Genomic DNA, 112,114 nt, shown 5'->3' with positions numbered 1-112,114 from the left:
CGCTCGGGCACCTGCTCGGCCAGGACCCAGGCGAAGGGATAGGCCAGCAGGACCGAGGCCAGGGTGACGATGGCGGTCACCTGCAGCGAGTTGACCATCGCCCGCCAATAGGCCGGGTTGAGGAAGAAGCTTGAATAATTGTCGAGCGTAAAGCCGCCATCGTCATGGGCGGTCAGGCTGACCGCGACCATGGCGACGAAGGGAAGCACGAAGAACAGCAGCGTCCAGGCGAGCGCCGGCGTGACCAGCGCCCATTGCGCGACGTGTCGCCGGGCGCTCATTCCCTATCCGATCTCACTGCGCCTGGAGCATTTCGGTCCACAGATCCTGCAGCTTCTTGTCGAGATCGGCATCCGGGGCCGGATAGGGCTGCGCTCGCGCCAGGAATGCTGGCTGCTCGTCAAAGCGCAGCGTCTGCTTCTGTTCGTCAGTGAGCGCAGCCTTGGTGTTGGAGGGCATGCCCCAATAGCAGGACGAGGTAGCGAGCCGCGCCTGGCCTTCCGGGCTCAGCATATACTGGATGAACTTCAGCGCCAGGTCCTTGTTCTTGCTGTCCTTGAACATGGCGAGCGACTGCGACCACAGCACCGCGCCCTCGTTGGGGATGGAGAAATCGAGATCAGGATTCTCCTTGGCGAGGCCGGCCGTCACCCATTCGCCTCCGCCGACCAGTATGTCGGCCTCGCCGGTCGCGAGCGCGGTCTGGCTGGCGGTGACCTCGCCGACCAGCCTGGCATTGGCCTTCATCTTGAGCAGTGTGTCCCTGATGGCGGGCAGGTCCGCTTCGGTCAGTTCCGCGGTCTTCTTGCCGGCGGCCAGCATGGCCATCCCGATGACGGGCAGATAATAGTCGTAGATCGCGATGCGGCCCTTGTATTTGTCGCCGGTCAGTGCCGTCATGGACTGCATGTCGGCCGGATCGACCTTCGCCTTGTTGAAGCCGATCGTGTTGTAGCCGAACTTCTCCGTGATAGCGTAGCGCTTGCCGTCGACAATGGTCGATCCGTCCATCCGCACCTCGGGAAACAGATCGGCAAAGGGCAGCTTGTCCTCGGGCAGCGGTTCAAACAGGCCCTTCTCCACGCCGCGCGGCACGTCGATGGAATCGATCACCATCACGTCCCAATCGCCCGGCTGGGACTGTTCGACCAAAGCCAGCCCCGCGCCGGTGCCTTCGAACTCCTTGACATTGACCTTGACGCCGTTCGCCTCCTCGAAAGGCCGCAGCAGCGCGGGATCGGCGTGATCGCACCAGATCAGGGCGTTGAGCTCCTGGGCCGAAGCGACGCCCGCCGGCAGGAGCGAAAGGCCGGCGGCCGCGACGAGTGCGCGCGCATGCTTGCTTAGGACGAAAACCGGATTGTCCGACATCGAATGTTCTCCCCTGCCTTGGAGCGCCACACGTCCAACCGGACGCATAGGAGACGCTCAGCTTCTTTGGATCCCCGCATCGTCTTTGCGAAGCCCATCACTTCGGCACGATGCGGCAGGCGTGTTGGTAAAAAGCTGAACCAATTCCAAAATTGAGTCAATTTGAATTTCGTGCCACATACGACGCATGAGCGGATTGCGAGCCAAGCACAAGGCGGACCGTCACCGGCGCATCGTGGAGGCGGCCGCGGCGCTGTTTCGCGAGGCAGGATATGAAGGCGCCAAGATCGAGACGATCGCGGCACAGGCCGAGGTGTCGGTCGGCACGATCTACAACTACTACCGCAACAAGGGCGACATCCTTGTCGCCATAGTCTCGATGGAAGTGAACGAGGTGCTGAATGCGGGCCGGGATGTGGTGTCGGATCCGCCGGCCCATGTCGGCGACGCGATCGATACGCTCATAGGCATCTACATCGAACACTCGCTCATCTATCTCAGCAAGGAGATGTGGCGGCAGGCCATGGCGATATCGACCCGGCAGCCGGAGAGTCCCTTCGGTCGCACCTATGGCGAGCTCGATCGCGGGCTGACCGACCAGATCTGCGCGCTGATCGCGCGTCTGCAGTCTCTCGGCCTCGTTCGTGGCGACGTGGATGGACGCACTGTCGGCGAGCTGGTTTTCAACAACATGAACATGATGTTCATCGAATTCGTGAAGCGCGATGCCGCCAAAATGCCCGAACTGCGCGCTGCCATACGCCGTCAGAATCGTATCCTCGTCGAGGCGATCACGCCTTAGCCAACGGTTCGTTTGTCCCGCGTGGGAAGGAGGTCGGCATTGGAGGGAAAGGCTGAGCGGATCGATTGGACCGTCGAGGGAGAACGCGTCACCCTCGGCGTGACGCGCATCGGATCCGGTCCGGAGCTCTTGCTGCTGCCGGCGCTGAGTTCGATCTCGACCCGCACAGAGATGCTGCCGCTTCAGCAACGCCTCTCTCGATCCTTCTCCACTGTTTCAGTCGATTGGCCCGGCTTCGGAGACTTGCCGCGTCCGGCCGTCGCCTGGCGCCCGGATTTCTATCGCGCATTCCTGCGCTTCCTTCTGACCGGGGTCGTCCATCCCGTGGCGACCGTGGCGGCGGGACATGCGGCGGGCTATCTGCTGGGGCAGGCGGGCGACGATCCCCGAAGCACCGGAAGGCTCTGCCTGCTCTCCCCGACGTGGCGGGGACCCTTGCCGACCATGGCCGGGCGGCGTCTCGCCATGTTCCGATGGCTGTCCCGTATGATCGACCTGCCCGTGATCGGCCCGCCGCTCTACCGGCTCAACGTCAACGGTCCCGTCATCCGCATGATGACGCGTGGTCACGTCTATGCCGACCCGGGCTGGCCGACGCCGGAGCGGATGGCGCTGAAGCGGGCCGTCACCGAGGCCCCGGGCGCGCGCCACGCTTCGTTCCGCTTCGTCGCGGGCGAACTTGACCCCTATGTCGATCGCGCGGCGTTCCTGCGAGCGGCGCGCGGCGTGCGAGGCAAGCTGCTGTCGGTTCATGCGCGGGACTGTCCCCGCAGGTCGAAAGCGGAGATGCAGGAACTGGGCCGCCTCGACAATGTCGAAAGCCTCGAGCTGCAATCCGGCAGGCTCTCCTTCTACGAGGAGTTTCCCGACGACGCGGCCGCAGTCGTAGAGGAGTTCTTGATGTCGTCCCCACGCTGAAGGCGATTGGCCCCGTCGGGAGAGCAAAGAGTGCCGCGGACTTGACCCGACCGCGCCGCTCGTCCATGCGGGTTGCTCGACACGGAAAGGCGAGCGCTAATGACCATCACGATGTACGGTATCAGGAACTGCGACACCGTGAAGAAGGCACGAGCCTGGCTGGAGGGCAAGGGATTGGCCTATGGCTTCCACGACTACCGGGTCGACGGGCTGGATCGCGCGACGCTCGTCCGCTGGCGAGACGCGCTGGGCTGGGAGAAGCTGCTCAACAAGTCGAGCACGACCTTCCGCGAACTGCCCGAAGCCGACAAGGCCGGCCTCGACGCCGAGAAGGCTACGGCCTTGATGCTGGCCCAGCCGACGATGATCAAGCGGCCGGTCCTCGATGTGGAGGGCCGCTTCATGGTCGGCTTCAAGGCCGATGCCTATGAACAGGCCGTGGCCGACGCACGCTGAGGTCAGACCAACGGTCAATGAAATCGACCGTTGGAGCGCGCGCCCGCGTGGCCCACGCCCGTCAGAGCGCCGCGCGTCCACTTGGACGCGCAAGGGACGCTCTGCCACTATTAGGTGCCGCATCGTGCTTTCCGAAAATCGCGTACTATTTTCGGGCCGATGCGGCAGCGCGAAAGCCAAGCGGCCCGGAGGGGCCGCGCCGGCGTTTGAGGCGGCGTGGATCGTCAGCATCCACGCCCACTGGTATTAAACCCACTCGCCTTTGCGCATGACGGGTTCGCGGCGGCCATCCTTGTGGAGGCCGTCGACATCGACCTGACCGGAGCCGATCATCCAGTCGATATGAATGAAGCTCTTGTTGCCGCCGCGCGCCGCGATCTCGTCGGGCGAAAGCGATGCGCCATCGATAAAGCATTTCGAGTAGCACTGACCCAGCGCGATATGGCTGGAGGCGTTTTCGTCGAACAGCGTGTTGAAGAACAGCAGGCCGCTCTTCGAGATCGGCGAGGAATGCGGCACGAGCGCCACTTCGCCCAGTCGCCTCGCGCCTTCGTCGGTGTCGAGCACCTTGTTCAACACCTCCTCGCCGCGCGTCGCCCGGGACGCGACGATGCGACCTCCCTCGAAACGCACGGCGATGCCCTCGATCAGCGTGCCCTGATGCGACAGCGGCTTGGTGCTGGTCACATGGCCTTCGACCCGGAGCGCGTGCGGCGTCGTGAACACCTCCTCGGTCGGGATGTTCGGGTTGCAGGTGATGCCGTTCTTGGCCGTCGAGGCGCCGCCGTGCCATTCATGGCCATCGGCGAGACCCACCGTCAGGTCGGTGCCCGGGCCTGAGAAATGCAGCGCGTGGAACGCCTTGCCGTTGAGCCAGGCGGTACGCCGGGCAAGCGCGGCATTGTGCTCCTTCCACGCCGCGACGGGATCGTCGACGTCGACGCGCGAGGCGGCGAAGATCGCGTCGGCCAGTTTTGCCACCGCCACGTCCTCCTCGTCATCTGGGAAGACCTGCTTGGCCCAGGACGGGTTCGGATAAGCCACGATGTTCCAGTTGATGTCGAAACCGGCGATCTTCTCGAGCGCAGGCTGATAGGCCATCGAATTGGCCTTGTTGGCGCGCGCCACCTTGGCCGGATCCTCGCCCGACAGCAGCATGGGGTTGTCGCCTGCTATGGCGAGCCGTGCCGCGCCGCCGTCGAAGGCCTTGGCCATGCCTTCATAGAGCCAGCCGGAGGCACGGTCGAAGCTTGCATCCGCACCGAAACGGTAACGCGCCAGCGTCAGTTCCTCGTCGGCGAAGAAAGGAACCACCAGCCCGGCGCCGGCCTTGTAGGCGTGCTCGGCGATGCGGCGAACCAGCGGCAGCGCCGCGACCGGGCCGGTCAGGACAAGATCCTGACCCTGCTGCAACTGAAGACCCACCTTGACGGCGACTTCCGCAAGCCTGTCGAGTTTCACCGGGTCGATGGAAGCGGAGATGCCGCGCGAATGTGAGGTCATGATGCTATCTGCCTTGAGATGATGCGTTATGCTACGGGGTGGGGCTTGCCCATACATAGACCCGGCTGCTTGGGCTTTCCACCGCGATCCGTTCAGGGGCGGCGTTTGGTGGCCGCCTACCGCATCGGCCCGAAAATCGTACACGATTTTCGGAAAGCACGATGCGTAGATTCAAAGTGCTGGAGCGTCCTTTGCGCGTCCGAATGGACGCGCGGCGCTCTAGGGCGGTGATAGCCGGGCGGGCGACCCGCCGGAGCCGAATTGCTCCATGGTTTCGGCGATCTCCGCTCTGATCCACTTCTTGAAGTTCCTGACCTTGATATTCTCGGGGCGGTTCGGCGAGGTCACCAGCCAATAACCGAGGCCGCTCGCCGCGCGAACGCCGAAAGGCGCCACGAGACGGCCGTCGGCAAGGGCATCGGCGGCGAGCAACTGCCAGGCGAGCATGACGCCATGACCGGCGATGACCGATTCCAGGCAGAGCAGCGGATCGGTGAAGGTTGCGCCTTGCTGCATCGCCACCGGCGCGACGCCGGCGGCCTCGAACCAGCTGTCCCAGGTGATCATCGAACTCTCGTCGTCGATCGACCAGGCGGTCGCGAGATCTTCGACGGTCTTCAGCGTCGCTGCGACAGAAGGGGCACAGACCGGGAAGATCTCCTGTTCTAGCAGCAGTTCGGCACGGACGCCGGGCCAACTGCCCTTGCCCAGCCGTACCGCGATGTCCACATCGGAGCGGTCGAGATCGGCGAGCTGCACCGAGGCGTCGATGCGCAGCAGCACCCCGGGATGCAGGGCGAAGTGCCGGGAAAGTCGCGCCAGCAGCCATTTGGAGGCGAAGGCCGGAGCGACCGAGACGACGAGCGTGTTTGCGGTGTCCCGGTCTGCCAGCGTGACGGCCTGGGCCAGTTCGCGAAAGCCAGACGAGAGCCGCATCGTGAAGAGGGAGCCGAACTCGGTCGGCACGAGGCCGTTCCGCGTTCGTTCGAAGAGCGTGCGCCCGAGTTGGCGTTCTGTGCGCTGGATCTGCTGACTGACGGCGCTGGGCGACACGCCGAGCTCCTCGGCTGCGGCGAGCAACGAGCCTCGTCGCGCGACGGTTTCCACGGCGCGCAGCCCGTTGAGATGAAAGGCGTTGAGGCTCCTCATTTCAGATATTCTAAAATGCCGTTTTCAATTTCTGGATTGAGAAAATCGGTCACCGGGCCGAAGATAGCGATGCTTTCGGATGTTGAGGAGAGCTGACATGAAGATTTTCTCAATCCTGATCAAGCCGCTGACGTCTCAGGCGAAGCCCTTTTCCGAGGACGAAAGGGCTGCCTGGATCCGTGATCCGCTGTCGCATCCCGAACTGGAGCACATGTCCGTACGTGAGTTGGCCGACCTGCCCTTCAACCGGGGCTACCGGCAGCAGTTGCAGGCCTGCTGCGGCTGAGCGGCGTGGTCCGAGCCGCGGCAACCCATGTGCCGGGTTCAACCGTGGCCCAGCCGAAGTGATCACCGAAGCTGATTGAAACGGCCGGACACTCGCCTATGGTCGGCGCATGACGCAGCCGGCCTCTCCCCTCCGCTTCGCTCTTGCCGGAATGATCGCCATGGCCGTGGCCATGGGGATAGGCCGCTTCGTCTATACGCCGATCCTGCCCGGCATGATGGACGAGATCGGCCTGTCGGCCTCCGACGCCGGCTTGATCGCATCCGCGAACTATCTCGGCTACCTGCTCGGCGCCTTCGCCGCCGCCGGGGCCTGGGCCCACGGGCGCGAACGCATGTTGATGCTGGTCGCGCTCGCGGCCAACGCGGCGCTGGCCACGGCGATGGCCGTCACCACCAGTCTCCTGCTCTTCCTTACGATCCGCCTTGCGGCAGGCCTCGCGAGCGCCTTCATGATGGTGTTCCTCGCGTCCATCGTCTTCAGCCACCTCGCAGCGGCCGGGCGCAACGACCTGCAGGCCATGCATTTTTCCGGCGTCGGCGTTGGCATCGCAGTTTCGGCGCTGATGACCGGCGCGCTCGTCCTTGTCGGTGCCCCGTGGACAGCCGACTGGCTGTGGGCGGGAATCCTCTCTGCCGCCGGGTTCGTCGCTGTACTGCTTCTGATCGACCGCGGGCCGATTTCGCAGGGTACAGCGAGCCGGGAGCCGCCGCTGCCGGCCAGCCGAGCATTGCGGAAGATCATTGTCGCTTACGGCCTGTTCGGCCTGGGCTACGTCGTGACGGCTACCTTCCTCGTCGCCATCATTCGCGCGGGCGAGGGAGGCCGGCTCTTCGAATCGACAGTCTGGCTGGCGACCGGCCTGGCCGGCATTCCCTCGGTCTATCTCTGGCAAAGCCTCGCGAAGCGATGGGGGCTGACATCCACCTTTGCCGTCGCCTGCGTGGTCGAGGCCCTCGGCGTCTGGGCGAGCGTCGGAACCGGCGGGGTTGTCGGGCCTCTCGCCGGCGGCGTCCTGCTCGGCGGTACCTTCATCGCCATCACCGCGCTCGGGCTGCAGGCCGGGCGACTGCTGGCGCCGGAGGCGCCGCGCCGTGTCTTCGCGCTGATGACCGGAGCTTTCGGCATCGGCCAGATCATTGGGCCGATCCTGGCGGGCATCGCCGCTGACTGGACTGGCAGTTTTTTCGCCCCCTCGCTCGGGGCGGCAGCGGCGCTGCTGCTGTCGGGAGTGATCGGCTGGTCGTCTGGGCCGGCGGCAAGATCGCCATGAAGTGATCCGGCCGGTGACAACCTTTCCCCGGCCGCGTCGTTTCCTTTCGCGGAAAATTGTGACTTCATGCCGCGAACAGATCCGTCACGGATCACGCTGAAAGGAAATCTCCAAAGTGTTCGTATCCTTCTTTCCAAGGCCCAGGCTGTTTTTCCTTTCCGCGACCGTCTGGACCCTTGCGCTCGTCATTTTCTGGTTCTTCGGCGGCCGGCACATCGGCGCACTCATAGGGCTCCCGCCTGCCGCCGCGGGCGAGCCCCCGATCATCGGCGTTTCGGTTTTCTGGTCGCCGCCCTTCCTGTGGTTCTACATCTACTACGCGATCGGCGTTCTGCTTTTCTATGCCGTCTGGTCCCTGTATGCGCCGCATCGCTGGCAACTCTGGTCGATACTGGGTTCGGCACTCATCATTTTCGCCACCTACTTCTCGGTCCAGGTGAGTGTCGCCGTGAATGCTTGGTATGGTCCGTTCTACGACCTTATCCAGCAGGCGCTGGCCAGGACTGCTCCTGTCACGGTCGATCAGCTTTATCTGGGAATGCTCGACTTCGCGGGCATTGCCTTCCTTGCGGTCACCGTCGGGGTGCTCAATCTGTTTTTCATCAGCCACTGGATCTTCCGCTGGCGAACCGCGATGAACGAATACTACATGTCGTATTGGGGCAGGCTGCGGCATATCGAGGGTGCCTCCCAGCGCGTCCAGGAAGACACGATGCGCTTCTCCACGACGATGGAGGGGCTAGGCGTCAGCCTCGTCCGCGCGGTCATGACGCTGATCGCCTTCCTGCCGGTCCTGTTCGCGCTCTCCGCCGATGTCGAGGAACTGCCGTTCATCGGGCGTATCCCCTACGCCCTGGTGGTGGCTGCCGTCGTCTGGTCGGTATTCGGCACTGCCTTTCTGGCATTGGTCGGCATGAAGCTTCCCGGTCTCGAATTCCGCAACCAGCGCGTGGAAGCGGCCTACCGCAAGGAGCTTGTCTATGGCGAGGACCATGACGATCGGGCCGATCCGATCACTGTCGCCGAGCTCTTCGCCAATGTCCGTCGGAACTATTTCCGGCTCTATTTCCACTATATGTATTTCAACGTCGCCCGCATCTTCTACCTGCAGGCCGACAATATCTTCGGCACCTTCGTACTCGCTCCTTCCATCGTTGCCGGCAAGCTGACCTTGGGCGTCATGACCCAGATACTCAATGTGTTCGAACAGGTGCGCTCGTCGTTCCAGTATCTCGTCAATTCATGGACGACGATCGTCGAGCTCTTGTCGATCTACAAGCGTCTGCGCGCCTTCGAGGCGACGATCGAGGGCGAGCCGTTGCCCGATATCGATAAGCGGTTCCTGGAACGTGAACTGGCGAAACGGCAGCCGGTGGACCAGTCGGCCGGTCTGACTGATGCCGCCCAGAACTAAGCAGATTCCGGAAAAGTGTCCCACGGTTTTCCGACAAGAATCTGCGACAAAACAAAAGGCCTAAGCAGACCATTCGTTGGCTTGCCAAGAAATGTCTGCTTAGCCGCCGATCCCGACCGCGGGGGCGGCGCCGGATGAGGGTGCTGCCTGCTCAAGATAGCGTTCATAGCTGACGCAGGCGACTTGCGCCCGCAGGCAGACATCGTCGGCGAAGCGCTCGAGCGCGCGCCAATAGGCGCCGTCATTCATCAGGGTGAAGTGGAACCCGAACTGCAGCGGGATGCGCTCGCCCTGATACTGGGTGTCGAAAGCCGCCTTGAAGGCGGCATAGGCGCGGTTCTCGAAGGCGGCGTCCGCATCGGCCTTTTCGAAGCCGCCGGAGTGGCGGACAAAGAGGTTGTAGTCCATGGCGATGACCCGGCGTTCCGACGGGCCTTCGGGAATCTGCGGCAAGGCGAAGTTCGCCATGCCGTCGGTCCTTCCGGGCAAGGTTGGGCCGCGCGAGACGCCACTTGCGTGATAGGCGAAACGTCGTTCTGCCAGGGCCTGGTGCAGCGCCTTGTTCGTCGACAGATAGGGTGCGCGGAAACCGTGGATCTGGGTGGTCGCGAAGTCCTTCCAGCCGGCGGGCTCGCCGGGAAGGCCGTTGATCGGATAGGCGTCGCGCAGGATCGTGGCGAAGGCGTCGAACTCCTTCTTCCAGTCGGCCCGGGTCCAGTCCTTGCCGTCGAAATGGCCGCAGCCATGGCTGGCGATCTCATGCCCCTCTGCCCGGGCCGCCCAAATCTGGCCGAGTCGCGCGGCGACCTCGTCTTTCGTGGCCGCGAAGCCGACATTGGACTTGCCGGGGCTCTTGCCGGGAGCCTGATAGACGTGTCGGGTCTCCGATGACAGCAAAAACACGCAGGACAGGAAATAGGTGAAGGTCGCGCCGGTCCTCTTCGCCAGAGCGCGGCTGCGGTCCCATTGCGCGAGATCATGGGCGCCGTCGAAGGAGATGATCACATATTGCAGGGGCTTTGCGGCCGGGTCTGCGAGGCTGGATGTGGAAGAGGATATCAGGGCGCAAACGGCAGCACCGGCACGGAAGGCAAAGGACATGATTGTCAGGTTCTGAAATTGCTATGGGGCTGACGGGTAAAGCCGGATTGTGGCCGAGATTGGATTTCCTCCCGCTGGGGAAAATGCGGTTGCCCGGCGGGGGCGACGATAGGCAATCGCTTGGCGTGGCGATAGGATGCCGCTGCATCCTCGGGAGAACCACAGTGCTGCTGCTCATTCTGGGATTAATCGTCTTCCTCGGTATCCATTCGGTCAGGATCGTCGCGCCGGAATGGCGCGACAGTCAGGTCGCGGCGCGCGGCGAGGGGCGCTGGAAAGGCATCTATTCGCTGATCTCGCTGGTCGGGCTGGTGCTTCTTGTCTGGGGCTACGGTCGTGCCTGGCAGGTGGCGCCTGTGCTCTACGAGCCGCCGCTCTGGCTGAAGCACATCGCGGCGCTGTTGATGTTCTTCTCCTTCATCTCGCTGATGGTGTTCAACCTGCCGGCCGGGCGACTGAAGCCGATGTTGAAGCATCCGTTCCTGGTGGCGGTGAAGACCTGGGCCCTGGCGCATCTGCTCGCCAATGGCGACCTGGCCGCACTGATCCTGTTCGGTGCGTTCCTTGCCTGGGCCGTCGCCGACCGCATCGCGGTGGGACGGCGCGGCGAAGCCGTGCCGAAACCGGGGCCGGTCAAGTGGGACATCATTGCCGTGGTGTCTGGGGCGGTGCTCTACCTGTTGTTCGTCTGGAGGCTGCATCTGTGGCTGATCGGCGTGCCGCCGTTCTGAGAGATCGAGACATGGGAGCGGAGCGCCGATTTTCCCGGCGGCCCCCTTCCATGCCGACGAAATTCCGCTAAAACGGCGGCTCACGACGGGGCCCGCGACGGGAAACGGCACGCTTTTGGTCTGATTGGATGTCGAACGACAGTTTTTTCCGCGAGGTGAACGAAGAGATCCGTCAGGATCAGGCGAAGGCCCTGTGGGATCGCTACGGTGCTTTCGTGATCGGGCTCGCCGTCGCCATCGTGCTCGGTACCGCCGCCTTCGTCGGATATGAATACTGGACCGGAACCCAGGCGAGCCGCTCGGGCGACGAGTTCGCCAAGGCGCTGGCACTCGCCAACGAGGGCAAGGACGACGACGCGCTCGCGGCCTTCGCGGCACTCGAAAAGGAAGGCTACGGCGCCTATCCCGTGCTGGCGCGGATGCGCGCCGCGACGGTGCTGGTCGACAAGGGCGACACCGCCGGCGCGGTCTCGGCGTTCGACGCGATCGCCAACGACAATTCGGTCATGGCTTCGCTCCGTGACATCGCCCGCCTGCGCGCCGGGATGGTGCTGGTCGACAACGGCTCTTATGCGGATGTCGCCAAGCGGGTCGAGCAACTCGCCACCGACGCCAATCCCTTCCGCCATTCTGCCCGCGAATTGCTCGGCCTTTCCGCATGGAAGGAAGGCCGCGCGGCGGACGCGCTCAAACTGTTCGAGCAGATCGTAGCGGACGGCGAGGCGCCGCGCGGCACGCGTGAGCGTGCGGCACTTCTCGTCGAGCTGATCCGCGGCTCCGGCAACGCGTCGTGAGCGATGGGCTTCACAGTCGCCATCATCGGCCGGCCCAACGTCGGTAAATCCACGCTCTTCAACCGCCTTGCCGGTCGCAAGCTGGCGCTTGTCGACGACACGCCGGGGGTCACCCGCGACCGCCGGATCCATCCGGCAAAACTCTACGACCTGCAGTTCGACGTGATCGACACGGCAGGCTTCGAGGATGCCGCCGCCGCGACGCTGCAGGGCCGCATGCGCGCCCAGACCGAGATCGCCATCCGCGAGGCCGACCTGATCTTCTTCATGGTCGATGCCAAGGCGGGGCTGTTGCCCGACGACCGGACCTTCGCCGAAATCGTCCGGCGCTCCGGCAAGCCGGTGGTGCTCGTCGCCAACAAGGCGGAGTCCCGCGGCGCCGGGTCGGGTATGCTCGAAGCCTGGGAACTCGGCCTCGGCGAGCCCGTACCGGTCTCGGCCGAGCACGGCCAGGGCATGCCCGATCTGCGCGACGCCGTGATCGGCGCCCTTGGCGACGCGCGCGCCTTCGGCGAAGAGGAAGAAGGAGAGGCGATCGCCGAAAGCGAGGTGCTGATCGGCGAGGATGTCGCCGATCCCGACGCAGAGGCAGCCTATGACGAGACCAAGCCGATGCGCATCGCCGTCGTCGGCCGGCCGAATGCGGGCAAGTCGACCTTGATCAATGCGCTGATCGGAGAGGAACGGCTGCTGACAGGGCCGGAGGCGGGCATCACCCGCGATTCAATCTCCGTCGACTGGGAATGGCGGGGGCGTCGGATCAAACTTTTCGACACCGCCGGCATGCGGCGCAAGGCAAAGGTGCAGGAGAAGCTGGAGAAACTGTCGGTGGCCGACGGGCTGCGGGCGATCCGTTTCGCCGAAGTGGTCATCATCGTGCTCGATGCGACCATTCCCTTCGAGAAGCAGGACCTGCAGATCGCCGATCTCATCGTGCGCGAGGGCAGGGCCCCGGTCATCGCCTTCAACAAATGGGACCTGATCGAGAACAGCCAGGAAGTGCTGGCCGATTTGCGCGAGAAGACCGAGCGCCTTTTGCCGCAGGTCCGCGGGCTCCAGGCCGTCACCGTTTCGGCCGAGACCGGTCGCGGCCTCGACAGGCTGATGGAGGCGGTGCTCAAGACCCACAGGATATGGAACAGCCGCGTATCCACCGGGCGGCTGAACCGCTGGCTGGAAGGCGTGCTGACCCATCATCCGCCACCGGCGGTCGCGGGCCGGCGGCTGAAGATAAAATACGTGACCCAGGCCAAGACCAGGCCGCCGGGCTTCGTCGTGTCCTGCTCACGGCCCGAGGCCATGCCGCAATCATACGTGCGATATCTGGTCAACAACCTGCGCGATGCCTTCGACATGCCGGGAGTGCCAATCCGGGTTGCGCTCAGGGCTTCGGAGAACCCGTTTGCCGGCCGGGCGAAGAAGCGGTAGTTGCGCGCCGGGAGGGCGAGGCGTCGCCACCCTTCCAGGACAAGAATGCGCCTGTCGTCGGTGCGACGAGCCCGCCGGCAGCAAGGGAGGCGGGCAGCGCTCCGAACACCCACTGTTCGGGCCAATCAAACTCGCGCGCCGTGGCCGGAGCGAGAATGCCGAAGCCGTAACAACGCGTGCCGCAGCGGCTGGGCTTTCCGGTCGCGGAGCGAAAACCATCACCTTGGTCGAAAGAAAATCGACCCCGCCGCAGCCGAGGGCCGCGGCGGGTTTGCGCCACCTGATTAGATGGCCCGGTATTGCTGGGACTTGAACGTCACGTGCTTCACGGCCTCCGGAGTGTCCGCGATCTTGCGGATGTTGCCCCAGGTCTGTTTGTAATTCGGGATCACCAGTTCGTTCGTCCCGGCATTGACCACGTTGCCCTGCACGCCGGTCGGATAGGCAAACAGCATGAAAGTCTCGCCAGGGCGGGCCGTCGGCGTCGGATAGACCACCGCCTGCGTTGAGCCGGCGTCGTTGTAGACCTCGACCAGATCGCCTTCCTTGACCTCGATCTTCGCCATGTCGTCGGGATGCATCTCGATGAAGGGGAACGGCCAGCGGTCCATCACCAGGTCGTTGTCCACGTCGAGGTAAGCCGATTGCCAGACATGGTTAGTGCGGCCGTTGTTGATTAGGAAGTCGTATTTGTCCTGCTGCTCCTGCTTGCCAGGAGCTTGCAGGCCGCGCCATTCGGCCTTGAGGAACCGCGCCTTGCCGTCTTCCGTTCCGAACTTGCCATCAGCGTAAAGCCGCTGGGTACCGACGATCTTGCCGTTCTCGAAGCCGGTCGCCGGCTCCTGGAAGCCGTTCGTACCAACGGCACGCAGTCGTTCATAGGTTACAAATTCGCCGCCCTCGGCGTTGGCGTGGTAACCGTCCATGAAGGCGTCTTCCTCGGTCTTCCAGTCAAAGCCATCGAACTTCGCGGCGAGATCCGCCTTGCCGGTCAGGTTCAGGACGCGTTGCATATGATTGGCGATGCGGGCGGCAATGAGGCAGTCCGGCATCGCCTGGCCGGGCGGGTCCATGTAGCGTTCGGTGAGGCGCATGCGGCGCTCGCCGTTCATCGAGGTGAGGTTCATCTCGCCGCTTGTCGCCGCGGGCAGGATGACATGGCACGCCTCGCCGATGCTCGTCGGCACGATGTCGGCATCAACGGCGAAGAGGCCGCCGTCGTCAATGGCGGCGACAATCGCATCCACCATCGCCTGCCGGTCCCCATAGGGTACCTTGTTCATCGCGTCCTTCACCTTGTCGGTGCGTATCTTGTAGGCGCGCTTGAACTCGGCAGCGTTGAGCGTCGTCTTGTAATGGTCACACCCCCAAATGTGATGAACGCCGCCCTGGCCCTCGATCAGCAGCTTGTCGACATAGGCCGCCGGCCGCCCGACATGCGCGTCGCTCGGTCGGACATAGCCCTCCTGGTGGCCGCCGAGACGCACGACACCACCGCCCGGACGGCCGATATTGCCGGTGGCGAGCGCGATGTTCACCAGCGCGCCGTTGGTCCGGTAGTTGTCATTGCCCCAGATCAAGCCCTTTTCGTAGGCGAACATGGTGCGCCGGCGTGCGCCGCCTTCCTTGGGCTCGGCGATCCAGCCTGCCGCCTTGCGGATATCGTCCGGGCTGAGCCCGGTGATCTCCGCCGCCTGCTCGATCGACATGCGGTTGGCTCCGATCGCCGATTTGAAGTCCGTAGTTTCAGCCGGGTGGCCTGCATCAGCCGGTGATCCCTCCGAGGGGGAAGCGATCGTGCTGGCGGCGATGAAGTCCTCGTCGATCCAGCCTTTTTCGACGATTTCCGTGAACATCGCGTTGAACAGGGCGAGATCGGTTCCGGACTTGATCTGCAGGTGGAGCACGTTCTCCTTGCCCGCCTCGGCCTCGCAGGCCGCCACCGTCACTGTGCGCCGTGGATCGACGATGACGATGCGCGCGGGCGAATGCGGTTCGTCGGGTAGCTGCTGCTCCTTCTTGTCCATGGATGTGCCGCGCAGATTAGGCACCCAATGGTTCAGGAAGTAGTTGGTCTGCGTTTCCAGCGAGTTGGCTCCCACCACCATGATCGTGTCGGCGAGTTCCGCGTCCTCGTAGCAGTTGTTGAGTTCGCCCACACCCATATCGCGAGTGGCATGCACCTCCGAATTGTAGGCCGGACGGTTGTGGATGCGGATGTTCTTGACCTTCATCGCGCCGAAATAGAGCTTGCCCGTGCCCCACGTGTTCTCGTATCCGCCGCCGGCGCCGCCGTGGTCGAAGGCCGAGACGAAGAGTCCGTCCTCGCCCTTCTCCGCGATCACGCGCGCCGTGACGCGCGCGACGAGGTCGAGCGCGTCCTCCCAGCTCGTCGGCTGCATCTGGCCATAGCGCCACACCAGCGGGTCGGTGAGCCGTTGCTGCTGCGTCTGGCGGGCACGCGAATAGCTCATCTCGGCCTGGCGAGCGCCCCGAATCGAGCCAAGGCCAGAATTCACCACGCAGTCCTTATCCGGCTTGATGACGATGTGGACGTCTTTCCCGTCCTGCTTGACGATGTTGTACATCGATGGCGAATACCAGGCCGCGGTCTCGGCCGGCTGCTGCTCGGCAAGGTTCACCCCGAAGACGTTGGCCGAGGGGTCGGTCCCACCCTGCTTGTTCACCGGCCACGAGTAGGCGTGATAGCCGCAGCCGACGATGCAGTAATGGCAGACGACGTTGTGCACCTTGGCGTCGGCCGGGATGATCGGAAGGCGATCGATTTGTCGCTTGTAAGCCATGGGTTCCCTCCCTCAGAGCACGTTGGACAGGCGGCCGTAGAGGAGTTCGTCCAGGCCTTCAGCAAAAATCTCGCCCTTCTCGTCCACGCGCAGCACGTATTGTGGCAGGTTCTGGGTTGCCTGGCCCCAGATCTGCTGCCCGCCTGCCTCGCAGTCGAAGCGGGAGTAATGGCCGGGGCAACTCAAGGTGCGGTCGTCTGGGTCATAGGCGAGCGGAAAGCCCTTGTGCGGGCAGACGGTGGTGAAGCCGACGATATCGCCGTCAGGGCCGGCGCCGCCCTCCACCGGTATTCCGAGCTTCAGGAGCACACCGGGCGCATCGTTGTCCGGATAGGCGACGTCGAGCGGCTCGTTGACTTTCAGATCGGCGATATTGGCCAGACGGTTGGACGGGTATTCCACCCGCGCCATTGCCGCTTGCGCTCTCGCCTCCTTGGGAAGACCTACCGTGGCGGCCGCTCCTGCGGCCACGAACGCGCTCCCCCTCAAGAACTGGCGACGGCCGATATCGACCAGTGTGTCGCAGCGTGACATGCTTTTTCCTCTCATGATGGTTCAAGGCATCGATGAGAGTTCAGCAAAGCCCGTGCCAGGCCGCTAAGGCATTGGTTTCGTGTGTCAGAGGGCTTGCGGATCGGCTCGTATGTTCGATTTCTCGAACATATGGCACCACCGAAGGTTCAGGAATCCGAACGGGGCCGCTCCGTTATCCCGAAGCGCGTCATCTTCTCCCACAGCGTTGTGCGCGAGATGGCGAGCAGGCTCGCTGCTTTGCCGATCTGACCGCCGGTCTGTTCGAGCGCGCGTTCGATCTGCCGCCGTTCGGCGGCGTCGCGGACTTCCGCCAAAGGCGCAACCAGGTCGGCAGCCCGCTTCATCGCCCGCTCGGGGAAAAGATCCCCCGGCATGATCCATTCATTGGTTGTCAGTGCTACCGCACGCTCGATCCGGTTTCGGAGTTCTCTGACATTGCCCGGCCAGGCGCTGGCCAGTGCTGCTTCTTCGGTAAGCGAACTGTAGCCTCGGATGCGTACGTCAGAGCGGCTGGCGGCATTGGCAAGGAAGCGGTCCATCAGCCAGGGAATGTCTTCGCGGCGTTCGCGAAGCGGCGGGATGTCGACCGTCAGGACCGCAAGTCGAAAATAGAGATCCTCCCGAAATGCGGCAGGGATGCCGCCTTTCGTCAGGTCGCGATGCGTGGCCGCGACGATCCGGGCGTGGAATGGGATCGGGCTCTCGCCGCCGACCCGATGGAAACTGCGGTCTTCGATCAGCCGCAGAAACTTGGCCTGAAGCGGCAACGGCATGTCTCCGATCTCATCGAGAAACAGCGTGCCTTTGCCGGCACGTTCGGCATAACCCAAATGCCGTTGCTGGGCCCCGGTGAAGGCACCTTTTTCGTGGCCGAAAAGTTCGCTTTCGAGCAGGTCGACCGGAATGGCGGCGCAGTTCACGGCGACGAATGGCTGCGAGCCGCGCGGCGAGACCTGGTGCAGGCGGCGGGCGGCTACTTCTTTGCCGGTTCCTGTTTCTCCCGTGATGAGGACCGGCAGATCCCGTTCGGCGTAGCGATGCAGAAGATTCTCGACATACTGAATGGCTGGCGACTCACCGAGATAGTGACCTTTGAGGCGCGGGTAGGCGGAAGAGGTCCGCCGCCCGGTCTCGATACGGCGGAGGAATTCGTCCATTGAAAATGGCTTGGTCAAGAAATCGACGGCACCGGAGCGCATCAGCCGCACGGCCTGTTCGATTTCGCCATAACCGGTGATGAACATGAACGGCGGCGATTCGGGGACCTTGGCAAGTTCGTTGAAGACCTCTTCCCCGGAGACATCCGGTAGCCGCATATCACAAATGACGAGATCTAGACCAATTGCGATACTTGGAATCGCGGCGATGGCGTCGCGTCCCGACTGCCACCAGGTCACGCGCCAGCCTTCCAGTTGCAGGCGCTGCAAGATTGATCCGCCCATGACCGGATCGTCTTCTACAAGACCCACCTTCGCTCGCTCAGGCAGCATCGGCCTTGGCTCCCTTGCTCTCGACTGGCAGGCTGAGCGTCACGATCGTGCCGCCATGAGGGTTCACCGCGATCGCGGCGATGCCGCCGAGATCGTCAACCATACGCCGAACCATCCAAAGACCTAGTCCGCGCCCGGCACGAATGGCTGGGCCCGGATCCTGATCGACGAGAATCCCGGCAATTTCCGGCGGCATGCCCGGTCCTTGATCCCCGATCTCGATTTTCAGCCCTTGGTCGGTACCGATGGCTGAGAGAGATACGGCACCGCCCTCTGGCGAAACGGCGCTCGCATTCAGGAGCAGGTTCAGCACGGCCTGGCGCACCGGTCCGCCCTTCATGGGAAGGGCCGCCTTGGACCCGGTCCAACTGACTTGCCAGTCAAGCCGCTGCCGCCTTCGGCGCAATTCCGGCTTGAGCAGTAGCCGGACGTCGTCAAGGTCCTCGGCGGTGAGCGGCCGCGCCGAGCGCTCTGGCCGATAGGTTGCGAGCGCCGCCTCGACGACTTCCCGAATGCCCGTCAAACCCCGCTCGATGAGGCTGATCGATGTCTCGCGAACCCCAGGCGTATGGCCATGCTTCTTGAGTGTATCCATGGCGTTGAACAGGCCACCAAGCGGATTGTTGATTTCGTGCGCCATGCCGGAAGCCAAACGACCGAGGCTTGACAGCTTTTCCTCTTCGGCAAGCTGCATGGCAAAATTGGCACGCTCCCGTTCGGCGTGAACCAGTGCGTTGTATCCGCGAAAGAGGCGGGCGACCTCTCGGTCGCCCGGTGGAATGTCTCCAAGCGGAATAGTCTGCGCGCCACCCTTGGCCGCCGAGCGCATGTGGTCTTCGAGAACGCGCATCGGGCCGATCATCCGCCTGACGAGGAGAAAGCCGCCCAACGAGAAAAATACAGCGAGAATGCCGTTGGTGACGAGAAGCGTAACAAGGATTTCCCGGCGCTCAGCGAAAAGGTGAGAGACGTCAAACGTCGCATAGATGGTTCCGATTGGTTGTCCCTGATAAGCGAGATCGCGTCGAACAAAACCCGCCTTAAGGGGCTCGTCGATCGTTACCACGTCCGGTCTGAAGCTCTCCAGAAACCCGGCCGACAACTCAGAATAGGACGGAAGGCGGCTGGGATCGCTCGCCGCCAGAACGCGGCTGTCGACACCCGTCACGACCGTTTCCTTTGGGGCGAGCGCCTCGTAGGACGACGACGCCCTATCGAGGGCATCGAACACCTCCCACACGTCGCCTCGCATGACCGCCGGAACAACGGCAGCCGAGAGACCGTCGAGGTAGGTCTCCGCCAGCCCGTCCAGGAAGCGCTCCTGCGTGTGGGACAGGCGCGACAGCACCCGTTCCGAAATCGCCACGCTGATCACGATCATCAACAGTGCAACCACGAGCGGTACGCGATAGGAGACCGGGATACTCTTCAGTCGGCGGAAAAGGCTCATCCCAGCCGCCTCACGGTTTCGACCTTGGCCGCGATGGCATCGAAGAGCGACGGCTCAGTGGCCTCGAAGCCATCCAGCCGCAGCAGGCCAAGAACCTTCAGGCCTCGGGGGTCATCAGCCATGGAAATCAGCGCTTCCTTGAACCGGGCGACCCTGGGATCGCCGGCGAGCGAATTCGGGGCCGCAATCGGCGGGAATCCGAGCCATTCGGATTTGCGCACAATTTTGGTTCGTGAGACCAGATCGGGCTCCGTTTCGCGCATCACCTCCCATACATAGCCGTCGACGCTCCCGGACTGGGCCAGACGGGCCGCAACGGCCCGGACCACGTTCCGGTGTCCATAGGTGAAGAAGTGGCGCGCGAAGAATTTGTCCAGCGTCAATCTGTTCTCGGCGAGCAAGGCCCGTGTGACCAGATACCCGGAATTGGAATCCGGATCCGAGAAGGCGTGGGTGTCGCCGCGGAGTGAGGTCCAGTCCTCGACGACGCGATTGGCAGACGCGATCAGATAGGACTGATAGAGCGGCTTTCCTTGCCAGGACGGCGTCGCCACAAGATCAAGCCGTTCCTTGTATTGGACGTACGGATAGCCGCAGATCCACGCGGCATGAATCTGGCCGGAGACGAGCAGCGCGGTGATTTCCTGATAAGTGCGGCGTGTTACGAGTTCGACCGGGCTACCGAGCTTCGACTCAAGATAGCCTCGCAAGTGGCCCAGCAGTTCAAGGTCATTGGACAGAACGACGGGTGTGAGCCCGAACCTGAACGCCGCCTCGTCGGCCCTAGGTCCTGGGCTCGCGAGTGCCACGATCGCGCCTGACAAAGCGCCTGTCAGAAGATCACGCCGTCGCAAAGCCACACGCCCACGTGCGTCGGGCGAACCGACCGGGTGCAAGAAATTCCTCCCGTCCGACGCTATGACCACGTCTGCGCCGTAGATTAGCTGAGAGTTGGGGACAAAGGTAACCCTTTTTGCCAGTGCGGACCGGGATGGCCGGATGGCCTTCACGGAGAAGGTCCCCAGCCGCGACACGTCGGACGGAAAGTCTCAAGTTGGAGGCAAAGCTGCCTATTTTGGCATATGCGTCTGGATCACCTGCTTGCACTGAGGCGACAGCTTGTCCAACTGCTTGGCCAGGCATTCCATGATGCGTCCGCCGCCCGGCTCGACACCCTGGCAATACTTTTCGAAATCGGCCTGGCAGGCCGTGCGCTCGGCTGCCGTCTGGGCGAGAGCCATGCCAGAGAACAGGCAGATTGCAATGCCTAGGAAAATGGGCGCCGGTCTCATGCCGAGTCTCTCTCCCGTGGACGGATGACTATACCCCATCATCAAAATAACGTAACGTCACGCTCGGATTCGTGCAAGAAAAGCCAGGTTGTGGACGGGATGGGCGGCGGAGTAACACTGTATTGGCCGAGGTTCGAAAAGCTCTTCGCCCGCCGCCTCGGCATAGGGTCCGTTGATTGTCGGTCACAGGAGACAAGGCAGGGTGCTCGCCCGGCCTTGCCGGTGCTCGCAACCTTGAGCATGGGCGTCGCGCTTGCCGGCTGCAACGAGCAGAACAGCTACGTTCCGCCTCCGCCGCCGAAGGTCGAGGTCGCCCTTCCCGTCAAGCAGACCGTCACGCCTTATCTGGAGGCGACCGGCAGCACGGTCGCCGTGAACGACACGACACTGATCGCCCGCGTGGCCGGCTTCATCCAGGAGATCGACTATAAGGACGGCGACAGCGTCAAGACCGGAGACGTTCTCTTCGTCATCGAGCCGGAACCCTACCAACTCGCGCTGCAGCAGGCGCAGGCCGAGCAGGCCTCGGCGATCGCCGCGGCAAAAGACACCCAGGCGGACTATGAACGCCAGGCGACCCTGCTCAAGAAGGGCTTCGCAACCCAACAGGACATGGACCAGTCGTCGGCGCAGCGGGAGGCCGACGTCGCCAAGCAGCAGCAAGCCGCCGCCGACGTCAAGCAGGCCGAGCTCAACCTGAGTTACACGCAGGTCAAGGCGCCTTTCGACGGCATCGTCACCGCGCGCCAGGTTTCTGTCGGTCAGCTCGCAGCCGCGGGCTCCACGGCGCTCGCTACAATCGTCCAGCTCGATCCGATCTACGTCACCTTCGACGTCAGCGAGAAGGAAGTGCAGCGCATCAAGGCCGCCATGGAGAAGCGCGGGCTGAGCGCCGGCGATCTGAAGAAAGTGGTCGCCGAGGTCGGGCTGCAGACCGAGACCGGCTATCCGCATTCGGGAACGCTCGACTACGCCGCGCCGAGCATCACCGCCTCGACCGGCACGCTGCAGGTGCGCGCGGTGCTGCCCAATGCCAAACGCGAGTTGCTGCCGGGCTATTTCGTGCGTGTCCGGGTACCCTTGCTCGATCAGCCCGATATGCTGCTCGTGCCCGATCGCGCCATAGGCAGCGACCAGGGCGGACGCTATGTGCTCCTTGCCGGCAAGAACGACGTGGTCGAACAGCGCACGGTCCAGATCGGCCAATTGGTCGGAGAGATGCGGGTCATCACCGATGGTATCAAGCCGGACGATCGCGTCATCGTGTCCGGCCTGCTCACCGCGATACCAGGCCAGAAGATCGAGCCGCAAATGCGGGACGTCGGCGCGGTGGCATCCGGCGCCGCATCGCAATGATCTCGAAGTTCTTCATCGAACGGCCGGTACTGGCCAATGTCATCGCCATATTGATGGTGGTCATCGGCGCTGTCTCGCTGCTCCGGCTCCCGGTCGCGCAATATCCCAACGTGGTGCCGCCGACCGTGCAGGTCACGACCCGTTATCCGGGCGCGAGCGCACGCACGGTCATCGACACTGTCGCATTGCCCATCGAGCAGCAGGTGAACGGCGTCGAGGACATGCTCTATATGCAGTCCTTCGCCGCCGCCGACGGTTCCTACACGCTCACCGTCACCTTTGCTGTCGGCACCGATCTGGACGCCGCGCAGGTGCTTGTGCAGAACCGCGTGTCGAGCGCCATGGCCGCCCTGCCGCAGGCCGTGCAGGTCCAGGGCGTCACCGTCCAGAAGAAGTCGACGTCGATCTTGATGATCGCCACGCTGACCTCGCCGGGCGGCAGCCACGACAGCCTTTTCCTCAGCAACTACGCGACGATACGGCTGAAGGACGAGGTCGCCCGCCTGCCGGGCGTGGGCAATGTGAGCGTCTTCGGCGCCGGCCAGTATTCGATGCGCGTGTGGCTCGATCCGGACAAGATGCGGGCACGCGGCCTCGACGCGCAGGATGTCATTCAGGCTCTTCAGCAGCAGAGCGAGCAGGTGACGGCGGGGCAGGTCGGCATGCCGCCGGCGCCCGACGGCCAGTCGTTCCAGTACACGATCGATGTCTCGAGCCGTCTCGACGATCCCGACCAATTCGCTGCGGTGATCGTCAAATCAGGCACTGCCGGCGACATGACGCGGGTGCGCGATATCGGCCGGGTCGAGCTCGGGGCGCAGACATACGGTCAGTTCTTCAGCCTCGACGGACAGCAGGCGGCGGGCCTCGCCATCTTCCAGTCGCCCGGGGCCAACGCGCTCGATGTGGCCACGGCGGTCGACAGGAAGATGAAGGCGCTCGCGGCCGAGTTTCCCGCTGATGTCGCCTATTCGATCCCCTTCGATACGACCACCTTCGTCAGCCAGGCGATCGAAGAGGTCTACAAGACGCTGTTCGAGGCGGCCTTGCTGGTGCTGATCGTCATCCTGCTCTTCCTCCAGGATTGGCGCGCGATGCTGGTGCCGGCGACGACCGTGCCGGTGACGATCATCGGCGCCTTCGCGGCGATGGCCGCGCTGGGCTTCTCGGTGAACCTGTCGACATTGTTCGCCATCGTGCTGGCGATCGGCATCGTCGTCGACGACGCCATCGTCGTGGTCGAGGGGGCGGCTCACAACATCGAGCAGGGAATGTCGGGCCACGACGCCGCGATCGCGGCGATGAACGCCCTGTTCGGACCCATTGTCGGCATCACGCTGGTGCTCATGGCCGTGTTTTTGCCGGCGTCCTTCCTGCCCGGGATCACCGGGCAGATCTACGCCCAGTTCGCTCTGGTGATCGCGGCGACCGCGCTGATCAGCGCGATCAACGCCGCTACGCTGAAGCCGACGCAATGCGCGCTGTGGTTGCGCCGGCCGGTGCCGCCGGAGCAGCGCAATTTCTTCTACCGTGGCTTCAACGCGGCCTACCAGCGCTTCGAGAATGGCTATGCCGGGCTGATCGGCTCGATGGTGCGACACAGCGGGATCATGGCCGTTCTCGCGCTTCTGATCATCGGCACGGCCGTCTACGGGCTGTCGCGGGTCGCGACCAGCTTCCTGCCGATCGAGGACCAGGGTTATCTGCTGGCATCGGTGCAACTGCCCGACGGCGCCGCCCTCGGACGGACCGAGAAGGTGCTGCAGGAAGTTTCCAGGATCGCCCGCGACACGCCCGGCGTCGACAAGGTCGTGACCATCGCCGGCATCTCGCCGATCGACAACAACGCCACATTGGCGAGCGCCGGGCTCGCATACATCATCCTGAAGGATTGGAGCCGGCGCGGCGCTGGCGAGGACCTCGCCTCGCTCTATAAGACGCTCGACAGCAAGCTCGCCGTCACCGGCGAGGGCCTGGTGCTGCTCCTGCCTCCGCCGCCGATCCAGGGCATCGGCAATGCCGGCGGCTTCACCATGCAGATCGAGCTGCGCGACGGCAGCTTCGACCTCGCCAAGCTGCAAGGCGCGGCCAACGCCGTGGTGAAAGCGGCCCAAACCCAGTCGGGGATCCAGCGGGTCACCACGTCGTTCCGGGCAAGCGTGCCGCAATACAAGGTCGAGGTGGACCGCGAAAAGGTGCAGATGCTGCAACTGACGACCGACCAGGTCTTCTCCACCCTCGCAGCCTATCTCGGGTCCAGCTATGTGGATCAGTTCAATAAATTCGGCCGGGTTTTCCAGATCTATGTCCAGGGTGATACGCAGTTCCGGCTGGCGCCGGAAGACATCGCCAACCTGACAGTCCGCAACAAGAACGGCGACATGATTCCGCTCGGAACCGTGCTCACCGTCACGCCGAGTGTCGGCCCGTCGCTGATCAGCCTCTACAATCTCTACCCTTCCGCTTCCATCGTGGGGGTTCCCGCCGCGGGCTTCTCGTCGGGGCAGGCAATCCGGTTGCTGGAGGAGGTCGCCGACGCGACGCTGCCCGCGGGCGTCGGCTATAGTTGGACGGCGTTGTCCTATCAGGAGAAGCTGGTCGGCAACCAGATCTACCTGATCTTCGGGCTTGCGCTGCTGCTGGTCTATCTGGTGCTGGCGGGCCAGTACGAAAGCTGGCTGGCGCCGATGGCCGTGCTGCTGGCCACGCCGCTCTCGCTGGTCGGGCCGGTGTCCGTGCTGCTGGGCTTGAAGGTCGAGAGCAATCTTTATGTTCAGATCGGTCTCATTCTGCTCATCGCCCTGTCGGCAAAGAACGCGATCCTCATCGTCGAGGTCGCGCGGGAATTGCGCGCCGCAGGACGGCCGATCCTCGAGGCCGCCTCCGAAGCGGCTCGTGCCCGCTTCCGGCCTATCCTGATGACCTCCTTCGCCTTCATCCTGGGCGTCGCGCCTCTCGTGATTGCGACAGGCGCGGGGGCCAGCGCGCGCCGGTCGATCGGCATCACTGTGTTCAGCGGTATGATCGCCTCGACCTGCCTGGCAGTCCTCTTCGTGCCGTCCTTCTTCGTCGTCATGCAGCGTCTGGAGGAATGGCGCGCCAGGCGCAGGAAACCGACCGAGAAGGTCAATCCCCAGGAAGGCTAGGGACCCGCTCCAGTTCGGTTCTGCCCGGCGTCGCAAGCATGCCGTCGCGTCATTAACGCTCCATCAAGGTTAATTCACCATTCTGCCTCTCTGGGATGGGTGTTGCGTTCTGGAGAGTGTCAGTGCATCGACGAATTTTGGCGTGGCCGCTCTCGGCCGCAGGGGAGAGGCTTCCTTCCTTCCTTCCCTCGTTTCCTTCGCTGCCCTCGCTTCCTGCTCTGGTCGTCGGGCTCGGTTTCTGGATCGGGTTTCCGACCGTCACGGCCTTTCAGGACATGGCGAGCATGGTGTCCGGCACCGAGGCGGCTGGTGCGCGCTGGAATGCCTATGTCGAGAAAGCGGTCGCCGGGTCGGTCCACACCGCCGAGATGCCTTTCGTGGATTCCACCGTGTCGACAGCCTCCCTTTCGGGATCGGGTGTGAAGGCGCCCGGCATCGGAACGGTGGCGTTCAGGGGCAAGGGCGTCGCGGTGAACGAGGCGCCGGACGAGGAGCGCGTAACCCGGGGCGACAAGAAGGGCCGCATCGTCAAGGTAGCGCCGGTCGCGCCGCCGAAGGCCTTCAGCGCGGGCTCCGTGCTCGACCGCACCAGTTCGCTGCTGCAGCCGACCCTCGACGGCGATCTCAGGATGGCCTTCGCCAAGACGGACATCGAAGGCAAGGAGATCGCGATCGCGACCGCCTTCTATACCAGGCGGGACAAGAGGGCGGACCCAGGGGTGCCGGCCGCGCTCGCCGACCTCGTGAACAACGACAAGCCCGACATATTGGCGACCGCCTATGCGCCGCCGAGGCCGGACTACTCCAAATCGTCGCCTTTCGCGACATTGCTGAAGGATGATCCCGACCAGGGTCGTTTCGTCCCCCCGGTCGCGGAGGGTGACCATGACTGGATGAGCAAACCCCTGCCGGCGTCCGTGTTCGGCGCCGCCGAGCAGAAGTGCCTTGCGACCGCGGTCTATTTCGAGGCGAGGGGAGAGAACGCGCGGGGCCAGGCCGCCGTAGCCCAGGTCGTCCTCAACCGCGTTCGCAATCCGGCCTACCCGAAGTCGATCTGCGGCGTCGTCTACCAGAACGACAACTGGCGTAACGCCTGCCAGTTCTCCTTCGCCTGCGACGGCGTCAAGGACCGTATCACCAGCCCCTATCACTACAAGCTGGCTCAGGACGTCGCGATGGCGGTGACGGCCGGCAAGATATTCATCCCGGAAGTGGGATCGTCGACCCACTATCACGCGACCTATGTCCATCCTCGCTGGTCGCGCACGATGGAAAAGATGAAGAAGATCGGCCTGCACATATTCTACAGGACCTATGGCGGCGGCTGGAGTTGACGCTGGTTTTCGACGCCTGTGCCGGCAACGATGGGGCGCCCGCCGGTCTTCCGCTCCCCTCGCCATGGGCGGATTCTCGGGGGCCGGGACAGGGGGATTCGCCCGGTCAGCCCCGCCGCTCATGTCCGGGCACTATGTCGCATCTAGCCAACACGTTGAATTTATTGAATAAAATACATGTGGCGACCGATCGTTCCTCGGCTTGACTGGGGATTGCGGCCTAACTATGTTGCGGCCGACTTTAGAGCGGACAGTAGGCAAGCTGCTGGCCGGGCATGGAGGTTGCGATGGCCAGTTCGAAGCGGCCAGGCGAAACCGGAAAAAACCGGCCCGGCACGGCGAATCCCGATCTCCGTGACGACGACCTGGAACGCCGCCGGCGCGAACTTGAAGCCTCTCTCGCGACAAGGATGCCGGAGCGACGGAACGGGAGCGAAGGCGCAAAACCGGGCAGCGTGTCCGGCTATGGCCAGGCACTGAAGCTTTCCAGCGAGTTCATCGCCGGAATTGTGGTCGGAGCAGGGCTCGGCTGGTTCATCGATCGCCTGGCGGGGACATCGCCTTGGGGGCTGATCGCCTTCCTGCTTCTCGGCTTCGGCGCAGGCGTGCTCAACGTCCTGCGTTCGGCAGGGCTGGTCGCACAGGCAGGCCTGCGGCAGTCCGGCAAGGACGGCAATGGGCCGGATGGCAAATGACAACGGGGCCGGTTCCGGCGCCAGAGACTTCGAGGGGTTCGTAAGTGGCCAACGATCCGATCCACCAGTTTCAGATTTCGAAATGGATTCCGATCGAGATCGGCGGGCTTGACTTCTCTTTCACCAATTCCTCCGCCTTCATGGTGGCGACCGTGGCCGCCGCGGGCGCATTCCTGTTCGTGACCACGTCGAGCCGCGGCCTGATCCCCGGCCGCCTGCAGTCGGTTTCGGAAATGTCCTACGAGTTCGTGGCGTCCATGCTGCGTGACGCGGCCGGCTCGCACGGGATGAAGTTCTTTCCCTTCGTCTTTTCGTTGTTCATGTTCGTGCTGACGGCCAATCTGCTCGGCCTGTTCCCCTATTTCTTCACCGTCACCAGCCACATCATCGTCACCTTCGCGCTGGCCCTGCTGGTGATCGGCACTGTGGTGGTCTACGGCTTCGCCAAGCACGGCTTCGGCTTCCTCAAGCTGTTCGTGCCGGAAGGCGTGCCCGGTATTCTCGTGCCGCTGGTGGTGCTGATCGAAGTCATCTCGTTCCTGTCGCGGCCGATCAGCCTCTCCGTCCGTCTCTTCGCCAACATGCTCGCCGGCCACATCACCCTGAAGGTCTTTGCGGGCTTCGTCACCTCGCTCAGCGCGCTGGGTGCCGTGGGCGTTGCCGGTGCCGTGCTGCCCATGATCATGACGGTGGCGATCACTGCTCTCGAATTTCTGGTGGCCTTCCTGCAGGCCTACGTCTTTGCGGTGCTGACCTGCATGTACCTCAACGACGCCCTGCATCCGAGCCACTAGGAAGCCTTCACCGGCGGGTTCCCGCCAGACCGACTTGCAACCTATTTTCGATCCACAAGGAGTTGGACAATGGAAGTTGAAGCAGCAAAGGCAATTGGTGCGGGCATCGCCTGCCTCGGCATGGGCGGTGCGGGCATCGGCCTGGGCCACATCTTCGGCAACTATCTGGCGGGCGCGCTGCGCAATCCGTCCGCAGCCGATGGCCAGTTCGGCCGCCTGATCTTCGGCTTCGCCGTTACCGAAGCGCTGGGTATCTTCTCCCTGCTCGTCGCTCTGCTCCTGCTCTTCACGTAAGAGCCGGCAGACCGGGCGACATGACCGGCCGCATGGAATGCGGCCGGACGGAGTGAACAGGGGAAGACGATGTTTGTAACACCGGGTTATGCCGAAGAGACCGCTCCGGCAGCGGACGGCACCCATTCCGAAGGCCAGGCCCATACCGAGGCTGGCCCCGATCACAGCCCGAGCGGCTTCCCGCCCTTCGACAGCTCGACCTTTCCGTCGCAGCTGCTGTGGCTGGCCATCACCTTCGGCCTGTTCTACCTTTTTCTGAAGAATGTCGTTCTTCCGCGCGTGGGCAGCATTCTGGAAGTCCGTCGCGACCGTATCGCCCAGGACCTCGACCAGGCAGCTCGCATGAAGGAAGAGGCCGACGCCGCGGTCGCTGCCTATGAGCAGGAACTCGCCGAGGCGCGGAACAAGGCCAATGCGATTGGCCAGCAGGCGCGCGACAGCGCCAAGGCCGAAGCCGAAGCCGCCCGCAAGGAGGTCGAGGCCAGCCTGGACAAGAAGCTCGCCGATGCCGAAGGGCATATCGCCTCCATCAAGACGGCGGCGATGAAGGAAGTCGGCACCATCGCCAGCGAGACCGCGACGGCGATTGTCGAGCAACTCGTCGGCGGCAAGGCCGACAAGGCCGCCATCGCCGACGCCGTCAAGTCGGCGCGGGAATAGGGAGCCGACCATGGACGCAACATTCTGGGCATTGGTCGCCCTGGTGATCTTTCTCGGTATCGTCTTCTACATGAAGGTGCCGGGCATGCTCGGCAAATCGCTCGACGAGCGGGCGAACCGCATCCGTAACGAGCTTGATGAAGCGCGTCGCCTGCGTGAAGAGGCGCAGCAGTTGCTCGCCGAATATCAGCGCAAGCGCAAGGAAGCCGAGCAGGAAGCGGGCGAGATCGTCGCCGCCGCCAAGCGGGAGGCGACGAACCTCGTCGCGGAAGCGCACAAGAAGACCGAGGACTATGTTGCCCGCCGCACGGCGCTAGCCGAGCAGAAGATCGCCCAGGCGGAGCGCGACGCGGTGAGCGAGGTCCGCTCCAGTGCCGTCGACATCGCCGTCGAGGCCGCCCGCTCGGTGCTTGCCGGCAAGGTCGATGCGAAGGCTGGAGCCGACCTGTTCAAGACTTCGGTGCAGGAACTCAAGGCGAAGCTCAACTGAGCGATCCGCTTCTTTCGAACCTCGGAAGCCGCCAGTGTCCCTGGCGGCTTCTTTTTTGCGCTGTTCCTGTTCCCGAACGGAGTTGAAGTGGCCGCGCCGATTCCATCGGCGCGGGCCAATCGATCGATGCACTATCGAGTGTGGTTTTGGCGCCGGCCCTGGCGCGTCACCCAACGGATCCCGGCGGCGATGGCGATGCCGAGCAAAGGCCACCGGGCCCAGAACTCGCCGTGCCAGGACAAGAGATTGATCCCGAGGATGAAGAGCCCGACCAGGCCGAGCATCGCCAGCGGCCGGTCGATGCGGCCGGTCCGCGGAAGAGCAGCGGCGGCGGCTGCCAAAGCCATGCCGAGCAGTGGCCAGCGCGCCCAGAATTCACCGTCCCATGACAAGAGATTGACTGTGACGAGGCCTGCCGCGACCACGCCGAGCACGCCGAGTATCCTCGCCCTGGGCGGTTTCGAAACAGGCTTCGCTTCGCTGAGGGTGGGAACGGGTTCGACCTGCGCCTCGGCGTTCCTGCCCCAGTTGCGCGGGGCCGGGTCAGGCGGCCTTTCCGTCTCGCCGATCCGCACGGCGTAGCTCGGCACGCCTTCCTCGATGTTCTTGACGGGAAGCTGGCCGAGAAAATCGAAGCCGACGGCGACCTTGTTGCGAACCTGGTCGTACACGGTGTTGGAGATGACGATGCCGCCAGGCGTGGCCGAGCTTTGCAGGCGGGCAGCGATGTTCACTCCGTCCCCGTAGATGTCGTCGCCCTCGACGATCACGTCGCCGAGATTGATGCCGATACGGAACTGCATGCGTGTCTCGCTCGACCGCCCGGCATTGCGACCGGCCAGGTCGTTCTGCACGTCGATGGCCGCGCGCAGGGCCTCGACGACACTCGGAAACTCGGCCAGAAGTCCGTCACCCCAGGTATTGACGACACGGCCGCCATGACCTTCGATGAGTTTTGCCATGGCGTCGCGGTATTGTTTCAGGGTCGCGAGAGTGCCTTCCTCGTCGGCCTCCATCAGCCGCGAATAGCCCTGGACATCTGCGGAGAAGATCGTCGTCAGCTTGCGAAGCGTCTGGGACATTGCTGGCCTGTGCCTTTGACCATCTGCTGCGTCGGCCCTGACCGTGCTCGATTCGGGCGGGGGGCGGCATGTTTATCCTATGTGATGGAGCGTCCTTCCCATTTCCAGATGTGTGCCTCTCGCTCCAGCGGTAAGGATACTATTCCAAGGGTCGATGAAACCGCAAATTGCCGCAAATATGCCGGGATCCGAAGCGCGTGCGGCAGCTGGGCAAGTCGACGCCCGTTCATCTGCCAACCCGCTTGGACACTGTTTGCACCGCAAAACCGCGACGTCGAGCCCAGCGGGGCGCAAGGGTGCCATTTCGCAACGAGCCGAGCAACTATTCGGCAGGCACCTTGAAAGGCGCGAAGGAAACACGATGCCATCGGGCGATCGGTCCGTGCGCCACAATCGCCTCGCGGTGCCGCTCGGTGGCATAACCCATATGCGATTCGAAGCCGTAGCGATCGTCGGCGCGCCCGCAACACTCCATCATCCGGTCACGCGTCACCTTGGCGACGATCGAGGCGGCTGCGATCGATTGAGACCGCTGGTCGCCCTTGACCAAGGCTCGCCCTTCACAGGGCAGACCAGGGGGGATGTCGCGACCGTCGGCGAGGGCCAGGCGTGGCTCCATACTCAGGCTTACCGCAGCGCGCCGCATGGCTTCGAGGCTCGCCCGAAGGATATTGATGCGATCGATGCCCGGCGCGGCGATCGAGGCCAGGGAAACAGCCAGCGCGGAAGAGAGGATCTGCTCGAACAGCGCGTCGCGCTGCATCGCTGTCAGCCGCTTGGAATCGTCGAGGCCGTCGGGGACGCGAGCCGGATCGAGGATCACCGCGGCTGCAACCACCGGTCCCGCGAGCGGACCACGACCAGCCTCGTCCAGCCCGACGACCGGCCAGCCGCCCGATCTCATCGCCCGCCTCTCTATCGAGAAGTCGGGTTTTTCCGTGATTTCGAAGAGAAGCGGAGAATCGGAACGCGCGCGAGCCATTATGCGACAATGCTCGCATCGGTCCCGATTCTCCGCAAGTCCTTCCCGGACTTAGCGGCGCGCCGGGAAGGCTCCGTCGGGGCAGGGGACAGCCGGACGGAAATGGTGCAACTGGAATGTCATCATCCCCATGCGACAGGCGGATGACGCGGTGCCGTTGGGGGCCGGCCGCGCGACTCACAGAAGCATGAGTTGCTCGCCCTCCTTCTTCGGCTGGACGAAGAGATCGGTCCTGAGCGGCGAGCGCTCGGCATTGAGGCCTAGCCTGCGTGCCGCCATCTCGAAACGGCGGCCGATCTGCCAGGCATAAGGACCACGGCCCTTCATGCGCTTGCCCCATTCCGAATCGTAGTCCTTGCCGTCCCGCATCGACCGGATCAGTGACATCACATGCCGGTAGCGATCGGGATAGTGGCGCAACAGCCAGTCCTTGAAGATCGGGCTCACCTCCAGCGGCAGGCGCAGGATGACGTAGCCTGCACTCCGGGCCCCCGCGGCGTGGGCTGCGTCCAGGATGCGCTCGATCTCCTGATCATTGAGCCCCGGCAGGATTGGAGCGACCATGACGGATGTCGGAATACCGGCCTCGCTCAGCTGCTTTATGGTTTCCAGACGTTTCGGCGGCGTCGCGGCGCGCGGCTCCATGGTGCGCGCCAGCGTCCGATCGAGCGTGGTCACCGACAGGGCAACTTTGGCGAGACCTTGCTCCGCCATGCGTGAGAGGATGTCGATATCGCGAACGACCAGCGCCGACTTCGTGACGATGCCGACCGGATGCTTGCGTGCCTCCAGGACCTCGAGCACCTCGCGCATGATGCGATACTGCTTTTCGATCGGCTGATAGGGATCCGTATTGGTGCCGATCGCGATGGTGCGCGGCTGGTAGCCTTCCTTGGCAAGTTCCCTATCGAGAAGGCGCGCAGCGTCCGGCTTGGCGAACAGCTTCGATTCGAAGTCGATACCGGGCGACAATCCCATATAGGCGTGGGTCGGGCGGGCGAAGCAATAGACGCAGCCATGCTCGCAACCGCGATACGGATTGATCGAGCGGTCGAAGGAGATATCGGGGGAATCGTTGCGCGTGATGATTGTGCGCGGCTTCTCCACCTGGACCTCCGTCTTGAAGGGCGGAAGTTCCTCGATCGAATTCCAGCCGTCGTCGAAGACATGGCGACTGACCGGCTCGAAACGGCCGGACGGATTGATCCCTGCCGAGCGGCCGCGGTTGCGATCCGGCCGGACACGGATGCCGCTCTCCTCGATGATCGCATTGGCGGTTTCGGCTCGCCCTACCCCGAATGCCGCGACATCGGCGTGCGAAATCTGTTCCACTTTCGCTCTCTCCCAGGGACTGTCGGCCTTGTGTCGAATCGCGATGCTCATGAAACTATTCCTATTCGGTTGAGTGGAACAAATCAAGAACAATCTGCCTGCATGCCATTGACCGGCCGTAAGCCAGGGCTTCGCACGGCTGGCGCGAGGCGTGCCTTTCCGCTATTCGGGAGGTTATGCTGAGCGTGCTGATCGAGACACGAAATGACGAAGAAGGCCTGGCCCGAACCTTGGCCTCGCTTATTTCGGCAGCCGTGGAAGGGGTCGTGCGCGAGGTGATCGTCTGCGACCGCGGCTCGACGGACGGCACCCACCGCGTAGCCGATCAGGCCGGCTGTCATTTCCTGGCTGACGGCGGCGTCAGGGCCGGCATTCGCCAGGCGAAGGCGGAGTGGCTGATCCTGCTCGAGCCGGGCGCGCGACTTGCCGATGGATGGATCGACGCGGTCGAGGAGCACATCGCAAGGTCCACGATGGCGGCCCGTTTCTCCCGATCGCGCGCAGCGCGCACGCCTTTCCTTTCCAGAGTGTTCTCCGGCAATCGCGCGCTGGCGGAAGGGCTCGTGATCAGCAAACGCCAGGCGTCGGCGCTGTCGAAGGCTGCTGGCCACGCTGAAGGGCTGGCTCGCGGCCTCGCCACAAAACGGCTGGGTGGAGAAATCCTGCCGCCCACGCCGAAGAAGAAGGCATAGGCGGCACTGAAGCGAAGTCCGACGTCGGGGCGATCAGGCTGTCTTGCCGCCGCCGCGTCTCAGATGTTCGTCGAGGCGCGGCATGATCTCCACGAAGTTGCAGGGCATGTGACGATAGTCGAGTTGCGGCTGCAATATGCCGTCCCACGCGTCTTTGCAGGCTCCGGGCGAGCCCGGCAGGATGAAGACGAAAGTGGCGTTGAGCACGCCGGCGGTCGCGCGCGACTGGACCGTCGACGTGCCGATCTTGTCGTAGGAGATGCGGTGGAATACTTCGGAGAAGCCGTCCATGCGCTTCTCGAAGATCGGCTCCAGCGCTTCCGGTGTCACGTCCCTGCCGGTAAAGCCGGTGCCGCCCGTCGTGATGATCACGTCGATACCAGGGTCTTTCGACCAGGCCGTCACGCAATCGCGGATCCTGTCCTTGTCGTCCGGCACGATGTCGCGCGCGGCGAGTTGATGGCCGGCGGCGGCGATGCGGCCGGCGAGCGTCTGGCCGGATTTGTCGTCGGCGAGGCTGCGTGTGTCCGACACCGTGAGCACCGCGATGCGGACCGGAATGAAGGGACGGGTCTCGTCAGTCATCGAAGTTCTCTCCCGAAGCCGTCGTTCTCGTCGATACCACGAACCAGGACGGTTCGGCTGCGGCGATTGCCATCGCAGCCCGCGCTGCTGCCGTCTCCGTCGCGAAGATGCCGAAGCAGGTCGCGCCGGAGCCGGACATCCGCGCAAAGGCCGCGCCGTTCCGGCTAAGCACCGAAAGCGCAGTGGCGACCGGCGGGGCGATCGTCATGGCCGGCGTTTCGAGATCGTTGCGCGTCACCGCCAGCCAAGACAGCACGGAATCGAGATCCGGCCGGCGCGGAAGCGGCATGAGCGGCGGGTTGTCGCGACAGGACAAGGCACGGAATACGTGGGGCGTCGATACTGGCACGCCCGGATTGACGAGAACCATCCACAAGGCCGGAAACGCTTCGACCTCCCGGATATCCTGGCCGATCCCGCGCGCCATCAGCGGACGGGCGGCGAGACACATCGGCACGTCGGCGCCAAGGCCTCGCGCGGCCGCGGCCATGCCGTCGTCTCCAATGCCCCAAAGGCGAGCGAGCGAGGCCAGCGTGGCGGCTGCGTCGCTCGATCCGCCGCCGATGCCCGAGGCGGCGGGCAGGTTCTTTTCCAGGGTAATGGCGACCGGCCCGCAGGGGGGCAGCGTTCCGTCGCGCAGCCGGTCGCGTGCCTTGAGCACGAGGTTGCCGCCGTCGTCAGGTACTGCATCCGCAAACGGGCCCGATACGGAAAAGCTGTCGTCCCGGCTCGCCGCGACGGTGATGCTGTCGCCATAGCGGGTGAACACAACGAGGCTTTCGAGCAGATGGAAGCCGTCGGCCTGCCGGCCGGTCACATGAAGCGCGAGATTGATCTTGGCGGGCGCGTGCCGCGCGATCGAGAGCACGGTCTGATGTCTCGGCGTCAGTCCTTGGCCAGCCGATACTCGCCGGTCTCGGGGTCCTTCACGAGCGTGCCGGTCGCGCCGGTTGCCGCCTGCTTTTCTGCCCGGCGCACCTTGGCCGTGACGCGCTCGGCCTCGCGGATGAAGGATCGGTAGCCGACATAGGCCACGATGCCGATCAATGCGAAAAAGATAAGCTGAGGCACGTCATTCTCCTCTCGGAAACCGACCTCGCACCGGCCGGTACATCCGCCGTTTCAGCCATTTGCTTTCGCGTCGGCCTTCGCCTTCGTCAGGGAGACGAAGAACAGCGCTGCATCCGGCGACAGATAGGTCTCCATCGTGGCCAATTCTAGTCGCAGCAGGCTCCGAATCAAAGGCCGAAACGGCTCCACAGGGTCCGCTCCTTGGCCGCCTCCACCAGCCCGTCCGCGATCGCGCCGGCGAGATCCGCGGGCGACGAACCGCCGAAGGTTCCGAACAGGCCGAGGCGCCGGCCGAACAATCCGCGTGGCGGCGTGACCAGCCGCAACCGGGTCTTCGGTCCGAAACGGTCTTTCAGCACCGTGCGCATGTCGCCCAACGCGTCGACAAGCCCGAGTTCCAGGCCCTTCTTTCCGGTCCAGAAAAGGCCGGTGAAGAGATCCGGATCATCGGCGAGTTTGCCGGCGCGGCGTTCCTTGACGAGGTCTATGAAGGTATCGTGCATTTCGAGCATGAGGGTCTTGAGCCGCTCGACGTCTTCCGGCTTCTCCGGCTGGAAGGGATCGTTCGTTACCTTGTTCTTGCCCGCAGTATGGACGCGCCGTTCGACGCCGATCTTCCTGATCAGTTCTGTGAAGCCGAAAGTGCCCGAAACGACGCCGATGGAGCCGACGATCGAGGACGGGTCGGCGATGATCTCGTCGCCGGCGACCGCGATCATGTAGCCGCCCGAAGCCGCCACATCTTCCACGAAAATCAGCACTTTCTTGTTCTTCTCGGCCGCCAGGTCGCGAATGCGCTTGTAGATCAGGCGCGATTGCACAGGCGAGCCCCCGGGCGAGTTGATCGCAATAGCCACTGCCGGCGCATCGCCGAAGCCGAAGGCCTTCTCGATCACGCCCGCGGTCGAGGCCAGCGACAGGTTCTGCCGGAACTGACCGCCGCCTGCCATTATGGTCCCCTGCAGCCGGACCACGGGAATGATCACCCCTTCCGGACGCATCGATTTTGGCAGGAGGCGGTTGAACAGGCGTCTCACGGGCGGGTTCTCCGTCGGTTTCGGATCGCATGTAGGCATTCGCGGGCCGGGCGCAATGGCATTCAAGGCGATGCGGCCCTGCAAGGCAACTGTGCAAGAGGTGCATTCGCACGAGCAGCTTCGCTCCCTCGATCGTCCCGATCCAGGCGCAACTCGCCATCAGTCGCCGAATAGCGAGGCCCGCCCGTTGTTGATGGCATCGGCGCGCACCGAAAACAGGTCGCTCGATGCGTCGTGCAGGATGAGCGGCGGGCGAAGCGTCAGCCCGGCGCGGGAAGCTCGCACCGCCCGGACGATGATGCGGATGGCCGGCGCATCGGCACGCGCGTGGACCGGCACGATCTCGGCATTGCCGAACCGCCCGCCGAGTGCGGCCAGGAGGGGCTGCAACGATTGCGGACGGGCGATGAGCGCCAGGCCGCCGCGTGGCCGCACCACGGCAGCGGCGCTGCGGATCCATAGCTCGAACAGGCCGTCTTCCATGATATGGGCCTGCTGCTTCAGGAGATCCGGTGTCGCGCGGTCGTGCCGGGCATTGAACGGCGGGTTCATGATCGCGTAGTCGAACGATGAATCGGCAAGGCCTGCCGCGACGCGCTCCTTGCCGGCGAGGCCGACGTCGGCAACAAGGATGGATACCCTGCCGGCCAGGTGGCTGTTGCCCGAATAGGCGAGCGTGCGCTCGGCGAAGCTGCTCATTTCCCGGGAGAGTTCGACCAGCACCACGCGCGATTTCGGGCAGCGCGAGGCGACCGCCAGGCCGGCCGCGCCGGCGCCCGCGCCGAAATCCGCCAGCCGTCCGGAAAAGCCGGATGGAACGGCAGCGGCCAGCATCATGGCGTCCATGCCGGCGCGATGGCCCTTTCCGTCGGGCTGGACGAGCCAGAAGTTGCCGCGATGGAACGCGTCGATGGTGAACGGGGCGGTCATGGCGACGAGGGGCTCAGGCGTCCCTGATCTCGTTGGCGATGCCGGCGTCTTTCAGGATGCTCCGCGCCCGCTCGGCTTCGTCGGCGTCGACCATGACCCTGCGAGGCAGCACGCCGATGGAGCCGTCGAGCACGCTCATGTTCTGGTCGGCCACGAAGCAGGCTATGCCCGCGTCGCGCATCAAGGCTTCGACGAACGAGATGATGACGGCATCGTTGGTGCGGATGAGTTCGATCATGACGCGAAAGTCGCAGTTTGTGCCGCCCGTGTAAACGGGCAGGGTTGGTATAGAACTGCTGCTCGGGACCTATCTTGCAAACTGGCGTTTGAGGCGCGCGATCCCGTCAGCGGGCCATTCGACACCGGTCACCTCGATCCAGGCGTCGATATAGTGCTCCGGCGCATAGACATGGCCATAGCCCATTGGCGGCTTGGTGGCCGTCGCCATGTCGAGCAGGAGCTGGAGGAAGGTCACGACCGGATACCAACGGAACTCCGGCGATACGTCGGGGCCCCTCGGGGCTGCCATCCAGGCAGGAGCCCTGTAGAAGGAGAGCGGATCGAAAAAGGTGACGGCGTCGCTCGCATATTGCAGATAGACGATGCGCATCGCTCCCCACTGCGCGCCCGGGATCGCAAGCTCGTTCTGCTGGTTCGTGAAGCGGATGATGGAACCGTCCCGGAAGCGCGGCAGCCAGGCCGGGGAGCCGGGATTGCGCTCGGCGGTAACCGTCTTCCAGGTCCTGCTGGCGAAGGGCGCTCCGCTCCAGAGCGCGCCATGGAACGGATCGCCGACGACGTCGAAAAGATCGGTCGAGAGGTCGGAGTTGAGCGCCCCGAGGCTGAGACCATGAAGATAGAGCCTCGGCCGGCGTTCCCTTGGAAGCCTGGTCCAGTACGCGTAGACCTCCGCGAACAGGGCGCGCGCGGTTTCACGCCCGTATTCGGGCTCGACGAGCAGCGAGAGCCAACTCGTGAGATAGGAATATTGGATCGCCACGCTGGCGATGTCGCCCCCGTGCAGATATTCGACCGTGTCCATGGCCGCGGGGTCGACCCAGCCGGTCCCTGTCGGCACCACGACCACGAGCGTGGATCGCTCGAAGCCGCCGACCCGCTTCAGTTCCTCCAGAGCAAGCCGGGCACGTTCCGCTGTCGTTTCCGCGGAATTCAACCCGACATAGACGCGGAGCGGCTCTTCCGCGTCTCGTCCCAGAAACATGCCGATGGCCGACTTGGTCGGGCCCGTCGAAACGAATTCCCGGCCGGCGCGGCCGAGCCCGTCCCAATCGAGCAGCGAGGCCGTGCTGCCTGTCTTGTTGGGATCGGTCGGCACAGGCCTGCCGTCTTCGATCAGAGCATCGAGCTTCTGGAAGGATGAATCTGCTACGTGCAGCGCGAACCGGAAAAGGACACCTTCGGCGACCGACCAGAACAGCAGCAACGTGACCGCTATGCCTGCCAGCCGGGAAACGCGGCGCGGGGCGAAACGCCCCACCTGTTTCGACGCCATATGGAAGATCGCCATGAACAGCCGCGCAAGGAGCAGGAGCACGACAAATACCGCGATCGCGACCAGCCCGACGAGGTAGGGGTGCATGCTGTCGACTGGCGCGAGTTCCATCCGCTCGCGGATGGAGTTCTGCCACTGCGCCGCACGCCAGAGGAAGGCGACGGCGACCACGGCGAAGATGCCTGCGCAGCCGAGCTTGAGGTAGTAGGCTGTTCGATCAGCCGGTCGGGGCAGCTCCAGATAGGTCCAAAGCCAGAGGCCGAAGACCCCGATGCCGTAGCCGGCCGCGAGCGAGCATCCGGAAAGCACGCCCTGCAGGGACACGTCGCGGGGCACGAGGCTTGGTGTCAGGGATGCGGCGAAAAACAGAGTGCCGGTGAGCAGGCCGATGGCCGAGAGGCTGTCCCAGAACCTGAATGGTCGCACCTTCCGGGGACTCCTACTTGATCGCCGGTTCACGCGCATGTGTCCTTGCCATTGCCATGGCGGGATCGCCTTGGCAATCCGCGGTTGGCGCTCCCAAAGCATGTCTCCCGAAAGTGTTCAGCGGTTATCGGGAAAAAGACATGCGCCAGGTCAAGACCTGGAGCGTGTCGCGTGAATTCTGTTTCGCGCGACACGCTGTAAGGCGCGCCGCGCCAATTCGCCGCTTGCCGCGCCTTGCGTTGCGGCTAGAATCGTGCCCCAAGACAGCCTCGCGTAAGCGTCGCAGAGATGGAGTGGGTTTTTTGGGCGTCGTTCTCAACCTGGAAAGCGGCAAGAGGGAAGCGGCATCGATCAAGGGCCTGGTCGATTTGACGGCGGTGGACATGACCCGCGTCAACGAACTGATCCTTTCGAAAGCCGGCTCCGACGTGGAGATGATCCCCGAGATCGCCAATCATCTGATCTCGTCGGGCGGCAAGCGGCTGCGGCCGATGGTGACGCTCGCCGCGGCGCAGATGTTCGGCTATGCCGGCGACGGCCATGTGAAACTCGCGACCAGCGTCGAGTTCATGCATACGGCGACGCTGCTCCATGACGACGTGGTCGACGAAAGCGACCTGCGACGCGGGCGCAAGACGGCCCGCACGATCTGGGGCAACCAGGCGAGCGTGCTTGTCGGCGACTTTCTGCTCGGCCAGGCATTCCGCATGATGGTCGACGTCGGTTCGCTGGATGCGCTCGATATCCTGTCGACGGCCGCTACGGTGATAGCGGAAGGCGAGGTCATGCAACTCGCCGCGGCCAAGAACCTCGAGACGACGGAGGACGAGCATTTCGCCGTGATCAAGGCCAAGACCGCGGCGCTGTTCTCGGCGGCGGCCGAGGTGGGCCCCGTGATTGCAGGCGCGAGCCGGGTGGACCGGGCGGCTCTGCGCTCCTACGGCATGAATCTCGGACTGGCCTTCCAACTCATCGACGACGCGCTCGATTATGGCGGCAGCGCCAAGGACCTCGGCAAGAATGTCGGCGACGATTTCCGGGAAGGGAAGGTGACGTTGCCGGTCATCCTGAGCTATCGGCGCGGCAGCGCGTCGGAACGCGCGTTCTGGAAATCGGCGATCGAGAACAATGGCACCGACGATGCGGCCCTGGAGAGGGCGATCGGCCTCATGACGCGCCACGGCGCGATCGCCGACACGATCGGTCGCGCCCGTCATTTCGGCGAGATCGCCCGTGACGCGCTAGCGCCGCTCGACGCCTCCGCCCAGAAGACGGCGCTGATCGACGTGATCGACTTCTGCATCAGCCGAGTGAACTGAAGTTTCGCCACGTGGCGGGCCAGTGGCCCTCGTGACCCGAATGTGAAGGCGAGGCGGATTGAAGAGCGTCCCCAAAAAGGCCATGCTTTGGGGTCAATGCCGCGATTGAGTCTGGCTCCCCCCGGGGGAGCTTTCGGCAGGAAGGAAGATTGATGCCGTCAAGACGCAGCAACCGGCTTGCAGGAATAGCAGCCCTGGCTGGGCTGGTGCTCGCGGGCCAGGCGGTCCAGGCGAAGGAAACGCCGCCGGAAGCGTCCGCTCCCATCCAGATCGGCACATTCTCCGGAGCCTATCTGGCCGCGCGCATCGCCGAGACCGACAACGATCTTGCCGGTGCGACGGACTATTATCGCCGGGCTCTCGATTTCGATCCCGACAACAAGCAGTTGCAGCAGAGCCTGATGCTCGCGCTTATCGCGCAGGGCAAGTTCGACCAGGCCCTGCCGCTTGCCGACAGGCTCAAGACCGAGCCCGAGGTCGAGCGTTTCTCGCGCGTGGCGCTTGCGGTCGATGCGATTCGCAAGAAGGAGTATTCGGCGGCGGAAACCTGGCTGAAGCTCGCACTGGAATCCGACCTCGATCGGCTGATCTCCAGCCTGATGACCGGCTGGGCCAAGCTCGGCGGGGGCGACGCCGCGGGAGCCGTTTCCTATCTCGAGAAGATCGAGGGGCCCGAGTGGTACACGCTCTTCACAACCTATCATCGCGCCCTGATCGCCGACAATGCCGGCCTCGCCGACAAGGCCGACAAGGCCTATGCGGAAGCGCTCGAGAATGTCTCGGCCGGCGGCGCCGCACCTGATACGTGGATACGCTCCGCTGAAGCCTATGCAGGTTTCCTCGCCCGCAAGGGCGAAAAAGACAAGGCGATGGAGGTTCTGGCCAAGGCCGACGATTTCGCGCAGGGCCGCCTCCCGATCGTCGCGCTGCGCGAGGCGATCGAACAGGGCAAACCGGTTCCACATCTGGTCGACGGCGCTCGTTCCGGTGCGACGGAAGTGCTGCTCAATCTCGGAACTGCACTGAACCGAGGCGGCGGCGAGGCTTTCGTCAGGCTCTATCTGCAATATGCGCTGGCACTGGAGCCCGACAACGACCAGGCGCTGCTGCAACTCGCGGGCGTCGCCGAAATGCAGAAGGATGCCGAGGAAGCGATTGCCTTCTACAGGCGAATTCCGGTGTCCTCGCCGTTGAAGCATGTCTCCGAGTTGCAACTCGGCTTGAATCTTGCCGATCTCGGCCGCCATGACGAGGCGATCGTTCATCTGAAGGCGCTGCTCGACGGCGACCCGAACGACATGCGTGCCTATCTGGCGCTTGGCGGAGTCTACGCCTTGAAACAGGACTACCGCAATGCCGCGCAGCTTTACGACAAGGCGGTCGAGCGGCTGCCCAACCCGGTGCGCGAGAACTGGAACATCTTCTACCAGCGCGGCATCGCCTATGAGCGGCTAAAGGAGTGGTCGAAGGCCGAGCCCAACTTCCGCAAGGCGCTGGAGCTTTTCCCGGACCAGCCGCAAGTGCTGAACTATCTCGGCTACTCCTGGGTCGACATGAACACCAATCTCGACGAAGGCCTGGAGATGATCCAGAAGGCCGTCGATCTGAGGCCTAGCGACGGTTATATCGTGGATTCCCTCGGCTGGGCCTACTACAGGCTCGGCCGTTTCGACGATGCCGTTCGCGAACTCGAACGCGCCGTGTCGCTGAAGCCGGACGATCCGGTTCTCAACGATCATCTTGGCGACGCTTATTGGCGTGTCGGGCGTCGCCTCGAGGCGACGTTCCAGTGGCGCCATGCCAAGGACATGAAGGCCGAGCCCGACGTGCTGGCGAGCGTCGAGAAGAAGCTCAAGGAGGGCTTGCCGCCACTTCCGGAGAAAGCGGCCGCGGAGGCTCCCAGGGAAACGCCACAGCCGGCGATCGCCGGGCCGGAGACGCCCGCGCGACAGGAACAGAAGGGCGAAGCGGCGCCGGCCGCGCAGCCGGCTGCGGCAGCCACCACGGTCGCGCCTGTTCCAGCCGCCTACAAGGTGCGCGCCGGTCAGTCGCTCTGGTCCATCGCAGTCGAGACGCTCGGCGACGGCAACCGTTACAGGGAGATCCTGAACCTCAATCCGCAATTGCGCGGTGATCCCGGCCGCATCGTGCCGGGGCAGGAACTCAAGCTGCCAGCCGGCAACTGAACGATCTATCCTGCGACTGTCTGTTGTGAGGACCGCCAAGCGCGGTCCTACCACAGCTTCTCCCTGTAGTCGGGCGGTACGGGGCATGGCACCCAGCGGCCCTTTTCCCGTTTGCTGCAGGTGAGCTTCAGTCGGCTTAGCTTACTCTCCCACGGATTGTCCTTGGTGCAGATGCACTGGTTCCCGGGTTGGCGCAGCACGTCGCAGCCGGGTGTGACGCAAAGCCAGTTGGTCACCTCGTCGCGTTCATTGAAGCCGTTGGTCGGAAAATTGTCCGCGAAAGACAGCGTCGCGCCCAGCAGCAGCGCCGATATTGCGCCTCCGAGAACCATCGCGGGACGCTTCAAACCATTTCCTGTCGACCGGTCGAACATGCCTGGCTCCTCGTGACCTGACACGCAAGATTGCGCGAAGCCTCCGGCCGGTTTCAAGTACATGGCCGAAAATAGCGCTGCTCCAGATCGGGCTGACGATCAATTTCGCGCGATTCCGTCCAGCTTGACGGGTCGGGACGGCGTCGTTACGACGTGCGCGCATATCATCCGACCGCCGAGACACAGCCCGTGGCCGAAAAGACCCTGCCCGATCATCTTGACCCGAAGCGCTCCTTCCAGGGTCTTATCCTGACGCTCCATGACTATTGGGCGCGTTACGGTTGCGTCATCCTGCAGCCCTACGACATGGAGGTCGGCGCGGGCACCTTCCACCCTGCGACGACGTTGCGCGCTCTCGGCCCCCGCCGGTGGAACGCGGCCTATGTCCAGCCCTCGCGCCGGCCGAAAGACGGCCGCTACGGCGACAACCCGAACCGGCTTCAGCATTATTATCAGTATCAGGTGATCCTGAAGCCGAACCCGTCGAACCTGCAGGAGCTTTATCTTGGCTCGCTGGCGGCGATCGGGATCGATCCCCTGCTGCACGACATCCGTTTCGTCGAGGACGACTGGGAAAGCCCGACGCTCGGCGCCTGGGGCCTCGGCTGGGAGTGCTGGTGCGACGGCATGGAAGTCTCCCAGTTCACCTATTTCCAGCAGGTGTGCGGCATAGAATGCGCGCCGGTGGCCGGTGAACTGACCTACGGCCTGGAGCGGCTCGCCACCTATCTGCAAGGGGTGGACAGCATCTTCGATCTCAATTTCAACGGCAGCGAGGGCGACGACAAGGTCACCTATGCCGACGTCTTCCTGCAGGCCGAGCAGGAATACTCGCGGCACAATTTCGAGTTCGCAAATACGGCGATGCTGCTGCGGCATTTCGACGACGCAGAGGCCGAGTGCCGCGCGCTGCTCGAAGCGGGCGCTCCGTCCTCCGCCGACAATCTCCCGAGGCACAAGATGGTTTTCCCCGCCTACGACCAGTGCATCAAGGCGAGCCACGTCTTCAACCTGCTCGACGCACGCGGCGTCATCTCGGTGACCGAGCGGCAGAGCTACATCCTGCGTGTCCGCAATCTGGCGAAGGCCTGCGGCGAGGCGTTCCTGCAGACCGAAGCCGGCGGGCTGGCATCCGCCGCAGCCTGATCGTGCCGGACGAGCCCATTTCCCGGAGCCAGAAAATGCCAGTCCTTCCAGAGCTTCGCTTCCCGAGATTGTTCGGCCGCATGTCGGCGGCGCGCAACGTATGGGAACGGCAATGACCATCCGGGTGGAGAAGCACTGATGCCTGACTTGCTGCTCGAACTCCGCTCCGAGGAAATCCCCGCGCGCATGCAGCGCAAGGCGGCGGGCGATCTCAGGAAGATGGTGACGGATGGTCTTGTCGATGCCGGGCTGAGCTACGAGGCGGCGCGCGAATACTGGACGCCGCGCCGGCTGACGCTCGACATACGCGGCCTGACGGCCCGCTCCAAGGACATTCACGAGGAGCGCAAGGGCCCGAGTACCAAGGCGCCGGAACAGGCGATCCAGGGCTTCCTGCGCTCCGCCGGCCTGTCGTCCATCGACGAGGCGCATGTCCATTCCGATCCGAAGAAGGGTGACTTCTATGTCGCCCATATCTCGAAGCCGGGTCGGGCCGCCGAGGATATCATCGCTGCGCTGCTTCCCGAGGTGATCCGGGGTTTCCCTTGGCCGAAATCCATGCGCTGGGGCGCGGCATCGGCCAGGCCCGGCTCGCTCCGCTGGGTGCGGCCGCTGCAGTCTGTCGTCTGTACCTTCGGCCCGGAAACCGCCGATCCGGTCGTCGTCGACTTCGAGGTGGACGGCATCCGCTCCGGCAATGTGACCTATGGCCACCGCTTCCACGCGCCTGAAGCGATCACTGTGCGCCGCTTCGAGGACTATGCCGCGAAGCTGGAAGCCGCGAAAGTGGTCATCGACGCCGAGCGTCGCAAGGAGATCATCCTTGCCGATGCGCGCAACCTCGCCTTCGCGAACGGGCTCGAACTGGTCGAGGACGACGCGTTGCTCGAAGAGGTCGCCGGGCTCGTCGAGTGGCCGGTCGTGCTGATGGGCGCTTTCGAGGAGGATTTTCTCGGCATTCCCTCCGAGGTCATCCGGCTGACGATCCGGGCCAACCAGAAGTGCTTCGTGACCAGGTTGCCCGGCAACTCCGGAGACGAAGCGTCCCTCTCGAACCGCTTTGTCCTTACGGCGAACATCGAAGCCAGCGACGGCGGCAAGGAGATCGCGCATGGCAACGGCAAGGTCGTCCGCGCGCGGCTTTCGGATGCGCTCTATTTCTGGAGGACCGATCAGGGGGATTTGCCCGACCTCGCCGACCTGAAGGTGTCGGCCGGGAAATTCGGGCTCGACCTGAAGAAACCGCTCGATCAGCGGATGGCACGTCTTGATCATCTCGGCGTGACCTTCCATGCCAGGCTCGGCACGCAGGGCGCGCGCGTGGAGCGCATTCGCGGACTGGCGCGCGACATCGCGCCTGTCGTCGGCGCCGCGCCCGCATTGACCGATCGCGCAGTCGTGCTCGCCAAGGCCGATCTGCAGACCGAGGTCGTCGGCGAGTTTCCGGAATTGCAGGGTGCGATGGGCCGCAAATATGCGGTCCTCCAGGGCGAGCACCCCTCGGTCGCGGCCGCGGTCGAGGAGCACTACAAGCCGCAGGGGCCGTCCGACCGGGTTCCCACCGATGAGGTCTCGATTGCCGTGGCGCTGGCCGACAAGCTGGACACCTTGACCGGTTTCTGGTCGATCGACGAAAAGCCGACGGGTTCGAAAGATCCCTACGCGTTGCGCCGGGCGGCCCTCGGCGTCATCCGGATCACGCTGTGGGGAGAGCGGCGCATTCCGCTGCTGGCCGTGCTCGCGAGCGCCCATGCGCAGTTCGACGAGCCGGAGATCGCAGCGAACCTCTTGCGCTATGAGGAGCGGCAGGAAGCGCTCGATACCGGCGATGTCGACGGAGAGGAAGACCTCGACAATGCGCTTGGCGGTCACGAAAAGCGCGTCCGGGCCGATGCCGCGGCGCGCGCCAGGCCGGTGATTCTCGATCTCCTGTCCTTCTTCCATGAACGCCTCAAGGTGTATCTGCGCGACCAGGGGGCGCGGCACGATCTGATCGACGCGGTTCTCGCCAGCGGCGGCAAGCAGGAGGGCGCTGCGAACGACGACCTGCTGATGATCGTCCGCCGGGTCGAGGCGCTGGGATCCTTCCTCGACAGCGAGGACGGCAAGAACCTCCTGGCAGGCACGAAGCGGGCGGCCAACATCCTTGCCGCGGAAGAGAAGAAGGGGACGCGGATCGCCGATGCCGTCGACGTCTCCCTGTTCCGGGAGGAGGCCGAGAAGGCACTCGACGCTGCGGTGAATCAGGGCGAGAAGCAAGCCGGCCAAGCGATTCAAAACGAAGACTTTTCGGCTGCGATGCGTGCACTCAGCGCATTGCGTGAGCCGGTTGATTCATTCTTCGACCGTGTTCTCGTGAATGATGAGGACCTCGCTGTACGGGCCAATCGCCTTGCGCTGCTGGCCCGCATCCGCGCCGCGACGGATCAGGTCGCCGATTTCTCCAGGATCGCCGGCTGACGGCCCACTTACATCCAGTGGGTGTGGATGCCGAAGCATCCACCCGGCCTCAATCGCCGGCGCGGCCTCTCCGCGCCGCTTCGCTTTCGCGCCAAGTGGGCCACGCCGTCGCGCTCCAACGGTCGATATCATGCGGCGCACCCGAGGAATCGGAGCCTCATCATAGCGGTGTCGCCACCAGCGCCCGGAGCGCGGCTGTCGTCGCCGACGAGTTCAGTCGCCGATGATGCGAACCCTGACGCTCTGGCGATAGACCTGGACTTCCACGACCGGCTCTCCCCTGACGATCGCGCGGCGGGTGGCGTCGGTCATGGCGCTGCTCTTGTTGAGCATCACCTCGAAACGGACGCGAGCCTGCGCCGAACCGAACCACGGATCGTGTTCGTCCTCTATGTCGCCCGATCCGAATTTGTGCCAGTTGGCGCGGTCCTGACGCACCATCCGGGCCGCAGTGTCGAGCGGATAGCCGTCACTGGCCTGGTGGTCGTTCGCGGAGATACGCGCCACATAGGACCCGAGCAGAGTGTCGCCGCTCGCCAGGCCGGGAAGCAGCGCGGACATACCTGCTGCAAGCAGCCAGAAGCGGATTTTCATCAGGCACCCCCGAGATCGATGGCGACGCCATAACACATGGGCGACCTCCTTGGCATTCCGCCGATGATCATCGCTCTACCGAAGGTCGAGTTCGGACTCGGCCGACGGCCCGACGAGGGGAGCTTCGGGCTCGGGGCGGCTCGTCGCGGGGGCTCTGGTGGCGGCGGGCGGTTGAGCTGCGGGGGCCGGTGTCGGCAGGCTTCGTGTGAAGGCGTCACCGACGATGCCGCCGCGGATCACCATCGGCACTGCCCGAGGTCCGCTTTGCGGAGCATCGCTCGTGATCGAGGAGAGCTTTTCTCCGGAAACGGCTGGCGGAGCCTCGCCGACTGCGACGACCGACACGCTATCCGACGGGCCGGCCGCTTCGGGCGATGCCGGCTCCGGTCCGCCGACCACCATCATCGACGGGCCGACCGGGTCGTTCGACGCTTCGAGAACGATCAGCGAGGAGGCTTGGGCGGTGCCTGATGCCGCCAGGCACACCAGTAAGAGCAAGATCGAAGAAAGTCTCGCCATATCAAACGGTTCCCATGCCCGGCGGAACCAATTCCCGAGAAGATATCGGGTATGGGCGCCGGCCCCTGCGCGAAGGATAGCATCGCAGAGATTAATGAAATGGCGGCTTCGATCCTTGCCGGCCGCCCATCCGCGATATAGGCAGTCGCCGGTGTCGTGGTTTCGACGTCGCCTGGAGGCGAGCTTCGACATCAAGACACCGGGATCGACGCGAAACACGACAGAATGTCAGAAGTGCTGCCAGCTATCGAAGCCGAGAGCCGTGCCCTGCGATTGCTGCGGGCCGGGGAGGTGGTCGCTATCCCGACCGAAACGGTCTACGGCCTCGCAGGCGATGCAACCAATGGCGATGCCATTGCCCGCATCTTCGAGGCCAAAGGGCGCCCGCGCTTCAATCCTCTGATTGCCCACGTCGCCGACATGGCCATGGCCGAACGTATCGGCGTCTTCGACCCATTGTCGCGCAAGCTCGCCGAAGCCTTCTGGCCAGGCCCGCTGACCATGGTTCTTCCATTGCGCTCGGACGCCGGCATCCATCCCCTGGTGACGGCGGGCCTGTCGACGATCGCCTTGCGTATGCCGCGCGGCTTCGGCGCCGGCCTCATCGGCGCTCTCGGCCGACCGCTGGCCGCCCCGAGCGCCAATTCGTCGGGCAAGGTGAGCGCGACCACCGCCGCGGCGGTCGAGGCCGATCTCGGGACGAGGATATCCTTGATCGTCGATGGCGGGGCCACGCCGGTGGGCCTGGAGTCGACCATCGTGAAATCTGAGGATGGTGCGCTACGGCTGTTGCGTCCCGGCGGCGTCCCTGCCGAGGACATCGAAAGGGTCGCGGGCGTCCGGCTCGTCCGCAATGCGGCGCCCGGCATCGAGGCTCCCGGCATGCTCGCCTCGCACTACGCTCCCGCTGCCCGTGTCCGGCCGAATGCGGCCGAGGTCCTCCCCGGCGAGGCATTGCTTGCCTTCGGCCCGGCGCGGGTGAGGGGAACCGGCGAAGCGGTTGCAGTGCTCAACCTTTCTGAGCGCGGGGATCTGCGCGAGGCGGCCACGAACCTCTTTTCATATCTCCAGTCGCTCGACGGTTCGGGCGCCGCGACCATCGCCGTCGAGCCGATCCCGGCTTCCGGCCTGGGGGAGGCGATCAACGACCGGCTCGCCCGCGCAGCGGCACCGCGTGACAGGCCCGTTCAGCATTCATAAGGACCCCGGCATGGAACCGATCGATTCTGCCCTACTCGACCGTTTTGCCGAGATCGTCGGTGTCAACCACGCGCTTCGCTCCCCGTCCGACATAGAACCTTTCGTTATGGAGCCGCGAGGGCTGTGGTCCGGCGTGACGCCGCTGGTGCTGAGGCCGGCGGATGTCGACGAGGTGAGCCGCATCCTGCGGCTCGCGACCGAGACCGGAACGCCGATCGTTCCGCAGGGCGGCAATACCGGTCTGGTCGGCGGCCAGATGCCGGACCGTTCCGGCCGCGAGATCGTGCTGTCTCTGTCCCGCCTCAACCGTATCCGTGAGATCGACGTTCTGTCGAACACCATCACCACCGAGGCCGGCGTCGTGCTGGAGACGCTGCAGCGGCAGGCCGACGCCGCCGACCGATTGTTCCCCCTCTCTCTCGGCGCGCAGGGCTCCTGCCAGATCGGCGGCAATCTGTCGTCCAATGCTGGCGGCACCGGCGTGCTGGCTTATGGCAATGCCCGCGAACTCTGTCTCGGCGTCGAAGTGGTCCTGCCGACGGGCGAGGTCCTCGACGACCTGCGCAAGCTGAAAAAGGACAACACCGGCTACGACCTGAAGAACCTCTTCATCGGCGCCGAGGGCACGCTCGGCGTCATCACCGCGGCGGTGCTGAAGCTGTTCCCGAAGCCGAAAGGCAAGGAGGTGGCCTGGATCGGCGTGGAATCGCCGGCCGCAGCGCTCAATCTGTTCTCGCTGGCATCCGATCGCGCCGGCAGCGGCCTGACGGCCTTCGAACTCATGGCCGACATCGCGGTCGAATTCTCGGTGCGACATATTCCGGGCAATGTGCGCCCGCTGGAAGGGTGGCCCTGGTACGTGCTGATGGAGATCTCCTCGGGTCGGTCGTCCGACGATGCCCGCGATCTGATCGAGCATGTCCTTTCGGAGGGTTTCGAAGCCGGCCTTGCCGGCGATGCGGTGATCGCGGCAAACCTCGCGCAGGCATCCGCCTTCTGGCGGTTGCGTGAGTCCCTGTCCGAGTCGCAAAAACCGGAAGGCGCCTCCATCAAGCACGACATCTCCGTACCGGTTGCCGCAATCCCTGATTTCATCGCCGAGGCCGGAAAGGCTGTGGCCTCCGTCAGTGCGGCGGCGCGGGTCGTCTGCTTCGGCCATATGGGCGACGGCAATTTGCACTATAACGTATCGCAACCCGTCGGCGTCGAACCTGAGAGCTTCCTGAAGCTCTACAAGCCGATGAACAAGGCCGTGCACGACGTGGTCCGAGCCCACAACGGTTCCATCTCGGCCGAGCATGGCATCGGCCGGCTGAAGCGCGACGAACTGCTGGCTACTGCCCCGGCCATCGGCATCGATCTGATGCGCCGCGTGAAGGCCGCCTTCGATCCCGCCGGGATCATGAATCCCGGCAAGGTTATCTGACGGTTTCACTGCAGTCTGATCTTAATCAGCGCTTCAGACTTCTTGCCGACTTGTTGTGCCCGGTCGGAAACCGATAACCATTCCTGAGATCAGCAAAATTTAACCGAACTCCTTAAGCCCGGCGGTAAGGATGCCGCGCTAGTGTCTACGCCATAACGAAGCCGGGAAAACCGGCACGGGAAGACCGGGAAAACCGGCTCTCAGGGATAACAGGAAGGCGTAGATGAAGACCGGACTGAAGCCAGTCTGGGCGGGCCGCAACATGCGGCTCGACCCTTTCCGCTTGCCTCAAATGGTGAGCTATGCGACGCGCGACGACTATGGGGATGTCACCTTCACGGTGGACCAGCGCGGCGCGGTCGTGCGCAGGACCTTGAACATGAGCGGCCTCCCGGTGACCGTGGCCCTGCCGGCGAGGGCATTCCTCGGCGTCGCCGCGCGAGCGATGGAGGATGAAGACGGGCACGTCACGGTGACTCTGGAACTCCATCACAACGACCCGATGCTGTCGGTGCCGCTGCTCGTCGCTCATGACCTGGACGACGTTGCCGCCGACTGGCGGGCATGGGCCGCCGCCTATCATCTGCCGATGCTCTTGATCGAGGCCGATGGGGTGGCGCGCACGCTGGAGGAATCGCTCGGCGCCGTGAAGACCGCGCCGGTGCGGGAGCGGCGCAAGGGCCGGGTCTCGGCTGCGCGCCGCCCACGGTTCCTGGCTCGCCGCAAATCCGGCCATCTGGGCCTGAGGCTGGTGATCAACGGCGAGGAGATCATCGCCCGCCAATAGGACGCCTTTCGAACCTGCATCGGGCAGAAGTCGATCCGGCCTTCGCCCGATGATCTTGGAACCTCACACCAACGGCTTGAGCGCGACCCAGAGGCCGCCGCCCAGCAGCCCGAGGAAGACCAGCCAGCCGACGGTCGAGTTCGACTTGAACAGCTTCAGGCATTGGTCGGGGTCGTCGATGTCGAGCACCTTGATCTGCCGGGCCATATGGGCGCCCGCCGCAAGCAGTCCGGCGAGTGCCGGCATCGGCGCTTCGGCCGCGGCATAGGCCAGGGCGAAAAGCATCAGTGCGCCGCCATAGAGCCCCGCCAGCCAGTATTTTGTGTACTCGCCGAAAAGTCGGGCCGTCGACCGGACGCCGACGATCGCGTCGTCCTCCTTGTCCTGGTGGGCATAGATCGTATCGTAGCCGATGACCCACAGGATCGAGCCGCAATAGAGAAGGACGGCCGGAGGGTCGAGATCGGCGAAGGCGGCGGCCCAGCCCATCAGGGCTCCCCAGGAAAAGGCGAGCCCGAGCACGAATTGCGGCCAGTTGGTGATGCGCTTCATGAAGGGGTAGGCGGCGACCACCGCCAGCGAGCAGATGCCCAGCAGGATCGCGAAATCGTTGAACTGCAGCAGGACGGCAAGTCCGACCAGCGCCTGCAGGACGAGGAATAGCCAGGCCTGCCTGCGCGTGACCTGACCGGAGGGCAGGGGCCGCGAACGGGTGCGCTCGACCTTCATGTCGATGTCCTGGTCGACCAGGTCGTTATAGGTGCAGCCGGCCCCGCGCATGGCGATGGCGCCGATCAGGAACAGCGCGATATGCCAGGGCGAAGGCAGCAGCGTGCCGAGCGGCTCTCCCGGCGAGGCATAGGCGACGGCCGCCAGGGCCGCCGACCACCAGCAGGGCCACAGCAGCAGCCACCAGCCGATGGGGCGATCCCAGCGGGCGAGCTGCGCGTAGGGCCAGAGCCGGCGCGGCAAGGTCCTGTAGACCCAATGGCCACTCGGCGCATCGGCGACGCGCCCCTGAGCTGATGTCGACTGGATCGTTTCCATGGCGCTGGAGTGGCAGTGTAAGGCGCGGGCGTCAAGGAGACGAATCGTCCCTCCTTCTTGCTTTGACGTAGGGCACCGCAAAACGACGCGGTCCTGTAAAGTACTGGAAAAATACAGGACGAGGCCAGTTTTCGGACCGAAGCGGACTTTCGTCGGCAAGCCAACGAATCGCCTGCTTCGATTCTTGTTTGCCGCAGGCTCTCGCCGCAAAACTGCGGAACAGTTTTGCGGAACCTGCTGAGCGCCTTTCGGCGTGATCGGGTCAGGGGGCGACCGCAAGAAAGGCTGCCGGCAGGGGCAGGCCGCAAAATCTCGACGGTGAAACGATGCGTCAGAAAATCGTCGATCCCAGCGCCGCCGTCAATCGGGCGCGCGGGGGGGACATCAAGATTTGATCACGGACACTTGGAGGCAGCGGCGTCCACGCGCTGGCCGCGATTGCTCAGTCGGTTCGCAAAGACGGGGCTGGCCAGGCAATGAGGCTTCCAAACGCTCAGGTTCGGCTTGACCTGGCCAGCGGGTGGCAATAGCGGAGAGCTTCAATAGCGAATGGGCCGCAAAGGCCCGCATGCCGAACCTGTCAGCACCGAGGTCCTGCCCATGAAGGTTCTACTTGTCGGTTCGGGTGGGCGCGAGCATGCGCTGGCCTGGAAGATCGCCGCTTCGCCTCTGCTGACCAAACTCTACGCCGCACCCGGCAACCCCGGCATCGCAAGAGAGGCCGAATGCGTGGCGATCGCGATAGACGATCACGACGCGATCGCCGCCTTCTGCCGTGACGAGACGATCGACCTTGTGGTCGTGGGGCCGGAGGCGCCGCTTGTCGCGGGCCTCGCCGATCGGCTGGCAGCCGATGGCATCCGCGTCTTCGGATGCTCGGCCGCGGCGGCGCAACTGGAGGGGTCGAAGGGTTTCACCAAGGACCTCTGCGCGAAGTATGGGATCCCGACGGCCGCTTATAGCCGGTTCCGCGACGCCGGCGAGGCCAAGGCGTATGTGCGCGAACAGGGCGCGCCGATCGTGGTGAAGGCCGACGGGTTGGCCGCGGGCAAGGGCGTCACGGTCGCCATGTCGGTCGAGGAGGCGATCGCTGCCGTCGATGCCTGCTTCGAGGGGGCGGCGGGTGCCGAGATCGTGGTGGAAGAGTTCCTGACCGGTGAGGAGGCGAGCTTCTTCTGCCTGTGTGACGGCACGACGGCGCTTGCCTTCGGAACGGCACAGGATCACAAGCAGGTGGGCGAGGGCGACACCGGGCCGAACACGGGCGGCATGGGAGCCTATTCGCCTGCTCCGGTCATGACGCCTGACATGATCGAGCGCACGATGAAGGAGATCATCGAGCCGACGATGCGCGGCATGGCGGACATGGGTGCGCGCTTTTCGGGCGTGCTCTTCGCCGGCCTGATGATCACCGAGGAGGGGCCGAAGCTTATCGAATACAATGTCCGCTTCGGCGATCCGGAGTGCCAGGTGCTGATGATGCGGCTGAAGGACGACATATTGGTGCTCATGGAGGCGGCCGCCGACGGGCAGCTTTCACACATGTCGATACGCTGGTGGGACGAAGCGGCACTTACGGTGGTGATGGCGGCAAAGGGCTATCCCGGCACGCCGGAAAAGGGCTCGCTGATCCGCGGCCTCGCCGAAGCAGGCGGCGACGGTATCGAGATTTTCCATGCCGGCACGGCGCTGCGCGACGGCGAGATCGTCGCCAATGGTGGCCGCGTGCTCAACGTCACTGCCACCGGCAAAACCGTCAGCGAGGCGCAGGCAAAGGCCTACGCCGCCGTGGAGAGTATCGACTGGCCCGATGGATTCTGCCGGCGCGACATTGGTTGGCGGGCCGTCGAGCGCGAGAGCCGGGTGGGCTGATACAACGGGCGATCTTGTCGTCCGTTGGCTACCAGGGCACTCGGGCGAACTGGTCTCGCGCGTGTCAGTTCCTCTCCGTCCTTGCCGGAATGGTCGCGGTGACCGTCGGATCGATCCCTGCCGGCAACGGAGGTTCGTCTCTGAACCAGCCGAACACCTCGTCCCTGACGGATGCCATATAGCTCACGAGCCGTCCCCAGCGGGAGGTTCCGCCGGCCGTCATGTCGCCGTAGCGACCTGGATGCGGTTCGGCGCCCGGGTGGAACGCCGCATCGAGGGCCGCCACCGCGCCGTTCGTCTCCAGCGGTGCATAGGACAGCGTGACGTCGCCGGCCAGTCCGGCCTCGCGGGCGATGGGAACCGGCACGCTTGCCATCAGTTCGACGGGCACGTCGAGTAATCCGCCGAACGGCCACGCCTGGCGCAGCGCATCGGCGTCCATCGAGGCGACATTGACGTCGATGTCGTTGCCGGTGCCCAGCACGCGATAGGGGCAACTCCGGTCGTTGCAGTTGGACTGCGAGGCGAATTGCCAGAGCGTGTAGCTCTGCCAGTTCCCCTTCGGGAAATGCTCGCCGATCTCCGGTTTGTAACGCGCATACCAGAGCGGCAGGCGAGAGAGCAGCGGATAGCGATCGCGGTTGTCGGCGACGTATTTGGCGGTCGTGCCGTTCGTGTAGAGCAGCGGGAAGCGGCCGATGCGGCGATGGACATGTCGCACGAATTCCTCGGCATCCGACAGCGACATCCATTTCCCGGGATCGTTGTCCTCGATGTCGATGGCGATCAGGTCGTCGGGTTCCGGCTCGGCGAAGTCGATGAAATTGTTGGCCTGGTCGATCGGATTGCCGGGCCGGGCGAGATGATAGGCACCCCATTTGAGGCCGAGCGACTTGGCAACCATGCGGCGCGTATGGAAGAGTTCACGCGCCACGGCATGGCGCTTGAACAAGGCCTTGCACAGGCGGGTTTCGGTCTCGTTGCCGCTGCAGGCGTAGGGCGGCGCCAGGCCGTCCGAAGCCTTGCCGATGAAGCCGACGATGCGCTTGTCGGTGGCGAGCTTCTTCCAGTCTATGGTGTTGTATTCATAGGCATCGACCACGAGCGCACGGTCGCTCCGTCGCCAGGGCGCCGAGAATTCCGATGCCTGTGGGGCCGTAGGCGAGAGCGCGGTCAGCATCGACGAGGCGATGGCCAGGAGCTTCCAGCTTGCGAACGATAATGAACCCACTCGCGCGACACTCCGTTCCGGTCTGCCGAACAATCCGGGCCATTGCCGCCGATGTCGGCGCGCAGTCCCGAGGATCGGAAGCCGCATGCGATTCGATGGCTTGCCGATGCGATCCGGAACCGGAGCAACCAAGGCGGCTGCAGCTTCCGGATACGTTTTTCTTTCTACACCGATGATGGAGAGGCGTGGTTAATTATTCCTTGCGGTCAGGCCGTAGATCTTGCGACCGATGATCGAGTCCCTTTTCGAACGGATCGAGCGTCGGCTCCTGCCGCAGCTGCCTTTCGACTATCCGACGCAACGCGCGTCGTGAATGACGCGCAATCATGATTCCTGTATTTGACGTTTACGTAATAAGACGCTAGCGAACGGCGAGATGGTACGGCCAGCGGGCGCCACGGCGTTCGCCCCCACACGGAGGAACTCATGTATCGCGCGCCCGTCGACGAGATCGTCTTCACCCTCAAACATGTCGCCGGCCTGCAGGCGGCCACGGATGCGGGAACCTTTTCCGAAATGACGGAAGACCTGGTGGATGCCATCGTCGGCGAGGCCGGGCGATTTGCCTCCGAGGAGGTCGCGCCACTGCACGCCATCGGTGACGAGCACGGCGCCGTGCTGAAGGACGCGGCCGTTACCATGCCGCCTGGATGGAAGGATCTTTATCGCCGCTGGGTCGAGGGCGGCTGGAACGCGCTGTCCGGCCCGGCGGAATTCGGAGGGCAGGGCCTGCCGACCATGCTCGGCGTTGCCGCGCTCGAGATGTGGAATTCCGGCTCTATGGCGTTCGGCATCGGCCCGACGCTGACCATGGGAGCGGTGGAGGCGATCGAGAAGCACGCCTCGGATACGCTCAAGGCGAAGTATCTGGAAAAGCTCGTGTCCGGCGAGTGGATGGGGACGATGAACCTCACCGAACCGCAGGCCGGCTCGGACCTCAATGCGCTGCGCGCCCGCGCCGAGCCGGTCGGCGACGGCACCTATCGCATCTTCGGCCAGAAGATCTTCATCACCTATGGCGAGCACGACTTCACCGACAATATCGTGCATCTGGTGCTGGCGCGGCTACCCGACGCGCCGGACGGCACGCGCGGTATCTCGCTGTTCCTTGTGCCGAAGTTCTTCGTCGAGGACGATGGCTCTCTCGGCGCGCGCAACGACGTCTTCTGCTCGTCGATCGAGCACAAGCTCGGCATCCATGCTTCTCCGACCTGTACCATGATCTATGGCGACGGCTTCGCCAAGGACCGGGCGCCGGGCGCGATCGGCTGGCTGGTCGGAGAGGAGAACAAGGGCCTGGCCTGCATGTTCACCATGATGAACAACGCGCGCCTTGCGGTCGGCATGCAGGGCGTGGCGGTGGCCGAAACGGCCACGCAGAAGGCGATCGCCTATGCGAATGAACGTCGGCAGGGCAAGGCGGCGAGCTGGGCGGGCGAGGGCATGGCGCCGATCGTCCACCATGCCGACGTCAAGCGGAATCTCCTGACCATGCAGGCGCTGACCCGGATCGCCCGGGCGATCAGCTATGCCTGTGCCCATGCCATCGACATGGCTAATGCGAGCGACGGCGAAATCAGGCGGCATTGGCAGGATCGCGCCAACCTTTTGACGCCGGTCGCGAAGGCGTTCTCGACCGATATCGGCGTCGAGGTGGCCTCGCTCGGCGTACAGGTGCATGGCGGCATGGGCTTCATCGAGGAAACCGGGGCGGCGTGCCTGCTGCGCGACGCGCGCATCGCGCCGATCTATGAGGGCACCAACGGCATCCAGGCGATCGACCTGGTGACGCGCAAGCTGTCGCAGGGCTCCGGAGAGCATGTGCATGGCTACCTCTCCGAACTGGCCGCCGTGGTCGAGGATCTGAGGCAGTCGAATGTCGAGGGGCTCGGCCGCTCGGCCGATCGGATCGAGAGGGCGCTGGACGACCTCTCCGAAACGACGCGTTTCCTGCAGGCGGCTCTCGCCGAAGGGCGCGTCGAGGAAGCGCTGGCCGGTGCGACCCCTTATCTCAGGCTCTTCGCCGTCGCGGCCGGCGCTGCTTATCTGGCCAAGGGCGCGGTCGCCGACCACTCACCGCCGCGCGTCGCGCTCTGCCGCTTCTTCGCCGAGAATCTCGCCGGCGAGACGACTGCTCTGAAGGAGCGCGTGATCACAGGTGCCGACAGTCTGGCGGCGGCCGGCGCCGCGCTGGTGACCGCCTGACAAGAAACCTGGAGGGCAGATCGTGACCGAACACATTCAGATCGAGCGGCAGCGTGCGGTGCAGATCATCCGCATGAACCGCCCGGACAAGAAGAACGCCATCACCCGCGCCATGTATGCGGCGATGGCGTCGGCCCTGAAGGAAGCCGACGCCGACGCGGAATTGCGCGTCAGCATTTTCCTGGGCGTGCCGGGGTCCTTTTCGTCGGGCAACGACCTCGCCGATTTCCTCGCGGTGGCGCAGGGCGGCGAGCATGGAAGGGAAGTGTTCGACTTCCTGATGGCGCTCGCCACCGCCGCCAAACCGGTCCTGGCCGGGGTGGACGGCATCGCCGTCGGCATCGGAACGACCATCCAGCTTCATTGCGACCTGACCTTCGCCACGCCGCGCTCGGTGTTCAAGACGCCTTTCGTCGATCTCGGCCTCGTGCCCGAAGCAGGATCCAGCCTGCTCGGGCCGGCGATCCTCGGCCGCCAGCAGGCTTTTGCTCTGCTCGGCCTGGGCGAAGGCTTTTCCGCCGAGAAGGCGAAGGCGACCGGCCTGATCTATGAGGTGGTCGACGAGGATCATCTGGAAGAGGCGGTTCTGGCGGCGGCGCGGGAGATTGCCGCCAAGCCGCCGGAAGCCCTGAAGATCGCCCGCGACTTGATGCGGGGCGATCGTTCGGAACTGGTCGCGCGGATCAAGGAGGAGGGCGCGCATTTCGCGGCGCGCCTCAAATCCGACGAGGCCCGCGCCGCATTCCTGGCCTTCATGTCCAAGAAGAAGGCCGGCTGACGCCGTTGCGCCCCGATGTCGCGTCGGGGATGCCACGGAACCGGCAACGCACTATATCTGGCATGGAGGGGTTGCGAGCGGAGCGACGAAGGCCATGCGTGACCGAACGATGCGTGTGATGGTGCCGGCACTGGTTGCTTTGGCGCTGTTCTTCTCCGGCACCGCTTTCGCGATCGACATCACGGTGCAGGGCACGACAAATCAGTTCCGCCAAAGCGAAATCGATGCGCTCAGGAGCATCCAGAACCGTCAGCAATTTCAGCTGGAGCAACAGTGGCAGCGCCAGCAGGATCGAGACATGCTGTCCCGCCCGAGGCCCAGGCCGGAGGTGCCGCAGTTCGCTCCGGATTGCCGTGACCCGGGTACCGGGAGCGGCAACAGGCAGCAGCGGCCACGTTGCTGAAGGCGCCCGACGGGCGCTTGGCCCTCAGGGATAAAGTCTTTCCTTCTCCCAGGCTCCCTCGCCGGTCCGGCTGAAAACCAGCCGGTCATGCAGCCGGAACGGCCGGTCGTGCCAGAATTCGATTGACCGCGGCACGATCCGGAAGCCCGACCAATAGGGCGGGCGCGGTATTTCGCCGATCGGGTGCCGTGCGGTGTAATCGGCCACCGCCTTCTCCAGCGCGAAACGGCTTTCGAGCGGCCGGGATTGTTTCGAGGCCCAGGCGCCGATGCGGCTGCCGCGCGGGCGGCTGGCGAAATAGGCGTCGGCCTCCGCATCGCTCACGATTTCGACCGGACCGCGAATGCGGACTTGACGGCGAAGCGATTTCCAGTGGAAACACATGGCAGCTTTCCTGCTGCCGAGAATCTCCCTGCCCTTGGCGCTCTCGAAATTCGTATAGAAGACGAAGCCGGACTCGTCGAAGCCCTTGAGAAGAACCATACGCACATTGGGCATGCCTTCGTGGTCGACGGTCGCCAGGGCGACGCCGTTCGGGTCGTTGATCTCGCTCCTTGTGGCGTCTTCAAGCCAGGCGGCAAAGAGGCGGAACGGCTCCTCTGCCGATGTGAAGTCACCGCTTGTTAACTCTGGGTCGCTCATAGTCTCGGCTCGCAATGGTGTGGCTGCACCGGGAGATGGCCGATTGTCGCGTGGAGCGCAAGCATTGAGCCTCGAGGACCGCAAGATTCGACCCAAGCGCTGCTTCAGTCTCGCTTTCGTCTTCCTTGCCGCCGCTCCTCTGGCCGCCTGTGCCGGCGGTGTCGATGTCGGCAAGGCCGGCATCGACGATACGTTGACGACGAGCGCGGTCGGTGGCGAGACGAACCAGGCTCGGGATACCACCCGGACATCGGACGAGGCCACGATCCGCAACGCCGTTTCTTCGGCCGACCTCGATGTGCTGGGTCCGACCGGGCTTGCCTGGGCGAATTCGGATACCGGCTCGCGCGGCGCGATAACCCAGCTCACCCAGTACGACAGAAAGGGCTTGCTCTGCCGCAAGTTCAAGGCCTCGCGCGAGAGCTTCGACGGCGTTCGGCTCTATGCCGGAGACGCCTGCCGCGCGGGTGACGGCTCCTGGCGCATGCTCGAATTCGTCGAATCCTGATACGGACGCGGGCTTGCTCTGGAATTTGTTCCTAGTCGGTCGCATATAAGGGCCGAGCACCCCAATTCCATCCCGGCAGGCAGAAGCATGCGTGATCCCTATGACGTGCTGGGCGTTGCCAAGAGCGCCACGGCAAAAGACATAAAGGCGGCTTTCCGCAAGCTCGCCAAGAAATATCATCCGGACCAGAATCCGGATGATCCCAAGGCGAAGGAACAATTCACCGCCGCCAATCAGGCCTATGAGATCCTCGGCGACGAGAAGAGCCGGGCGGCCTTCGACCGCGGCGAGATCGACGCGGAGGGCAGGCCGAAGTTCCACGGCTTCGAAGGCGGCGCCCATGGCGATCCCTTCGCGGCGTTCAGGCGCGCCCAGCAGGGCCAGCACGGGCCGGGCGGCACGCGCTTCGAGTTCCGCACCAGCGGGCCGGGTGCGGACGCGTTCGACGCGAGCGACATCTTCAGCGAACTGTTCGGTCAAGGCTTCTCGCAGCGTGGCGGTCCCGGCATGGGCGGTGGCCGCCGCGCGCCGTCCGGTGCCGACATCAATGTCGGGCTCGATGTCACGATCGAGGAGGCGGCGACCGGCGCCAAGGTCGCGGCGATCTTTCCCGACGGCCGGAAAATCTCGGTGAAGCTGCCGAACTATGTCGAGGACGGCCAGACGATCAGGCTCAAGGGGCAAGGCGAGCAAGGCTTCGGCGAACCCGGCGACGCGCTGGTGAAGGTGCGTTTCCGCAGGCACCCGCGCTACCGGATCGAAGGGCGCGACCTGCATGCCGACCTGCCGGTGTCGTTGCGCGATGCCGTGCTCGGCGCCAAGGTGCCGGTCGAGACCCCGACCGGGCGGCTGGCGGTCAATGTGCCGGCCTGGTCGAGTTCGGACAAGGTGTTGCGGATCAAGGGCAGGGGCTTGCCGGAGAAGGTGGGCGGTCATGGCGACCTCTATGCCCATGTCCGGGTAATGCTTCCCGACGGTGACAAGGAACTCGAGGCCCTGCTCAAATCGAAGGGCTGACCCGCCACATCACCAACTTCGAGTGGCAGCGCTATTTCATCAATTGATGCGTCCTGGGAGCGGCGCATAAGGCCCGAATGCGGGCTGCGCGGCCGGAGGCGGCGATGCCTCCGTGCATTCTCCGGCTCGATGCTTGAAGGCTCCCTTGGCCTGTGCGATAGGCTGTCGGCAAGACGGGTCACGGAGACTGATCAATGGCGGGTGGAAATGGCCTGATGGCCGGCAAACGCGGCCTCATCCTTGGTGTCGCGAACAACAGGTCGATCGCATGGGGCATCGCCAAGGCCTGTGCGGATCAGGGTGCCGAGATCGCGTTGACCTACCAGGGCGACGCCTTCAAGAAGCGTGTCGAGCCGCTTGCGGCTGAGCTCGGCGCGCATCTGGCCGGACATTGCGATGTCACGGATACGGCCAGCCTCGATGCGGTGTTCGCCGACATCGCCGCCAAATGGGGCAAGATCGATTTCCTCGTCCACGCCATCGCCTTCTCCGACAAGGAGGAGCTCGACGGCCGTTATGTCGAGACGACGCGCGACAATTTCCTGCGCACCATGGAGATTTCCGTTTTCTCCTTGACCGCCATCGCCAAGCGCGCCGAGGCCTTGATGCCCGACGGCGGATCGCTGCTCACGCTGACCTATTATGGCGCCGAGAAGGTGATGCCGCACTACAATGTGATGGGCGTGGCCAAGGCCGCGCTCGAGGCGAGCGTGCGTTATCTCGCCGTCGACCTGGGCGGCAGGAACATCCGCGTCAACGCGATCTCGGCCGGCCCGATCAAGACGCTGGCCGCTTCCGGCATCGGCGACTTCCGCTACATCCTGAAGTGGAACGAGTACAACGCGCCGCTGAAGCGTTCGGTCACCATCGAGGAGGTCGGCGATTCCGGGCTCTATCTGCTCTCCGACCTGTCGCGCGGGGTCACGGGCGAGGTGCATCATGTCGATTCCGGCTACCATGTGGTCGGCATGAAGGCTGTCGATGCACCCGACATCTCGGTGGTCAAGGACTGATCGCGCCGACGCGAAGTTTTCCCGCAGGCTAAAGGCAAGAAGGCTGATGACGACCTCAGCTCCGGTCTATTTCGTGCGACACGGTCAGACCGACTGGAACGCCGAGAGCCGCCTGCAGGGTCAGGCCGAGACCGATATCAACGCGCTGGGGCGGGAACAGGCGACGCGGAACGGCCGGACGCTCAAGGCGCTGATCGCCGATCCCTCCGGCTTCGATTTCGTAGCGAGCCCGCTGCGGCGTACCCGCGAGACCATGGAGCGCATCCGTCGCGCGATGGGGCTCGACCCGTTCGCCTACCGGACCGATTCCCGCCTCGCCGAACTGAACTTCGGCGACTGGCAGGGCTTCACCTATGACGAACTGGAACTTCGCGAGCCGGGGTCGAAGGCCCGGCGCGCGCTGGACAAATGGAATTTCCAGCCACCCGGCGACGCCGCGGAGAGCTACGAGATGCTGAAGGATCGCGTGGCGCCGTGGCTGGGTGAAGTGACGTCACGCACGGTCTGCGTGACCCATGGCGGCATCTTCCGCGTGCTGTTCAGTATGATCGGAGACCTGACGCAGAAGAAGGCGGCCGTTCTGCCCGTGCCCCAGGATCGTGTCCTGATGCTCGAGAACGGCACGCTGACCTGGATTTGAGAACGGCGATCCGAGAGCGGCCGACGCACCGATCGAAACGCTGCTCCCGGTCTTGCCTCATCGCCGCATCGGTTCCCTGGAGCCGACGCCGATCGTGAGGTCCTTCCCGGCTACTCCGGCAACTCCATGTCGGTGATCAGGTTTTCGCCGCCGACCTCGTCATAGGCGATCAGGATCTCCATGCCTTCCTTCAGCGTTTCGACGTCGAACTCGCCCGGAAGCTTGTAGGACTTGCCGTCGTCGAGCGTGATCGTCTGGGCGTCCTTGTTGATCGCCTTGATATGGCCCTCGGCCTCCGCGGCATAGGCTGCAGTCGAAATCATCAAGGCCGCGGCAACGGCGCCAATCAGGATACGCATGGATCGTCCTCTTTGTCTTGTGCTCCGCGCCCCTGGGCGGAGGAAACCCCACAGGGCGAGGTGAGCAGTATCACAGCGAATGTGTCAAAACTAATATCCGCAGCGCACACGTTTGTTTGCCGCCGGTCACGCGCGGGAGGGCACCGGCCGAGCAACCCGGGCCTGACGCGGCATCCGATGTCGAATTGTTTCGCGCTGCACCATCTTGTGACCGGCTCTGCTGCGCTGCACCATCTTGTTACCGGAATTGGAGGGTGTCTATAATTCGTTTCCCGGTCAGCGAGGTATGGTCCGCAAGATGACATTGAAGAGTGCGCTGAAGAAGAACCTGCCGGCGCCGATCGTCGAGACGATCCGGAGCCTGCGGGGAACGGCTGCGTGGGATCCCTACAAGCCGATCGTGCTCGGAGAAAAGGACCGTGCCGAAACCAGGGCACGATTCGCCGAGATCGATTGGCATCCGGATGCGCCGCGGCGCATCATCTACGGCCTTATCCCGACCGCGAGCCTGCGCAATGTCGGCGACCATGCCCAGGTCGTGGCGATCAGGCAGTGGATCGCCAGGCATTATCCGGGCGAGCCCGTCGTCGAGCTCGACAAGAACGTCATCATCGGCTGCCGCGACGAGATCGCCTCGCGTGTCCGCGCCAACGACCTCGTGTTCCTGCATAGCGGCGGCAATCTCGGCGATCGCGGCCTGTGGTCGGAAACGGCCCGGCGGACCATGATCGAGGCGCTGCCTGACAACCGGATCGTCAGCCTCCCGCAGACGATCTTCTTCAGCGAAACGCCGCTCGGCCGTTATCAGAAGCAGGTGTCGCAGGCCGTCTATGGCCGTCACGGCCATCTGACCGTCATGGGCCGCGACGATATCAGCGGATCGCTGGCCGGGGCGCTGTTCCCTCGGGCGCAGGTGATCACCATGCCCGATTTCGTGCTGTCCCTGCGCAAGGAGGAATTCACGCTCGCGCCGCAGCCGGAAAATGCCGGCAAGATCATGGCCTGCCTCCGGCTCGACGACGAATCCGTCTTTGCGCCGGAGGAGAGACTGAAAGTCGTCGAGCGCATCGGCATCCCCGCGACGCTGTTCGACACCACGCTCGATGCGCCGATCGAGGCCGATGCGCGTTATGGCGTGGTGCACGACACGCTGGCCCTTTTCGATGCGCATGAAGCCGTCGTCACCGACCGTTTCCACGGTCTGATCTTCGGGGTGATCTGCCGCAAGCCGGTCGTGGTGCTGCGCACCGTCGACCACAAGCTCACTTCGGCGGTGGCCTGGTTCAAGGACATCCCGAACGTCCAGTTCTGCGACCATCTCGACGATCTCGCGGCGACGCTGGAACGGGTGCGGGCGACGCCGGTAGAGACCTATCCGGACTTCAACGCGCTTTATTTCGACCGGCTGCCAGGGCTGGTGGAGGAAATGGAGCGCTGCGCCGGCGAGCCGCCTTTCGTCATGCCGGCCGTGCCTTCGCCCCAAGGCAACCACAGCCGCCAGCCGCTCAACATGCGCTCGGTGGCAGGCAAGGCGAAGCGGCGCCTGCTACGCGCCGCAGGCATGACGGCCCCCACGGTGCCGCAACTCAAGTCGTTCGGCTCGTCGGATCCCGACAAGCTCTCCGACGACGAATTGCTCGCTTTCATGCGGCATGATGCCCACCGCATCGAAAAGTCCTTCTACAACAGGATCTTCCACGCCAAGCGCGACTACTATGAAGAGCGACGCAAGAATGTCCGCGATTGCATAGCACTGCTGAAGCAGCGCGGACACGACATGTCGGAGCCGACCATCGCCTGGGCCGACCTGATTGCGAGCCGCTTCGAGAATCTGGAGCGCGAGTTCATCGAGCCGAATTCGACCGCGGCCAGGGCGTTCGACCCGTTCAGGATGGATGCCTTCATCGGTCTTGCCGCGACGCGCCGAAGCTCACGCGTCTGGGCGACGGAGCAGCCTTCCGGTGAAGAGCTGACCGCTTGTGCCAAGAAGCTGATCGATGCGGCGCGTTGGGCGCCCAACTCCGGCGATCGACAGCCATGGCGTTTCCTGATCATGACGGATCCGGCCGAGAAGCATCTGCTCAAGCATATCAAGGAGCAGCACTGCTACGATGCGCCGTGCCTGATCTTCGTCGGCGGCGACCGCCGTTTCTATGGCGGGCTCGGCGAGAACGAGGCGGGGCTGCATATCGACGGCGGCGCGGCCATCATGCAGATGGTGCTCGCCGCACATGCCGGAAATTTCGGCGTCTGCTGGAATCACTTCTCGCGGGACCTGATCGAGTCGCGCCCGCGCAACCAGGAGATCTATGCCGAATTCGCGCGAAAGATGCGGATTCCCGACCATATCGAGCCTGTCGCGATCATCGCTTTCGGGGCGGCCGCCTTCCATCCGCCGGTGCCGCCGCGCATGGCCGTGGAAAGCCTGCTTATCGGCGACGATCGGGCGAAATGACGGCGTCGCTCTTTGTTTGACCACCGCGCAAAACGCCAATAGAAGCCTGCGTTGAACCGGCTATCCATCGGCTCGGAAAATCGCGATCGATTTCGGGCCGATGCGGTAAGCACTGGAGGGCGCCGGGCGTGTCGAACGGGCATGCCGCGCTCCAGGGCCGGGCAGGATTGGTGTCGATGTCGCATAATACGTTCGGTCATCTGTTCCGGGTGACGACCTGGGGCGAGAGCCACGGACCCGCGCTGGGCTGCGTGGTGGATGGCTGTCCGCCGGGTATTCGTTTCACCCTGAAGGACATCCAGGACGAACTCGACCGCCGCCGTCCCGGACAGTCCCGTTTCGTCACCCAGAGGCGCGAGCCGGATGAGGTGCGCGTTCTCTCGGGCGTTCTCCCCGAAGAGGACGGCGCGACCATGGTGACGACGGGCACGCCGATCTCGATGCTGATCGAGAACGTCGACCAGCGTTCGAAGGACTATGGCGACATCGCCCGGCAATACCGTCCCGGCCATGCCGACTATACCTATGATGTGAAATACGGCCTGCGCGACCATCGAGGCGGCGGCCGCTCGTCGGCCCGCGAGACCGCCGCGCGCGTGGCGGCCGGCGCGATCGCCCGCAAGGTCGTTCCCGGCATGGTGGTGCGCGGCGCGCTCGTGGCAATTGGCGAGAAGGATATCGACCGCGCGAACTGGGACTGGGATTTTGTCGGCGATGCCGAGAACCCGTTCTTCACGCCCGACAGGGCATCGGTGCCGATCTTCGCGGAATATCTCGACGGCATCCGCAAGGCCGGCTCGTCGGTCGGAGCGCTGATCGAGATCGTGGCGGAAGGTGTGCCGGCGGGTCTCGGAGCCCCGATCTATGCCAAGCTTGACCAGGATATCGCGTCCAACCTGATGTCGATCAACGCGGTCAAAGGCGTCGAGATCGGCAATGGTTTCGAGGCCGCGCGCATCACCGGCGAACGCAATGCCGACGAGATGCGCATGGGCAATGACGGCAGGCCGATCTTCCTGTCGAACCATGCGGGCGGCATATTGGGCGGCATCTCCACCGGCCAGCCCGTCATTGCACGCTTCGCCGTGAAGCCGACCTCGTCTATTCTGACGCCGCGCCGCTCCATCGACCGCTCCGGTAGCAATGTCGACGTGATGACCAAGGGGCGTCACGACCCTTGCGTCGGTATCCGCGCCGTGCCGATCGGCGAGGCAATGGTCGCCTGCGCGATCGCGGACCACTATCTGCGCCACCGCGGGCAGACGGGAAGATGAAGCGAGCAGTGAGTAGCGAATAGCGAATGGCGGACGGAGCGACTTGACGGTGCACGGCCTCACAGTGTCGACCACCATTCACCATTCACCATTCACCATTCACCAGTGCCACTGGTTTGACGAGAGAAGCCGATGCCCTACGACCAGAAGAAGATTGTCGAGGCCCTGCGCGCCTTCGAGCGTGGAGAGATCGTCGTCGTCATGGACGATGACGGCCGTGAGAACGAGGGCGACCTGATCGTCGCCGCCGTGCATTGCACGCCGGAGAAGATGGCCTTCATCGTCCGCCATACCTCCGGTATCGTCTGCGCGCCGATGACGCGCGAGGATGCCAAGCGGCTGAACCTGGCGCCGATGGTGGCCGACAATGACGCCCCCCATTCCACGGCCTTCACGGTGAGCGTGGATTTCAAGCATGGCACGACGACGGGCATTTCCGCCGAGGACCGCACGCTGACCGTGCGCAACCTCGCCAACGGCAATGTCGGCGCTACCGACTTCGTGCGCCCCGGCCATATCTTTCCCCTGATCGCCCGCGAGGGCGGCGTGCTCATGCGCTCCGGCCATACCGAGGCGGCTGTCGACCTGTGCAAACTCGCCGGCCTGCCGCCGGTCGGCGTCATCTGCGAACTGGTCAATGACGACGGCACCGTGATGCGCGGGCCGCAGGTCCAGGCCTTCGCCGAGAGGAACGGATTGAAGCAGGTGTCCGTGGCCGATCTCATCGCCTACCGGCAGCGGCAGGAGACGCTGATCGAGCGGATCGCCTGTTTCGACATCGAAACACCAGGCGGCAAGGCCAAGGCTTATACCTACACCTTGCCCTGGGACGTCATGCACCATCTGGCGATCGTCTTCGGGGACATTCGCGACGGCGTCGACGTGCCGGTCCGGCTCCATCCGGAGGATGTCGTCAGCGACGTCTTCGGGACGGAAGACCGGTTGCGCGACATCATGCGTTCGATGGGCGAGACGAAGCGCGGTGTGATCGTCTATCTGCGCGAAGGCTCGGTCGGCGTCGGCCATCAGGCGCGGAGCCGCCGCCTGTCGGGGGATCGCGAGAGCCACGACGAGGCCAAGAACCGCGAGAACGAATGGCGGGAAATCGGGCTGGGCGCGCAGATCCTGAAGGATCTCGGCATCTCCTCGATCAATCTCATTACCTCGCGCGAACGTCATTATGTCGGCCTCGAAGGCTTCGGCATAAGGATCGCCAGGACCGAGATCTTCTAGGATCGACGAAGCTGCGGCGGCGGTCGACGATATCGCAATCATCGAGGCGGCTGGTTCCGAAGTGCCGGCATGCCGGAAGGCTGATCCGGGAATACGACCATCGATCCGTTGCGGTCGTCGTGGAGAATGCGTTAGACCTGCAGCATGTCGCTTGAAAAAGAATTCGCGCGGCATACTGAAGATTTTTGATCTTGCGCATGTCTTTATCTCGAAACAGCGGCACACTTTCGGGAGACATGGGTTAAACCCAGGCTGGCACAAAGTTCTCCAATGGGCGAAATCGAGCTGAAGTTCATCATCGACGAGTCGACGTCCAAGCAGTTGTGGGCCCGCGCCAAGGGATCGAAACTCGCCAACGGCGCGCCCAGGGTGCGCACGCTCAGAAGCATCTATCTCGACACACCGGAACATGCCCTGAAGAAGGCCGGCATCGCCATGAGGCTTCGCCGGGATGGACGGCGCTGGATCCAGACGGTCAAGACCGACGCGCAATTGCATGGCGGCCTGTCGCAGGTCGGTGAATTCGAGAACCCTGCGCCGGGCGGGCGGCCCTCCATCGAAGCGATCCCCGACGAAACCGTTCGCGAGGAGATCGTCCAGCAGACCAAGGGCGCCGTGCTGCAGCCGGTCTGCGAGACCATCGTTCGGCGCCAGGCGGGTGAACTCGTGCTCGCGGACGGCACGCGTGTCGAGCTCGCCGTCGATGTCGGCGAGATCCTCGCAGCCGGCCGCTCGGCCCGATTGCGCGAAGCCGAGATAGAACTCATCGACGGCAATGTGGGCGGTCTGTTCGAGGTTGCCCGGCTTCTGTTCCCCGATGGCGGGCTGCGCTTCTCGGAGCTTTCGAAGGGCGCGCGTGGCTATCTTCTGGCGGAGGAGGGCCTTGTGGACCCGCCGCTCGCTCCACGCAATGCGCGGCAAGTCGCCCTTCGTGCCGACCAGACGACCGAGCAGGCGGCGCGCGAGGTGCTGAGGAGCTGTGTCGAGCAGGTCGCCGCCAACATGGTCGTGGTGCGGGAACTCGACGATCCGGAAGGGCCGCACCAGTTGCGGGTGGGGCTGCGGCGCCTGCGCAGCGCATTCTCGGTGTTTTCCCCGGCTTTCCAGGGTGCGGAGATGGCCAGGCTCAGCGATGAGGCACGCTGGCTCGGACAGCAGGTCGGGAGCCTGCGCGATCTGGACGTGGTCGCCGACGAGATCGTCGGGCGCGAAGCCTCGACGCACCCGGACGAGGCCGGGCTTTCGGGCCTCGCCGAGGAATTGCGGCGCGAGGCGGTTGTCGCGCGCGGCGAGCTCCGCGGCTGCCTGCCCGGCGCCCGCGCTCAGGTGCTCCTGCTCGACATGGTCCGTTTCGTGGAGACGCGCGGCTGGCTGGATCCGTCCGATATCGGCCAGACCGAGCGGCTGGCTGTTCCGGTTCCGGAGTTCGCGCGACAGGCGCTCCAGAAGCGCTGGAAAAAGGTGGCGAAGCGGACCGAGGCTTTCGACACGCTCACCGTGGAGCAGCGGCATGAGCTGCGGAAGGAACTGAAGAAATTCCGTTATGCGACGGAATTCTTCGCCTCGCTGTTCCGCCCGAAGCATGTCGATCCCTTCCTGAAGCGCTTGAAGAAGCTGCAGGCCGTCTTCGGCGATCTGAACGATGCCGCGACGCTGAGGACCATGTTCACCGAAGGGCACAGCCCGGCGGCAGGGGATGGCGCGCTGCAACGCGGGATCGGATGGGTGATCGGGGCCAGCCAGGCAAGGGGGGAGATCAGTTGGGCCGGGGCGCGGGACCTGTGGCTTGACCTGCGCAAGGCCGACCGCTTCTGGAAATGACGGGACGCTTCCCGCCAGGGATAAGGCCGGCATGACTGGTCAGGCCGCTCTCGGCTCCGCTCGGCATTGGCATGATCCGATCGACAGCAGAGGTTGGCCGAGCACGGCCGCAAGAAGGGCGACGGCACCGGCGACGACCGACACCCAGAAGCCGCTGCCCGCACCGAATTCGTCGATCACCCATCCGGAGGTGAAGGAACCGACTGCCATGCCGATGCCGATCCCGGTCATTACCCAGGTGATGCCTTCGGTCAGCTTGGCCGGCGGCACGAGGCGTTCGATCAGGCTGAAGGCGGTGATGAAGGTCGGCGAGATCGAGACGCCGCTAGCGAAGAGGGCGACGGCGAGCATTGGAACGTTCGAGACGAAAAGCAGCGGCAAGGTGGTCGCCGCGGCGACCGCTATGGCGATGGCGAATTGCCGGGATAGCGGCATCCTCAGCTTGAGCATACCGAAGACCAGACCGACGATCAGCGAGCCGAGGGCATAGCCGCCGAGCACGAAGGTGGCCGCGGCCGGTTGGCCGAATTCCTTCGTCATGGCGATGACGGTCACCTCGGCCGTGCCGAAGAGCGTGCCGATGGCGACGAGCGCGAAGGTGATGATCTGTACCGCCGGCAATCTTGCGGCGGAATGGCCGTGGTTCGCTACGGCAGGCTGCACCTTGGGCTCGGTCGAACGCTGGAGGATGAAGGCCGTCGAGCCGACGGCCAGGAAGAGGGTCGATGCCAGCGGCCCTGCCTCCGGGAACAACGACACGCTGAGGCCGACCGCCAGGCTGGACCCCGCGACATAGACCAGTTCGTCCGCCACCGACTCGAAGGCGAAGGCCGTGTTGAGTTCAGGCGTGCCGCGATAAAGCTCCGTCCAGCGAGCGCGGACCATTGCCGGCATGCTCGGCATGCTCGCCGCAAGCAAGGCGGAGACGAAGAGGGTCCATGAGGGCCAGCCGTAGCGGGCCGCGACGATCAGCAGTGCAAAGGCGAAGACGGACAGCGCCGTTGCCGGGATGAGGACCGGGTACTGTCCGTGCCGGTCGACCAGGCGCGAGATTTGAGGCGCGACAAAGGCGTTGGTCAGGGCGAATGTGGCCGACACCGCGCCTGCAAGCCAGTATTCGCCGTGGGTCTGCGAAAGCATCGCCACGGTGCCGATCGTCGCCATGGCAACCGGCAGCCGCGCAATGAAGCCGGCTGCGGCGAAGCCTTTGGCACCCGGGGCCTTGAAGATTCGGCTATAGGGGTTGGGCATCGGCGCGCTCCTGGAACTCCGGGTTCCTGTAACTTACATACGTGGCGTATGTGACTACATAATTGCATACGCTGCGTATGTCAATTAACATACGTGGCGTATGAGTTAGGGGCAGGATGGCGCACAAACCTCGCAGGGAAATGATCGCGGAAACCCGCGCCAAGCTGGTCGCCGCCGCACGTCAGGCGTTCGGCACGGTCGGCTATGCGCAGTCCTCGATGGACGATTTCACCGCTGCCGCCGGACTCACGCGCGGCGCGCTCTATCATCATTTCGGCGACAAGAAGGGACTGCTGGAAGCCGTGATCGTCGAGGTCGACGCGGAGATGTCCGAGCGTCTTCGTGTGGTGTCGGCGAGGGCGGGAAGCCGTTGGCAGGGCTTTGTCGACGAGTGCAAGGCCTATATCGAGATGGCCCTGGAACCGGAGATCCAGCGCATCATCCACTGTGACGGCCCCGCCGTGCTGGGCGACCCCTGGCGCTGGCCCACCCAGAACGGTTGCATCAGCTCCATGACCCTGACCCTGAACGAACTCGCGCGGACTGGCGTGATCGGCGACATCGATCCCGAGGCCGCCGCCCGCCTGCTCAACGGTGCGATGCTCAATGCCGGGCGATGGATCGCCAATTCGGAGGACCCGGAGGCGACCTCGCGGAAAGCGGTGAAGGCGTTCGAAGCCTTGCTCAACGGCTTGCTGGCCGACGCGCCGGGCCGGACGGACGTGCCGGGGTCCACGCCGGTCGCAGCGGCCGAGGGGTGACCCTCGGCCGTCGCGATCACGCCGCTGGGCGCCAGACGCCGGTGCGTTCGGTCGCCGGCGAATAGTCGACGAAGGCCCATCGCAGCCCGGCCGCCGCGCGTCGCCGCCAGCCTCCCGTGACGCGGAAAGTCCACAGCCTCTCGGCTCCTTCGACCAGACCGGCAGCCCGGTCGCTCCAGTCGATGGTCGCGAGCCCCTGGAGCTGCAGCAGGTCGCCCGTCTCGAAGTCGATGAACAGCAGCCCGGCGCGCGGCTCGCCCAGCAGATTGCCGAGCGTATTGAAATAGCGGTTGCCGCGATAGTCCGGAATGGTCAGCACGTCGCCCTCGACCTGCACGAAACCGGAACGCCCCCCGCGGTGCGAGATGTCGACGCCGCCGGCTGCCGAGATGCCAGGACGCGAACGGCTGGCGACGAAAAAAGTGTCCGCTTGCCGGATCATGGCCATGGCTTCGACGTCGAGTGACGTCATTTGCTCCACGCCTCGGCCGGCGCTCGCCTTCGATCGAACGACACGACCCTGAATATACTGCGGGCAGTTGCCGAAGCTCTGGCGCACCGCGACTGTGAAGCTCTGGTCGTCGAGGCCCGAGACGCGGCCATTGGCCCGGTTGCGCCGCCGCGTCGAGAGATCGAGGCCCAGGATGCCGAGTTCGGCGCCTTCGATGATCGAGCCCGCCGCCGGGTCATGCCGGTCGGGCAGCGCGTTCACTCGCAACGTGACGGGATCGGGCGAGTGGACGAAACCGGGCGCACCAGTGAGCATCGTCGCGAGAGGCCAGCCCTGTGCGTCTGTCGTCGCCACGAAGAGATAGGGCAGCAGTTCGAAGAAGCTGCGGTGCTGATCGGGCATGAAAGCGCGGATGCCGCCGCCAGCGGCGCGCACATCAGCGAATGCCTGGGCGGCGCGCTCATCGTCATGAAAGGGTGAGGTCTCCATGGCGACCCTCACGAAGCCTTGGGCAGGGGAGAGGAGGGCATCGCCTTGAAGCCGGGCAGGGCCTCGATGCGCTTCAGCCACGCGCGCACCGACGGACAGGCGTCGAGTTCGATGCCGCCTTCCGGCGCGTGGGCGACATAGGCGTAGCAGGCGAGGTCGGCGATCGTCGGCTGGTCGGCCGCGAGATAGCGGCGGCCGGCGAGATGGTCCTCCATGAAATGCAGGAGCCGGCTCGCGATCTCGGCGCAGCGGACCGGATCGCCCGGCATGCCCCACAGCGCCACAAGGCGAGCATTGGCGGGGCCGTAGCGCAGTTCGCCGGCCGCGATGGACAGCCAGCGCTGGACGTGATGCGCGCCGATCGCGTCCCCGGGAAGCCAGCCGCTTTCCGGCGCGTAGCGCTTGGCGAGATACACAAGGATCGCATTGCTGTCGGCGAGGACGAGATCGCCGTCCTGCAGCACCGGTATCTGGCCGAGCGGGTTGAGGCGGCGGAATTCGCCCGAGCGCATAACATCGCCGGTGACGGGCACGAAACGATAGGGCAGACCGAGCATCAGCAGCATGAGCTCGACCCGGTGCGTGTGGCCGGACAAGGCCATTCCGTGGAGAGTGATGATGGTTTCGGACATGATGCAGCTCCTTCCTGCCGATATGTTGATCCTTGCGCCAGGAAACGAAATGGCGAATGATCAAAAGTCAGAATTGCAAATATCGGAGCAATCATGGACCGGTTTGACGAACTTGCGATCTTCGTCGCCATCATCGATGAAGGGAGCCTGACGGGAGCGGCAAGACGGCTGCGGCGCTCCGCGCCTGCCGTCACCCGGGCACTGGCTGCGCTCGAGGATCGTGTTGCTGCGCGGCTCGTCGAGCGCACGACCCGTCGCCTGTCCCCGACCGCGGCCGGCCGCGAACTCGCAGAACGGGCGCGCGCGATATTGGGAGACTATGACGCCGCCTTGCTCGGCGCCTCGGAAATGCCGATACGCGGCCTGTTGCGGGTGACCGCGCCCGTGCTGTTCGGACGCCGTCATGTCGCGCCTGTCGTCAACGGTTTTCTCGACAGTTTCCCCGAAACGCAGGTGGAACTCGTGCTGCAGGATTCCAATCTCGATCTGGTCGAGGAGGGGCTGGATGTGGCGGTCCGCATCGATCACCTCGCCGATTCCGCCCTTCTCGTGCGCCGGGTCGGTGAAGTGCGCCGGGTGGCCGTTGCGAGCCCCGGCTATATCGAGGAGCACGGCAGGCCCATGCATCCGCGCGATCTGGCGCAGCATAGTACGATTGCCAGCGCGCGTGTGGCCAGGGAATGGCGCTTCGGTCCGACCAGGCGTGGGCCGGTGGTGCGAATCGCGCCGCGACTGCTGGCCAACGAGATGGAAGCCCAACTCCTGGCCGTCAGGGCAGGGCGGGGCATCGCGAGGGTCTTGTCCTATCAGGTCGCCGACGAACTTGCGCAGGGCACGCTCGTGCGGCTGCTGCCTGAATTCGAGCCGCCGCCCATCCCCGTGCAGATTCTGGCGCGCAGCGGCGGTCACATGGCGCCGAAGGTGAGGGCTTTTCTCGACTACGCCTACACGGCCCTGCGCAAGCTGGACGCGGTGCGCGGGCCAGTCTGACCTCGTTTGCACCTCTGACCTCGTTTGCACCGTCGCGCCCGTTGGCGCGAAGCCAAGCGGCCCGGATGGGCCTCGCCGGCTGAGCCAAGGCGGATGCGTGAGGATCCACCGGGCCTGGATGCGCCAGCATCCAGGCTTGTTGGCATGAAGAACGTCAGCCGTCGGCCAGGATGCGCCGCATCTCGTCGACCGCGGCATCGCGCTGCGGGTCCCGCCCGGCTGCATAGGGAAGGATGAAAGGCACAGGCAGGTCGGGCTGGACGCCACGCCCCTCGAGCCTTGTGTCGTCGCCGATGACGGCGTCCGAAACGGCCAGTTCGAGCAGGCTGTCATCGGGAAGCAGGAACACCCGGCCGGCGAGCAGGGCGCCCGCACTGCGCGCTCCGACCAGCCTGACGCCCTTGGCCTTCAGGGCATAGGCGAAGACTTCGAGGCCGCTGCGAGTGCCCTCGTCAATGATGGCGACGACCGGTCTGCGCCAGCGCACATTGGCGAGAATGGCCTCGCCGTCGCGTTGGATCAGCCGGAAGGGCGGCGTGCCCCCCAGGAAAAGCTCCGCCGCGTCGGCGCTTCCGCCGCCCCAGCGGCCGCGCAGGTCGAGCACCAGACCGTCGGCCTGCTCGAGCGGACCTCGGGCGAGCGCTTCGGCCACCTTGTTCATGGAGCGTGGCGCCGCGAGCGTCCACAGCCTGATATAGCCGATCTTGCGGCCGTCCCGTTCCATGATCGTTGCGCTGTCTTCGATCGCCTTCTCGAACATGGGCAGCGGTCGCAGAAGCTTGACCTGGACCGTCTTGTCGAGCGGCTGGTCCCCGGGGCGGCGACGCAGCTTGATCTCGACCGTCTGGCCTGCCTTGCCGCGAAAGGAGATGATCTCGCGATAGGGAGCCCCGTCGACCGACATGACTTCGTCCCCGACCAGGATCCCGGCCCGGGCCGCTGGCGACCCGTCATAGACTTCGCTCACGAATCCAAGGCCGTTGCCTTGCCGCACGATCATGCCGATCCCGGCATAGGCGGCTTCGCCGTCGGGCGGGAACAGGCGGCGCATGTCGGCCCGCAGCGCGTAACGAAAGACATCGGCGAGCTCGAAATAGTCGATGCCGTCAGGCCGGAAGCGGCCGGTATGCGACACCTGCAGGCTGGCGAGAATGGCATCGATCGCAGTGTCGACACGCTCGGCCGGACTGGCGGCCGTGACGGGTGAGCGGGAATCCTCGATCTCGCGCCGCACCGCATCTTCAAAGCGGTCGAGCGCCGACCGGTCGTAGAAGCTGTTGACGACAAGCCGCACCGTTCGATCGAATACCGGATTCCCCGACTGCGGCAACTCGGCGGCCGGCGTCGGCAATGCCGCCAGGAAAAGCAGCAACAGGGCGCCCGCAATCTTGCTCAGCATCGGTTTCCTCCTCGCTGCCGCAATTATCTTCCCGATGGCGGCACGATCGAGATCGCGATTGACACTATTGCGTGAATACCCGGCATTGCTGCGAGGCTGCCACGAGGGTGCGATTCCTCAATCCCCCGACGCTTCATCGATCAGGCGCTTGAGCCCGCCCTCGCCGGCTCCTGCGTAGCTCTCGCTCATGATCAGCGTCGACAACGGCAGGCGCTTGCCCCAGCCCTTCGTTTCGAGGTCGGGTCGCCCAGCGAAGGTGGAGACTCGGCCGACACAGAGATAGGCGATGGGGACCACATGATCGGGTATGGCCAGCAGCCGTTTCAGGGCAGCCATATCGAGAATGCTCACCCAGCCGACCCCGACGCCTTCCGCGCGGGCTGCGAGCCAGAAGTTCTGGACCGCACAGACCGTGCTGAAGAGATCCATCTCGGGATTGTGCGATCGCCCGAGCGGCGAAGCCCTCGAGCGGGCGCGATCGCAGGTGACGCAGAGATTGATCGCGCTCTCGACGATGCCTTCCAGCTTGAGGGACCGGTAGAGCTCTTGCTTGTCCGCTTCCATGACTTCGGCTTCCCGGGTTTTTGCGGCGAGGAAGAGGTCTCGGACCTGATGTCGACGTTCGCGATCCCGGACGAGGATGAAATTCCAGGGCTGCATGTAGCCGACCGAAGGTGCGTGATGGGCGGCAGAAAGCAGCCTCGCCAGCACCGCATCATCGAGAGGCTCGTCGACGAAATGGCTTCGCACGTCGCGACGGGTGAAGATCGCCCGGTAGACCGCGTCTCGGGCGAAGGAGTCGAAGGAATTGTCGTTCTGACGGTCGTTGGTCGGCATCGCCTGTCCCCTTGCGATCGAAAACCCGCCGCCTGACCAAGCGGATGGCTATGCCTGCCGGGCCGGTCTTCTGGCTGGAGATCGTCCCGCTCCGGCGTCTTCCCGTTTCCGTGAACAGTGACGTCTTGCCGAAGCAGTCCCTCTTACAGCGCTGGGCGCGCCACGGATTTCAACCGTGTTCCCGATTCTCCCGCGTCGCCGCGGGCACCTGGCAGCGGCGGCGACCTTAGGCCGTCATTGATTGAAAGTCACCGCCCGTCACGGCCATCCCCAGGCCGGCGGGGATTTCCCCAGCGATCGTGCCATCAGCCATGCCCGGCGGTTCCATTCGCGTGGCCGGCGCACTAGATTGCGCTCCATGGTGACGCGTCTCTATTCGCATCCGATCTATCTCGAACATATAACGCCCCCCGGTCATCCAGAACGGCCCGACCGGCTGCGCGCGATCACGCGCGTGCTCGAAGACGAGGCCTTTGCCCATCTCGAGCGGGTAGAGGCGCCGCAAGGCGACCGGGAGACCATCCTCTATGCACATCCCGAAGAGTTCGTGCGTCGCGTCGAGGCGGCTGTCCCCGACACGGGGCTTGCACGCATCGACGCCGACACCTCCGTCAGCCCGAAGAGCTGGCAGGCGGCGCTGACCGCCATCGGCGCAGCCAATGCCGCGGTGGACGACGTTTTCAAGGGCGCGGCCGACAATGTCTTCGTCGCCGCTCGGCCGCCCGGCCACCATGCCGAGCGCACGACGGCCATGGGCTTCTGCCTGTTCAACACCGCGGCGGTCGCGGCGCGCCACGCCCAGAAGAAGCATGGTGCCGAGCGCGTGGCGATCGTCGACTGGGACGTGCATCACGGGAACGGCACCCAGGACATCTTCTGGAGCGATCCCTCGGTACTTTATTGTTCGACGCACCAGATGCCGCTTTTCCCGGGAACCGGCGCCTGGAACGAAACCGGCGCGGGCAACATCGTCAATGCCCCGCTCAGCCCGAACTCCGGTTCCGACCTGTTCCGCGACGCCTTCCTGTCGCGGGTATTGCCGGCGATCGACGATTTCCGGCCGGACCTCGTGATCATCTCGGCGGGGTTCGATGCGCATCACCGCGACCCGCTGGCCGAGATCAACCTGACCGAGGCCGATTTCGACTGGGCGACCGGCGTATTGATGGATCGCGCGTCGCGCTATGCGAACGGGCGGCTCGTCAGCCTGCTCGAGGGCGGCTACGACCTGCAGGGCCTGGCCTTTTCGGTCGCGGCCCATGTGAAGCGCTTGATGAAAGGATAGGCCATGGCCGGCGAGACCAATGACGACATCAAGGCCATGAGCTTCGAGCAGGCATTGGCCGCGCTCGAGCGCATCGTCGACGATCTGGAGAAGGGCGACGTGCCGCTCGACCAGTCGATCCGGATCTATGAGCGCGGCGAAGCGCTCAAGTCTCACTGCGACCGCCTTTTGAAGGCCGCGGAAGACAAGGTCGAGAAAATCCGCCTATCGCGTGACGGCAAACCCGTCGGGACGGAGCCGCTCGACGCGGAATAGCGACGGGCCTCTGAACCCGCCTGCCGTCGGCCCCTGGGGTTGGAAAAGTTTCCGGAGGGCGTAAGCTGCAACCTCGCCTTGCGGCAGCGATTGCTGCGGCGGCGCTTGAATGGCTGGAGCGACCGATGAGTTTCTTTCCCGGAAACGACCCTCAAGCCGGCGACGTCTTTGCCTGCGACGCCATCGAACTGATGGTCATTCCCAATGCGCGCGACATCGGCGGATTCGCCGTTCGCCGGGCACTGCCGACAGCGCGCCGCCGCCTCGTCGGCCCCTTCATCTTCTTCGACCGTATGGGGCCGGCGATCCTGCGGGCCGGCCAGGCGCTCGACGTGAGGCCGCATCCGCATATCGGCCTGTCGACGGTGACCTATCTGTTCGACGGCAAGGTGCGCCATCGTGATTCGCTCGGCACCGAGATGGTCATCGAGCCCGGCGATGTGAACCTGATGACAGCCGGGCGTGGCATCGTCCATTCCGAGCGTTCGCCGGAGGAATTGCGTGGCGGTCCTTTGTCGATCTCGGGACTGCAGACCTGGCTGGCCCTGCCCGAGGACAAGGAGGAGATGGCCCCCGTCTTCGACAACACGCCGCGCGGCGAACTGCCCGACTTCTCCTATCAGGGCGTCACCGGGCGGGTCGTCATCGGCGATTTCGACGGCATGCGCTCGCCGGTGCGAACGACCTCGGACACGCTCTATGTCGATATCCGTTTGGACGCCGGCGCCAGCGTGGACCTGCCGGCCGAGGCCGAGGAGCGGGCGATATACGTTCTCGACGGTATGGTGACGATCGCCGGCGATCGTTTCCCCTCGGACAGGCTGCTTGTGTTCCGGCCGGGCGACAGGATCACCGTCTCCACGGAGGCGGGCGCCCATTTCATGCTGTTCGGCGGCGCTTCGCTCGGCTCGAAGCGCTACATCTGGTGGAATTTCGTTTCCTCCTCCCAGGAGCGTATCGAGCAGGCCAAGGAAGAATGGCGGACCGGCCGCTTCGACATCGTGCCCGGTGACGAGAAGGAATTCATTCCGCTCCCTGAAAACTGATGCGCGTCATTGCCGCGCATTTACTTTGCCAGGGCCAAGCCTTATCTCCCTGACATCTCCCGTATGATCTTTCGAGCAGACAGGTTCCGTTGCAAGTGACTTCAATCCCCGTGACGCCGCTTCTGGACAAAGTCCGCATCCCCGCGGACCTTCGCCGGTTGCCGGAAAGCGACCTGCCGCAGGTCGCTGCCGAACTGCGCGCCGAACTGATCGATGCCGTCTCCCGGACCGGCGGGCACCTTGGCGCCGGCCTGGGCGTGGTCGAACTGACCGTGGCGCTGCATTACGTCTTCAATACGCCCGAAGACAGGCTGATCTGGGACGTCGGCCACCAGGCCTATCCGCATAAGATCCTCACCAGCCGCCGTGATCGCATCCGCACCCTGCGCCAGGAAGGCGGCCTGTCGGGCTTCACCAAGCGCGGCGAGAGCGAATACGATCCGTTCGGAGCCGCGCATTCGTCGACCTCGATCTCTGCCGGGCTCGGCATGGCCGTGGCGCGCGACCTGGTCGGGGGCCGGAACAACGTTATCGCCGTCATCGGCGACGGCGCCATGTCGGCGGGCATGGCCTATGAGGCGATGAACAACGCCGGCGCGCTCGACGCGCGGCTGATCGTCATCCTCAACGACAACGACATGTCGATCGCCCCGCCAACCGGCGCAATGAGCGCCTATCTCGCCCGCCTCGCCTCGGGGAAGGCCTATCTCGGCCTGCGCGACGTCGGCAAGAAGCTGACCTCCTATCTCGGCAAGCGCGCCAACAGGGCGATCACCCGCGCGGTCGAGCATGCGCGCGGCTATGTCACCGGCGGCACGCTGTTCGAGGAACTCGGCTTCTATCACATCGGGCCGATCGACGGACACAATCTCGAGCATCTCATCCCGGTGCTGAAGAACGTCCGCGACAATGGCGAAGGGCCTATCCTGATCCACGTCGTGACGCAGAAGGGCAAGGGTTACGCGCCGGCCGAGGAGGCCAGCGACAAATATCACGGCGTCAACAAGTTCGACATCATCACAGGCGCACAGGCCAAGGCGCCGGCAAACGCCCCGGCCTATACCAAGGTCTTTGCCGAGAGCCTGATCCAGGAGGCGCGGGAAGACGATCGAATCGTTGCGATCACGGCGGCGATGCCCTCCGGCACCGGCCTGGACCTGTTCGGCGAAGCCTTCCCCTCCCGCACATTCGATGTGGGCATCGCCGAGCAGCATGCGGTCACCTTCGCCGCCGGTCTGGCAACCGAGGGGTTGAAACCCTTTGCCGCGATCTATTCGACGTTTCTGCAGCGCGCTTATGACCAGGTCGTTCACGACGTGGCGATCCAGAAGTTGCCGGTGCGTTTCCCGATCGATCGGGCCGGCTTCGTCGGAGCGGACGGCCCGACCCATTGCGGTGCCTTCGACACGACCTATCTCGCTTCGCTTCCCGGTTTTGTGGTGATGGCGGCGGCCGACGAGGCCGAATTGCGCCACATGGTGCGCACGGCAGCCGCGTTTGACGAGGGCCCGATCGCCTTCCGTTATCCGCGCGGCAACGGCGTCGGCGTCGAAATGCCGGAGCGGGGTTCCCTTCTGGAGATCGGCAAGGGCCGTATCGTCAAGGAAGGCACCAAGATCGCGCTGCTCTCTTTCGGAACGCGGCTTCAGGATTGTGTCGCTGCGGCCGAGGAACTGGATGCGGCCGGCCTGTCGACGACGGTCGCCGATGCGCGTTTCGCCAAGCCGCTCGATCAGGATCTCGTCCGCAGACTGGCCCGGTCGCATGAGGTGCTGGTCACTGTCGAAGAGGGCTCGGTCGGCGGTTTCGCGAGCCACGTCCTGCAGTTCCTGGCGGTCGAGGGCCTGCTCGACCAAGGGCTGAAAGTCAGGCCGCTTGTCTTGCCCGATGAGTTCACCGACCACGGCAAGCCCGAGAAAATGTATGCGGATGCGGGCCTCGATGCAGCAGGCATCGTGCGCACCGTCTTTGCCGCCCTTGGTGGCATGGTTCAGGTCGCGCGCGCCTGATTTCGCCGGGTTCCGCTGCGGTGCCAGTGACGTTATCCGTCATACGACCTGTCGGCGCTATCCGCCAGGAACTGTCTTGCTTGCCGGCCGGGTAACCGGGAATGGACCGTAGTTCCTGGATTTTGGTCAGCCGACGACCGTCGATCCGTTGGTCTGTTCATCTCGTGAGGATTGCTGTACGACCCCTGCGTCAGCAGGTGGGGTGGCGCAAATCAACGGCTGGTCGGATGGAGACTGAACGATCCATGGCGATGGGGCGAGTATGGACTGTGGCAACTTTGCTGCTGGTGGCCGCGGTCGCCGGGTGCACGGCGGCGCCCGCCGAGTATGCAGCCACGCTCTCGACACAAGACCCGAAGTGGCAGTCGCCGCAGTGCGAACAGATCCGCGCGGAGGCGTTGACCTATGGGGCCGGAAAAGCCAAGCCGTTGAACATGGGGACCGCTCTCTTGATGGGCCCCTACGGACTTGCGATCGCGGCGGCGGGCAGAGAGCATCAGGAAAAGCAACGAAAGCTGTTCGCCCGCGACATGCATATGCGATGCTCAAGTCTGCCTCTTCCCCAAAATCTGGAAATCATTCCCGAGCGATGAGGCAGACCAAGCGGAAGGGGACAAGACATATCGTTGATCCGCGGAGCAGTCACAGTTGAGGCGCCGCGCCAAGGTGTCCGGCGTCCAGCGGATGATGGAGAGGCACTCCTCGAGACGGCAAGAGTGCGATCCATCTGGCTCGTGTTTACAGAGAACGCCGCCGCAACTATGAGGGGCAGCACTTTTGGGCACGCGGCTACTTCGTCTCGACCGTCGGTCGCGACGAGGCCGTGATCCGGGAGTATATCAAGAATCAGGAGCGCGAGGATCAAAGGCTGGAGCAATTGAACCTTTGGCGCTGAACGGCCACCTTGGGTGGCCAACCCCATGAGGGGCCGCGTCAGCCACCCAACAGGCCGCTTTGAGCGGCCCAAATCCTAAAGCCCCGGCTTTTGCGGGGGATACTTACTTATGAGAATCCTGATTGCCGGGTTCTCAAATTAGCTGCGTTTTGCACGGAGGTTCTCGGCCTGCGGGCGTGGGCTATCATGTCTTCGGCGGCGTCGCTGAATCGGACCCTGCCGGCCCCGCCGCGTCGCGCAGCCGTCGTCTTGCTGGTAGCCGCGTCGGCCAACTCACGCTGCGCGATTGCGGTGCGGACGATGGGCGCAGACCCGCAATGGGGACGATGGGCGGCATCAACCTATCCGTTCCGCAGCAGCCGGTATGCGAAGGCTGGCGACAGGCGGTGAAGGATACGAAGCAGCCGGGTCTTGCCGACCCAGACTTCGCGATTCCGTCTCTCGATGCCGTGCACGACCGCGCGGGCCGCGTCATGCGCGGTCATCTTGGCGCCGCTCCGGCCTTGTGTCATGTTCGTATCGACAAAATCCATGGCCACATCGATGACCCGGATCGCGGGAGCGGAATCCTCGCAGCGATAGCGCAGGGCCCGGCTGAAGGCGCCGAGTCCGGCCTTGCTCGCGCAATAGACAGGGGCCGTCCGCTTCGGCGCCAATGCAAGCCCCGAGGAGATGTTGACGATAGCCGCTTCTTTCTGCCGCGCCAGAACCGGCATCAGGCCGAAGCTCAATGCAACCGGCGCAGTGAGGTTCAGGTCGATCTCGTCTCGGAAGTCCGCCATTCTACCGCCGTCCCCGATCCCGGTCGCCGCCAGGTTGATCTGTACACCGGCATTGTTGACGAGGATGGCAAGATCGGGGCAGCACTGCGTGACTTCGGCCACGACCCTGTCCTGATCTTGGCCGCGGGACAGATCGGCCTGGAGGAGCGCGATTCGTTCCGGACTACAGCCGATCGTCGCCTCGGCGCGCTGCCGGTCGCGCGCCACGATGATGACCTTGGCGCCCCTGGCGGCGAGTTGCAGCGCGATCTCCTGCCCAATTCCGGCGCTGCCGCCCGTCACCAGCGCCGTCTTTCCCTCAATACGCATTATCCCGCCTCACGCCGCCGTATTCTCGAAATAGCGGAAGCCGTCTTCCACGGCCGGTATGATCTGGACCAGTTCAAAATAAGGCTCGGCGAAGAAGGCGGAGTCGCGCAACCGCTCCATGACGAAGTGGAAGGAGATCAGGTCGTCGGCTTCGAACATAGCGATATCCGTGCAAAAAGCCGTGAAGGCTTCGGCGTCGAAATGGCGAATGGTAACGCTTTCGTCCTTCAATGTGTCGGCGAAGGCCGAATTCGCGATTTCGTTGCGGCGCGAGCGGGGGAGGGACAGCCAGGAAGGCAAAGTCCGTAAAAGCACAAAGATGGTGAACCGCGGTTTGGGTGTGGTCACGAGAGGTTCCTGTTGTCTGCGTTGGCGATGCGGGCTAAAATACGAGCAATTGCTCGCAATCCTTACTCGCATTCCATGGTCGCCACGCAATCCCCCATCGATGCCCGCAAACGCCCGCGTCAGGCCCGTTCAGCTGCTACAGTCGAGGCCATTGTCGAGGCCGCTGCTCGCGTTTTGGAGGCCGGCGGCCTTGCGGCGTTTAACACCAATGCAGTGGCGGAAAAGGCAGGAGTGAGTGTCGGCAGCCTCTACCAATATTTCCCCGCCAAGGAGGCGTTGCTCGCGGAACTGATCCGCCGCAAGCGCGCGGAACTTATGACGATGATCGAGCGGGAGAAGGCGCAGGCGAGAGGGCGCGATCTGCCGTCGGTCCTCAACGGCTTCATCCGCGCAGCCGTATCCCACCAACTCGAAAGGCCGCGGCTTGCCGGCAGTCTGGAATATGCTGAAGCGATGCTGCCGATTGACACGGAGACCGAGGCGCTGAAGCGGATGATCGTCGCGGCGGTGGCCGAGATACTGTCGCTTCACGGGATCGCCAAGCCAGAAACCGCCGCCAGGGACCTGGCCGCTCTCACGCGCGGCATGGTCGACGCGGCGGGATTGTTCGGCGAGACGGACATGTCGTCCCTTGAGCCGCGCGTCAGACGGGCGGTTTACGGCTATCTCGGGATTCGAAAGTAAGACGACGGTAGTTGGCAAGATTGGCAGGCGGTTGCATAGCGATGAGAACTGTTCGGTTGCCTTCGATCGCCGCTGTCAACGCGCCAGTTCGACGGCAGACGGCGTCGTCCAGGTCGCACGTGCCTGACGTGCCCATCAGGCAACTTACTCTAACCATCTGTCTACGCTGGCATTTGGCGTTTCCGTAACCTTGTCCCTTGACCGTTTCTTAGCGCGCCCCAGGTAGAACCGCGTCTGGACAGTGGCCTACGATGAAGATGCCGACGATCGGCGTCGCGATGCTGGTCGTGCTCGCCCCGCCGGCCGTCGCCGATATCCAATATGACTGCAAGCTTGAACAAGCCGTGCTGAGGATCGTCGCCGACAAGATCGGAACGCTGCGTGGTGGTTTCGCTCACGATGTGAAGCCCGCCCCCGTGCTGCCTCCCACGGTCTTCAGCGAGCCTGCGGAGCTCTATCCGGCCGCTCCGACGGGGTCGACGACCCATCGTCATGGATGGGAGCTGATGCTCGCGATCGAGCACAGGGCGTCGCGCTTCGTCGCCTTCTGACGATCGCCGCTCCGGTCGGCCGCGTCACGACCCGGTTGCAACGTCCCGCTTGCCTTCGCCGCCGGCTTTCGCCAAGGAAGGCCGATGAAGCTCGACCAGCAGACAAGCCGGATACGCCTCGACGAACTGCTCGTGCGTCGCGGCCTCTTCGCCACCCGTTCGCGGGCGCGCGATGCCGTCGAGCGCGGGACGGTGAGTGTGGCCGGCGTCGTCGCGACAAGGCCCGGCGCCAGTGTCGCGGAAGACGTTGTCATCAGCGTCGACGACCCGGCGCAGCACTTCGTCTCGCGCGCCGCGTTGAAGCTGGTCGCCGGGCTCGACCATTTCGGCCTCGATCCCGCGGGGCGGCAGGCGCTCGATGTCGGAGCCTCGACCGGCGGCTTCACCCAGGTGCTGCTGGAGCGCGGTGCCCGTCATGTCGTGGCGATCGATGTCGGCCACGGACAAATGGAGCCGCGTTTGCGGTCCGATCCGCGTGTCTCCTGTGTCGAAGGGCTCAATGCCCGTGACCTGCGGGCCTCGCATCTCGGTGGCGTGGAGCCTGAAATCATCGTCTGCGACGTCAGCTTCATCTCGCTCACCCTTGCGCTGCCGCCGGCGCTCCACCTCGCGGCGACGGGGGCGTCCGGCGTCTTCCTGGTGAAGCCGCAATTCGAGGCCGGCAAAAACGCGATCGGCAAAGGCGGATTGCTGCGTGATCCGGGGGAGGGACCCGTGATCGCGCAACGTCTACGCGCGTGGCTCGACGGCGTTCCCGGCTGGCGAGCGCTCGGCCTGTGTCCGTCGCCGATAGAAGGCGGCGATGGCAACCGCGAGTTCCTGCTGGCCGGAGCCAAGGATCGATGACTGCACGCTTCGTCATAGACAGGCTCGGCGCCAAGGGCGACGGCATAGCGGAAACCGGTACGGGACAGGTGTTCATCCCGTTCACCTTGCCGGGAGAGACCGTCACCGCGGCACGCGAAAAGGACCGCGCCACATTGATGGCGGTGCTCGAAGCCTCGCCGCTCAGGGCCGAACCGGTTTGCAGCCATTTTACCGAATGCGGCGGGTGTGACCTGCAGCATTTCGAGGGCGAATCCTATCGCGCCTGGAAGCGCGAGAAGGTCGTGCATGCCCTCAAGGGCAAAGGGATCGACGTTCCGGTTGCCGCGACCGTCGCCTGCGCGCCGGCCTCGCGCCGCCGCGTCGTGTTCTCGGCGCGGCGCACCGAGGCGGGCATGATCCTCGGCTACAACAGGGCGCTGTCGCATACGATCATCGACATAACGGAATGCCCTATCGCCGCACCCGAGATCGTTGCCGCGTTACCGAGGCTGCGGAGCCTCGCCAGCCTCATCTGCATGACGCCGCAGCCGTTCCATCTGGCTGTCACCCTCACGGCTTCGGGCCTCGATGTCGCGGCCGACGGTTCCGGCAAGCTGTCGGAGACGGCACGGCGCAAGGCGAGCGATTTCGTGATTCGCGAAGGCATTGCCAGGCTCTCGGTCGATGGCGAGATCGTGGTCGAGCCGCGCAAGCCGGTCGTCATGTTCGGCGACGCCGCGGTGACGCCGCCGCCGGGTGGTTTCCTGCAGGCCGTCGCCTCGGCCGAAGAGGCGATGGCGGGGCTGGTTGCGGCGCATCTCGGCAAGGCGAAGCGGATCGCCGACCTGTTCGCCGGTGCCGGTGCCTTTGCCTTGCGCCTTGCGACGAAGGCCGAAATCCATGCGGTGGAAGCCGATGCCGCGCCGCTCGCCGCTCTCGACCGCGGTTTCCGCTTTGCTCGCGGCCTGAAGCGCATCACGGCGGAACGGCGCGACCTTTACCGCCGGCCGATGACTTTCAAGGAGCTGAACGCTTTCGACGCAGTGGTCTTCGATCCGCCCCGGGCCGGAGCCGAGGACCAGTCGAAGCAGATCGCCCGCTCGGACGTGCCGCTGGTCGCCGCTGTTTCCTGCAATCCGGTCACGCTGGCCCGCGACCTGCGTATCCTCATCGACGGTGGCTATTCCTTGAAATGCGTGACGCCGATCGACCAGTTCCTGTGGTCGGCGCATGTGGAGGCCGTGGCTCTATTGGAGAAGCCGCGCCGGCGACGCTAGAGGCTCGAGCCTGATGGGTTCCGCAGGGTGCTCGCGAGACGTGAGGAGGGGCATGTCCCTATCCCTTCACGTATCCCAGACCTTCGACGATCTTTCCGTCCCGAACGCGCATTATGTTTATCCCTCGCACCCGATCCGCCTTGCTTTTGCTCCATCGGAGTTGCCATCGGATGATCCCGCGGTCCTGGCTGGCCCAAATCTCCTCGGCTTCGAATACAAGGTTCGCAGAGGACGCGATTCCCTTCCAAAAATTGAGGCAAGCCTCACGCCCTTCGTAGCGCGCGCCATCCGGAGCGGGCGTCGTATTCTCGAGAACGCAACCCTCACCAATCAGATCGTCGAGGTCTTCGGGCCGGTGCTCCTCGAACGCGCCATTGAAGCGGTCCATGATCGCGCGGGTAACTTCGCTGTCGGTCCTCATTCTCTCACCTCATTGAGCCATATGGCGCTTCGCCCCCTACAGGGCGTCGCGTGAAACGCGAGAAGGATTCACGCGACGCGCCGTAGATTATTGATCTAGCGCATGCCTTTTTCCCGAACCGCTGCTCACTTTCGAAAGCAGCGAGTGGCTCCCCGGACGTGTCGGTTCGGCGGCGAGGAAACCACTATCTGGCGGTCACTCAGGTAGTGGGGCCGACTGGCCGGGCGACTTTGAGTAACCGAGCGCTTCGACGATCCGGCCGTCGCGGACATGCATCAGGTTGACGCCCCGAACCGACCCACCGTCACCGAAATTGAAACGCCAGCGGATGATAGCGCGGTCGCCCATTGCGATCGTGTCTTCAACATCGAAATAGGTAACCGGGTCCGCAGCGAGAGCCTCCCAGAATGCGAGGCAGGCGTCATAGCCTTCGTATCGCGTACCATTGGGCGCCGGCTGAATCGACTCCATGACGCAGTTCGGTGCGATCAGGTCTTTGAGGATCGCAGGCTCGTGATCGAGGAAGGCCCGGTTGAATCGATGCACGATTTCGGCTGTCTCGTTCGTCTGCATTGTTTCTCCTAGGTAGACAGGTCTGTCTATGTACCATACAGGTCTGTCTGTTAGAGTCAATCCCATGAACAGAACCGTTTCGCAGACCGATCCTGGAGTAAGCGCGGCGCGCCGCCGCTTACTCGATACCGCGACCCGTCTCTTCTATACCGAGGGCATCCGTGCCGTGGGCATCGACCGCATCATCGCGGAAGCGGGCGTGGCCAAGGCGACGTTCTACAATCACTTCCCGTCGAAGGATGATCTCGTCCTCGCCTATATCGAAGAGCAGGACCAGCTTGGGCGGGAAGCCACCTCAGCGCTCCCCAAGCAGTCTCCGCGCAAGATGATCGCCGCGATCCTGGGGCGCATCAGCGAAGCCGTCGTCACTGGGGACTACCGGGGCTGTCCGTTCCTCAACGCAGCCGCCGAATACCCCGACCCGAATAGCCCCGTTCGGCAAGCCATTGATGCGCGCCGTGCATGGTATCACGGCGTCCTCCGGAAGCTTCTTGCTGCGGATGGCGATCCAGCCCCTTCCGTCACCGCCTCGCTGCTTGTCGCTCTGTCAGACGGCCTACTCGAATCCGCGTATCTCGACGATTCAAGGGACGTTCCCGCCCTTGTCAGGGAAGGGCTGGAAAGGTTGCTGGCCCGGCGTTGAGACAACAGTTCGACGGATCGCGAACTCATGGAAGGACGGCGGATAGACGAGTCCTGACATCAAGGGTCAGGGCCAGCTCTTCTCGATGAGGCGGTCTACGAAGGCGGGCACGACCTCGGTCGCCCGGCCGTAGTGGGTTTGCGCGAAAAGGCTGCCGCCTTCGGAAGGTTCCAGGTTGAGCTCGACCGTATGGGCGCCGGCGAGGCGCGCCTCTTCGACGAAACCGGCCGCGGGATAGACGCTACCGCTGGTGCCGACCGACACGAACAGGTCGCATTCCGAGAGCGCGGCGTAGATGCGTCCCATATGATAAGGCATCTCGCCGAACCAGACCACGTCGGGCCGCAATCGCCCTACGGTGCGGCATTGCGGACATTGCGACGAGGTCGACATGTCGCCGGGCCATTCGCTGCGTTCGCCGCAGGCCTCGCAGAGCGCCTTGGCGAGTTCGCCATGCATGTGCAGCAGCCTGTGCGAGCCGGCTGCCTCGTGGAGATGATCGATGTTCTGGGTGACCAGCAGGAACGTGCCGAGGAATGCCTGTTCCAGTCGGGCGAGCGCCGCATGCGCCGCGTTCGGCAGGATGCCCGCCATGCCCCGCCGGCGTTTGTTGTAGAAGTCGTGCACCTTGCGCGGATTGCGGGCGAAGCCTTCGGGAGTGGCGACCTCCCGATAGTCGACCTTCGACCAGATGCCGCCTGCGTCCCGGAACGTGTCGACCCCGGACTCGGCCGAAATGCCGGCGCCTGTGAGGATGACCATGGAGGAGGGGGTCACGCGCGACGTCTCGAGATCAGCCAGGCGCCCAGGACGGCAAGCAGCGCGGCGGCGAGCCCGTACCAGGTCAAGGCATATTGCAGGTGGTTGTTAGGGAAGTCGACCAGGGTAACGCCTCCGATCGGCAGCCCGCCGGGGTTGGGCGTGGCATCCGCATCGATGAAGAATGGCACGATTCGGTCGGCCGGCACGCCTGCGCGACCGGCCATGGCTGCAAGATCCTTCCAATAGAAGACGTTCTGCGCCGGATCGTTGTCGGGCACCAGCGAGGATGGCTTTTCGGCGAGCGGATTGCGGGCGAGACCCTTCAAGGCCATTAGGTCCGCGATCTGGCCCTCGGCCCGCGTCGATGGATCCTTGCGGTCAAAGGGCACGAAGCCGCGATTGACGAAGAGCACACGCCCGTCGAGCAACTCCAGCGGTGCATAGACGAAGAAGCCGGACTGTCCGCGCCAGGTCGCCAGGAAATGGCTCTCGCGGTCGTTGAGCAGGCGGCCGGTCGCCTCGACGGGCCAATAGTCGACGTCCCCGGTTTCGGCGAATTGGCGCTCCAGCTCGGAGAGGGGCCGCGAAGCCGACCCGATGCGTTGGTCGACGGCGGCTATGAGCGCCTCCTTCCAGGTGAGCCGCTGCATCTGCCACGTGCCGAGGCCGACGAGCATGGCAAAGAGGACGGCGCCGAGCCCGACGATTGCCCATGCAGGCCCCTTCGGGCGCGCGGCCTGGTGGTCGGCTCGGCTCATTGCGGCCGGTCCAGCCGCCCTTCGGCCGCCTTGTTGCGGTATTGCAGCGTGATCAGGACGCCCTTGATCAGCCGCAGGGCGGTCAGCGAGAGCACGAGTGTCAGCGGGATCCAGAGCAGGAGATGCAGCCATAGCGGTGGGCCGAAATTGACCTCCATCCATAGCGCCAGGCCGACGACGATGAAGCCGATGATCAGGATGACGAAGACGGCCGGTCCGTCTCCTGCATCGGCGAAGGAATAGTCGAGCCTGCAGACGCCGCAGCTCCTGGCGACGGTCAGGAAACCCGAGAAGAGCCTTCCTTCGCCGCATCGCGGGCAGCGCCCCTTGAGCCCTGCCGTGACCGGGTCTACCGGCGGCCAGATCGCCTGATCGTCGCTCACGGGTCTATTCCGATCATCCTCGTTCGCCATTTCCCGATCCTTACCATGTCTGCGCCGGCGACCGTCGTGCGGCCATTCGTCCGGCTGATCGGCCCGCGCAGAGGCCGAAACAAAAACGGCCGCGCAGGGGCGGCCGTTTCCTTGGTCATTTCCGTCGAGGCTCAACCGTGAGCGATGACGGCGCCCTGCGAGGCCCAGACATAGACGCAGGCGAACAGGAACAGCCAGACGACGTCGACGAAATGCCAGTACCAGGCAGCCGCCTCGAAGCCGAAATGCTGCTTCGGCGTGAAGCCGCCGGCCATGGCTCGGAACAGACAGACGAGCAGGAAGATCGTGCCGACGAAGACGTGGAAGCCGTGGAAACCGGTCGCCATGTAGAAGGTGGCGCCGTAGATCGAGTCCCTGAAACCGAACGGCGCGTGCATGTACTCATAGGCCTGGACGAACGAGAACAGCACGCCAAGCGCGACCGTCAGCGCAAGGCCCCAGACCAGGCCCTTGCGGTCGTCATGGATCAGGGCATGGTGGGCCCAGGTCACCGTCGTGCCGGAAAGCAGCAGGATGATCGTGTTGTAGAGCGGCAGATGGAAGGGGTCGAGGACCTCGGTGCCCTTCGGTGGCCAGACCCCGCCGGTATAGGCTTCGCGGGCATATTGCGCGGCCTCGTTGGGGAAAAGTGCGGCGTCGAAGAAGGCCCAGAACCAGGCCACGAAGAACATCACCTCGGATGCGATGAACATGATCATGCCGTAGCGCAGGTGCAGCGAGACCACCTTGGTGTGATGGCCCTCATTGCCCTCCTTGATGGTATCCCGCCACCACCCGGCCATGACCATCAGCACGATGAAAAGGCCGATGACGAAGAGATACGGCGAAGCAAGATTCACGCCGAGGATGGGGAACTCGTTGCCCTTCAGATACTGCATGAAGCCGACGCCGCCGATCGCCATGACGAGCGCGCCCACGGAGCCGAGGAACGGCCACGGGCTGGGGTCGATGATGTGGTAGTCGTGCTGCGGTTTGGCGTGGGCGTTTGCCATTCTATCCCCCGAGTTGTCCGTCGGTAGTGGTCTTATCACCTTCCGCCTTCGGCGCAACCGCCACCGGCTTGTTCCCTTCGATCGGGAAGAAAGTGTACGAGAGGGTGATCGTCTTGATGTCCTTGAGTTCCGGCACGTCGACGATGGCCGGATCGACATAAAAGACGACGGGCATGTCGAGCGTTTCGCCAGGCTTCAGCGTGGTGTCGGTGAAGCAGAAGCACTCGACCTTGTTGAAATAGGCTCCGGCCATCTCGGGCGTGACGTTGAAGGTCGCGCGGCCGGCATTGGCCTTTGAGAATCGGTTGGTCGCCTTGTAGCTGGCCTGCGTCGTCTCGCCGATCTTGATCGTCACCTCGCGGGCCACCGGCTGGAAGTCCCAGGGCAGGCCAGCCGTGTTGGCGTCGAAGCGAATGGTGATGTCGCGGTCGAGCACGCGGTCGGAATACTGCTCGACGCGCTGCGTGGTGCCGCCATAGCCGGTGACCTGGCAGAACATCTTGTAGAGCGGCACGGCTGCATAGGCCATGCCGACCATACCGCCGAAGAAGGCGAGGCACACCCCGGCGACCAGCAGGTTGCTGCGGTCCTTGCTCGCGCTCTTGCTGCGATTCTCGACCATCACCGCCTCACATTCTGACGATGGTGGCGACGTAGAAGATGATGACCAGCGCGCCGAGCCCGATGCCGATGGCGATCGAGCGGCTGCGCTGAGCCTTCCTCTGTGCCTCGGTGAGCGTCACCATTTCGATATTGTTCTCGTTCATATCAGGCTCCGGGCAGGCCTATGGCGCGCGAGACGACGACGTCGCCCAGATACACCGCGAAGATGGCGAACAGATAGAGCAGCGAATAGGCGAACAGCTTCTTGGCGGGCTTCATGGCGCGATCGTCGTCGCCCATGCGCAGTACCTTCCACGCATACCAGACGAAACCGATGCCGAGGGCGATAGAAGCGGCGCCATAGACCGCCGTGGTGTAGCCGAGGATCCAGGGCAGCACGCCGACGGGCGCGATCAGCACCGAATAGACAAAGATCTGCCGGCGCGTCGAGGCATGGCCGGCGACGTTCGGCATCATCGGAATACCGGCGCGGCCGTAGTCCTCCGACTTGAACAGCGCGAGCGCCCAGAAATGCGGCGGCGTCCAGAGGAAGATGATCAGGAACAGGACAATGCTTTCCAGGCTGACCGAGCCGGTAGCCGCAGCCCAGCCGACGACAGGGGGGAAAGCGCCGGCGGCGCCGCCGATCACGATGTTCTGCGGCGTCGAGCGCTTCAGCCACATCGTGTAGATGACGGCATAGAAGAAGATGGTGAATGCGAGCAGGGCGGCTGCGAGCCAGTTGACGAGCACGCCGAGCGTCATCACCGAAAGGACTGAAAGCACCAGGCCGAAGACAAGTGCCTCGCCGGGTGCGACGCGGCCCGAGGGGATCGGGCGCTTGGCGGTGCGGGTCATCACCGCGTCGATGTCGGCGTCGTACCACATGTTGAGCGCGCCCGACGCACCGGCCCCGACGGCGATCGAGGCGATGGCGATCATGCCTATGAATGGGTTGACCGTGACGGGGGCGGCGGCGAGGCCGACGAAGGCCGTGAAGACCACGAGGGACATGACCCGCGGCTTGAGCAGCGCGAGATAGTCCGACGCCGTCGCTTCCGACATTCGGAAGCGGGCTTCGTCACATCCGCTTTTCTGCACAAGGGCCATGCGTACTTAAGTCCATCATTCCGTTTGGCCGAAGCCGCCGGACCGGCCGGCGGCTTCAAGATCGTTTCCCGCCGATCACTTGATCTTCGGCAATTGCTCCCACTGGTGGAAGGGCGGCGGCGAAGGCAGCTGCCATTCCAGCGTGGTGGCGCCTTCGCCCCATGGGTTGGCTCCGGCGATACGCTTCTTCGAGAAGGCCTCGAACACGCCGTAGAGGAACACCAGGACGCCGAGGCCCGAGATATAGGAGCCGTAGGACGACACCAGGTTCCAGCCCGCAAAGGCATCGGGGTAGTCGATATAGCGGCGCGGCATGCCGGCGAGGCCGAGGAAGTGCTGCGGGAAGAAGACCAGGTTCACGCCGATGAACGTGACCCAGAAGTGGGTGCGGGCGATCAGCGGCGAGTACATGTAGCCGGTCATCTTCGGGAACCAGTAGTACCAGGCGGCGAAGATGGCGAAGACGGCGCCGAGCGACAGCACGTAGTGGAAGTGGGCGACCACGTAGTAGGTGTCGTGCAGCGAACGGTCCAGGCCGGCATTGGCGAGCTGGACGCCGGTGACGCCGCCCACGGTGAACAGGAAGATGAAGCCGATCGACCACAGCATCGGCGTGCGCATGGAGATCGAGCCGCCCCACATCGTGGCGATCCACGAGAAGATCTTCACGCCGGTCGGCACCGCGATGACCATGGTGGCGAACACGAAGTAGCGCTGCGTGTCGAGCGAAAGGCCGGTCGTGTACATGTGGTGCGCCCACACGATGAAGCCGACCGCGCCGATCGCCACCATGGCGTAGGCCATGCCGAGATAGCCGAAGATCGGCTTGCGCGAGAAGGTCGACACGATGTGGCTGACGATGCCGAAGCCCGGCAGAATCAGGATGTAGACTTCCGGGTGCCCGAAGAACCAGAACAGGTGCTGGAACAGGATCGGGTCGCCGCCGCTCTCGGGCGCGAAGAAGGCCGTGCCGAAATTACGGTCGGTCAGCAGCATGGTGATGCCGCCCGCCAGCACCGGCAGCGAGAGCAGCAGCAGGAAGGCGGTGATCAGCACGGACCAGGCGAAGAGCGGCATCTTGTGCAGCGTCATGCCTGGGGCGCGCATGTTGAAGATCGTGGTGATGAAGTTGATCGCGCCGAGGATCGACGACGCGCCGGCGATGTGCAGCGACAGGATCGCGAGATCCATCGCCGGTCCGGGCTGGCCGCTGGTCGAAAATGGCGGATAGATCGTCCAGCCGCCGCCCACGCCGTAGGCGCCGGGCGCGCTCGGCACGAAGGCCGACAGGATCAGAAGGAGGAACGCCGGAGGCAGCAGCCAGAACGAGATGTTGTTCATGCGCGGGAACGCCATGTCGGGCGCGCCGATCATGAGCGGCACCATCCAGTTGGCGAAGCCGCCGATAAGCGCCGGCATGACCATGAAGAAGATCATGACCAGGGCATGGGCCGTGGTGAAGGCGTTGAACATGCTCTTGCCGCCGTCGATGGCGGCGTCGCCGTCGAGGCCGTAGACCATCTGCGCCAGGCCGGTGAAGATCTGGATTCCGGGCTCCTGGAGTTCCATGCGCATGACGATCGACAGCGCGCCGCCGATGATGCCGGCGCAGATCGCGAAGATCAGGTAGAGCGTGCCGATGTCCTTGTGGTTGGTCGAATAGACCCAGCGCACCCAGCCTTTCGGCTTGTGGTCGTGGTCGTCGTGAGCTGCAGCGCCTGCCATGTTCCGCTCCGTTCCTTAGTCCCTATCGGTTCGCGGCATCAGTTGCCGGCGACCGCCACTTTGTTGTCGCCGTCAACCGCGGCCATCAGCGCCTTGTTCGCGCCGGGCAGGTCGGTCTTCGCAGCCGCGAGCCAGGTATTGTACTGGTCTTCCGATACGACGCGGATCGCGATCGGCATGTAGGCGTGGTCCTTGCCGCAGAGCTCGGAGCACTGGCCGTAGAAGAGGCCTTCCTTCTCGGCCTTGAACCAGATCTCGTTGATGCGGCCCGGCACGGCGTCGGTCTTCACGCCGAAGGCCGGCATGGCGAAGGCATGGATGACGTCGCTGGCGGTGACCAGAACGCGCGTCGTCGTGTTGACGGGAACGACGACTTCGTTGTCGACGGCCAGGAGCCGCGGATACCTCGCCTTGTCTTCCTTGCCGGCCGCGGCGCGGTCGCCTTCCTGAAGCATGGCCGAGTTGAAGGAGAGCGCATCCTCGACCTGGTACTCATAGTCCCAGTTCCACTGGTTGCCGGTGGCCTTGATGGTCAGCTTCGGCTCTTCCGGCGGTGTGTACTGCGCCGTCAGGAGCTGGAAGGAGGGAACGGCCAGGGCCAGGAGCACCACGACCGGACCGACGGTCCAGATGACCTCGATCAACGTATTGTGGCTGGTGCGCGAGGGCACGGGATTGGCGCTCGCACGGAATTTCAGGATGCAGTAGGCGAGCAGCACGAGCACGAGAAGCGTGATCGGGATGATGAACCACAGCGTATATTTCTCGAACCATTCGATCTGTTCCATGATCGGCGTCGCCGCCGCCTGGAAACGCCACTGCCACGGCGTCGGCTGGTCCGCATAGGCCGCCGCCGCGGGGAGGAATGCCGTCAGTGCGGCTGCGCCAGCAAGGAATTTTCTCATCGCCCTCATCATCTCCCAGTCTTTGCGGCCAGGTCGTCGCCAAAGCCCGCCGGAACTGGAATCCCGGCGGCCATGGCGCGTTCAAACCACACTCTCATTGCGACCGCAAGGAATGAGCGGAACAGATCATGCGGCATTTTTGCGCGCGCCGGCCGGTGTGGAGAAACGGTGGTCCACCGATGCCCCCCGCGGCAGCGGCCGGGCTTCGCACCTTGTGCGATGGCCGTTGGCCGATGAGGCGGTGTGGCGTCGCAATTCGGGCGAATTTGCTCCCGAAAAGTCGGCGGGCTTGGCAATTTGGCTGTTCTGAAGCGCATGCTTGTCCTTTACTTGACGCTGCCGGGAACTAAATTGCCGTGATTCGTTATGGAGCAGCCATGATCACTGGGCTTTTCAGACCGCTGGCGCAGGTCTTCCTGTGCGCTGCCGCCGTCGGGGTCTTCTCGACGGCTTCCGCCCAGCAGAGCGGAACGGTCAAGTCGACGCACGGCGCCTGGTCCGTGGTGTGCGATACGCCGGCGGGGGCAACCGCCGAGCAATGCGCCATGATGCAGAACGTCGTAGCGGAGGATCGTCCTGAGGTTGGCCTGTCGGTCGTCGTGCTGCGCACGGCCGACAACAAGGCGGAGATCCTGCGCGTGCTCGCCCCGCTCGGAGTGCTCCTCCCCAACGGCCTCGGTCTCAATGTCGACGGCAAGGACATCGGTCGCGCCTATTTCGTGCGCTGCTTCCAGGACGGATGCTATGCCGAGGTCATCCTCGAGAAGCAGTTGCTCGACACGCTGAAGACCGGCACGTCGGCCACCTTCATCGTCTTCCAGACGCCTGAGGAAGGTATCGGCATCCCGGTCGACCTCAAGGGTTTCGGCGAAGGCTTCGCGGCGCTGCCCTGAGCAGGTGACATTGCCCGCATTGCCTTCGGGTGTGACCGCGCCTACATGCCCGTACAGTCATTCCATCCAGCAAGGCGGCAGGCGATGAACAGCATTCTCGGCCAGTTCGACATTTCCGAAGACAAGGTGCGCCGGGTCGTCGCCGACACGATCGCGGGCGCCGATGACGGCGAGCTTTATCTCGAATACAGCGAGAGCGAGGCGCTGATGTTCGACAACGGCCGGCTGAAGACCGCGAACTTCAACACCGATCAGGGGTTCGGGCTGCGGGCGGTCGCCGGCGAAGCGACCGGCTATGCCCATTCCAGCGAGCTTTCCGAAAGCGCGCTGCTGCGCGCCTCGGACGCTGTTTCGGCCGTCAAGGGCGGCTATTCGGGCACGCTGGCCGCGGCTCCGGCGCGCACCAACCGTCATCTCTACGGCGACGAGAACCCGATTCCGTCGCCGTCTTTCGCGGAGAAGGCGAAGCTCCTTCAGGAGATCGACGCCTTCCTGCGCAACAAGGACCCGCGGGTGCGCCAGGTGACGGCATCGCTTGCTTCGTCCTGGCAGCATGTCGAGATCCTGCGCGCCGACGGCCAGATCGTCCGCGACATCCGCCCGCTGGTGCGCGTCAATGTCTCGGTGGTGGTGGGCGAGGGCGATCGCCAGGAGACCGGCTCGTACGGCATGGGCGGCCGCAAGGGCTTCGGCGAGTTCCTTGCCGAGGACAGCTGGAGGTTCGCCGCCGACGAAGCCCTGCGTCAGGCGCTGGTCAATCTGCAGGCCGTTCCCGCACCGGCCGGCGCTTTCGACATCGTGCTGTCCAGCGGCTGGCCGGGTGTCATGCTGCATGAGGCCGTCGGCCACGGGCTGGAAGGCGACTTCAACCGCAAGAAGACATCGGCCTTCGCCGGGCTGATGGGCCAGCAGGTGGCGGCCAGGGGCGTCACCGTGGTCGACGACGGCACAATCGCCGAGCGTCGCGGCTCGCTTACGGTCGACGACGAGGGCACGCCAACCGCCCGCAATGTACTGATCGAGGACGGCAAGCTTGTCGGCTACATGCAGGACCGGCAGAATGCCAGGCTGATGGGCATGGAGGCGACGGGCAACGGCCGTCGCGAATCCTACGCGCACCAGCCGATGCCGCGCATGACCAACACCTTCATGACGGCGGGCGACCTCGACCCCGCCGAGATCATCGCCTCGGTGCCGCACGGCATCTACGCCGTTTCCTTCGGCGGCGGCCAGGTCGACATCACGTCAGGCAAGTTCGTGTTCGGCTGCACGGAAGCCTACATGATCGAGAACGGCAAGGTCACGCAGCCGATCAAGGGCGCGATGCTGATCGGCAACGGACCCGACGCGATGCACCGGGTGACCATGGTCGGCAACGACATGAAGCTCGACACCGGCATCGGCATGTGCGGCAAGGCCGGTCAGGGCGTGCCGGTCGGTGTCGGGCAGCCGCATCTGCGCATGAACCAGATGACGGTCGGCGGCACGCGGGTTTAGCGGGTATCGGCCGAAGGTTCGAGAGCCCTCAAGACATGTCGCGCAAGAGTGTGCAGCAGTTTTGCGCGACATGCGTAACTCTACGGCAGGTCGCAAGCTGTAGGTCCTTCATTTGACGCATGTCCTTTTGGCCGAAAACGGTGACCACTTCGGGAGAAATGCTTAGTCGTCTCGCGGCACGACGCGCGCGCGGCGGATTTTTTGCGCTTCCACGATCGCTTGTCGAAGCTCTTCGAACAGTCCGCGCGGCAGCATTCCGTAGTGATAGGAACCATCTGGTCGCGGCCGAAGATCGTAGCCAGGCCACGTAAAGCGATTGAGTTCGTCGAAGCGAATCCAATGCCGTGCGCCGTCTAGCCCAAGGCTGCGGCACACAGTATCCGGGACCTCCAGGGATGTGCCCGAATCCTCCGGCGGGCGATGCGTGATGGGCGCGACAATCGTGCGAACCTGTCCGCCCTCGCCGCGAGGAACTGCCACAACAATGGCGCAAGGGCGGTCCTTCGTACCCTCGACAGCACCCTGATCGTGTTCTGAACTCCAAAGGAAGCTGTAACGAATGACGAGGCCCGGTCTTGGCGTAGGGATGTTCACTTGGGCGCGGCGCCATACTCGGCAGCTTCGATGGCCGCTATCGTATCGTCGTCGAGGTCGCCGATCTTCAAAACTTCACGTTCCCGTTGCTTGAGGCGCTCAAAATGCTCCAGTTCCGCCGCAGAGAGATAGGCCCCAACCACGCGGCCGTGACTGGTCACATTGATGACGCCCACTTTGATCGCCTCATCCTGATATTTTCCGAAGTTCCGTGAGAAATCGCTCGCGGGAACGGTTGGAGCCTGATGCATCAAAGCCTCCTGCGAAATTTGCATAATTTGCGTAATTTGCGCGATAATGTCAAGGGTGGACAGCGATGGCGCCGCGGGGGCAGTGTGTCTCATCTGGTTGTGCGGATCGCGGAAGGCCAGTCAACCTCCGCGCAACAAAGATACGGGGCGACGTGCCGGAAGATCACCTTCTTCGAGTGGCGAGTTCACCAGAAGCCGTCCGAGCGATGGCCGAGGCGCTGATTCCTTCTCGCCGTGCCTCGTGATCACGCGGCGCTCGGCCCCGTCGTCGCGGCGTGACAATGGGGCTCTCGCGTCCTGACGTTGGATTTCCTTCATGGCCGCACTCGGCATATGAGCATAGCTACTGCATAAACGATCCTGTGCGCTGGCCAAACAGGGAAGCCGCAGACGGCTTGCCGCCGCCATGCCGCAACCTTTCGCCCTTGACATGGAGAGGGCCGGGACATCATTTCGGGCGCGCTCAATCGATCGGAAAGCCATGCCCGCCCCAACCAAAAAGCCGCCGCTGACGATCCGGCTCTGCCAGCCGCGCGGTTTCTGCGCCGGCGTCGACCGCGCCATCCAGATCGTGGTGCTGGCGCTGAAGAAATACGGTGCGCCGGTCTATGTCCGGCACGAGATCGTCCATAATCGCTACGTGGTCGAAGGGCTTCAGAACCTCGGGGCGGTCTTCATCGAGGAGCTTCACGAGATTCCGCCGGAACACCGGGAATGCCCGGTGGTGTTTTCCGCGCATGGCGTGCCGAAATCCGTGCCGCAGGATGCCGAGGCGCGCAACCTCTTCTATCTCGACGCGACCTGTCCGCTGGTCTCGAAGGTCCACAAGCAGGCCATGCGCCACCAGCGGCTCGGCCGCCATGTGCTGCTGATCGGCCATGCCGGCCACCCCGAGGTGATCGGCACGATGGGGCAGCTTCGCGACGGCACGGTGACGCTCATCGAGACCGAGGCCGATGCAGTGCGGTTCGAGCCCCTGGACCCTGCCGCGCTGGGCTTCGTCACCCAGACCACGCTGTCGGTCGAGGATACGGCCGGCATCATCCGCGTGCTCACGGAGCGTTTCGCCGATCTGCATGCTCCTGCTGCCGAATCGATCTGCTACGCCACGACCAACCGCCAGGAGGCGGTCAAGGAAACGGCCTCCGGAGCGGATCTCTTCCTTGTCGTCGGCGCGCCCAATTCCTCGAATTCGCGGCGCCTCGTCGAGGTGGCCGAGCGTGCCGGCGCGAAAATGTCGCTTCTCGTACAGCGGGCTTCCGAGATTCCGTGGGATGAGGTCGGCGGGATCTCGACGTTGGGACTTTCGGCAGGTGCCTCCGCGCCCGAGATCATCGTGGACGAAATCATCGACGCTTTCCGCGAACGGTTCGACGTCCATGTCGATCTCGCGGTGACTGCGACCGAAACGGAGAATTTCCCAGTGATGCGTGCGCTGCGCGATGTCGATCTGACGGCTGCCGACATGGCGTTCGTCAACGGGGACCGTTGAGGCATGGCTGTCTACACGGACATCACGGAGGGCGAGCTCGACGCCTTCCTCGAGCGCTACAACGTCGGCCGGCTTCTGTCCTACAAGGGCATCGCGGAAGGCTCGGAGAACTCGAACTTCCTGCTCCATACGGCGAGCGGCTCCTACATCCTGACGCTCTATGAAAAACGCGTCGATCAGGCTGACCTGCCTTTCTTCCTCGGGCTGATGGATCACCTGGCCGGGAAGGGCATCAATTGCCCGCTGCCGGTGCATCGCAGCGACGGTACCGTCATCGGCACGATCGCCGGTCGGCCTGCCGCCCTGATCACGTTCCTGGAGGGCATGTGGCCGCGACGGCCGACCGCCGCCCATTGCCGCGAGGTGGGAAAGGCGCTCGCCGGCCTGCATCTCGCCGGCGCCGACTTTCCGCTCACACGAAGGAACGCGCTGTCCTTCGACGGCTGGAGGAAGCTGTGGGGCGCCGCACGTCCGCGCGCCGACGAGGTGGAGCCAGGCTTGTCGGCCGAGGTGGATGCGGATTTCGCCGAACTCGCCGAGAAGTGGCCCGCCGACCTGTCGTCGGGCGTCATCCATGCCGATCTCTTCCCCGACAATGTGTTCTTCCTGGGTGACGAACTCTCGGGGATCATCGATTTCTACTTCGCCTGCAACGATCTCTTCGCCTACGACCTGGCGACCTGTCTCAACGCCTGGTGCTTCGAGAAGGATCACGCATTCAATCTGACGAAGGGTACCGCCTTGCTCGCCGGCTACCAGAGCGTGCGGCCGTTAAGCGCCAGGGAGGTGGAAGCTCTCCCGATCCTGGCCCGCGGTTCGGCTCTGCGCTTCATGCTGACCAGGCTCTACGACTGGCTGACCATCCCCGACGGCGCCCTGGTGCAGAAGCGGGATCCGCTCGAATATGTCCGCCGCCTGCGCTTCCACCGCAGCATAAAGTCGCCGTCCGAATTCGGGATCGAACCACGATGAAATCCGTCGAGATCTTCACCGACGGGGCCTGTTCGGGAAATCCCGGCCCCGGCGGTTGGGGCGCCATCCTGCGCTACAACGAAGCCGTCAAGGAGCTTTCCGGCGGCGAGCCGGAGACGACCAACAACCGCATGGAGTTGATGGCCGCCATCCAGGCGCTGGGCGCCCTCAAGCAGCCGTGCAAGGTCGATTTCTACACCGACAGCAACTACGTCAAGGACGGCATCAACGGCTGGATCGAAGGTTGGAAGCGCAACGGCTGGAGGACGGCGGCCAAGGCGCCGGTCAAGAATGCCGAACTCTGGCGGGCGCTCGACGAGGCGCGCAGCCGCCATCAGGTGACGTGGCATTGGGTCAAGGGCCATGCCGGCCATCCCGAAAACGAGCGGGCCGACGAGCTCGCCCGTATGGGCATGGCGCCGTTCAAGAAGCGGAAGCCGCCGCTGGCCCCGAAGGGGTGAAGGTCGAGGCTCAGGCGTTTTGGAGGACAGGGCGGCCCGGTCGTGTCCGAAGCCGCCCTTTGATCTCAGAGCTGTTCGAGGATCTTCGCCGCGCCGGAAATTACGGCCTGTCCCGGAGCATCCTCGACATTGAGCGCCGTCACCTGGCCATTCTCGACGATCATGGAGAAACGCTTGGAGCGGAGGCCGAGGCCGCCGGCGCTCAGATCAATGTCGAGCCCGATCGACTTGACGAAGTGGCCGCTGCCGTCGGCGAGGAACAGGATCTTGCCTTCAGCGCCCGTGAAACGGGCCCAGGCACGCATGACGAACTGGTCGTTGACGGCCACCACGGCGATCGTGTCCACGCCCTTGGCCAGAATGGCGTCGCGGTTCTCCAGATAGCCCGGCAGGTGGTTGTTGCTGCACGTCGGCGTGAAGGCTCCAGGCACGGCGAACAGCACGACCTTCTTCCCGGCGAAGAGCTCCGCCGTGGTCATGTCCTTGGCCTCGTCGTCGGTCATGATCTTGAAGCTGGCTTCGGGGAGCTTGTCACCGATCTTGATGGTCATGTCGCCTGTCCTTTTGTTGGCGGTCGATGGGCGGCAAGCCTTAGCTGCTCGATCGCGCCGCCGCAATCGCCCGCCGCGAAAGCTGATCAGGGAAAGGGCAGGGCGCCTTCCACAGCGCCGGCATCCGTCGTCAGCGTGTAGCGCAGCGCACCCTGGGTCGGCGCGGTCGCGGGCCGCGCCAGCAGCGGGATCGAGAATCGGACCTTGCCGCCGGCCTCTCGGCGTTCGGGCGTGCCGAAGACATAGCCCTGTTCGCCGGCGAGGAAGAAATCAATCGGTTCGGCACCGGCCGGCGCATGCGCCTCGACTTCGATATGCCCGGCGTCGCTCGCCAGGAGCTTCACGCCGAAGCCGGGATGCTCGGGTTTCGGCAGCGCGGCGAACGCTGCCTCCACCAAGGCCGTGTCGGCGGCGTTGCCGGGATCGCCGGCAGGGTCCACCTCCAGCCGGCCCTGGACCGGAATGCAGATCGTCTCGCAGATGCCCAGGAAGATGTCGGCGTCGATTTTGCCCGCCTCCGAACCCTTCAGCGTGAACTTCACCGGCAGCGCGATCGAATGCTTGTAGCCGGCCCATTTCGAATAGCCGTCGTCGAAACGATGCGGTGCCGGAAAGGAAAGCTCGGCCGAAACGATGCTCGGGCTGGCCGAGACATCCACGACGGGCGGCACGCCCGCCTCGCCCGGATCCCGCCAATAGGTCTTCCAGCCGGGCAGGAGATCGATCTGGAGGGCGCCGGTGAGGACGCCATGGGCATCCGGAGCGCCGGCCGTGACGAGCCGCACCCGTCCACCCTGCGTTTCGAGCCAGGCGCTCGACGACGCAACGGCTTCCAGGGGACGCGCGGCAAGAACGAACAAGAGGATCAGGCTCTGGCGAAGCATGGCGGAGATTTGACCGTTGGACGCAGGCTCGGCAATCCGGAGGAGGGCATCTCTCTATCATTTTTGCGTGAGGCTGGGGCCCTTCCGGGCCGAAACCCATCTTTCAACGGCGGGAAAAAAGCGTTACCTTTCTCCAATGGATCTCCTGCGGCGAAAAAGGGCCGTGTCGAATCGCGGCTTCCTCGATGATCAGTTCCTCATCGCCATGCCCGGCATGAAGGATGATCGATTCGCGCGTTCGGTCATCTATGTCTGCGCCCATAGCGAGGAAGGCGCGATGGGGCTGATCATCAACCAGGTCCAGCAGATGCGCTTTCCGGACCTCCTCGTCCAGCTCGGCATCATGGACGAACAGGAGGCGATCCGGCTGCCGTCCAAGACACGGGACTTCATGATCCGCAACGGCGGTCCGGTCGATCGCAGCCGGGGCTTCGTGCTGCATTCGGACGACTATACCGTCGAATCCTCTATGCCCGTCTCGGAAGACGTCTGCCTGACGGCAACGGTCGACATATTGCGTGCGATCTCCGCCGGGCGCGGCCCGCGCCATGCGCTGATGGCCCTCGGCTATGCGGGCTGGGGTGCGGGGCAGCTGGAGAGCGAGATTGCCGACAATGGCTGGCTCACCTGCCCGGCGGACATCGATCTCCTGTTCGATACCGACATCGAGCGCAAATATGACCGGATCCTCGCCTCGATCGGCATCGATCCGACGCGGCTGAGCCACAGCGCCGGTCACGCCTGAGCCAGCGGATACTGTTCCTTCAGCGTCTTGAGCGCCGCGTCGCCCGCCATGGGCGCGCCGAACATGTAGCTCTGCGCATATTCGCAGCCTATCTGCCTGAGCTGCAGAGCGTCGTGCTCGTCTGAAATGCCCTCGGCCACGACCGAGAGGCCGAGCTCGTGCGCCATGTTGATCATGGATTTCAGCAGCACGTCGCGCTTGGGCGTGCTGTCGTCCAGGAAGCTCTTGTCGATCTTGATCGTGTCGAAGGGGAAGCGCGTCAGATAGGAGAGCGACGAGTAGCCGGTGCCGAAATCGTCGAGCGACAGGCCTATGCCGAGCTGCTTCAGCTTGGCGAGCACATGGGCCGACTGTTCCGGATTGTCCATCACGAGGGATTCGGTCAGTTCGAGGCGGAAGCAGCGCGGCTTGATGCCGGCGCGGGCGACGACCGAGCGCACATCGCTGACAAGGTCGCGGCGGATGAGCTGTCGGCTCGAAAGATTGACCGACATGGACAGGGGCACGTCGCCGATCTGGCGCTGCCAATTCGACAAATCCTCGGCGGCCCTTTGCATGACGAACAGGCCGAGCGGCACGATCAGGTCGCAATTCTCGGCGACCGGAATGAAATCCGACGGAGGGATCAGCCCCCGCCGTGGATGATCCCATCGGATCAGCGCTTCGAAACCGGCGATGCTGCGGTCTTCGAGGCGCACGATCGGCTGATAGGCCAGCGTGAGCTCCTTGCGTTCGATCGCCCGCCGCAGGTCGGATTCGAGCTGGAGCCGGTCGGTCCCCACGGACCGGAAGGCCGGCCGGAAAGGCTCGATGCGATCGCCGCCGAAGCGCTTCGCCTGATGCATGGCGAGCTGCGCGTCCTTGATCATGTCGTCGGCGGTCGACTGCGAATCCGTCCAGGTGAGCAGGCCGATGGAAGCGGTGAGCACGATCTCGCGCTTGGCGAAGGTGATCGGCGCGCGGATCGCCTGCTTGACCGCGTCGGCCACCGCCGCAATGCGTGCCGGATCCTGCTCGGACAGCAGCATCATGGCGAACTGGTCGCCCGCGAGCCTCGACAGCGCGTCACGCGGTTTCAGCAGGCGGTGCAGGCGCCTTGCGATGGTGAGCAGGATCGTGTCGCCTGCGGAAATGCCGAGGCCGTCATTGACCTGCTTGAAGCGGTCGATGTCGACGACGAAGACAGTCGGCCGCAGCCTTTCCTCGGAGCGGGCGATGGCGATCATGCCGTCGAGCCTGTTGAGGAACAGCTCCCGGTTGGGCAGCCCCGTCAGATTATCGTGGACGGCATCGTGCAGCAGCCGTTCCTCGGCCTTCTTCTGCTCCGTCACGTCGACAAGCGTGCCCACGCAGCGGATCACTTCGCCGTCGGACCCGACCACGGGGCGGGCGCGCAGCGAGAACCAGTGATAGTGGCCGTCGGAGCCGCGCAGCCGGAAGTTCTGGGAAACGCGGCCGCGGCGATGCTCCAGCACCACGTCCAGAGTCGTGCGGAATGTGTCGCGGTCGTCGCTGTGGAGCACGGGCAGCCAGTTGCGCGCCGGCCCGGTGAGGGCATTGGCGGCGAGGCCGAGCTGCAGACTGACGTCGGGCCGGGTCACCACGCGGTCGCGCAGCACATCCCAGTCCCAGACGATGTCGCCCGAGCCGGTGATCGCCAAAGCCTGGCGCTCCATGTCGCTGAACAGGCCCTGGTGCAGCGCGCCGCCCGCGAAGGCGTGCTGCATCACCGTGAAGCCAATCAGGAGGATGATCAGGATCAGCCCCCCGCCGAGGGCCGGCTGGACGACGTCGTTGTCGAGCATGCCTGTCACCGCCATCCACGACCCGCCGAGCCACACCAGCACCATCAGCCAGCTTGGCACCAGCATGATCGCGCGGTCGTAGCCTTGCGTGCCGAGATAGACGATCAGGCCGAGCCCGATCACTGCCGTGGCCGCGAAGGACAGGCGTGCGATGCCGGCCGCGACGGCGGGGTCTATGACCGCCACGCCGGCGATCAGGAACAGGCCCAGTATCCAGGCGAGCGCGCCGTAGCTGAAATGGCCGTGCCAGCGATTGAGGTTGAGATAGGTGAACAGGAACACCACGAAGGTGCCGGCGAGCGCCACTTCCGTTCCGGCCCGCCACAGCTGCTCGCTGCCGGGCGATATCTCGATGACCTTGTTGAGGAAACCGAAGTCGATACAGATATAGGCGAGCACCGCCCAGGCGAGCGCGGCGGTGGCCGGGAACATGGAGGTTCCCTTCACCACGAAAAGGATGGTGAGGAACAGCGCCAGAAGCCCGGCGATGCCGATCACGATGCCGCGGAACAGCGTGTAGGAATTGACCGTATCCTTATAGGGCTCGGGGTCCCATAGATAGACCTGCGGCAGCTTGGGCGAGGCAAGTTCGGCGACGAAGGTGATCACCGCGCCGGGATTGATGGTGACGAGGAAGACGTCGGCGTCCGGGCTCGCCTGCCGGTCGAGCGCGAAGCCTTCGCTGGGCGTGATCGCCGCGATGCGGCTCGAACCCAGGTCGGGCCAGAACAGGCCGGAATTCACGAGCCGGAAATGCGGCGCGACGATCAGACGGTCGAGCTGCTGGTCGGTGGTGTTGGCGAGCGCAAAGACCGCCCAGTCGCCGGTCGAGCGCGCGTCGTTGGCCTCGACCTCGATGCGTCTCACGATGCCGTCGGGGCCGGGAGCCGTCGAAACCTGGAAGTTCTCGCCCTGGTTCCGGTAGATCTCGACCGCGCCCGAGAGATCGAGCGCAACGTCGTCGCGGGATATCTTGATCGGCTCGATCGCGGAAGCCGGGGAGACGGCGCAGACTGCGGCGATCGCCGCCAGGGCGAGCGCGAGCAGGATGCGCGTCCGAAGGAAGATCGCCAAAAATTCAGCCTCGTCTGGTGTCGCCCCGATCGTCGGCGATCAGGGCATAAAGATGATGATCCTGCCAGGTTCCGTTGATCCTGAGGTAGGAGCGCAGAAGCCCTTCGCGCCGGAATCCGGCTTTTTCAAGCACACGCGCAGAACGGACATTCTCCGGAATACAGGCTGCCTCGATGCGGTGCAACCGCAGCGTATCGAAGGCGTAGGGGATGACGAGCCGGATGGCCTCCAGCATATAGCCCTTGCCGGCGTGACGCTCACCCACCCAATAGCCGATCTGGCCGGATTGAGCGACGCCATGGCGGATGTTGCCGAGCGTGATGCCGCCGATGAGGCCCCCGGTCTCGTTGTCGAAGATGAAGAAGGCGACTGCCAAGCCGAGGGCGAAGTCTTCCCGGTAGCGCCGCAATCGCTGGCGCCAGGCGCTCCGCTCGAGCTCGTCCGCCGACCAGCGGGGCTCCCATGGCTCCAGGAAGCGGCGGCTTTCGTGGCGCAACGACGCCCAGGCGTGATAGTCGGCCCCCACCGGCAGCCGCAACGTCACCCGATCTCCCTTGAGCGCCGGCGTGTCACGGCGAAGGAAGGGGAGCGACAGCATCGGCCGGAAGTGGGATCAGACGGCCAGTTTGCGCAGGGCCGGATCGGCGTTGGGCAGGGCGTCTCGGATCGCCTCATAGGCGGCGAGCGCACCGACCGGCCCGACCGCGGCCACAGTTGGCTTGGTCGAGAACAGGCGCGACGACAGGTCCGTCAGCCGCTCGATGGTGAGATTGGAAAGGCGCTCGACCAATTCCGCCATCGGGATCGGCCGGCCGAACAGAAGAAGCTGCCGTGCGATCTGCGAGGCGCGGCTCGCCGCGCTCTCCGCCGACATGACGAGGCCCGCACGATACTGCGCGCGGGCCCGGTTCAGTTCCTCCATCGTGATCGTCTCGCTGGTTTTCTGCAGCTCGGAGACAATGACGGGAACAAGCTTGGAGATGTCGCTCTGTCCCGTCGCGGCATGGATTCCGAAGATGCCGGTATCCGAGAAGCCCCAATGGAAGGCGTAGACGGAGTAACAGAGGCCGCGCTTCTCGCGCACTTCCTGGAACAGGCGGGACGACATTCCGCCGCCGAGGATCATCGAAAGCACCTGCGAGGCATAGAAGTCGCGCACATGATAGGCCCGGCCCTCGAAGCCGAGCACGATCTGCGCGTCCATCAGGTCGCGGTTCTCACGGTAGTCGCCACCGACATAGTTGGCATATTGAGGGATGGCGCTATCGGCCTTCGCGCGGAACGATCCCAGCCGTTTCTCGACCTCGCGAACGAAGGCGTCGTGCTTGATGTCGCCGGCAGCCACGACCACCATCCGGTCGGCGCCGTACTGGCGGTCCATGAAGGAACGGAGCTGCTGCGAAGTGAAGGATTTCACGGTCTCGGGCGTGCCGAGGATGGAACGGCCGAGCGTCTGGTGGCGAAAAGCGGTCTCGGTGAAGCGATCGAAGACGATGTCGTCGGGCGTATCGTGCGCGGCACCGATCTCCTGCAGGATGACATGTTGCTCGCGTTCGAGCTCTTCCGGATCGAACCGCGATTCGGTCAGGATGTCGGCCAGGATGTCGATGGCGAGCGGAACGTCTTCGGACAGAACGCGGGCATAGAAGGATGTCGTCTCGACGCTCGTCGCGGCGTTGATCTCGCCGCCGACATTTTCGATCTCCGAGGCGATCTGCCAGGCGCTCCGACGCGCGGTTCCCTTGAACGCCATGTGCTCGAGCAGATGGGCGATGCCGTGCTCGTCCTCGCGTTCGTTGCGCGAGCCGGACTTGACCCACACGCCGAGTGCAACGGATTCGATATGAGAAAGGGTTTCGGTGGCGACTGTGAGGCCGTTCGACAGGCGGCTTACCTCAACACCCATATAGGCACTACTCCCTAACGCACTGCCCGCGCATGGCGGTTTATGTGATCTTCCACCATTTTTAGCTCCGATGGAAGCACCGTGAATTTTTCCTCGCGCGCCATCAGGTCACCGAGCCACGCGGGCAGGGCGGGGGAGACGCCGCAGGCGGCTTCGACAGCCGCGGGAAACTTGGCCGGATGGGCGGTCGCGAGCACGACCATGGGCGTGGCGGACCCGCCATGAGAGCGGGCGACATGGACGCCGGTCGCGGTATGAGGATCCAGGAGATAGCCGGTCCCGTCGAGTGTGCCGCGAATCGCCGCCGCCGTTTCCTCGACCGAGGCGCGCCCGGCCGCGAACTCGTTCCGGATGGCCGCCAGAACCGGGGCATCGAGGGTGAAGGCTCCGGACTGCTTCAGACCCGCCATGTAACGTCTCACCGTCGCGGCGTCGCGTCCCGAGGCTTCGAACAACAGCCTCTCGAAATTGGACGAGACCTGTATGTCCATCGACGGAGATGTCGTGGCGACCACGCCGCGCGTCTCGTAGCTGCCGCTGGCGAGCGTGCGGGCAAGAATGTCGTTGTCGTTGGTGGCGATGACCAGTCGCTCGACCGGCAGGCCCATGCGCCTGGCGGCGTAGCCGGCGAAGATGTCGCCGAAATTGCCGGTCGGCACGGTGAAGGAAACGGCGCGGTCGGGGGCTCCGAGCGAAAGCGCCGAGGAGAAATAATAGACGATCTGGGCCATGATGCGTGCCCAGTTGATGGAGTTGACGCCGGCCAGCGCGACATGGTCGCGGAAGCCGTGGTCGTTGAACATGTCCTTCACCAGTGCCTGGCAGTCGTCGAAGTCGCCTTCGATCGCGAGCGTCTGGACGTTTCCGGCCTTCGAACTCGTCATTTGCCGCTGCTGGACGGGTGACACGCGGCCATGCGGAAAGAGGATGAAAATGTCGGTGCGGTCGCGGCCCGCGAAGGCTTCGATCGCCGCCCCGCCGGTGTCGCCAGAGGTTGCGCCGACGATCGTGGCGCGCTTGCCCTGCTCGGCCAGCACATGGTCCATGAGCCGGGCCAGGAGTTGCATCGCCACGTCCTTGAAGGCGAGCGTCGGGCCGTGGAAGAGCTCGAGGATGAACTGGTTGGGACCTGTCTGGACGATGGGGCATACCGCGTCGTGCCGGAAGGTGGCATAGGCCTCGGCGATGATACCGGCGAACTTCCGTTCCTCGATCTCGCCGCCGACGAAGGGCGTCAGGAGCCTCGCTGCGAGGTCGGGGTAGGAGAGGCCGCGCATCGCACGAATATCGGCCGCCGTGAAGCTCGGCCATTCCCTGGGCACATACAGCCCGCCGTCGCGGGCCAGGCCCGTAAGCAGCGCGTCCGAGAAGCCCAGATCCGGAGCGTCGCCCCGTGTGCTGACATATCGCATCGTCACCTGTCCGTTGCAGCAAAGCGTCGGCGCTTCCGAAAAACTGGCTCCCGTCAGTCGCATTTTTGCCGCGCGGTTGCTATAGACGGCCCGCTCTCGACAGGGAAGTGAAGTGGGGACTTTTTTGAACCAGAAGCAATTTATTGCCGGTTTCGCCTTTGCCGGCTTTATCCTGGTCGCCGCCGGCTGCCAATCCAGCGTCGCTCCCGGCTCCAATGCGGATGCGCCGAAACCTCCTCAGGAAAAGATCCTCGAAAGTGAATTGCGGGCTTACTGCCCGGGGGTGATCCTGCGCGACGGGACGGCCTATTACAGGACTTATGCCAAAGGCGGGCAGGACGATCCAACCAAGCTCGCCTACCAGGCGGCGATCACGGATGTGACGCGAAGCTGCACGCGCAGCAACGGCATGATGACCATCAATGTCGCGGCGGCGGGCAAGATCGTCACGGGGCCGGCCGGCGCGCCTGGAACCATCACCATGCCGATCCGCGTCGCCGTGGTGCGGGGCGACGAGGTACTCTACAGCAAGCTGCACCAACATCAGGTGACTGTCGGCGACAAGTCGGGCGCCACCCAGTTCGTCTTCAATGATCCCAACGTCGTCATTCCCGAGCCGCAGCCTGGTTCCGTCCAGGTCTTCGCCGGCTATGACGAAGGTCCGCCGGCGAAGAAGAAGTAGCAGCTTCCTCAGCTTCGGCCGTCGTCAGCCGGGCCGGCAGACAGACAGCCGATGGGAAAGCACTCTGGCCGGGCGCGAAACGAGCCCGGGCCCGGGCGATTCGGGGCGTCAGCCCGAAACGAGCGGCGCCACTTCGAGCGCACCCCGATAGATCATCTCCACGGCGACGTAGAAGATGATGGCGAGGCCGACATAGGCGATCCAGCGATGACGCTGAAGCAGCCGGGCGATGAAAGTCGCGGCGACGCCCATCAGCGCGATCGACAGGATCAGGCCGAATGCCATGATCACCATGTGGTCGCGCGCCGCACCCGCGACCGCGAGCACGTTGTCGAGCGACATCGACACGTCGGCGATGACGATCTGCCAGGCCGCCTGCGCGAAGGTTTTGCGCGGTGCGGTTCCGGCGATCTTGCCGTCGTTGTCGAGATCCCGGCCTTCCAGCGCCTCCTCGCCCTGCATCTCCTCCGCATGGCTGATGCGCAACTCGCGCCACATCTTCCAGCAGACCCAAAGAAGGAGGATGCCGCCGGCGAGCAGCAGACCCACGACCTGCAGCAACTGCGTCGTGGCCATGGCGAAGATCACGCGCAGCACGGTCGCCGCGATGACGCCGATGAGGATGGCCTTTGCGCGCTGCTCCTTGGGGAGGCCGGCGGCCGCAAGGCCGATGACGATTGCGTTGTCTCCCGCCAGGACGAGATCGATCATGATGACCTGGAGGAGGGCGAAAAAGGCTTCTGTGGTTAGAAGTTCGCTCATGTAGCTCCCACTTTCGAACGGAAAGGGGTGCCGAGTGCAGCGGAAAGCATCAATCGCCGGCCGGCGGCAAACGCGGCGCGCTCACCGCCATATGCGAAGCCGGCCGGATAGATCTAGGATCGACGAAGTTCCATTGCGCCAGGCCACCCGATTGGACATCCAGTCCGACATCACAGTTCAGCGAACTGCCAGAGGGGCCCGGCCTGGTGAGCCGCATTTAGCGGCAACGCCCCCGGAACTCAAGAGCCCGGGCTGCAAATCTCCTCGCCATAGGAAGCATTCAGGGTCCGACGACCTCAGGCGTCGGACCATTCCGAAAGCGCGGCCAGCGTGCCCTTGAATTCGGTCCAGCGCCGGATCACCGTCTCCGCCCCCGCATCGGTCAGGGCATCCGCATGGCCGGGATAGCTGTGCGATGCGCCGGT

General features: G+C 64.4%; 111 protein-coding genes, 1 pseudogene and 1 riboswitch (2 of these 113 running past the window's edge). Of the genes and pseudogenes, 57 read left to right on the top strand and 55 right to left on the bottom strand.

What is annotated here, in order from left to right:
- A protein-coding gene (locus JN280_RS30790) for an ABC transporter permease (RefSeq protein ID WP_202307904.1) crosses the window boundary here: on the bottom strand, positions 1 to 281 show its 5' end (the start). The gene continues 556 nt to the left of window position 1, outside the view; only the first 281 of its 837 coding nucleotides appear in the window; its start codon is at positions 279 to 281; the stop codon falls past the left edge of the window.
- A gap of 13 nt (positions 282 to 294) precedes the next feature.
- Entirely contained in the window at positions 295 to 1,371 is a 1,077-nt protein-coding gene (locus tag JN280_RS30785) for a polyamine ABC transporter substrate-binding protein (RefSeq protein WP_202307903.1), read from the bottom strand.
- A gap of 187 nt (positions 1,372 to 1,558) precedes the next feature.
- Here JN280_RS30785 and JN280_RS30780 point away from each other — a divergent pair, with 187 nt between their 5' ends.
- From JN280_RS30780 to JN280_RS30770, 3 genes are all read left to right on the top strand, one after another.
- Positions 1,559 to 2,173 carry a TetR/AcrR family transcriptional regulator gene (locus JN280_RS30780; protein ID WP_202307902.1) on the top strand — a complete coding sequence of 205 codons (615 nt, stop codon included), beginning with the start codon at positions 1,559 to 1,561 and terminating at the stop codon, positions 2,171 to 2,173.
- Positions 2,174 to 2,212: 39 nt separating this feature from the next.
- Entirely contained in the window at positions 2,213 to 3,091 is an 879-nt protein-coding gene (locus tag JN280_RS30775) for an alpha/beta hydrolase (protein ID WP_202307901.1), read from the top strand.
- 99 nt (positions 3,092 to 3,190) lie between these two features.
- Positions 3,191 to 3,547, top strand: coding sequence for an ArsC family reductase (locus JN280_RS30770; RefSeq protein WP_202307900.1), 357 nt, complete (start codon positions 3,191 to 3,193; stop codon positions 3,545 to 3,547).
- Positions 3,548 to 3,793: 246 nt separating this feature from the next.
- On the opposite strand, the gene JN280_RS30765 is transcribed toward JN280_RS30770, so the two are convergent.
- A complete protein-coding gene (locus JN280_RS30765) occupies positions 3,794 to 5,050 on the bottom strand; it encodes an aminopeptidase (RefSeq protein WP_202307899.1) in 1,257 nt (418 codons plus the stop codon).
- A 219-nt stretch (positions 5,051 to 5,269) separates the two neighbouring features.
- On the bottom strand, positions 5,270 to 6,199 hold the full coding sequence (locus tag JN280_RS30760) for a LysR substrate-binding domain-containing protein (RefSeq protein WP_202307898.1): 930 nt from the start codon (positions 6,197 to 6,199) through the stop codon (positions 5,270 to 5,272).
- Between the two features lie 97 nt (positions 6,200 to 6,296).
- Between JN280_RS30760 and JN280_RS30755 the strand changes: the two genes are divergently transcribed.
- The 3 genes from JN280_RS30755 (at position 6,297) to bacA (ending at position 9,172) form a co-directional block, all read left to right on the top strand.
- On the top strand, positions 6,297 to 6,485 hold the full coding sequence (locus tag JN280_RS30755) for a hypothetical protein (RefSeq protein WP_202307897.1): 189 nt from the start codon (positions 6,297 to 6,299) through the stop codon (positions 6,483 to 6,485).
- A 109-nt stretch (positions 6,486 to 6,594) separates the two neighbouring features.
- Positions 6,595 to 7,758 (top strand): YbfB/YjiJ family MFS transporter, encoded by a 1,164-nt coding sequence (locus tag JN280_RS30750; protein WP_244742292.1) that lies wholly within the window; start codon positions 6,595 to 6,597, stop codon positions 7,756 to 7,758.
- A gap of 115 nt (positions 7,759 to 7,873) precedes the next feature.
- Positions 7,874 to 9,172 (top strand): bacteroid development protein BacA, encoded by a 1,299-nt coding sequence (gene bacA / locus JN280_RS30745; RefSeq protein ID WP_202307895.1) that lies wholly within the window; start codon positions 7,874 to 7,876, stop codon positions 9,170 to 9,172.
- Between the two features lie 99 nt (positions 9,173 to 9,271).
- On the opposite strand, the gene JN280_RS30740 is transcribed toward bacA, so the two are convergent.
- A complete protein-coding gene (locus JN280_RS30740) occupies positions 9,272 to 10,273 on the bottom strand; it encodes a polysaccharide deacetylase (RefSeq protein ID WP_202307893.1) in 1,002 nt (333 codons plus the stop codon).
- Positions 10,274 to 10,437: 164 nt separating this feature from the next.
- On the opposite strand from JN280_RS30740, the gene JN280_RS30735 reads away from it, so the two are divergent.
- The 3 genes from JN280_RS30735 to der all read left to right on the top strand — a co-directional run bounded on the left by JN280_RS30735 (position 10,438) and on the right by der (position 13,226).
- Positions 10,438 to 11,004, top strand: coding sequence for an NnrU family protein (locus JN280_RS30735; RefSeq protein WP_202307891.1), 567 nt, complete (start codon positions 10,438 to 10,440; stop codon positions 11,002 to 11,004).
- Between the two features lie 128 nt (positions 11,005 to 11,132).
- Positions 11,133 to 11,798 (top strand): tetratricopeptide repeat protein, encoded by a 666-nt coding sequence (locus JN280_RS30730; protein ID WP_202307889.1) that lies wholly within the window; start codon positions 11,133 to 11,135, stop codon positions 11,796 to 11,798.
- Between the two features lie 3 nt (positions 11,799 to 11,801).
- Entirely contained in the window at positions 11,802 to 13,226 is a 1,425-nt protein-coding gene (gene der, locus JN280_RS30725) for a ribosome biogenesis GTPase Der (protein ID WP_202307887.1), read from the top strand.
- Between the two features lie 284 nt (positions 13,227 to 13,510).
- Here the strand turns inward: der and JN280_RS30720 are convergent, their stop codons facing one another.
- The 6 genes from JN280_RS30720 to JN280_RS30695 form a co-directional block, all read right to left on the bottom strand.
- Entirely contained in the window at positions 13,511 to 16,030 is a 2,520-nt protein-coding gene (locus JN280_RS30720) for an arsenate reductase (azurin) large subunit (protein WP_202307885.1), read from the bottom strand.
- 12 nt (positions 16,031 to 16,042) lie between these two features.
- A complete protein-coding gene (locus tag JN280_RS30715) occupies positions 16,043 to 16,564 on the bottom strand; it encodes an arsenate reductase (azurin) small subunit (RefSeq protein WP_202307883.1) in 522 nt (173 codons plus the stop codon).
- Between the two features lie 146 nt (positions 16,565 to 16,710).
- On the bottom strand, positions 16,711 to 18,054 hold the full coding sequence (locus tag JN280_RS30710) for a sigma-54-dependent transcriptional regulator (protein WP_202307881.1): 1,344 nt from the start codon (positions 18,052 to 18,054) through the stop codon (positions 16,711 to 16,713).
- Positions 18,044 to 19,504 carry a sensor histidine kinase gene (locus JN280_RS30705; RefSeq protein WP_202307879.1) on the bottom strand — a complete coding sequence of 487 codons (1,461 nt, stop codon included), beginning with the start codon at positions 19,502 to 19,504 and terminating at the stop codon, positions 18,044 to 18,046. The genes JN280_RS30710 and JN280_RS30705 overlap by 11 nt, the downstream gene beginning before the upstream one ends.
- Positions 19,501 to 20,400, bottom strand: coding sequence for a substrate-binding domain-containing protein (locus tag JN280_RS30700; RefSeq protein ID WP_202307877.1), 900 nt, complete (start codon positions 20,398 to 20,400; stop codon positions 19,501 to 19,503). Before JN280_RS30700 ends, JN280_RS30705 begins: the two co-directional genes overlap by 4 nt.
- A gap of 174 nt (positions 20,401 to 20,574) precedes the next feature.
- Positions 20,575 to 20,796, bottom strand: a complete 222-nt coding sequence (locus JN280_RS30695) for a cysteine rich repeat-containing protein (protein ID WP_202307875.1) — start codon at positions 20,794 to 20,796, stop codon at positions 20,575 to 20,577.
- Positions 20,797 to 21,036: 240 nt separating this feature from the next.
- Between JN280_RS30695 and JN280_RS30690 the strand changes: the two genes are divergently transcribed.
- The 8 genes from JN280_RS30690 (at position 21,037) to JN280_RS30655 (ending at position 29,565) form a co-directional block, all read left to right on the top strand.
- Positions 21,037 to 22,152 carry an efflux RND transporter periplasmic adaptor subunit gene (locus tag JN280_RS30690; RefSeq protein ID WP_244743636.1) on the top strand — a complete coding sequence of 372 codons (1,116 nt, stop codon included), beginning with the start codon at positions 21,037 to 21,039 and terminating at the stop codon, positions 22,150 to 22,152.
- Positions 22,149 to 25,298 carry an efflux RND transporter permease subunit gene (locus JN280_RS30685; protein ID WP_202307871.1) on the top strand — a complete coding sequence of 1,050 codons (3,150 nt, stop codon included), beginning with the start codon at positions 22,149 to 22,151 and terminating at the stop codon, positions 25,296 to 25,298. Before JN280_RS30690 ends, JN280_RS30685 begins: the two co-directional genes overlap by 4 nt.
- Before the next feature lie 122 nt (positions 25,299 to 25,420).
- A complete protein-coding gene (locus JN280_RS30680; protein WP_202307870.1) occupies positions 25,421 to 26,632 on the top strand; it encodes a cell wall hydrolase in 1,212 nt (403 codons plus the stop codon).
- A gap of 287 nt (positions 26,633 to 26,919) precedes the next feature.
- Positions 26,920 to 27,327 carry an AtpZ/AtpI family protein gene (locus JN280_RS30675; RefSeq protein WP_202307869.1) on the top strand — a complete coding sequence of 136 codons (408 nt, stop codon included), beginning with the start codon at positions 26,920 to 26,922 and terminating at the stop codon, positions 27,325 to 27,327.
- 44 nt (positions 27,328 to 27,371) lie between these two features.
- On the top strand, positions 27,372 to 28,121 hold the full coding sequence (locus JN280_RS30670) for a F0F1 ATP synthase subunit A (RefSeq protein ID WP_202307868.1): 750 nt from the start codon (positions 27,372 to 27,374) through the stop codon (positions 28,119 to 28,121).
- A gap of 69 nt (positions 28,122 to 28,190) precedes the next feature.
- On the top strand, positions 28,191 to 28,415 hold the full coding sequence (locus tag JN280_RS30665) for a F0F1 ATP synthase subunit C (protein WP_008595464.1): 225 nt from the start codon (positions 28,191 to 28,193) through the stop codon (positions 28,413 to 28,415).
- A 69-nt stretch (positions 28,416 to 28,484) separates the two neighbouring features.
- Entirely contained in the window at positions 28,485 to 29,075 is a 591-nt protein-coding gene (locus JN280_RS30660) for a F0F1 ATP synthase subunit B (RefSeq protein WP_202307867.1), read from the top strand.
- A 10-nt stretch (positions 29,076 to 29,085) separates the two neighbouring features.
- A complete protein-coding gene (locus tag JN280_RS30655) occupies positions 29,086 to 29,565 on the top strand; it encodes a F0F1 ATP synthase subunit B (protein ID WP_202307866.1) in 480 nt (159 codons plus the stop codon).
- Between the two features lie 131 nt (positions 29,566 to 29,696).
- On the opposite strand, the gene JN280_RS30650 is transcribed toward JN280_RS30655, so the two are convergent.
- From JN280_RS30650 to JN280_RS30640, 3 genes are all read right to left on the bottom strand, one after another.
- On the bottom strand, positions 29,697 to 30,647 hold the full coding sequence (locus JN280_RS30650) for an adenylate/guanylate cyclase domain-containing protein (protein WP_202307865.1): 951 nt from the start codon (positions 30,645 to 30,647) through the stop codon (positions 29,697 to 29,699).
- A 322-nt stretch (positions 30,648 to 30,969) separates the two neighbouring features.
- Entirely contained in the window at positions 30,970 to 31,629 is a 660-nt protein-coding gene (locus JN280_RS30645; protein WP_202307864.1) for a ribonuclease HII, read from the bottom strand.
- 177 nt (positions 31,630 to 31,806) lie between these two features.
- Positions 31,807 to 32,961: a PA0069 family radical SAM protein gene (locus tag JN280_RS30640; protein ID WP_202315129.1), complete on the bottom strand. Its 1,155-nt coding sequence runs from the start codon at positions 32,959 to 32,961 to the stop codon at positions 31,807 to 31,809.
- A gap of 176 nt (positions 32,962 to 33,137) precedes the next feature.
- On the opposite strand from JN280_RS30640, the gene JN280_RS30635 reads away from it, so the two are divergent.
- A complete protein-coding gene (locus JN280_RS30635; RefSeq protein WP_202307862.1) occupies positions 33,138 to 33,653 on the top strand; it encodes a glycosyltransferase family 2 protein in 516 nt (171 codons plus the stop codon).
- A gap of 33 nt (positions 33,654 to 33,686) precedes the next feature.
- Here the strand turns inward: JN280_RS30635 and moaB are convergent, their stop codons facing one another.
- From moaB to JN280_RS30600, 7 genes are all read right to left on the bottom strand, one after another.
- Positions 33,687 to 34,238, bottom strand: a complete 552-nt coding sequence (gene moaB / locus JN280_RS30630; protein ID WP_202307860.1) for a molybdenum cofactor biosynthesis protein B — start codon at positions 34,236 to 34,238, stop codon at positions 33,687 to 33,689.
- Entirely contained in the window at positions 34,231 to 35,106 is an 876-nt protein-coding gene (locus tag JN280_RS30625) for a 4-(cytidine 5'-diphospho)-2-C-methyl-D-erythritol kinase (protein ID WP_202307858.1), read from the bottom strand. The genes moaB and JN280_RS30625 overlap by 8 nt, the downstream gene beginning before the upstream one ends.
- Positions 35,107 to 35,123: 17 nt before the next feature.
- A complete protein-coding gene (locus tag JN280_RS30620; protein ID WP_202307856.1) occupies positions 35,124 to 35,309 on the bottom strand; it encodes a hypothetical protein in 186 nt (61 codons plus the stop codon).
- A 167-nt stretch (positions 35,310 to 35,476) separates the two neighbouring features.
- Complete coding sequence (locus tag JN280_RS30615) at positions 35,477 to 36,346, bottom strand: S49 family peptidase (RefSeq protein ID WP_202307854.1); 870 nt, start codon at positions 36,344 to 36,346, stop codon at positions 35,477 to 35,479.
- A 159-nt stretch (positions 36,347 to 36,505) separates the two neighbouring features.
- Positions 36,506 to 37,276, bottom strand: a complete 771-nt coding sequence (locus tag JN280_RS30610; RefSeq protein ID WP_202307850.1) for a tRNA1(Val) (adenine(37)-N6)-methyltransferase — start codon at positions 37,274 to 37,276, stop codon at positions 36,506 to 36,508.
- 13 nt (positions 37,277 to 37,289) lie between these two features.
- A complete protein-coding gene (locus JN280_RS30605) occupies positions 37,290 to 37,514 on the bottom strand; it encodes a putative signal transducing protein (RefSeq protein ID WP_202307848.1) in 225 nt (74 codons plus the stop codon).
- Between the two features lie 69 nt (positions 37,515 to 37,583).
- On the bottom strand, positions 37,584 to 39,254 hold the full coding sequence (locus JN280_RS30600) for an alpha/beta hydrolase (RefSeq protein WP_202307846.1): 1,671 nt from the start codon (positions 39,252 to 39,254) through the stop codon (positions 37,584 to 37,586).
- A 263-nt stretch (positions 39,255 to 39,517) separates the two neighbouring features.
- On the opposite strand from JN280_RS30600, the gene JN280_RS30595 reads away from it, so the two are divergent.
- Both JN280_RS30595 and JN280_RS30590 read left to right on the top strand, forming a co-directional pair.
- Positions 39,518 to 40,534 carry a polyprenyl synthetase family protein gene (locus tag JN280_RS30595; protein WP_202307844.1) on the top strand — a complete coding sequence of 339 codons (1,017 nt, stop codon included), beginning with the start codon at positions 39,518 to 39,520 and terminating at the stop codon, positions 40,532 to 40,534.
- A gap of 152 nt (positions 40,535 to 40,686) precedes the next feature.
- Positions 40,687 to 42,720 carry a tetratricopeptide repeat protein gene (locus tag JN280_RS30590; protein WP_202307842.1) on the top strand — a complete coding sequence of 678 codons (2,034 nt, stop codon included), beginning with the start codon at positions 40,687 to 40,689 and terminating at the stop codon, positions 42,718 to 42,720.
- A 47-nt stretch (positions 42,721 to 42,767) separates the two neighbouring features.
- Here JN280_RS30590 and JN280_RS30585 read toward each other — a convergent pair whose 3' ends face one another.
- Entirely contained in the window at positions 42,768 to 43,094 is a 327-nt protein-coding gene (locus tag JN280_RS30585) for a hypothetical protein (protein WP_202307840.1), read from the bottom strand.
- A gap of 189 nt (positions 43,095 to 43,283) precedes the next feature.
- On the opposite strand from JN280_RS30585, the gene JN280_RS30580 reads away from it, so the two are divergent.
- Together JN280_RS30580 and glyS are read left to right on the top strand one after the other, a co-directional pair.
- Positions 43,284 to 44,240, top strand: coding sequence for a glycine--tRNA ligase subunit alpha (locus tag JN280_RS30580; protein WP_202307838.1), 957 nt, complete (start codon positions 43,284 to 43,286; stop codon positions 44,238 to 44,240).
- A gap of 138 nt (positions 44,241 to 44,378) precedes the next feature.
- Positions 44,379 to 46,700 carry a glycine--tRNA ligase subunit beta gene (gene glyS / locus JN280_RS30575; protein ID WP_202307836.1) on the top strand — a complete coding sequence of 774 codons (2,322 nt, stop codon included), beginning with the start codon at positions 44,379 to 44,381 and terminating at the stop codon, positions 46,698 to 46,700.
- 213 nt (positions 46,701 to 46,913) lie between these two features.
- Here glyS and JN280_RS30570 read toward each other — a convergent pair whose 3' ends face one another.
- Both JN280_RS30570 and JN280_RS30565 read right to left on the bottom strand, forming a co-directional pair.
- Positions 46,914 to 47,294 carry a hypothetical protein gene (locus JN280_RS30570; protein ID WP_202307834.1) on the bottom strand — a complete coding sequence of 127 codons (381 nt, stop codon included), beginning with the start codon at positions 47,292 to 47,294 and terminating at the stop codon, positions 46,914 to 46,916.
- A 75-nt stretch (positions 47,295 to 47,369) separates the two neighbouring features.
- Positions 47,370 to 47,813 carry a hypothetical protein gene (locus JN280_RS30565; protein WP_202307832.1) on the bottom strand — a complete coding sequence of 148 codons (444 nt, stop codon included), beginning with the start codon at positions 47,811 to 47,813 and terminating at the stop codon, positions 47,370 to 47,372.
- Between the two features lie 225 nt (positions 47,814 to 48,038).
- On the opposite strand from JN280_RS30565, the gene JN280_RS30560 reads away from it, so the two are divergent.
- The 3 genes from JN280_RS30560 to JN280_RS30550 all read left to right on the top strand — a co-directional run bounded on the left by JN280_RS30560 (position 48,039) and on the right by JN280_RS30550 (position 51,226).
- Positions 48,039 to 49,013 (top strand): L-threonylcarbamoyladenylate synthase, encoded by a 975-nt coding sequence (locus JN280_RS30560; protein ID WP_202307830.1) that lies wholly within the window; start codon positions 48,039 to 48,041, stop codon positions 49,011 to 49,013.
- A 10-nt stretch (positions 49,014 to 49,023) separates the two neighbouring features.
- Positions 49,024 to 50,439: an FAD-binding oxidoreductase gene (locus JN280_RS30555; protein WP_202307828.1), complete on the top strand. Its 1,416-nt coding sequence runs from the start codon at positions 49,024 to 49,026 to the stop codon at positions 50,437 to 50,439.
- Between the two features lie 223 nt (positions 50,440 to 50,662).
- On the top strand, positions 50,663 to 51,226 hold the full coding sequence (locus tag JN280_RS30550; protein ID WP_202307826.1) for a DUF6101 family protein: 564 nt from the start codon (positions 50,663 to 50,665) through the stop codon (positions 51,224 to 51,226).
- Positions 51,227 to 51,289: 63 nt separating this feature from the next.
- Here the strand turns inward: JN280_RS30550 and ubiA are convergent, their stop codons facing one another.
- A complete protein-coding gene (gene ubiA, locus JN280_RS30545) occupies positions 51,290 to 52,273 on the bottom strand; it encodes a 4-hydroxybenzoate octaprenyltransferase (protein WP_202307824.1) in 984 nt (327 codons plus the stop codon).
- 600 nt (positions 52,274 to 52,873) lie between these two features.
- On the opposite strand from ubiA, the gene purD reads away from it, so the two are divergent.
- Positions 52,874 to 54,145: a phosphoribosylamine--glycine ligase gene (purD, locus tag JN280_RS30540; RefSeq protein WP_202307823.1), complete on the top strand. Its 1,272-nt coding sequence runs from the start codon at positions 52,874 to 52,876 to the stop codon at positions 54,143 to 54,145.
- Between the two features lie 64 nt (positions 54,146 to 54,209).
- On the opposite strand, the gene JN280_RS30535 is transcribed toward purD, so the two are convergent.
- On the bottom strand, positions 54,210 to 55,325 hold the full coding sequence (locus tag JN280_RS30535) for a glycoside hydrolase family 25 protein (RefSeq protein ID WP_202315128.1): 1,116 nt from the start codon (positions 55,323 to 55,325) through the stop codon (positions 54,210 to 54,212).
- 477 nt (positions 55,326 to 55,802) lie between these two features.
- Here JN280_RS30535 and JN280_RS30530 point away from each other — a divergent pair, with 477 nt between their 5' ends.
- From JN280_RS30530 to JN280_RS30520, 3 genes are all read left to right on the top strand, one after another.
- A complete protein-coding gene (locus JN280_RS30530) occupies positions 55,803 to 57,581 on the top strand; it encodes an acyl-CoA dehydrogenase (RefSeq protein WP_202307822.1) in 1,779 nt (592 codons plus the stop codon).
- A gap of 22 nt (positions 57,582 to 57,603) precedes the next feature.
- On the top strand, positions 57,604 to 58,359 hold the full coding sequence (locus tag JN280_RS30525) for a crotonase/enoyl-CoA hydratase family protein (protein ID WP_202307821.1): 756 nt from the start codon (positions 57,604 to 57,606) through the stop codon (positions 58,357 to 58,359).
- Positions 58,360 to 58,453: 94 nt separating this feature from the next.
- Positions 58,454 to 58,762 carry a hypothetical protein gene (locus JN280_RS30520; RefSeq protein ID WP_202307820.1) on the top strand — a complete coding sequence of 103 codons (309 nt, stop codon included), beginning with the start codon at positions 58,454 to 58,456 and terminating at the stop codon, positions 58,760 to 58,762.
- 24 nt (positions 58,763 to 58,786) lie between these two features.
- Here JN280_RS30520 and pdxH read toward each other — a convergent pair whose 3' ends face one another.
- Positions 58,787 to 59,404, bottom strand: coding sequence for a pyridoxamine 5'-phosphate oxidase (gene pdxH / locus JN280_RS30515; RefSeq protein WP_202307819.1), 618 nt, complete (start codon positions 59,402 to 59,404; stop codon positions 58,787 to 58,789).
- 64 nt (positions 59,405 to 59,468) lie between these two features.
- On the opposite strand from pdxH, the gene JN280_RS30510 reads away from it, so the two are divergent.
- From JN280_RS30510 to JN280_RS30495, 4 genes are all read left to right on the top strand, one after another.
- Positions 59,469 to 59,912 carry an RT0821/Lpp0805 family surface protein gene (locus JN280_RS30510; protein ID WP_244742288.1) on the top strand — a complete coding sequence of 148 codons (444 nt, stop codon included), beginning with the start codon at positions 59,469 to 59,471 and terminating at the stop codon, positions 59,910 to 59,912.
- A gap of 87 nt (positions 59,913 to 59,999) precedes the next feature.
- Positions 60,000 to 60,929 (top strand): DnaJ C-terminal domain-containing protein, encoded by a 930-nt coding sequence (locus JN280_RS30505; RefSeq protein ID WP_202307818.1) that lies wholly within the window; start codon positions 60,000 to 60,002, stop codon positions 60,927 to 60,929.
- Between the two features lie 194 nt (positions 60,930 to 61,123).
- Entirely contained in the window at positions 61,124 to 61,942 is an 819-nt protein-coding gene (gene fabI / locus JN280_RS30500; RefSeq protein WP_202307817.1) for an enoyl-ACP reductase FabI, read from the top strand.
- Positions 61,943 to 61,988: 46 nt separating this feature from the next.
- Complete coding sequence (locus JN280_RS30495; protein ID WP_202307816.1) at positions 61,989 to 62,582, top strand: histidine phosphatase family protein; 594 nt, start codon at positions 61,989 to 61,991, stop codon at positions 62,580 to 62,582.
- A gap of 110 nt (positions 62,583 to 62,692) precedes the next feature.
- Here JN280_RS30495 and JN280_RS30490 read toward each other — a convergent pair whose 3' ends face one another.
- Entirely contained in the window at positions 62,693 to 62,941 is a 249-nt protein-coding gene (locus JN280_RS30490) for a DUF1344 domain-containing protein (protein WP_202307815.1), read from the bottom strand.
- A gap of 298 nt (positions 62,942 to 63,239) precedes the next feature.
- Here JN280_RS30490 and JN280_RS30485 point away from each other — a divergent pair, with 298 nt between their 5' ends.
- The 4 genes from JN280_RS30485 to JN280_RS30470 all read left to right on the top strand — a co-directional run bounded on the left by JN280_RS30485 (position 63,240) and on the right by JN280_RS30470 (position 69,724).
- Positions 63,240 to 65,396, top strand: a complete 2,157-nt coding sequence (locus JN280_RS30485; protein WP_202307814.1) for a polysaccharide pyruvyl transferase family protein — start codon at positions 63,240 to 63,242, stop codon at positions 65,394 to 65,396.
- Positions 65,397 to 65,572: 176 nt separating this feature from the next.
- Entirely contained in the window at positions 65,573 to 66,670 is a 1,098-nt protein-coding gene (aroC, locus tag JN280_RS30480; protein WP_202307812.1) for a chorismate synthase, read from the top strand.
- A 132-nt stretch (positions 66,671 to 66,802) separates the two neighbouring features.
- Positions 66,803 to 67,903: a 3,4-dihydroxy-2-butanone-4-phosphate synthase gene (gene ribB / locus JN280_RS30475; protein WP_202307810.1), complete on the top strand. Its 1,101-nt coding sequence runs from the start codon at positions 66,803 to 66,805 to the stop codon at positions 67,901 to 67,903.
- A gap of 270 nt (positions 67,904 to 68,173) precedes the next feature.
- Positions 68,174 to 69,724 carry a CYTH and CHAD domain-containing protein gene (locus JN280_RS30470; protein WP_202307809.1) on the top strand — a complete coding sequence of 517 codons (1,551 nt, stop codon included), beginning with the start codon at positions 68,174 to 68,176 and terminating at the stop codon, positions 69,722 to 69,724.
- Between the two features lie 39 nt (positions 69,725 to 69,763).
- Here the strand turns inward: JN280_RS30470 and JN280_RS30465 are convergent, their stop codons facing one another.
- Positions 69,764 to 70,975: an MFS transporter gene (locus JN280_RS30465; protein ID WP_202307808.1), complete on the bottom strand. Its 1,212-nt coding sequence runs from the start codon at positions 70,973 to 70,975 to the stop codon at positions 69,764 to 69,766.
- A gap of 116 nt (positions 70,976 to 71,091) precedes the next feature.
- Here JN280_RS30465 and JN280_RS30460 point away from each other — a divergent pair, with 116 nt between their 5' ends.
- Positions 71,092 to 71,736 (top strand): TetR/AcrR family transcriptional regulator, encoded by a 645-nt coding sequence (locus JN280_RS30460; RefSeq protein WP_202307807.1) that lies wholly within the window; start codon positions 71,092 to 71,094, stop codon positions 71,734 to 71,736.
- Between the two features lie 16 nt (positions 71,737 to 71,752).
- Here JN280_RS30460 and JN280_RS30455 read toward each other — a convergent pair whose 3' ends face one another.
- Both JN280_RS30455 and JN280_RS30450 read right to left on the bottom strand, forming a co-directional pair.
- Complete coding sequence (locus JN280_RS30455; protein WP_202307806.1) at positions 71,753 to 72,676, bottom strand: pyridoxamine 5'-phosphate oxidase family protein; 924 nt, start codon at positions 72,674 to 72,676, stop codon at positions 71,753 to 71,755.
- Between the two features lie 8 nt (positions 72,677 to 72,684).
- On the bottom strand, positions 72,685 to 73,308 hold the full coding sequence (locus JN280_RS30450; RefSeq protein WP_202307805.1) for a glutathione S-transferase: 624 nt from the start codon (positions 73,306 to 73,308) through the stop codon (positions 72,685 to 72,687).
- A gap of 93 nt (positions 73,309 to 73,401) precedes the next feature.
- Here JN280_RS30450 and JN280_RS30445 point away from each other — a divergent pair, with 93 nt between their 5' ends.
- Positions 73,402 to 74,298 carry a LysR family transcriptional regulator gene (locus JN280_RS30445; RefSeq protein ID WP_202307804.1) on the top strand — a complete coding sequence of 299 codons (897 nt, stop codon included), beginning with the start codon at positions 73,402 to 73,404 and terminating at the stop codon, positions 74,296 to 74,298.
- A gap of 154 nt (positions 74,299 to 74,452) precedes the next feature.
- On the opposite strand, the gene JN280_RS30440 is transcribed toward JN280_RS30445, so the two are convergent.
- Complete coding sequence (locus JN280_RS30440; protein WP_202307803.1) at positions 74,453 to 75,697, bottom strand: S41 family peptidase; 1,245 nt, start codon at positions 75,695 to 75,697, stop codon at positions 74,453 to 74,455.
- A gap of 117 nt (positions 75,698 to 75,814) precedes the next feature.
- Positions 75,815 to 76,534, bottom strand: a complete 720-nt coding sequence (bluB, locus tag JN280_RS30435) for a 5,6-dimethylbenzimidazole synthase (protein ID WP_202307802.1) — start codon at positions 76,532 to 76,534, stop codon at positions 75,815 to 75,817.
- Positions 76,535 to 76,577: 43 nt separating this feature from the next.
- A riboswitch (cobalamin riboswitch) is annotated at positions 76,578 to 76,761 on the bottom strand.
- A 131-nt stretch (positions 76,762 to 76,892) separates the two neighbouring features.
- Here bluB and JN280_RS30430 point away from each other — a divergent pair.
- The 6 genes and pseudogenes from JN280_RS30430 to JN280_RS30405 all read left to right on the top strand — a co-directional run.
- Complete coding sequence (locus JN280_RS30430; protein WP_202315126.1) at positions 76,893 to 77,819, top strand: histone deacetylase family protein; 927 nt, start codon at positions 76,893 to 76,895, stop codon at positions 77,817 to 77,819.
- 3 nt (positions 77,820 to 77,822) lie between these two features.
- Positions 77,823 to 78,074 (top strand): exodeoxyribonuclease VII small subunit, encoded by a 252-nt coding sequence (locus JN280_RS30425; RefSeq protein ID WP_202307800.1) that lies wholly within the window; start codon positions 77,823 to 77,825, stop codon positions 78,072 to 78,074.
- A 125-nt stretch (positions 78,075 to 78,199) separates the two neighbouring features.
- Positions 78,200 to 79,120: a pirin family protein gene (locus JN280_RS30420; protein ID WP_202307798.1), complete on the top strand. Its 921-nt coding sequence runs from the start codon at positions 78,200 to 78,202 to the stop codon at positions 79,118 to 79,120.
- A gap of 95 nt (positions 79,121 to 79,215) precedes the next feature.
- The gene (gene dxs / locus JN280_RS30415) at positions 79,216 to 81,129 is read left to right on the top strand and encodes a 1-deoxy-D-xylulose-5-phosphate synthase (RefSeq protein WP_202307796.1); all 1,914 of its coding nucleotides are present in this window, start codon (positions 79,216 to 79,218) and stop codon (positions 81,127 to 81,129) included.
- Between the two features lie 269 nt (positions 81,130 to 81,398).
- Positions 81,399 to 81,722 (top strand): hypothetical protein, encoded by a 324-nt coding sequence (locus tag JN280_RS30410; protein ID WP_244742283.1) that lies wholly within the window; start codon positions 81,399 to 81,401, stop codon positions 81,720 to 81,722.
- Positions 81,723 to 81,838: 116 nt separating this feature from the next.
- Positions 81,839 to 82,024, top strand: a pseudogene (locus tag JN280_RS30405) (transposase); the annotation flags it as partial.
- Between the two features lie 341 nt (positions 82,025 to 82,365).
- Here JN280_RS30405 and JN280_RS30400 read toward each other — a convergent pair.
- Both JN280_RS30400 and JN280_RS30395 read right to left on the bottom strand, forming a co-directional pair.
- The gene (locus JN280_RS30400) at positions 82,366 to 83,115 is read right to left on the bottom strand and encodes an SDR family oxidoreductase (RefSeq protein WP_202307794.1); all 750 of its coding nucleotides are present in this window, start codon (positions 83,113 to 83,115) and stop codon (positions 82,366 to 82,368) included.
- 9 nt (positions 83,116 to 83,124) lie between these two features.
- Positions 83,125 to 83,463, bottom strand: coding sequence for a darcynin family protein (locus JN280_RS30395; protein ID WP_202307792.1), 339 nt, complete (start codon positions 83,461 to 83,463; stop codon positions 83,125 to 83,127).
- Between the two features lie 12 nt (positions 83,464 to 83,475).
- Between JN280_RS30395 and JN280_RS30390 the strand changes: the two genes are divergently transcribed.
- The 4 genes from JN280_RS30390 to JN280_RS30375 all read left to right on the top strand — a co-directional run bounded on the left by JN280_RS30390 (position 83,476) and on the right by JN280_RS30375 (position 86,782).
- Positions 83,476 to 84,147, top strand: coding sequence for a TetR/AcrR family transcriptional regulator (locus JN280_RS30390; protein WP_244742280.1), 672 nt, complete (start codon positions 83,476 to 83,478; stop codon positions 84,145 to 84,147).
- A gap of 251 nt (positions 84,148 to 84,398) precedes the next feature.
- Complete coding sequence (locus tag JN280_RS30385; protein WP_202307790.1) at positions 84,399 to 84,698, top strand: hypothetical protein; 300 nt, start codon at positions 84,399 to 84,401, stop codon at positions 84,696 to 84,698.
- A gap of 84 nt (positions 84,699 to 84,782) precedes the next feature.
- Positions 84,783 to 85,544 (top strand): TlyA family RNA methyltransferase, encoded by a 762-nt coding sequence (locus tag JN280_RS30380; RefSeq protein ID WP_202307788.1) that lies wholly within the window; start codon positions 84,783 to 84,785, stop codon positions 85,542 to 85,544.
- Positions 85,541 to 86,782 (top strand): class I SAM-dependent RNA methyltransferase, encoded by a 1,242-nt coding sequence (locus JN280_RS30375; RefSeq protein ID WP_202307786.1) that lies wholly within the window; start codon positions 85,541 to 85,543, stop codon positions 86,780 to 86,782. The genes JN280_RS30380 and JN280_RS30375 overlap by 4 nt, the downstream gene beginning before the upstream one ends.
- 58 nt (positions 86,783 to 86,840) lie before the next feature.
- On the opposite strand, the gene JN280_RS30370 is transcribed toward JN280_RS30375, so the two are convergent.
- A complete protein-coding gene (locus tag JN280_RS30370; RefSeq protein WP_202307784.1) occupies positions 86,841 to 87,203 on the bottom strand; it encodes a nuclear transport factor 2 family protein in 363 nt (120 codons plus the stop codon).
- A 195-nt stretch (positions 87,204 to 87,398) separates the two neighbouring features.
- Complete coding sequence (locus JN280_RS30365) at positions 87,399 to 87,776, bottom strand: nuclear transport factor 2 family protein (protein ID WP_202307782.1); 378 nt, start codon at positions 87,774 to 87,776, stop codon at positions 87,399 to 87,401.
- A gap of 64 nt (positions 87,777 to 87,840) precedes the next feature.
- Here JN280_RS30365 and JN280_RS30360 point away from each other — a divergent pair, with 64 nt between their 5' ends.
- Positions 87,841 to 88,419 (top strand): TetR/AcrR family transcriptional regulator, encoded by a 579-nt coding sequence (locus JN280_RS30360; RefSeq protein WP_202315123.1) that lies wholly within the window; start codon positions 87,841 to 87,843, stop codon positions 88,417 to 88,419.
- A 66-nt stretch (positions 88,420 to 88,485) separates the two neighbouring features.
- Here JN280_RS30360 and JN280_RS30355 read toward each other — a convergent pair whose 3' ends face one another.
- From JN280_RS30355 to coxB, 9 genes are all read right to left on the bottom strand, one after another.
- Positions 88,486 to 89,181 (bottom strand): NAD-dependent deacylase, encoded by a 696-nt coding sequence (locus JN280_RS30355; RefSeq protein WP_202315122.1) that lies wholly within the window; start codon positions 89,179 to 89,181, stop codon positions 88,486 to 88,488.
- An 11-nt stretch (positions 89,182 to 89,192) separates the two neighbouring features.
- A complete protein-coding gene (locus JN280_RS30350; protein ID WP_202307780.1) occupies positions 89,193 to 89,939 on the bottom strand; it encodes an SURF1 family protein in 747 nt (248 codons plus the stop codon).
- Positions 89,936 to 90,322: a DUF983 domain-containing protein gene (locus JN280_RS30345; RefSeq protein ID WP_202307778.1), complete on the bottom strand. Its 387-nt coding sequence runs from the start codon at positions 90,320 to 90,322 to the stop codon at positions 89,936 to 89,938. Before JN280_RS30345 ends, JN280_RS30350 begins: the two co-directional genes overlap by 4 nt.
- Positions 90,323 to 90,483: 161 nt before the next feature.
- Positions 90,484 to 91,365, bottom strand: a complete 882-nt coding sequence (locus JN280_RS30340) for a cytochrome c oxidase subunit 3 (protein ID WP_202307776.1) — start codon at positions 91,363 to 91,365, stop codon at positions 90,484 to 90,486.
- 1 nt (position 91,366) lies between these two features.
- Positions 91,367 to 91,987 carry a cytochrome c oxidase assembly protein gene (locus JN280_RS30335; RefSeq protein ID WP_202307775.1) on the bottom strand — a complete coding sequence of 207 codons (621 nt, stop codon included), beginning with the start codon at positions 91,985 to 91,987 and terminating at the stop codon, positions 91,367 to 91,369.
- 7 nt (positions 91,988 to 91,994) lie between these two features.
- Positions 91,995 to 92,132, bottom strand: coding sequence for a hypothetical protein (locus JN280_RS30330; protein WP_202307774.1), 138 nt, complete (start codon positions 92,130 to 92,132; stop codon positions 91,995 to 91,997).
- 1 nt (position 92,133) lies between these two features.
- Positions 92,134 to 93,078 carry a heme o synthase gene (locus tag JN280_RS30325; RefSeq protein WP_202307773.1) on the bottom strand — a complete coding sequence of 315 codons (945 nt, stop codon included), beginning with the start codon at positions 93,076 to 93,078 and terminating at the stop codon, positions 92,134 to 92,136.
- A 75-nt stretch (positions 93,079 to 93,153) separates the two neighbouring features.
- Positions 93,154 to 94,803 carry a cytochrome c oxidase subunit I gene (gene ctaD / locus JN280_RS30320; protein WP_202307772.1) on the bottom strand — a complete coding sequence of 550 codons (1,650 nt, stop codon included), beginning with the start codon at positions 94,801 to 94,803 and terminating at the stop codon, positions 93,154 to 93,156.
- A 38-nt stretch (positions 94,804 to 94,841) separates the two neighbouring features.
- Positions 94,842 to 95,708 (bottom strand): cytochrome c oxidase subunit II, encoded by an 867-nt coding sequence (coxB, locus tag JN280_RS30315; protein ID WP_244742272.1) that lies wholly within the window; start codon positions 95,706 to 95,708, stop codon positions 94,842 to 94,844.
- Positions 95,709 to 96,085: 377 nt separating this feature from the next.
- Between coxB and JN280_RS30310 the strand changes: the two genes are divergently transcribed.
- A complete protein-coding gene (locus JN280_RS30310; RefSeq protein ID WP_202307770.1) occupies positions 96,086 to 96,601 on the top strand; it encodes an invasion associated locus B family protein in 516 nt (171 codons plus the stop codon).
- A gap of 84 nt (positions 96,602 to 96,685) precedes the next feature.
- On the top strand, positions 96,686 to 98,098 hold the full coding sequence (gene tldD / locus JN280_RS30305) for a metalloprotease TldD (RefSeq protein ID WP_202307769.1): 1,413 nt from the start codon (positions 96,686 to 96,688) through the stop codon (positions 98,096 to 98,098).
- Positions 98,099 to 98,688: 590 nt separating this feature from the next.
- Here the strand turns inward: tldD and JN280_RS30300 are convergent.
- Positions 98,689 to 98,943 (bottom strand): type II toxin-antitoxin system prevent-host-death family antitoxin, encoded by a 255-nt coding sequence (locus JN280_RS30300; RefSeq protein ID WP_202315120.1) that lies wholly within the window; start codon positions 98,941 to 98,943, stop codon positions 98,689 to 98,691.
- 481 nt (positions 98,944 to 99,424) lie between these two features.
- On the opposite strand from JN280_RS30300, the gene ispH reads away from it, so the two are divergent.
- From ispH to rnhA, 3 genes are read left to right on the top strand one after another with little or no spacing between them, the layout of a single operon-like run.
- Positions 99,425 to 100,435, top strand: coding sequence for a 4-hydroxy-3-methylbut-2-enyl diphosphate reductase (gene ispH / locus JN280_RS30295; RefSeq protein WP_202307768.1), 1,011 nt, complete (start codon positions 99,425 to 99,427; stop codon positions 100,433 to 100,435).
- A gap of 3 nt (positions 100,436 to 100,438) precedes the next feature.
- Positions 100,439 to 101,407 carry a homoserine kinase gene (locus JN280_RS30290; RefSeq protein ID WP_202307766.1) on the top strand — a complete coding sequence of 323 codons (969 nt, stop codon included), beginning with the start codon at positions 100,439 to 100,441 and terminating at the stop codon, positions 101,405 to 101,407.
- A complete protein-coding gene (gene rnhA / locus JN280_RS30285) occupies positions 101,404 to 101,868 on the top strand; it encodes a ribonuclease HI (RefSeq protein ID WP_202307764.1) in 465 nt (154 codons plus the stop codon). Before JN280_RS30290 ends, rnhA begins: the two co-directional genes overlap by 4 nt.
- 65 nt (positions 101,869 to 101,933) lie before the next feature.
- Here rnhA and JN280_RS30280 read toward each other — a convergent pair whose 3' ends face one another.
- Together JN280_RS30280 and JN280_RS30275 are read right to left on the bottom strand one after the other, a co-directional pair.
- Positions 101,934 to 102,419, bottom strand: coding sequence for a peroxiredoxin (locus JN280_RS30280; RefSeq protein WP_202307763.1), 486 nt, complete (start codon positions 102,417 to 102,419; stop codon positions 101,934 to 101,936).
- Positions 102,420 to 102,505: 86 nt separating this feature from the next.
- The gene (locus JN280_RS30275) at positions 102,506 to 103,303 is read right to left on the bottom strand and encodes a protein-disulfide reductase DsbD domain-containing protein (protein ID WP_202307762.1); all 798 of its coding nucleotides are present in this window, start codon (positions 103,301 to 103,303) and stop codon (positions 102,506 to 102,508) included.
- A 136-nt stretch (positions 103,304 to 103,439) separates the two neighbouring features.
- Here JN280_RS30275 and JN280_RS30270 point away from each other — a divergent pair, with 136 nt between their 5' ends.
- Positions 103,440 to 104,048: a YqgE/AlgH family protein gene (locus JN280_RS30270; RefSeq protein WP_202307761.1), complete on the top strand. Its 609-nt coding sequence runs from the start codon at positions 103,440 to 103,442 to the stop codon at positions 104,046 to 104,048.
- On the opposite strand, the gene JN280_RS30265 is transcribed toward JN280_RS30270, so the two are convergent.
- The 4 genes from JN280_RS30265 to thrC are packed head-to-tail and all read right to left on the bottom strand — an operon-like array spanning position 104,039 to position 110,245.
- Positions 104,039 to 106,927, bottom strand: coding sequence for an EAL domain-containing protein (locus JN280_RS30265; protein WP_202307760.1), 2,889 nt, complete (start codon positions 106,925 to 106,927; stop codon positions 104,039 to 104,041). The genes JN280_RS30270 and JN280_RS30265 overlap by 10 nt on opposite strands.
- A 4-nt stretch (positions 106,928 to 106,931) precedes the next feature.
- Entirely contained in the window at positions 106,932 to 107,525 is a 594-nt protein-coding gene (locus tag JN280_RS30260; protein ID WP_202307759.1) for a GNAT family N-acetyltransferase, read from the bottom strand.
- Between the two features lie 15 nt (positions 107,526 to 107,540).
- Positions 107,541 to 108,833 carry a M16 family metallopeptidase gene (locus tag JN280_RS30255; RefSeq protein ID WP_202307758.1) on the bottom strand — a complete coding sequence of 431 codons (1,293 nt, stop codon included), beginning with the start codon at positions 108,831 to 108,833 and terminating at the stop codon, positions 107,541 to 107,543.
- Between the two features lie 14 nt (positions 108,834 to 108,847).
- Entirely contained in the window at positions 108,848 to 110,245 is a 1,398-nt protein-coding gene (gene thrC / locus JN280_RS30250; protein ID WP_202307757.1) for a threonine synthase, read from the bottom strand.
- A 124-nt stretch (positions 110,246 to 110,369) separates the two neighbouring features.
- Here thrC and JN280_RS30245 point away from each other — a divergent pair, with 124 nt between their 5' ends.
- Entirely contained in the window at positions 110,370 to 110,927 is a 558-nt protein-coding gene (locus tag JN280_RS30245; protein WP_244742269.1) for a hypothetical protein, read from the top strand.
- Positions 110,928 to 111,035: 108 nt separating this feature from the next.
- Here JN280_RS30245 and JN280_RS30240 read toward each other — a convergent pair whose 3' ends face one another.
- Positions 111,036 to 111,689, bottom strand: a complete 654-nt coding sequence (locus tag JN280_RS30240; protein WP_202307754.1) for a TerC family protein — start codon at positions 111,687 to 111,689, stop codon at positions 111,036 to 111,038.
- 296 nt (positions 111,690 to 111,985) lie between these two features.
- On the bottom strand, positions 111,986 to 112,114 hold the 3' end of the coding sequence (locus tag JN280_RS30235) for an HAD family hydrolase (protein ID WP_202307752.1). Its footprint extends 558 nt past the window's final position; 129 of the gene's 687 nt are visible here — the last part of the coding sequence; its start codon lies beyond the right edge, outside the window — the gene reads right to left on this strand; its stop codon occupies positions 111,986 to 111,988.

This window comes from Mesorhizobium sp. L-8-10, assembly GCF_016756635.1.
Lineage (GTDB): Bacteria > Pseudomonadota > Alphaproteobacteria > Rhizobiales > Rhizobiaceae.
This window is presented reverse-complemented; position numbering and strand designations above follow the sequence as displayed.

Bases quoted from the DNA above. Each gene is read 5' to 3' on its own strand.
- JN280_RS30785 (WP_202307903.1), bottom strand. From the start codon at position 1,371: ATGTCGGACAATCCGGTTTTCGTCCTAAGCAAGCATGCGCGCGCACTC.
- JN280_RS30780 (WP_202307902.1), top strand. From the start codon at position 1,559: ATGAGCGGATTGCGAGCCAAGCACAAGGCGGACCGTCACCGGCGCATC.
- JN280_RS30770 (WP_202307900.1), top strand. From the start codon at position 3,191: ATGACCATCACGATGTACGGTATCAGGAACTGCGACACCGTGAAGAAG.
- JN280_RS30765 (WP_202307899.1), bottom strand. From the start codon at position 5,050: ATGACCTCACATTCGCGCGGCATCTCCGCTTCCATCGACCCGGTGAAA.
- JN280_RS30760 (WP_202307898.1), bottom strand. From the start codon at position 6,199: ATGAGGAGCCTCAACGCCTTTCATCTCAACGGGCTGCGCGCCGTGGAA.
- JN280_RS30755 (WP_202307897.1), top strand. From the start codon at position 6,297: ATGAAGATTTTCTCAATCCTGATCAAGCCGCTGACGTCTCAGGCGAAG.
- JN280_RS30750 (WP_244742292.1), top strand. From the start codon at position 6,595: ATGACGCAGCCGGCCTCTCCCCTCCGCTTCGCTCTTGCCGGAATGATC.
- JN280_RS30740 (WP_202307893.1), bottom strand. From the start codon at position 10,273: ATGTCCTTTGCCTTCCGTGCCGGTGCTGCCGTTTGCGCCCTGATATCC.
- JN280_RS30730 (WP_202307889.1), top strand. From the start codon at position 11,133: ATGTCGAACGACAGTTTTTTCCGCGAGGTGAACGAAGAGATCCGTCAG.
- der (WP_202307887.1), top strand. From the start codon at position 11,802: ATGGGCTTCACAGTCGCCATCATCGGCCGGCCCAACGTCGGTAAATCC.
- JN280_RS30720 (WP_202307885.1), bottom strand. From the start codon at position 16,030: ATGGCTTACAAGCGACAAATCGATCGCCTTCCGATCATCCCGGCCGAC.
- JN280_RS30715 (WP_202307883.1), bottom strand. From the start codon at position 16,564: ATGTCACGCTGCGACACACTGGTCGATATCGGCCGTCGCCAGTTCTTG.
- JN280_RS30710 (WP_202307881.1), bottom strand. From the start codon at position 18,054: ATGCTGCCTGAGCGAGCGAAGGTGGGTCTTGTAGAAGACGATCCGGTC.
- JN280_RS30705 (WP_202307879.1), bottom strand. From the start codon at position 19,504: ATGAGCCTTTTCCGCCGACTGAAGAGTATCCCGGTCTCCTATCGCGTA.
- JN280_RS30695 (WP_202307875.1), bottom strand. From the start codon at position 20,796: ATGAGACCGGCGCCCATTTTCCTAGGCATTGCAATCTGCCTGTTCTCT.
- JN280_RS30690 (WP_244743636.1), top strand. From the start codon at position 21,037: ATGGGCGTCGCGCTTGCCGGCTGCAACGAGCAGAACAGCTACGTTCCG.
- JN280_RS30685 (WP_202307871.1), top strand. From the start codon at position 22,149: ATGATCTCGAAGTTCTTCATCGAACGGCCGGTACTGGCCAATGTCATC.
- JN280_RS30675 (WP_202307869.1), top strand. From the start codon at position 26,920: ATGGCCAGTTCGAAGCGGCCAGGCGAAACCGGAAAAAACCGGCCCGGC.
- JN280_RS30665 (WP_008595464.1), top strand. From the start codon at position 28,191: ATGGAAGTTGAAGCAGCAAAGGCAATTGGTGCGGGCATCGCCTGCCTC.
- JN280_RS30660 (WP_202307867.1), top strand. From the start codon at position 28,485: ATGTTTGTAACACCGGGTTATGCCGAAGAGACCGCTCCGGCAGCGGAC.
- JN280_RS30655 (WP_202307866.1), top strand. From the start codon at position 29,086: ATGGACGCAACATTCTGGGCATTGGTCGCCCTGGTGATCTTTCTCGGT.
- JN280_RS30650 (WP_202307865.1), bottom strand. From the start codon at position 30,647: ATGTCCCAGACGCTTCGCAAGCTGACGACGATCTTCTCCGCAGATGTC.
- JN280_RS30645 (WP_202307864.1), bottom strand. From the start codon at position 31,629: ATGGCTCGCGCGCGTTCCGATTCTCCGCTTCTCTTCGAAATCACGGAA.
- JN280_RS30635 (WP_202307862.1), top strand. From the start codon at position 33,138: ATGCTGAGCGTGCTGATCGAGACACGAAATGACGAAGAAGGCCTGGCC.
- moaB (WP_202307860.1), bottom strand. From the start codon at position 34,238: ATGACTGACGAGACCCGTCCCTTCATTCCGGTCCGCATCGCGGTGCTC.
- JN280_RS30610 (WP_202307850.1), bottom strand. From the start codon at position 37,276: ATGACCGCCCCGTTCACCATCGACGCGTTCCATCGCGGCAACTTCTGG.
- JN280_RS30605 (WP_202307848.1), bottom strand. From the start codon at position 37,514: ATGATCGAACTCATCCGCACCAACGATGCCGTCATCATCTCGTTCGTC.
- JN280_RS30600 (WP_202307846.1), bottom strand. From the start codon at position 39,254: ATGCGCGTGAACCGGCGATCAAGTAGGAGTCCCCGGAAGGTGCGACCA.
- JN280_RS30590 (WP_202307842.1), top strand. From the start codon at position 40,687: ATGCCGTCAAGACGCAGCAACCGGCTTGCAGGAATAGCAGCCCTGGCT.
- JN280_RS30585 (WP_202307840.1), bottom strand. From the start codon at position 43,094: ATGTTCGACCGGTCGACAGGAAATGGTTTGAAGCGTCCCGCGATGGTT.
- glyS (WP_202307836.1), top strand. From the start codon at position 44,379: ATGCCTGACTTGCTGCTCGAACTCCGCTCCGAGGAAATCCCCGCGCGC.
- JN280_RS30570 (WP_202307834.1), bottom strand. From the start codon at position 47,294: ATGAAAATCCGCTTCTGGCTGCTTGCAGCAGGTATGTCCGCGCTGCTT.
- JN280_RS30565 (WP_202307832.1), bottom strand. From the start codon at position 47,813: ATGGCGAGACTTTCTTCGATCTTGCTCTTACTGGTGTGCCTGGCGGCA.
- JN280_RS30560 (WP_202307830.1), top strand. From the start codon at position 48,039: ATGTCAGAAGTGCTGCCAGCTATCGAAGCCGAGAGCCGTGCCCTGCGA.
- JN280_RS30555 (WP_202307828.1), top strand. From the start codon at position 49,024: ATGGAACCGATCGATTCTGCCCTACTCGACCGTTTTGCCGAGATCGTC.
- JN280_RS30550 (WP_202307826.1), top strand. From the start codon at position 50,663: ATGAAGACCGGACTGAAGCCAGTCTGGGCGGGCCGCAACATGCGGCTC.
- ubiA (WP_202307824.1), bottom strand. From the start codon at position 52,273: ATGGAAACGATCCAGTCGACATCAGCTCAGGGGCGCGTCGCCGATGCG.
- purD (WP_202307823.1), top strand. From the start codon at position 52,874: ATGAAGGTTCTACTTGTCGGTTCGGGTGGGCGCGAGCATGCGCTGGCC.
- JN280_RS30535 (WP_202315128.1), bottom strand. From the start codon at position 55,325: ATGCTGACCGCGCTCTCGCCTACGGCCCCACAGGCATCGGAATTCTCG.
- JN280_RS30530 (WP_202307822.1), top strand. From the start codon at position 55,803: ATGTATCGCGCGCCCGTCGACGAGATCGTCTTCACCCTCAAACATGTC.
- JN280_RS30520 (WP_202307820.1), top strand. From the start codon at position 58,454: ATGCGTGACCGAACGATGCGTGTGATGGTGCCGGCACTGGTTGCTTTG.
- pdxH (WP_202307819.1), bottom strand. From the start codon at position 59,404: ATGAGCGACCCAGAGTTAACAAGCGGTGACTTCACATCGGCAGAGGAG.
- JN280_RS30505 (WP_202307818.1), top strand. From the start codon at position 60,000: ATGCGTGATCCCTATGACGTGCTGGGCGTTGCCAAGAGCGCCACGGCA.
- fabI (WP_202307817.1), top strand. From the start codon at position 61,124: ATGGCGGGTGGAAATGGCCTGATGGCCGGCAAACGCGGCCTCATCCTT.
- JN280_RS30495 (WP_202307816.1), top strand. From the start codon at position 61,989: ATGACGACCTCAGCTCCGGTCTATTTCGTGCGACACGGTCAGACCGAC.
- JN280_RS30490 (WP_202307815.1), bottom strand. From the start codon at position 62,941: ATGCGTATCCTGATTGGCGCCGTTGCCGCGGCCTTGATGATTTCGACT.
- JN280_RS30485 (WP_202307814.1), top strand. From the start codon at position 63,240: ATGACATTGAAGAGTGCGCTGAAGAAGAACCTGCCGGCGCCGATCGTC.
- aroC (WP_202307812.1), top strand. From the start codon at position 65,573: ATGTCGCATAATACGTTCGGTCATCTGTTCCGGGTGACGACCTGGGGC.
- ribB (WP_202307810.1), top strand. From the start codon at position 66,803: ATGCCCTACGACCAGAAGAAGATTGTCGAGGCCCTGCGCGCCTTCGAG.
- JN280_RS30470 (WP_202307809.1), top strand. From the start codon at position 68,174: ATGGGCGAAATCGAGCTGAAGTTCATCATCGACGAGTCGACGTCCAAG.
- JN280_RS30465 (WP_202307808.1), bottom strand. From the start codon at position 70,975: ATGCCCAACCCCTATAGCCGAATCTTCAAGGCCCCGGGTGCCAAAGGC.
- JN280_RS30460 (WP_202307807.1), top strand. From the start codon at position 71,092: ATGGCGCACAAACCTCGCAGGGAAATGATCGCGGAAACCCGCGCCAAG.
- JN280_RS30455 (WP_202307806.1), bottom strand. From the start codon at position 72,676: ATGGAGACCTCACCCTTTCATGACGATGAGCGCGCCGCCCAGGCATTC.
- JN280_RS30450 (WP_202307805.1), bottom strand. From the start codon at position 73,308: ATGTCCGAAACCATCATCACTCTCCACGGAATGGCCTTGTCCGGCCAC.
- JN280_RS30445 (WP_202307804.1), top strand. From the start codon at position 73,402: ATGGACCGGTTTGACGAACTTGCGATCTTCGTCGCCATCATCGATGAA.
- JN280_RS30440 (WP_202307803.1), bottom strand. From the start codon at position 75,697: ATGCTGAGCAAGATTGCGGGCGCCCTGTTGCTGCTTTTCCTGGCGGCA.
- bluB (WP_202307802.1), bottom strand. From the start codon at position 76,534: ATGCCGACCAACGACCGTCAGAACGACAATTCCTTCGACTCCTTCGCC.
- JN280_RS30430 (WP_202315126.1), top strand. From the start codon at position 76,893: ATGGTGACGCGTCTCTATTCGCATCCGATCTATCTCGAACATATAACG.
- JN280_RS30425 (WP_202307800.1), top strand. From the start codon at position 77,823: ATGGCCGGCGAGACCAATGACGACATCAAGGCCATGAGCTTCGAGCAG.
- JN280_RS30420 (WP_202307798.1), top strand. From the start codon at position 78,200: ATGAGTTTCTTTCCCGGAAACGACCCTCAAGCCGGCGACGTCTTTGCC.
- JN280_RS30400 (WP_202307794.1), bottom strand. From the start codon at position 83,115: ATGCGTATTGAGGGAAAGACGGCGCTGGTGACGGGCGGCAGCGCCGGA.
- JN280_RS30385 (WP_202307790.1), top strand. From the start codon at position 84,399: ATGAAGATGCCGACGATCGGCGTCGCGATGCTGGTCGTGCTCGCCCCG.
- JN280_RS30380 (WP_202307788.1), top strand. From the start codon at position 84,783: ATGAAGCTCGACCAGCAGACAAGCCGGATACGCCTCGACGAACTGCTC.
- JN280_RS30375 (WP_202307786.1), top strand. From the start codon at position 85,541: ATGACTGCACGCTTCGTCATAGACAGGCTCGGCGCCAAGGGCGACGGC.
- JN280_RS30370 (WP_202307784.1), bottom strand. From the start codon at position 87,203: ATGAGGACCGACAGCGAAGTTACCCGCGCGATCATGGACCGCTTCAAT.
- JN280_RS30365 (WP_202307782.1), bottom strand. From the start codon at position 87,776: ATGCAGACGAACGAGACAGCCGAAATCGTGCATCGATTCAACCGGGCC.
- JN280_RS30360 (WP_202315123.1), top strand. From the start codon at position 87,841: ATGAACAGAACCGTTTCGCAGACCGATCCTGGAGTAAGCGCGGCGCGC.
- JN280_RS30355 (WP_202315122.1), bottom strand. From the start codon at position 89,181: ATGGTCATCCTCACAGGCGCCGGCATTTCGGCCGAGTCCGGGGTCGAC.
- JN280_RS30350 (WP_202307780.1), bottom strand. From the start codon at position 89,939: ATGAGCCGAGCCGACCACCAGGCCGCGCGCCCGAAGGGGCCTGCATGG.
- JN280_RS30340 (WP_202307776.1), bottom strand. From the start codon at position 91,365: ATGGCAAACGCCCACGCCAAACCGCAGCACGACTACCACATCATCGAC.
- JN280_RS30335 (WP_202307775.1), bottom strand. From the start codon at position 91,987: ATGGTCGAGAATCGCAGCAAGAGCGCGAGCAAGGACCGCAGCAACCTG.
- JN280_RS30330 (WP_202307774.1), bottom strand. From the start codon at position 92,132: ATGAACGAGAACAATATCGAAATGGTGACGCTCACCGAGGCACAGAGG.
- JN280_RS30325 (WP_202307773.1), bottom strand. From the start codon at position 93,078: ATGGCCCTTGTGCAGAAAAGCGGATGTGACGAAGCCCGCTTCCGAATG.
- ctaD (WP_202307772.1), bottom strand. From the start codon at position 94,803: ATGGCAGGCGCTGCAGCTCACGACGACCACGACCACAAGCCGAAAGGC.
- coxB (WP_244742272.1), bottom strand. From the start codon at position 95,708: ATGAGAAAATTCCTTGCTGGCGCAGCCGCACTGACGGCATTCCTCCCC.
- JN280_RS30310 (WP_202307770.1), top strand. From the start codon at position 96,086: ATGATCACTGGGCTTTTCAGACCGCTGGCGCAGGTCTTCCTGTGCGCT.
- tldD (WP_202307769.1), top strand. From the start codon at position 96,686: ATGAACAGCATTCTCGGCCAGTTCGACATTTCCGAAGACAAGGTGCGC.
- JN280_RS30300 (WP_202315120.1), bottom strand. From the start codon at position 98,943: ATGCATCAGGCTCCAACCGTTCCCGCGAGCGATTTCTCACGGAACTTC.
- ispH (WP_202307768.1), top strand. From the start codon at position 99,425: ATGCCCGCCCCAACCAAAAAGCCGCCGCTGACGATCCGGCTCTGCCAG.
- JN280_RS30290 (WP_202307766.1), top strand. From the start codon at position 100,439: ATGGCTGTCTACACGGACATCACGGAGGGCGAGCTCGACGCCTTCCTC.
- rnhA (WP_202307764.1), top strand. From the start codon at position 101,404: ATGAAATCCGTCGAGATCTTCACCGACGGGGCCTGTTCGGGAAATCCC.
- JN280_RS30280 (WP_202307763.1), bottom strand. From the start codon at position 102,419: ATGACCATCAAGATCGGTGACAAGCTCCCCGAAGCCAGCTTCAAGATC.
- JN280_RS30275 (WP_202307762.1), bottom strand. From the start codon at position 103,303: ATGCTTCGCCAGAGCCTGATCCTCTTGTTCGTTCTTGCCGCGCGTCCC.
- JN280_RS30270 (WP_202307761.1), top strand. From the start codon at position 103,440: ATGGATCTCCTGCGGCGAAAAAGGGCCGTGTCGAATCGCGGCTTCCTC.
- JN280_RS30260 (WP_202307759.1), bottom strand. From the start codon at position 107,525: ATGCTGTCGCTCCCCTTCCTTCGCCGTGACACGCCGGCGCTCAAGGGA.
- JN280_RS30255 (WP_202307758.1), bottom strand. From the start codon at position 108,833: ATGGGTGTTGAGGTAAGCCGCCTGTCGAACGGCCTCACAGTCGCCACC.
- thrC (WP_202307757.1), bottom strand. From the start codon at position 110,245: ATGCGATATGTCAGCACACGGGGCGACGCTCCGGATCTGGGCTTCTCG.
- JN280_RS30240 (WP_202307754.1), bottom strand. From the start codon at position 111,689: ATGAGCGAACTTCTAACCACAGAAGCCTTTTTCGCCCTCCTCCAGGTC.